This is a genomic window from Ornithinibacillus proteolyticus, assembly GCF_039581225.1.
Classification (GTDB): domain Bacteria; phylum Bacillota; class Bacilli; order Bacillales; family Amphibacillaceae; genus Ornithinibacillus; species Ornithinibacillus massiliensis.
In genome coordinates this window covers 1-100,151 of the sequence record NZ_JBCPXV010000008.1, presented here as the reverse complement: position 1 = coordinate 100,151, position 100,151 = coordinate 1, and the positions used below count along the sequence as shown (strand labels likewise).

Genomic DNA, 100,151 nt, shown 5'->3' with positions numbered 1-100,151 from the left:
GAATTTAAAAAAGTAAAAAAGCGGAAACAGATGGAAAGATATAAATCTGAAACCGTTGTCAAATTTGGAATTAAAACAATACAAAATAAGGGACTTTAAAAATCTCCCACAAATACTTGACTCAATCTACGTAAAATTGATTGTTTTCAAATCGTATAGATCATGTTATAATATTAGTAAGTTAATATCACGGTAGAGAATAAGAGACCACAGAACGTGTCGAAAATAAGTTCGACAGTGTTGTTGTGGTCTCTTTTTGTATATAGATGTTAATAAATACCTTGATATTACAAAAGCTAATCGGAAAAGGAGAATAAGATATGAATTTCTCAAATAAAAATCGTAATCAAATCATTGATACCATGAAAAAAGAAACCTTTGATGTCCTTATTATTGGTGGTGGAATAACAGGTGCCGGGATTGCGTTAGATGGTACTACTCGCGGAATGAAAATGGCATTAGTGGAAATGCAGGATTTTGCCGCTGGTACATCAAGCCGTTCTACGAAGCTAGTCCATGGTGGTCTTCGCTATTTAAAACAATTTCATGTAAAGCAAGTGGCAGAAGTCGGGAAAGAACGTGCCATTGTTTATGAAAATGGACCACATGTCACAACTCCAGAATGGATGCTACTACCGTTTCATAAAGGTGGTACGTTCGGTAAATTTATGACTTCTATTGGTCTAAGAATGTATGATTTTTTAGCTGGGGTAAAGAAAAATGAAAGACGATACATGTTAACGGCAGAACAAACAATCGAAAAGGCGCCTCTTGTGAAAAAGCAAGATTTACTTGGTGGTGGAATATATGTAGAATATAGAACGGACGATGCAAGATTGACAATGGAAGTAATGAAGGCTGCCGTGGAAAAAGGTGCAACAGCATTGAATTATTCTAAAGTAGTCAACTTGATTTATGAACATGGTAAAGTAGTTGGAGCAATTGTAGAGGATCAATTAACGAAAGAACAATATGAAATTCGAGCTTCGAAGGTTGTGAATGCTACAGGTCCGTGGGTAGACACAATCCGAGAAAAAGATAACTCTAAAAAAGGGAAAGTACTAAGATTAACTAAAGGTGTTCATATAGTTATTGATCAATCTAGATTCCCATTAAAGCAGGCGGTATACTTTGATACGCCAGATGGTCGAATGGTATTTGCGATACCTCGTGACGGAAAAGCTTATGTCGGCACAACGGATACTTTTTATGAAAATGATCCAGTTAGTCCGAAGATGACCACGGAAGATCGTGATTATCTTTTAGAAGCGATTCACTATATGTTCCCAGATGTATCGATATCAAAAGACGATGTGGAATCAAACTGGGCTGGTGTGCGTCCGTTAATTTGGGAGGAAGGAAAAGATCCTTCAGAGATTTCTCGAAAAGATGAAATTTGGGAATCTGAGTCTGGATTATTAACAATTGCTGGAGGGAAATTAACTGGTTATCGTAAAATGGCAGAAAGCATAGTAGACTTACTAGCTTCTAAATTTAAAGCAGAGCAGCAAAAACTGTTCTCAGCTTGTGAAACACGGAAGATTCCTATTTCAGGTGGAAATGTAGGGGGCTCTGCTAATTTCAATCAATTCGTAGAAAGTCAAATTTCAGTAGGTATGGATGCTGGCTTAACAGAGGAAGATGCAAGACATTTAGCTAAAATGTATGGCTCAAATGTACCAATTCTATTCGACATTTTGAAGGAAAAGGCAGATGTCGCAGCTAAATATCATCTTCCATTATTATTATTTGCTAAGCTTCAATATGCATTAGATCATGAAATGGCAGTGACACCTGTAGACTTTTTCAATCGTAGAACAGGAGCGATTTTGTTCGACATTGAAACGGTAAAAGAATATAAAGAGAATGTGCTAAGCTGGATGGGAGATTATTTCCATTGGGATAGTAATACTAGCGAATTGTATAAAAAAGAATTAGAGCTTGCATTAGAGGATGCAGCATTCAAAAATTAATTTGTTATTATAAAGAGTGTAATTGATCAAAAACAGAAGAAAGTAGCTTCTGTTTTTGATCATTATTATATTATTTATATACTGGCGATAGAGATGAAGAAAGAGGTGATTTGTTGAATTTTAAAGGGCAAGCAATTATACCGGTAATTGGAGAAATAAAGGACATTGATAAATTCCCAGATTATAATTATACGTATTTTGCAGTATTAAATGCTCATATATCTCGATTGAAACCGATTTTTCAATTCGCTAAGCAGCATAAGAAACAATTATTACTTGATATCGATTTAGTTCAGGGATTAAAGTCTGATGAATATGCTACAGAATATATTTGTCAGGAGTACAAACCCTTAGGTATTATCTCGACAAAGCCAAATGTTATTATGAAAGCGAAACAAAAAGGGGTTCAGACTTTTCAACGAATATTTTTGTTGGACTCAAAGTCTATTGAAAGAAGTAGTAAATTAATAGAACGAACTGATCCAGACTATATTGAATTACTTCCTGGTGTTGTCCCTAAGATAATACGTCAATTTAGTCAACAGACCAATAAAGAAATAATCGCTAGTGGATTTATTGAAACCGTTGAAGAGGTACAACAGGCAATAGATGCAGGTGCAACAACTATTACGACTTCAAGTAAAGAACTTTGGGATTATTATAATCCTACTTCCAGCTAGTGTTTCATGTTGCAATTAAAGAGAGAGGAATAAAGAGAGGATTTCGAAATGGATACATATATATTAGCAATTGATCAAGGTACGACAAGTTCACGTGCCATTATTTTTAATAAACAAGGCGAAATTGTACATATAGCCCAAAAGGAGTTCAATCAATATTTTCCAAAGCAGGGCTGGGTAGAGCATGATGCGAATGAAATATGGGCATCGGTGCTATCTGTCATCGCTACATCCCTAGTAGAATCGAATATCAAACCAGAACAAATAGCTGGAATTGGCATTACGAACCAACGCGAAACAACAGTAGTCTGGGATAAAAATACTGGAATTCCGGTATATCATGCTATCGTTTGGCAATCACGTCAAACAGAAGCGATCTGTCAGGAATTAAAAGACAATGGCTATGAGAATCTAATTAGAGAAAAAACGGGCCTATTAGTGGATCCATACTTCTCTGGAACAAAGGTAAAGTGGATCCTAGATCATGTTGAAGGAACGAGGGAAAGAGCAGAAAAGGGTGAGCTTTTATTTGGAACAATCGACACATGGCTAATCTGGAAATTCACAGGTGGAAAAGTTCATGTAACAGATTATTCTAATGCCTCTCGTACGATGATGTTTAATATTCATGAATTAAAATGGGATGAAGAGTTATTAAATATGTTAACTATTCCACAATCCATGCTACCAGAAGTTCGTTCCTCATCCGAGGTTTATGGAACGACAGACAATTATCATTTATTTGGGCAAAATGTCCCGATTGCAGGTGTGGCAGGTGACCAGCAGGCAGCTTTATTTGGTCAGGCATGCTTTCAAGAAGGAATGGTTAAAAATACATATGGTACCGGTTGCTTCATGTTAATGAATACCGGTGATCGTGCGGTTCAATCTAAGCATGGATTATTAACGACGATAGCTTGGGGGATTGACGGGAAGGTAGAATACGCTTTAGAGGGAAGTATCTTTGTTGCAGGTTCAGCTATTCAATGGTTACGGGATGGAATGCGTATGTTTCAAAATGCTGCTGACAGTGAAACATATGCTAAACGGGTTTCCTCAACAGAAGGAGTTTATGTAGTGCCTGCATTTGTAGGATTAGGTACGCCTTATTGGGATAGTGATGCACGTGGTGCGGTATTTGGCTTGACTCGTGGAACAACAAAAGAGCATTTTATTCGGGCTACACTAGAGTCACTAGCATATCAAACGAAAGATGTATTGACCTCTATGCTTAAAGATTCTGGAATATCCTTACAATCATTACGAGTAGATGGTGGTAGTGTTAAGAATGATTTCCTAATGCAATTCCAAAGTGATATTTTAAATGTTCCTGTTGAACGACCTTTTATAAAGGAGACAACAGCATTAGGGGCAGCATATTTAGCTGGTTTAGCGGTAGGATTCTGGGAAAGTAAAGAAGAAATTGCATCCCAGTGGAATTATGATGTCGTATTTGAACCGCAAATGGAAGAATCGAAAAGAGAGAACCTTTACAAAGGATGGAAAAAGGCAGTACAAGCAACGATGAATTATAAATAACGTTCATTATGGAAATAAGATTTATTTGTTCGAAAAAAATATACATCTGAACTCACATTGGCAATTCGTCTCGTATGAATTACCGTGTGAGTTTTTTTATGTGAAAACGAGAAAAAAGATTTGCGAAAATTCATAAACATGATATCATAGTGATATAAGAAAGATATTTAATAAAAAGGTGGGATTGGTTATGAGTGGGATTAAAGAGAAAAATGCATGGGTAATGAATGGTTATCTTGGGATTCTTGTCATTGCAGGGTTAATTGCCGGAACGGTATTTAGCTTTATAGAGGAGCAATTTATCCTTGGTGGGATTTTGATTGTGTTAGCTATTGTGCTAGGATCTGGTATAACTATGATTCAACCTAATCAATCTGTTGTTGTTATTTTTCTTGGTAGATATATGGGGACAATTCGACGGGAAGGGATTGTACTGACGATTCCATTTACTGTACGAAAAACTATCTCGCTTCGTGTACGAAATTTTAATAGCAAAAGATTAAAGGTAAATGATGTTAATGGGAATCCAATCGAAATCGCGGCAGTAATTGTATTTAAAGTTATTGATGCAGCAAAAGCTGTTTTCGATGTAGACCGTTATGAACAATTTGTTGAAATCCAAAGTGAAACAGCTATCCGTGCTGTAGCAACAAAGTATCCATATGACAATTTTGAGGTTGATGAATTAACATTAAGGGGAAATGCAGAAGAAGTTTCCACAGAGTTAACGGAAGAATTACAAGAAAGATTACGTGTGGCAGGTGTTGAGGTTATTGAGGCAAGGTTAACCCATTTAGCATATTCTACCGAAATAGCCCAAGCGATGCTACAACGACAGCAGGCAAGTGCCATCATTTCTGCTCGAAAACAGATTGTCGATGGTGCAGTGGGTATGGTACAGGATGCGATTGAACGACTTGAAAAAGAAGGTATTGTAGATTTAGATGATGAGCGTAGAGTTGCTATGATCAATAATCTTCTTGTTTCTATTGTATCAGACCACGGCACACAGCCAGTCATTAATACAGGTTCACTATACCAATAGAGAAGTGATAAAATGAAGAAAAAGAATTTCCCATTACGCATTGATCCGAAACTGTACGATGCCCTTGAAAATTGGGCTAACGACGAATTTCGCAGTGTCAATAGTCATATTGAGTTTTTGCTTAGAGAGGCTATGAAAAAGGCAGGAAGACTACCGAAGAAACAGGAAAATAGTGAAGGGGAATAAGATTGAGAAGGAGCTTTTAAATTAAGGCTCCTTTTCTTATATAGAAAGCCATAGTGTATTGAACTCTGGTGTTTATATTAGGTGGGGCGTGTGAAATTCTGTAAAAAGGTAATATTATCGCGCGAGAATAGAAATCTTCGCGCGACATACAATCAAATTCGCGCGAGAATCATAAAAAACGCGCGACATTTAGCAAAAATCGCGCGACAGAAAAAGACTCGCGCGATTTTTGGGGGAGCCCGCGCGAAATTCATGGGAGCCCGCGCGAAATTCATGGGAGCTCGCGCGAAAATAGGAATCCTCGCGCGATTTTTGAGGTAGTTCTCGCGAAAATTAAGGACCCTCGCGCGAAACCGGGAATTCCGCGTGAAACTAGAAATTTTCGCGCGATATACAATCAAATTCGCGCGAAAATCATAAAAAAACGCGCGACATTTAGCAAAAATCGCGCGACAGAAAAAGACTCGCGCGATTTTTGGGGGAGGCCGCGCGAAATTCATGGGAGCTCGCGCGAAAATAGGAATCCCCGCGCGATTTTTGAGTTATCTCGCGCGAAAATTAAGGCTCCCCGCGCGAATCCCAGGATCTGCGCACAAAACCAGGCCCCCCGAGCAAACCCCAAGCCCCCCACGAAACCAAGCTCCTCACGAACCCCAATCCCCCCCAAGATCCAGTCACCCCCGCGTCCCCCAAAAACCAACATAAAAATAAACTCTCAAATACACGCAACCCACACGATAGCAACTATACTTTACTTAGATAATCGAAATAGATTAATATGGTAATATGTTGTGTAAGCAAGGAGTAGACAAAAAGATGCAAACTATTAAAGTGCGTGATATTACCATTGGTGAAGGATTACCGAAAATTATCGTACCGATCGTAGGTAGTTCTGAGCAGGAACTAATGTCTGAGATAGAAAAAGTTATGGCCATGGAGCCGGATATAATCGAGTGGAGAGCGGATACTTTTGAATTTGTAGAAGACCTGCATTTGGTTATGAAAGTTCTTGGGAAAATAAGCAAACTAGTAAAGAATGTGCCTTTGCTTTTCACATTTCGAACTGTTCATGAGGGCGGTCATAAGGAAATACCGTTAGAATATTATGAGCAGCTAATGGAAAAAGTGATTCAATCAAGAGTGGCTGATATGGTAGATGTCGAACTGTTCTTGGATGATATGATGGTAAAAAGACTAGTTTCCACTGCAAAAGAAAATCAGGTGTATGTTGTATTGTCTAATCACGATTTTCAAAAAACTCCTAAGAAGGAAGAAATTATCTCTCGTCTGATAGATATGCAAAATCTTGGGGCAGATATTCCGAAAATAGCGGTAATGCCGAAAAACAAGGAAGATGTTATTACCCTATTAGAGGTTACAAATATAATGAAGGAAAAATATGCCGATCGCCCATTCATTACCATCTCCATGGGAGGAGATGGATTAATTAGTAGGTTATCTTGTCACGTATTTGGTTCTGTGGCGACATTTGCTTCCGGTGTATCTGAGTCAGCACCAGGTCAAATACCAGTATCAGAATTAAAAAAAGTATTAGCTATTATTCATAAATATAGTTAGCATAATTTTTCAACTAAACGAAGGCTAACCAAAACTGCACTTATAAAATAAATTCATATTGATTGAGCAAATTATTAAATGTAAAGTAGTAGCACTTTTCCTTATGGAAGAGTGTTTTTTTATCGTGATAAGAAAGTATAAGCAGAAATGTCCAGCTCCGGAAGCCGGACTTCTCTCACCCCTATACGATAAGTCAACTTCGCCTCCCCTACGGTTGTGTATTCCCTTTATCCGCTACAACTTAAGTCTGTACGTCTCAAAGATGCACTAAGCTTTTCTATTGCTATAAACAGGAGCATGCTATAATTTTTTCAGATATGTTGCAACTTTATTTCAGCTAGTAGCATCTAAGTATCAGAAAGGGGGAGCCAGCTTGCATCTTGTTGACCGGTTAAAAGATAAACAGGAAAGTGCACTTATAGAATTAATGAATCAGTATGGCAATTATTTAGTACGAACAGCCTATCTGCTTTTAAAGGACCATCAAACAGCAGAGGAAGCCGTACAGGATACTTTTGTCATTGCCTATGAGAAGATTAGGCAACTAGAAGACCCTGCGAAATTAAAAAGCTGGCTCACCGCTATTGTGATGAATTGTTGTCGATCTCGAATGCGTCGATGGAGTTGGAAAAATATATTACTAGCCTTCGAGAGTGACGAAATGCATGAAGATGAGACCACGCTTTCCCCAGAGGAAGAATTAATGGAGTGGATATGGAATGCTAATTTAAGCGAAGCAATACATGATCTTGATTATAAATACCGAGAAGTGATTACATTGTTTTACTTTAACGAAATGAAAATTAGCGAAATTGCTGAGTATACAAAGGAAAAGGAAAATACAATCAAATCGAGGCTTAAGCGAGCACGGTTAAAATTGAAGGATATTTTGGTGAAGGGAGAGGAATTTCTTGAAGAAAACGAAAGCGCAATTAAAAGGCCAACTCGATAAGGAAATGGAACATATTCAGTTTACTAACCATCAACAAGTACTGAATCATGTTTATCCGACTACTTGGAAACAGAAGCTCCTTAAGCTTTGGAATAAAGAGATTTCTATACCTCTCGTACCGATAAGTGTAGTGCTTGTCCTGTTTATGGTAGTGATGGGATATCCAGCAATAAAATCAATAGAGCAGCGACCAGACGAAGGAGCTTCCGATTCGATTAAACACGTCGACGGTTCGGGGTATTTTTATTGGGAATCTAATCAGAGGGGCGGGAAAATAGGTGAAGATTAGGGTCAAGGTGAAGCACTTAGTTATAGCTGTCGTAGGTATACTAACTTTCATTCCATTATTGATGACTTTCATTATCCCGAATCTGGAGTTATATCTGGCTGAAAAGAAAATAATTTCAGGTAAGGTTGAGGATAAACAAGAAATTCTTGAGCTTTTATCTACTACATCGATTAATAAAAAATGGGAGATTATTCAACAATATATGATAGAAGATGGTTATACCGGTAAGTTTGATATCTATATTAGTCCATCTATGACATCATGGGAAGATCTTGAAGCGAAAGTCATGGATTTTAGTTGGGAGGAAAAGCTTCCGTTCATAATAGATTTTGTGGAGAATGGGCCGTTAAATGAGAATTTAGTGACCGCTGCGAAGACGTTAGCTTTTTATTATGAACGTATTGGAGAAGTAGAAAAGGCTAAAAGTACGTTATATCAAGCATCTACTAGGTTAGCATCGAATAACTATTCCTATGAACGGGAAGAGCTTCTTATAGAACGTATACGAATAGCTAAGAATCATGGCCAATGGGAAGAAGCAAATCAATATAGCCAAGAGATGGAGGAAAACTCCAAAACACTTCAAATAGATAGCATCGCACAGCTAGCTCAATTGAAAGCGGAAATGCTTCTTCAACAAGGGGACAGTGAAGAAGCGTATCAAGAGGTTACAAAAGCGATAAAGCAATATGAAGAAGATTATAAAATTGAACGAGAAAAATGGTCAGACAGTGATGATGAGACAACTATCGAATACAATCACAATCATTATTATCAACGATTGAAATCATTGGAGCAAACTTTGAGTGTTCTAAAAGCACGAGGCGGTGTTGGGAAAGTAGTTAAGATTTCCGGGAGGGTAGTAAAAAGTGATGGTACCCCGTTAAAAAATATTGGCGTTTTCTTAAAAGAAGAAAGTGATAAAAATCATACTATTAGACCAGATGAAAAATATCAAACCCTTACAGATAACGATGGATATTATGAGTTTAAAGGAGTCATACCGAATAATTATCAATTAGCCATTGGTATTCATTATGATCAAATTAGTGGATGGACTTGGGTGACAGATATGTATGATACGGTGGCAATCGATGGGAGCAAGGATGATGTTACCTATGATATAACCTTACAGAAACTTATTGCTATTAAAACGCCGGTTAACGAGGAAGAATTAGTGGATAATACAGTACACTTTGAATGGGAAGAAGTAGAAGGTGCTTCCTACTATGAGTTAGGATTTGGTTATGAAATAGATGGTGGCTGGATTGGGACGGGTTCCATTTCGAATATTAAAGAATCTCAAGCAGATATTCCAGTAGAGGATATTTATAATTTACAGGGCGGGGTAGCTTTTGGAGATACTGATATAGTAAGCCCTAAATCATTATTAGCATACACACACCCAGAAAATCGTTATTATTGGAAGGTGGCTGCCTATGATGAAAACGGCAAAATAATTACTAAAAGTGATGGCGCTCTGTTAGATGATCAATCATATGGTAATCTACCTTTCTTTTATTTAAAACAACGAGAACTAACGACAACAGATCAATTATTAATAGATGGAAAAATACAAGAAGCTCTAAACGAATACAAGGAAAACTATAAACAAAATCCGGATGATTTGCATAGTTTACGAATGATTATTCGGTTAATCGGGATAGAAGAAGACCATATACATGATAGAGATGAATTGGCAATTTCCTATATGGAAGATTTAGCGATGAAAGCACCAAGTCCCTTTAACATTCATGAAGTATTTCTGTATTATTTCAATCAGCGAGATTGGGAATTATTTCATAAATGGTTTGAATTATATAGGAAGCAAGTTGATATCCTTGATGAATACGATCAATCCCTATATGCTACTGTTTTAATGATGCAAGGACAACATCGTGAGGCAAGTAGCCAGTTTGCAGAAGCAATGTCTAAACAAGGGGATAATCGATATGTAGGGTATTGGTTAGCTAATGAATTATACTTAAATGGTGATTTCAATCATGCATTAGAAATTGCTATAGCGTATCCCCAATACGGATACGGGGAAATAGTCCCCAACTGGGTACAGCTTGTTAGCAAAATGGCAGAAGAAAGTAAACAGAGTAAGGCATATCATCAAGAAATGAGAGAAATCTTAACATTATATTTTGCTAATCAGGAAGAAGAAATGGCGAAATGGCGGAGAGAGACGGAATTTACTAATCTGAAAAAGTTTATTAACGCGCTAGATGATGTAAATTAAACAGGTGGAGACTGGGACATAACGAAAAGAATTAAATGACAAACCGAATGATACACGGTACTAGCTCCGGAAATATACGTAGACGAAAGCGGGGAGGCTAAGGCAGCCGCCCGGCGGTAAAGAAGACACTGCGAGGTCTTTTCGAGCAGATGTCGCCCCTGTACTGGAAGCAACCGCAAGTATATTTCCGGAGCGTGGTCTTTGCTCATCATTCGGTTTTTCCTTTAAGATAAATTCTTTTGTCCCAGCCTCTACTTTTTTATAAAACAGATAAAAACAGAAATAACATGAATAATAATGAAAAAGTATTGACGAAACAGAACAACAAAGCATAGTATGAAAGTAACGTATTCGAGAAAGAATGGTGAGGAGTAATCTAGATGTTAGCAGAGGAGCGTAGGCAAATAATACTTGAAATTCTACAAAAAGATGGTAGAGTAATTGCTAAAGAACTTGCGGATTTGTTCCAGATTTCCGTGGATTCAGTAAGAAGAGACCTTTCCATGATGGAAAATCAAGGATTATTACAAAAAACCTATGGTGGAGCTATAGCATTAAAACCACTTCAAAAGGTAAGAACATTACCATCCTCTGAAACGAAAAGATACGGTATACCAGAACCTCATCAAGATGCTATTTCCAAGCTTGCATCCTCCTACATTCAGGAGCATGATACTGTATTTATTGGTGGAGCGGGAATCCAATATGGGATGTTGAAGCACCTTCCTGTAGACATTCCGTTTACATTAGTGACGAACTCCATGAAAATTGCTGAATCAGTACGTAAACAAAAAAATATTACCGCTTACTTAATTGGAGGCAAATTACGAGCAGAATCAGCAGGCAGTATGATTGATATACTTGCTATCGAAATGATGAGTAAATTCTCGTTAGATATAGGATTTATGACAGGTGGCGGTATAACTGCGAGTGGAATTAGCACTGCCACACCTGAAGGAGCGGCATTTGCTCGTAAAGTTGCAGAGGTATCAAGAAAAAATATATGTTTAGCCCCAAATGAAAAAGTCGGACAAAATATGTTTATTACTTCTGTCCCCATAGATAAAATTGATTTAATTATTACAGACGAAGCAGCATCAGAAAAAGTAATTCAAGAGATTGAGAAAACAAATGCCGAAATTATTATTGTCAATACGACTTCCACTAAGGAGTGATACTAGTTGCAAGCAATTCGTGTAGACTATTCACCTACTATAAACGGCGTTGTTCAAATTCCAGGATCTAAAAACAGTTCATTGGCTTTGTTAGCGGCAGCTTGTCTTTCGGATGAAACGATTATACTCGAAGGAATACCTAATATAGCTGATTTTCGAGTGATTCGAGAAATGGGAGAAGAAGTTGGCCTTAAAATAAAACGAGAAATTACAGGGGATATATCGATTGATCCTAGGTTTATATCGGCAACGGATTTCAATCCGAAGAAGTCATCCTCTTTCAGAACAGCTTATTATTTCGTAGGAGCATTATTGGCTAAGTATGGAAAAGTGTCCGTTGGTTATCCTGGCGGCGATGATTTTGTTAGTCGCCCGATTGATCAGCATATAAAGGCATTAGAAATGCTAGGAGCAACCTTTACTTATTACCAAGATTATTATGTAGTGGAAGCAAAAGAATTACGTGGTGCAACTATTTATTTCGATACGATTACTTCTGGAGCTACAATAAATGCTATGCTAGCGGCAGTAAGAGCGAAGGGGGAGACCGTACTACTGAATGCTGCAAGGGACCCAGAAGTCATTGACACTGCTATTTTTCTTAATAAACTTGGAGCTAATATTAGTGGTGCCGGAACAGCCACGATTCGCATAACTGGGGTGAATCATTTAACGGGTGGTACCCATCGGGTGATTCCAGATCGATTGATTGCTGGCTCGTTTTTAATCGGTGCAGGAGTAGCAGGAGGAAGTGTGACGGTTACGGATGTTATCCCAGAACATTTAGGATCATGTCTAACGAAGCTACAAGAGATTGGAATAGAGATAGAGGTAGAGGAAAATGCCATAACAGCTCATTCAACGGGTACATTACGTGCCTCTCGAATTCGGACTGGAATGTACCCAAGTTTTCCGACAGATTTACAACAACCAATGACGACTTTACTAACCCAAGCAACTGGCAAGAGTATTATTGCGGAAAAAATCTACCCGAATCGTTTTAAACATGTTGGGCAATTACGAAAAATGGGAGCAGACATCAGAGTGCGCTCAGGGGTTGCTTTTGTAAAAGGAAAAAGTAATTTGAAAGGTGCGATAGTCACGACATCGGACATTCGAGCTGGAATCTCGTTAATTCTTGCTGGAATGGTAGCGGAAGGGACTACTTTTATCACTGGAGTGGATCATATTGAACGTGGGTATGAAGATGTTGTCAAAGCGTTCCAATCTTTAGGGGTTCACATTACAAAAGAAACAATTCCATATGGGGCTAACCACCAGTTGTTTGGTGAAGTGCAGTAGGACAGAAGGGAGTGCAGCATTAGTGTGCTTCCTTTTTTCGCTTTGAGGATGGATAGGATTAACCTTGAAACTATTTACTAGCTTAATCGTATGTATAGTTAGCGAAAGCAAAGGGGGATTTCGATGATTTTAAATTTAAATGATCAAATCATTCAAGTAAAAGGTAAGATTCGGCAGAAATATAAACTTGAGTCACAGCTTCAAGATTACTACTCGGAACTCTCCGAAATTGAAAACACAATAAATCGCTTAAACACCCAGTTGATGGAAGAAAAGGCCGATGTAAGAAGATTAGAAGGGTTTCATATTGCTAATTTCTTCTCTACCATAACAGGGACAAAATATGAAAAATTAGATAAAGAAAACAGAGAGGTATTAGCTGTTCAATTACAATTAGAAGAAGCAGAAAAGACGAGAGATGAGGTTATGGATTAGATTCTGAATGTTCAGAACAGACTTGCTGAAGTAGGGAATAGTGAAGAGTTGTATCAGGATTTGCTTAGTAAAAAGGAACATCTCATAAAGAAAGGTCACTCTCGATATGCTGACGAATTATATCGCTTGAGTGAAAAAGAAGGGGATATACAAGCTTACTTAAAGGAATTTAATGAAGCAATTCAAGCTGGCCAATATGCTGAGCAAGCACTTCATAATGCGCAAGAATCACTGAGTTCTGCCTCTAAGTGGGGGACACTTGATATGTTTGGTGGTGGGATGATTTCTACAGCGATAAAACATAGTAGAATGGATGATGCTTCCGAGTATATTCATATTGCCCAGTCACGAATGAGAGATTTTCAGAAGGAATTATTGGATATAGATGAAATGATACCTGTTGACACAGATATGCCAGGTTTATTAAAGTTTGCAGATTTCTTCTTCGATGGATTAATTGTAGATTGGATGGTTCAGGGTAGGATTAATGATTCAATTGACCAAGTTGGGGACCAGCTATTACAAGTACGACGCATATTAGCTAAGTTAAAAACGGAGAATACCTATTTACAGAACCAATTAGCTAATCTATATGAAGAAAAAATTCAATTAATTGAAAGCTATCGATAAAATTATTCCTTGAATTACTAGGAATTTGCCTGTTCATTCATCACATGTCGCGTTACAATATAAATTAGTATATGAATTTGAGAGGAGTAGAAGTGGTGACGATATATCCAAATGTTCAAGAAACAAAAGAATTAATTAAGCAACTAGTGTCAATTCCAAGTCCTACGGGATTTACCGCAAATGTTATTCAGTATACAGAGGAATACTTACAAAAGTTAGACGTTAAAACAAAACGGATTCGGAAGGGTGGGTTACTTGCAACGATTCCTGGCGCCAATGATGAGGAGCACCGCTTTCTGACTGCACACGTCGATACACTTGGTGCAATGGTAAAAGAAGTGAAGAGCAATGGACGTCTTAAATTAGATTTAATTGGTGGTTTTCCATATAACTATGTCGAGGGAGAATACTGCAAAATCCACACTTCTAGTGGCAGCGTGTTAACAGGTACCATTTTAATGCACCAAACCTCGGTTCATGTATATAGAAATACAGGGAAGACAGAACGAAACCAGGATAATATGGAAGTACGAATTGATGCTGAAGTTGATAATGCCGAAGCGGTTCGTAATCTTGGCATTGAGGTTGGAGATTTTGTTTCTTTTGATCCACGTGTCGAGCTTACTGATAATGGCTTTATAAAATCGCGTCATTTAGATGACAAAGCTAGTGTGGCCATTTTATTACAGGTTATAAAGAGGCTTAAAGAAGAAAATATCACTTTACCATATACAACACATTTCTTAATATCTAATAACGAAGAAATAGGGTATGGTGGTAATTCAAACATTACTCCAGAAACAGTAGAATATTTGGCTGTGGATATGGGAGCGATGGGTGATGGTCAGTCAACTGACGAGTATACGGTATCGATTTGTGTAAAGGATGCATCAGGCCCTTATCATTATGGCTTCCGTCAACGATTAGTACAATTAGCGGAGAAACATGGTATTGGTTACAAGCTAGATATTTATCCTTATTATGGATCAGATGCATCAGCTGCTATTAAATCAGGTCACGACATTGTCCACGGATTAATTGGTCCAGGAATTGATTCTTCCCATGCATTTGAGCGGACACATGAAAAGTCACTTATCAATACGGAAAAATTAGTATATCAATATGTGTTATCAGAAATGATATCGTATTAATTGGAAAAAGGCATGCTACTTATAGGATGCCTTTTTTAATGGATGAAAATTATTCTAAAATAGAAGTGTGACTTTTTTGAAAAGACCACGCATTTGAGTGGAAGTTAATGGTAAAATGAATTCATACAGTAATAAATGGTTACTTTAGAAACATAATGTTATAGCAATAAGAGGTTAGGACTAGAATTCAAAGTGAATCTACCTATATCAATGTGAGAAGAGAAATTTAAAAAATGTCTATAGATCAAAGAAGGAGGAGATTTTATGTTGGGTTATTACAGTAAGCTTTCTTCAGAGGTATATGATATTGATAAATATATTGGACTTTCATTCGGGGATGTAGAATTTTATAGTGAAAGAATAGAAGATTGTACAGGAAATATTTTGGAGCCTGGAGTTGGCACGGGTCGAATTCTAATTCCATTATTAGAAAGAGGCTTCAAGGTAGACGGATTTGATGTTTCAGAAGAAATGTTAACCATTTGTAGGCACAATTGTGACATAAGAGGACTAAATCCAAACGTATTCAAAGCGAATATGGAGTCTTTCTCATTAGAAGCAAACTATGAAGCTATTATTGTACCAACTGGAACATTCTTACTTTTACATAATAGAGAAGATTCGCTAAGAGCATTAAAAAATTTCTATTACCATCTTCAAGATGGGGGAAGACTAATTATAGACATCTTTTTACCGAATGACTTAACGACTACCAACGTAACGACAAGAACTTGGGAAACAAACGATGGGGGTATAATCACACTAGAGAGTAAATTAGTTGAAGTGGACGCTGTTAACCAATATACAATTACACATAATCGTTACGAGAAATGGCAGAATGGTAAGCTGATTCAAACTGAACTAGAGCGATTTCCAATTCGATGGTACGGGGTAGAGGAGTTTAAACTGATTTTAGAGCAGATTGGATTTAAAGATATTATCATTTCAGCAGATTATACGCACGGACAATACCCTACGAAATCAAGTGAAATAATTACGTTTGAAGCTGTCGCGAGTAAGGATTAACCAATTTATTTCGCATATATTTGTAGGTATGGAAAGATATAACTACAAAATAAAATGAGTAGCCAACCTGTGGCTACTCATTATTTTATAATAGGTAATAATAGATACACAAAAAGTGAAATAGGCTACCTATTAATATGAAAATATGAAATATTTCATGAAAGCCCATATGTTTAAATTCAAGAAACTTTGGTTTTAACCAATAAATGACGGCACCTACCGTATAGGATACCCCACCAAGGATTAAGTAAGTCATTCCAATAGGGGAGATGACATCCACTAGTGAAGGGCTAAAGAAAACAATGAGCCAGCCCATTAATACATATATTGCGGTTGATAACCAGCGAGGTGCTTTAAACCAAATTAATTTATATAAAACACCTAATAAAGCCAGTCCGTTTACAATTGAAAAAATTACCCAGCCAAAAGTCCCACCGAGACCAATCAAACATATAGGAGTATAAGTTCCAGCAATTAATACAAAAATCATAGAGTGATCAATCTTTCTTAAGAAAGCAATAATATGATCTTTTGCTACTACCATATGATAGGTCGCTGATGCGGAATAGAGTAGAATTAAGCTTATACCAAAAATAATAACCGCTGCAATGGCAAGTGGAGAACCACTATCAATAGAAGCTTTAACTACCATTGCTAATAGTCCAACAAAAGAAAGTACAGCTCCAAAAAGATGAGTAAATCCATTAATCGGTTCGCGAATATAGGTTTTCATGTTAACAACACCCTTTAACGTAGTTTTAATAACTACATATTACAATACACTCATTTCACCATCTAGTCAAGGTTTACTTTTTAACTAATTGTAAAGTATAATGAAGAAAAATGATGATATAGAGGGTTTTGCTATTGGAAAATATAGATAAGTTACTAGAAGAATTACATTTAGATAATCAATTATTGCTAGAAGAAATGCCTGATTTAGGATTGTATATGGATCAGGTTATACAGATATTTGAAAGTAAGCTGGAAAAGTCGAAACGTCATGAGCAAGAAAAAGTATTAACGAAAACGATGATTAATAATTACGCGAAGGGGAAGCTACTCTTTCCGATTCAAAATAAGAAATACTCGAAGAACCATCTTATCCTAATAAGCCTGATATATCAGTTGAAAGGCGCACTTTCCATTCATGATATAAAGGTAACGTTAAATAAATTGAATGGAAAAATAATGGAAGAGGATTTTGATGTAGAAAAGATCTATCGAAGCTACTTAACGCTTTCACAAAATAATGTTGAACGATTTCTTGGGGATATTAAAGAATGTCAAGACGAGGTATCTCAGGAAGTATCAGAATTAGAAGATGTGGATTCTGATTACTTAGAGCAAGTGCTTTTAATCTCTTCGTTAGTCAATATGAGTAATTATTACCGTAAACTAGCAGAGAAATTAGTGGATGGTCTTCCACGAGTAAAGGAAGAAAAAGAAAAGGTAAAAGATAATAAGAAATAAGGATTAGAAGGTGAAAAGTATGAAGCTAAGTATACTAGATCAAGCACCAATTGCTCAGGATACAACCCCGAAGGATGCGCTTTTTCAATCAGTACATCTGGCCCAACTTGGTGAACGGTTAGGATATCACCGCTACTGGATTGCTGAGCATCATGATCTAAATGGACTAGCATGTCCTGCACCAGAAGTTATGCTAGGAGCTATCGGCATGAACACCGATAGAATTAGAATTGGAGCAGGGGCTGTGTTACTACCGCACTATAAGCCGTTTAAAGTTGCTGAATCATTTAATCTGCTTGCTACCCTATATCCGGGTCGTATTGATTTAGGTATTGGACGCTCTCCTGGTGGACCTGCAGAAGCCTCCATTGCATTGTCTGGTAACTTTTTGGAAAATGTACGTAAAATGCCAGAGGAAATAGATGAGTTGTTACACTTTTTATATCAAGATTTTCCTAAGGACCATATGTTTTCAAAAGTAAAACCAACTCCAGTACCAGACTTAGCGCCAGTACCATGGCTTCTAGGTACTAGTGATAAGAGTGCTGTCTTAGCAGCTAAAAAAGGAATGCACTATGCATTTGGTCATTTCATGAGTGATCAGGATGCTGCCCCGATCCTTACTACATATCGAAACATATTCAAAGAGGAGTATCCTGATAAGGAAGCAAGAATTATAATGGCGGTTTCTATATATTGTGCTAAAACCACAGAGGAAGCAGAGCAGCTTGCGCTAGAGAGCTTCATGTGGGGGAAATTGAAGAAGGTTATGACTGCTTTATCGCAGGAAGAACAAGAAGAATTTCATGAAGCTCGCCAAAAAATGATTATTGGAAATCAGGCAGAAGTTAAAGAGGCATTAATGGAGCTTCAGGAAGTCCATATGGTTGATGAATTCATGATTCTAACCAATACTCCAAGTTATGAAACAAGAAATAAGTCATATGAGCTTATAGCAGAAGCGATACTAGACTAGTATATTGATTTTCGTGAAAAATTTTTCGAGTGACGTTATTTCACGATAATACATAAGGGATAGGATTTTCATAATATAAATAAAATCATTAGAAGATAAACCAAATGATAATGATGACGAGTTCATACGAATCCGTACCTTGACTAAAGAGGGGACAGTATGGTGAGGCCTCTCTCCATAAACAAGCCCCACCTCACTACGCGAAGGCTAGGAAGACACTGCGAAGGTCCTTTCTGAGCAGATGTCGCCCTGGTGCTGTGGGGAAGTGCTAGGAAGACACTGCGAAGGTCCTTTCTGAGCAGATGTCGCCCTGGTGCTGTGGGGAAGTGCTAGGAAGACACTGCGAAGGTCCCTTTCTGAGCAGATGTCGCCCTGGTGCTGTGGGAAAGTACTAGGAAGACACTACAACGATAGTCCTTGAGTAGTTAATCTCGGATATCTACTTCCCGAGTAAAGTCATTTCAGTCATTTTGGTTTTTCTTCTATTTTATTCTCGTTTTCTCCAATTTCTTCTGTATGTATCTTTTCATTATCCACTGTTTTATTACCTTGAATGGTAGCGAATACTATTACAGCAAATTTCAGTATATCAATTAATACACCAGTGATAATGGCTATAAAGATAATGGTGAAGTTATGGGTTAATCCAAAAATTAATAGCCCAACTAATCCAAAAAAGATTGTAAAAAGATAATAAGTTACATAATCCTCATATTCGGGACTAGTTTTGTAGTTAGCTTGTTTCAATTAGACCATCTCCTCTATTTTTATATTACCATAATATTCAAACAAATAAGCGGTCTTTTAGTAAGTAACTTGTAGTTCTGGGTAGAACGTATAGATTTCATAAGTGTGCATATTTTGCGAAGATGTATATTTATAGTATTAGATGCCATAACTATTGGTAAGCAATAATAGGCTTATGGATATTTACGCAATTATTACATAGTTAATTATCGCAGCAGTGTTATTACTATTTGGTTGGTCATTTATTGGAAAAAGGTTCAGTAAGTAAATTGTCATAATATATCAAAGACTAGTATTTCTGTTCGTAAATATTTTGTAGTTATATGTCAAAAATAAAAATTTCTCGGGAAATATATAACGAACACGTTACTCTCATTTTAGTAATGTGTTCGTATTTTTTAGAGAAGATTTGATATATATACTTAAAGTGAAATATGGCGATAAATTTGACTACAGCAAGTCTTTTACCACATTTTAAACTTCATCAAATAAGTACTTCACTCTCATTTCTCGTTTCTATCATTAGCACTATTTCACACCCGTCTTAGTACCTAGTACTATTATTTGAAATCTATTTGTAACATAACAATAATACTTATGAAATTAAGTGATGCTATAATTCTATTTAACTAATACTAGAAATAATAGAGTAGAAAGATACATAAATAGACTTAGTAGACTAGTCGGATGTCTAGAAAGTGAGGAACGAAATGAGAAAGTCTTTCATTACCCTAGCAACAGTAACAGTAGTTGGTTTAACAAGTAGTTTCGCCATCAATACTGTTTATGCAGAAACGGACTTACAGAACAAGAAAGCAGAGGTTCAAAACGAGCGCTCAGAAGTTGAAAGTAAATTGTCGAAAGCTGAAGCGGAAGTTGCGGAAGTACTAGTAGAATTAGATGAGCTTAATGAAGAAATTAAGCAAGTTGAAAAGGCCTTGGAATCGAACCAAAAAATGATTGATGATACCAATGATCAGGTTAAAACTACTGAAGATGAAATCGCTGAACTAGAAAAAGAAATTGAAAAACGTTCTGAAATTCTAAGTAACCGAATGGTTAACTACCAGAAGAATGGTGGTAATATTGGATTCTTAGATGTGATTTTCGGATCTCAAAGCTTTACAGATTTTATTAGCCGCGTAACAGCAGTGAATAAAATTACGTCATCAGATCAAGAACTTATTAACCAATTAGAATCGGATAAAGTAAAAGTAGCTGAAAAGCTAGACGAGTTATCTGAGTTACAAACAGAATTAGCTGGTATGCAAGAAACGATTTTAGCTCAAAAAGAACAAAACGATGCTAAAAAGAAAGAACTAAGTAAAAAAGAAAAAAGTATTCAGAAAAAGATTGAAGACTTAGAACTAGAAGCAAGTCAACTAGCATCAATTGAAGCACAAGTAAATCGTGAGATAGCTGCCCAAAGAGCCGCATCCAATCCAGTTGTTGCTTCAAGTGGAAACAACAACTCTACTAAGTCTGACGGTTCATTGACCCAATTAAGTAAGAAAACGGAATCTAAGCAAAGTGCACCTGCTACAGCTAGTAATGCAGCACAAGTAGCGATTAATGCTGGCTATCCTCATTTAGGAACTCCTTATGTATGGGGTGGAAAAGGTCCTGGTGGATTTGATTGTTCAGGATTTGTATCATGGGCTTATGCACAAGCAGGAGTTTCACTACCTTCTAGCACTGCCGCAATGCAGTCAGTGGGTACTAAAGTTTCTTACAGTGATGCCCGACCTGGTGACATAGTTTTCTTTGATACATATAAGACTAATGGACACGTAGGAATTTATTTAGGAAATGGTAAATTTATTGGAGCGCAAAATTCAACAGGTTTAGCTGTTGCGGATATGTCTTCAGGGTATTGGAAAGATCATTTTAAAGGACATGTACGCCGAGTAGCAAATTAATTAGTATGATAACAAGGTCAAACTTTTTATGTGTAATGAAAAGTTTGACCTTTTTTTGTTCGTAATCGTTTTTGTTTCAAGAATAATATAGATGGAATGTAGAAGAATAATCCTTATCTAATGAAATCTTCAAGTAGGAAAGGATAAATTATGAGAAAACATTCCTATCACAATTCAGTATTTTATGTGTCAGGATCGATAATATTATTACTGGTGTTATTAGGGGCGTTTTTCCCAACACGTTTTGGCGAAGTTGCACAAGTGTTATTTCGTTTTACGACGATTAATTTTGGGTGGCTATATTTATTAGCCGTTTTTGCTTTCATCCTATTTTTAATCACATTATCTATTAGTAAATATGGAAAGATTCGATTAGGCCCACAAAATTCGCGCCCTGACTATCCATTTTTCACTTGGATTGGTATGTTATTCTCAGCTGGATTTGGATCAGGTTTAGTATTCTGGGGTGTCGCTGAACCGATGTCGCATTTTTTTATAACACCATTTCCTGAATTAGGGAGTAAGTCGGAAGAAGCAGCTAGAGTGGCTATGGGGTATTCTTTTTTTCATTGGGGGATTAGCCAATGGTCTGTGTTTGCTGTTGTTGGCTTAATTATTGCTTATAACCAATTTAAAAAAGAAAAGAATGGGCTTATCTCAACAGCTATACGACCAGTTGTTGGGAAGAATAAGATAGTTGGCAATGCAATTGATTCCTTTGCTGTAATTGCAACGGTTATGGGGGTCGCAACATCATTAGGACTCGGTATTCTTCAGATGACAGGTGGAATTTCCAGTACGTTTGGCTTTGCAAATTCTACGTTTCTTCAATTAATTATTGCCCTTGTTATGTTAGTATTATATTTATTATCCTCCAGCACCGGGTTAAATAAGGGAATAAAATGGTTAAGCAATATTAACTTAGGTATTGCCTTGTTACTATTATTGTTTGTTTTCTTTGCAGGTCCAACAGTATTTATATTAAATTCTTTTGTACTTGGTTTAGGAGATTATCTTACCAATTTTATTCAATACAGTCTTCGCTTAACACCTTATCAAGGTGGAAGCTGGGTTCGAGATTGGACTATATTTTATTGGGCTTGGGCTATTGCATGGTCCCCTTTTGTAGGAGCGTTTGTTGCGAGAGTCTCTAGAGGAAGAACCATACGCGAATTTGTAATTGGGGTGCTTTTTGTACCTCCTGCAATAGCCTGTTTATGGGTTGCCACATTTGGTGGTACAGCACTGTATAGTGATTTAAATAATGGTACCAAAATTGCTGAAGCGGTCAATGAAGATGTTGCGGTAGCGCTATTTGAAACTTTTGGGGTGATACCACTTTCCATTGTCCTAACAATCCTATCTATTTTGTTAATCTTTACCTTTCTCGTTACTTCTGCTGATTCTGCTACTTACATTTTAAGTAGTATGACTTCCAAGGGTAGCTTGAACCCTGCATTATTCGTAAAGATAGTCTGGGGAGTATTAATTACTGCAATTGCCGTTGTGTTGCTAATATCAGGGGGATTAGATGCGCTACAAACAGCATCCTTGATTTCAGCCTTACCGTTCACGATTGTATTAATTTTGATCGTGATTGCCTTTATAAAGCTTCTAAAAGCAAATCAAACAAATAAGAGAGACGGAAAAGAATCTTAGCAGCTACTTATCTATAGTAGCTGTTTTCTTTGGCTTAAAATAGCTCGTTACGATAAATGTAGTACAACCGCCAACGATCACTACTATTGCAGAGTAAAATATCTTTGTTTCTGGAATCACAATAGAGCCAAAAAGGATTACCAAACTATCAATCAGAAGAATAATTAGCCCAACATTAATGGTGGTTATGTTGGCTACAATTAATGCTAATAAATCAGACCCTCCGGTGCTAATATTATTAATCAACATAATGCTTATCCCAATTCCAATCATTATCCCAGCACAAATACTACTTACCCAAACAGGAGTGGACGAATCCGGTGGGAAAGAGCGGAAGAAGTCAATTAGAAAGGAAGAAACTAATAGTCCGTGTACGCCATTATAAAAGTAATCCCGATTATAATAAAATGCAATGATATAAAGAGGGAAACTTAATATAATAATTGTTAAGCCCGGTGGAAAGTCAAAGGCATATTTCCCAATTAAGCCAAGTCCAATCATTCCTCCATCCAGTAGGTGATGTGGAATAGCAAAAAAGTTAATGCCAATCGCTATAAATAGACTACCAACTATAACTGCTAATGCTTTCTGAATCAAGTTAAAAACCACCTCATCTTAGCCTTCGTCTTATTGTATGAATGACTTGTCCATATGATGAAAAGTCTAAATATAATTTTGTAGACTGATTGTTTTATATAGAATATAATTATCTTAGGGAGGTAGGTGATTCTGATGGGAAGGTAAACGTATTGCTTTTTAATTGGACTTTTGTAGATGAATGGATGTCCCAGAGGATGGATCATCTGCGAAATAGAACGGTATAATTTAAAGACAAATCAGGAGGTGAAATCCTCCGTATCTAAAGATACGAGGATACTAATTGGATATAGTTAACTTACTTTTGGTTGCTGCATTGATTCTTTTAACTGCATTCTTTGTAGCAACCGAATTTGCCATTGTGAAGGTCCGTTCTAGTCGAATAGACCAATTGATTGAAGAAGGCAGCTCGAGGGCGGCTAGCTTAAAAAAAATCGGTGACAATTTGGATGCTTATATTAATGTATGCCAAATTGGGATTACGGTGACGGCATTAGGACTTGGTTGGATTGGGAAAAGTTCTATAGAAGGAGCCTTTCATCATTTTTTTGAGAATATTGATTCGGCTAGTTTAGCTGGTTTCTTATCATTTATTATTGCCTTTTTCATCGTGCTATTTTTCCGTGTTGTAATCGGCGAATTAGTTCCGAAGGCGATTGCAACGAATAAAGCGGAGCCAATTGCTTTATTTGTAGCAAAGCCTTTATTATTAGTTCGATTTATTTTATATCCTATTACGTTCATTTTAAATATCACTGCAAAATTAATAGTTCGTTTATTTGGATTAAAATCTATACAAGAAAACGATGCCCATTCAGAGGAAGAGCTACGGTTAATCCTTTCTGAGAGCTACAAAAATGGTGAGATTAATAAAGCTGAAATGATGTACGTGAACAATATTTTTGAATTTGATGAACGTGTTGCTAGAGAGATTATGGTTCCACGTACAGAAATGGTGTGCTTTTTTAAAGAAGATAGCTATGAAACCAATATAAATGTTATCCGTGATGGTCAATATACTCGTTATCCGGTAGCGGATGGGGATAAGGACCATATTATAGGATTAATTAATATAAAAGAATTATTTACTGGTCATATTACAAGCGAAAAAGAATCCATTGAACCACATATTCGTCCAATTCTTCACGTGTCGGAATCTACACCGATTAAGCAAGCCTTGTTAAGAATGCAAAAGGAACGAATTCATATGGCAATAGTTGTGGATGAGTATGGTGGTACTGCTGGTTTAATCACGGTTGAGGATATTCTAGAAGAAATTGTTGGTGAAATTCGTGATGAATTTGATGCAAACGAAACACCAATGATTGAAGAATTAGAAGACGGATCTATCTTAGTAGATGGTAAAGTGTTGTTATATGAAATTAATGAGTACTTTGACTTTGACTTAGATGAAGAGGAAGTAGATACCATTGCTGGTTGGATTATCAATCATACAGTTGAAGCAAGTGTAGGATCGACGGTGGAGCATGAAGGTTACCGATTTATCGTGGAAGAAATTGACGGGTATCAAGTGAAGAAAATACGCATCATTCGACCTGAAGAATCTACATCTGATACGGAAGATGATGTTGAGGAATAGAAGATTTCGGAATGCACTGTGAGGTTAATCACAGTGTGTTTTTTTATTTGAATTTAATTCTGCCGCGGGGTTTTACTTCCGAGGTCGCGGAGATTGCTGCTTTTTCGCGCGAGTTACTCTCCATTTCGCGCGGGGACTCTCATTTTTCGCGCGACTTCACTTCTATTTCGCGCGGGTATTCTAACTTTTCGCGCGAGGTTGGATCTGTCGCGCGAAATTTATCCATTGCCGCGCGATATTCTCCTTCTGTCGCGCGAAATTTTTCTAAGTCGCGCGATTTTCCCCCTATCTCGCGCGAAACTTATCTACTGTTATAGGATAAATCTTTCGTAGTACCAAGTTAAACTGGGTAATATTATCTGTAAAAGGATAGGAATGTTCCCAACTATTATGTAAAAAATTAGTAAAACATGTTATAATAACATTAATTATCTAATAATTGTAATTTTTAGGGGGATTTAGAGAATGGAGAATATAAGTTTAGCAAAAGAAGCATTAAATCGTGTAATCTATGGAAAAGAAGATGTGATTGATTTGCTATTCACTGCTTTATTTGCTGGGGGGCATGTTTTATTAGAAAGTGTTCCTGGAACAGGTAAAACGAAGCTTGCGAAAAGCTTTGCAAAGGTAATGGATGGTCAGTTTAGTCGTGTACAGTTTACTCCAGATGTATTACCAAGTGATGTTACGGGTATTCGCTTCTTCAACCCAAAAACACAGGAATTTGAATTACGGGTAGGACCAGTTGTATCGAACGTATTGCTCGCTGATGAGATTAACCGCGCTACTCCGAAAACGCAATCTAGTTTATTAGAGGTAATGGAAGAGTACCAATCTACTATTGATGGTGAAACAATAAAAATTGAATCTCCATTTATCGTAATCGCTACGCAGAACCCGGTAGAAAGTAATTATGGAACATTTCCGTTACCAGAAGCACAGTTGGACCGCTTTTTATTTAAAGTAGACATAGGATACCCAACAAAAGAGGAAGAAAAGGAAATTCTATCCAACTACCGTACAAACGATCCATATGACGCCATTCATGCTGTATTATCACTAGAAGAAATTCGTACGATCCAACAAGAAATTAAACAAATCATGATTTCAGAAGTAGTAAATGATTATTTACTAGATTTAGTGCATGCTTCTAGAAATCATCATGAAGTGGAGTTGGGAATTTCTCCACGTGGAATGCTTGCGTTGATGCGTGCAAGTCAAGCTCGTGCTTATTTGCAAGGAAGAGAATATGTAACACCTAATGATATTAAGACGCTTATCCCATATGTTTTCGAACATCGTCTAATATTAACAATGGAAGGCTCCATAAAAAAGACTGCAGAACAAGTAGTAAACGAAATATTAGAAGCAGTTCCAGTACCAGTTGAAGAAGGGGCAGTTTCACAATGAGGTGGAGGAAGGAGGCGGGAACAGGGGATTCCCGAAGCTTTGAGTATATTCTTCTAGCCGTATTGGTGTTCTTTATTATCGGTGTTATCTTCCGTTCTGCTGTAGTCTTTATTGCTGTTGGTATTTTTGCAGCATATTTAATAGGGTATAAGATTTATGATAAAAGCATTGTAAGAAGCTTAAACTTAAAGAATAATACAAGAACGATTAAGCTATTCCCTGGAGAAGAAGAAAGCTTTACTTTTGAAATCGAGAATAGATCTATGTTTCCACTTATCAATGGGGAATTTTCTTTTCAAATTGGATCAGCTGTTAAAGCATATACACTAGCGAAAAAAGATAAGGATTATTGGAAAGAGTTACAGCTACCACTTTCTATCATTCAGAAGAAGAAAACCGTATTAGAATTTCCGATTCGAGCAGAGCAACGAGGTGTAGCTAGAGTAAAAAATATTACATATGATTTTCCGCACCTGCTTAATTTTAGTAGAATGCGATTGCGTTATTATGATTTTTATCAGACCGAATTTATTGTGTATCCGAAATTATTGCCAGTCAATGGGGTTAATGCGGTATTTCATATGATGCCTGGGGATAGCAGATTGAATTACTCTCCATTTGAGGATGTACAAAGTCCATTAGGGACACGTGACTATAGTTACAGTGACCCATTTCACAAAATTAACTGGAAAGCTACTGTAAAAACACAAAAAATGCAGACCAATATTTATGAAAAGGTAGTAGATCGGACATTTGTGTTTATTGTTAACCTAAGTACAGAAAACGATAAAAATATGGTGAGTTTTAATAAAAACTTAGAAAATCTACTATCCTATACAGCATATTTAAGTGAATATGCGACAAAAATGCGTATACCTTTTGAAATCTATATTAATGCTAGAAAGCCTGGTAAGATTCCATATGTTCACTTACATGAAGGAGAAGGAAAAACACATTACATGCATGCTTTAGAAATGCTAGCGCGGATACATAAGCAGGCTCCTATCCTACCATTTAATAACATGATGTTTCATATTGGAAAGCAATTTATAAAACCGAAGACAATTATTTTTATCGGTGACCTTACAAGTGGTTCCATGGAAATGATGAGTTCATGGAAACAAGTGCAAAATAGTATCTATCAGGTAGTGGCGGGAGAAGGAGGAGCTACTATTCGGCCTGTGGCAAGGGAGGCAATGAAAAATGCAACATAATCATCCACTTATTGCCTATGCTTACCACTTTATGTGTGAAGCAATTCTAATCTTTATGGTTTTCTTGCCAGTCCTTTATCATCGGTATTTTTTCGTTCCATATTGGAGTTATTTGGGGATTATTACGTTAATCTGCCTACTTTTTACTTTTCTAACATGGAAGAATGCAAATAGGCTTATTTATTTTCTGATGGCACCTATTGTTTTTGTCGCATTTTACTTATTAGACTATCCATTCTTAATTAGTATTCTCTTTACTGTTTCACTTATATGGAGTTATGTATTTATTAGAAAGCAACAAGTTGTAAAGAGAGAGTCGCTGTATATATTATTAACTGTGATTGCGACTATTTATGTAAGTATATTCGTTCATGACAGTGAAATGATGATCTATCCATTCCTACAATTTGTTTTGTTGTTTTTGGGGTATATTGCTAGTCATTTGGTGCATGTTGGAAAAAATGATAGAAAGGATATCGATCGAAAAATACCGTTCTACTTTCTTTGTCTATTAGTTGGTGGTGCAGTGTTATTTTTCGTAGCTTATCCTGCTCTTCGCTATATGACAGTTGCAATCTGGACTGGAATAATTAACTTAGTTGGAGGTACGATTCTTGGTTTCTCTAATCTACTAAGCTTTTGGGAAGTGGAAAAGCGAGGATGGCCAGAGCAGACACCAGATGAGGCCAAACATGGTGATGGATATTATAATGAACTACCAGAATATAATGTAATAGAAGAAATTTCCGGGATCGTTGTATTAGCGGTCGGGCTACTGTTAATTCTTGTTCTCGTGTTAGTTATATTTTCTATATTAAAAAATCAAGTGAAGAATCGTTTAGACAAAACACCAGTAGACGTTGGAAAACCACAAAGTCCGATTCATATACATCGAGAGGATTCAGAAGAAGAGAACTTGCGAAAACCACTATTGAATCGTAAAAAGCAGTTGCCTGATAATCCTATTAGAAAGATGGTCTTTCAATTTGAAAAAAAAGCTGTTAAATACAACAAGGGTAGAAAACCGTACGAGACCGTTGAGGATTGGTTTCATCGTGTCGGGATAGATGCTAATTTTAATATATATCAACAGGTTCGCTATGGAAACCAGCTAGTAAATGTAGAGGACCAACAGATATTAAAGAAGCAATTAAAGATGGTGGAAGATGTTCTTTTTGATAAAAAATCGTTACGGAGATGACAACATTGCACGTAAAACAGTTTTATGTAACCTATGCATACCATTTTATGAGTGAGGCAATCATCATATATTTAGTGTTATTACCATTTTCTTACTCTTATTATGAGAATGTTTCGATGTGGAGCTATCTAGGAATTACTATAGGGGTTGCCTTGGTGTATTCTTTCGTCTCTAAATATATAAAAAATTATGCACCATATTTGACTTCATTACCATTTCTACTCCTACTATTTTATTTCGTCGGCTATCCCCTACTAGTAAGTATTATATTCTCAGGATTATTCGTATGGCGGTATATTGCCATTCGAAGTAATGCATTTATTGGAAATGAAGCAACTTACGTCGGAGCGACCATTTTGCTTAGCTTGCTTGGATTATTTATTACACGTAATTTTGAAGTAATTAATTTTCTTATTGTCCAGATTGCTATTGTTCTATTAGGCTATATTCTAAGTCATTTATTCGTTATTGAAATGGAAAAACGAAGAACAATAAATCGTTCAGAATGGTTTAAATGGGGGAGTTTTTTTGCCATCGTAATTGGAGCAGTTTATATGTTATCAGACTTGCTGACAACGATGGCAGCAAGTCTATGGAGTGGGTTAGGTAATGTATTAACTATATTGGTCGGAGGTATAGCTCGCTTTTTTGAATTCCTTGGATTAAGTGCTTTCTTTAATAAAGGAATTAATGAAATGGAACCTATTGAAATAGGTGGTTTTGAAGAAGAAGAAGCGGGGGAAATGCCTGTTTTCGAACAGCATGAAGGTATTAGTATGGATATTATCATGTTTGTCTTGCTGGGAATTATTATCATTGCCTTTGTCATAATCTTATATAAAGCAATTAAGGAAAGAGCAAAAGATGTGGAGCATGATGAAGCTTTGGGATTTGAAATTAGAGAGGAAGCATTAGCTAGTTATAAGAGTAGTAGTAATAAAGGAAATAGGAAAAAAGGAAAAAAACCAGGTAATCCAATTAGGAGATTAGTTTATGATTTTGAGAAGAAAGCAGCTAAATTAGACCTTGCAAGGCTACATCATGAGTCCATTGAGAATTGGTTTCAACGTATAGGTTTAGAAGCGGATCTACAAGTTTATCAAAAGGTTCGATACGGGGACTTAAACACTTCAGCAGAAGAAGAACAAGAATTAAAAGAAACATTAAAGCGATTTGCACAGTACTTAGAAACGCACAAGGAAAATGAACTAGAAAAAGAATGATAAATATGGCATAATATAAATAGAAAGTTTTCTAGGGTTCCGCCAAATTAGGGTCTGGTCCGAGAGAAAACGCACGAAAGTGTACACGGAGGGACAAAAGCCCGGGAGGATATCGATGATATCTTCACCGGGCTTTTTCATATGGAGCAGTCACCTATAAGCAATGGATGTCTTACAAGCATTCTGGTGCTTTTCTTAAGGAGAGGATAATAGTGAATAAGTATTGGAATTTAGTATGGCTAGGTGTGTTATTTGAGATTGGTTGGGTTGTCGGCTTAAAGCATGCCAATACAGCGTTAACATGGGGATTAACCATCATAGCTATTTACATCAGTATGCATGCACTAGTAGTTGCATCGAGTAAATTACCGACCGGTACTACTTATGCTGTATTTACTGGAATGGGAACGGCAGGAACCGTATGTGTTGAAATGGTTGTATTTGGGGAACCTTTTCAGTTCATAAAGGTAGGATTAATTGCTTTACTATTAGTTGGTGTTATTGGCTTAAAAGTAGTCACAAAGCCAGTTGATAAGGAAGGGGAGCCATCATAATGGAATGGATATATCTTGTTATTGCAGGTGTTGGAGAAGTAGTTGGTGTTACCGGGATTAGCCAAGTCAATAAGAAGAAAAGTGTTGCGAGTTTTTCGATATTGATTGGTGGTTTTTCCTTAAGCTTTATCTTTTTAGCTATCGCGATGCAATCGATCTCTATGGGGACAGCATATGCCATTTGGACCGGTATCGGTACTGTTGGTAGTGTTTTAGTTGGGATGATTTTTTATCATGAATCAAAGGATTACTTACGGATTCTATTTATTTGTATGGTACTTACTGCAGCAATTGGATTAAAGCTGATATCCTAGCATAAATAGTGTGATGAAAACAGCTAAAATAGTAATCAGTAAGGATGTCAAACTATACGCTACGGCTGTTTTGTAGTTCCTTGAAAGTAGTAATTGAATGACTTCATTTCCAAATGTGGAGAAGGTCGTATAAGCACCACAAAAACCTATGCCGAGTAAGGACCAAAGAGCTTCCGTTAATACATGAATAGAATAAAAATAAATCGTGATCGCTAGTAAAATGGAACCGGTAATATTAGCGATCCAGGTGCCAATCAATCGTTTATTCAGTTTTTGAGAAATATAAAAGCGGAGGATGCTACCTATAAATCCTCCTAAACAAATAAACACGATATTCATATAGATTCCTACCTTTTAACTTGAGCAACTCGATATCCGATATAACAACATAGTAACCCACCGCCTACGCTGCATAGTACATAGGTGATAGCGAGTAAATAGCTTTGATAAACTAGTTGGATTGTTTCTACTGCAAAAGTAGAAAAGGTGGTAAAAGCACCAATTAATCCAGTGCTAAGTCCTGTGAATACAATAGTTGACAGTCTACTCTTGATGAATGCATTGTGAAGTAGATAGCTTAGAAAGAAGCAGCCAATTAAATTGGCCAGTAAGGTGCCAAAAGGGAATAGATAGGCACTAGTAAATAGCACTGAAACCATATACCTACCTAAAGCTCCGAGCATGCCACCAATGCCTACAGCAAGATAAAGCTTTATACGGTTTGGCATTCTGGGCATAACCCGTAAATCTCAAATTTATGGTCTTCAATTTCATAGTTAGATAGGGATCTTCTAACATCATCCATTGGACATACTTCAATCTCTTTTGTCTTCCCACAATCCTTGCAAATAAAGTGGTGATGATGGTGACTAGCACATTTCATACGAAAATGCTTCTCACCATTTAATTCTGTTACTTCTAGTATACCAACTTCATTATACAAGTGTAGGTTACGATAAATGGTATCAAAGCTAATACCCTCATAGGTTTCTTCTAAATGCCGTATCAGCTCTTTCGCTGTACGATAGCCATCAGCATTTTCAAAGTAGCTTAAGATATCTTTTCTTTTTCCAGTAGTTTTATAGCCTTTTTCCTTTAATAATTCAATTGCTTCCGAGGTATTCATTGTTTAGCCCCCATTTTTGATTCTTGTAGTCGTTTATAGGCGATGCTTAATAGTAATATTATAATCGCTACCATAACAATGGTACCACCAGGTGGGATATTTAAATAATAACCTGAGATTAATCCTATCATAACAGCTAATTCACCAAATGCAATAGCTAAAAACATCATCTGTTTAAAACCTTTAGCAATGCGCATGCTAGCAGCAACTGGTAAAGTCATTAAAGCAGATACTAATAATACACCTACAATTTGAATGGAAGCAGCAATTACTAGAGCAGTTAAGATTATAAATAATAGATGTATTTGTTTCGAGTGAATTCCGGATACCTTTGAATGTTCTTCGTCAAAGGATAGCGTAAATAGTTCTTTGTAAAAGATTGTAATAATAAATAATACAAAGACAGTAATAATTAAAATTGTAAAAAAGTCTGATTTACTAACAGCTGATGCAGAACCAAAGAGGTAATTCATCAGTTCCGTGTTAAAGCCGTCCGCTAAAGCGATAAATATTACACTTAATCCTACTCCCCCAGAGAGGATAATTGGTATTGCAATTTCTTGATATGCTTTATAGACACTGCGTAATTTTTCTATAAAGATAGAACCAAGTACGGAAAAAAGTAATCCACCATATAATGGTGGTAGCATGTAAAATGCAAATTTCTTTTCAATAAATAAAGAAAAAGCAATTCCTGATAGTGTAACATGGGATAAAGCATCTGCAATCAATGATAGCCTTCTAACAACAATGAAGGTTCCAAGAAGTGGTGCAATAATTCCAATCAAAATCCCAGTTAAAAAAGTTTGTCTTAAAAAATCATATGTCATTAAATCTGCTATCATTAGTTCTCCTCCAACATTAATGGTCGTGTGAGACGATACTCACCGGGTGACCATACAGTTTTGACATCTCTTTTTCTGTTAAGTTTGCATATTCTTCTGGCTTACCATGGAAATGAAGGGTCTTATTTAAGCAAACAATATCAGTCGCATACTTAGTCATTGTTCCAGTATCATGTGTTACGAGGAACAATGTAATTCCCTTTGTTTGATTCAACTCATGTAATAATTCGTAGAAGCGTTGTACATTCTCTGAGTCGATTCCCACCGTAGGCTCATCTAATATTAAGAGTTCAGGCTCGCTCACTAATGCACGGGCTATGAAAATTCGTTGCTGCTGACCACCTGATAAATTCCCGATATTTTGATAAGTGTATTCACTCATCCCAACTGCCTCAATAGCAGCCAAAATCTTTTCTTTATCTTTCTGTTTAAAAAATTTAAAGTAACCAACCTTACCTGTTAGGCCTGTCGAAACGACTTCATACACCGTTGCAGGGAAGCCTTTATTAAAGGAATTAGATTTTTGCGAAACGAAACCAATTTTACTCCATTCTTTAAATTCCTCCATTGGCTTGTTAAATAGGGTTACAGTTCCACGGTCAGGCTTTGTAATCCCTAGTATAATTTTAATAAGTGTTGTCTTTCCTCCACCATTTGGGCCAAGCAGGCCAACAAAAGCTCCCTTACGTAGCTCGAAATTGACATCTTGAAGTATGGCGGTTCTTTTTTCATAGGAATGACTAATATTCTTTAATGAAATAATGGAATGATTACTCATATATTAAGCGTCCTTTCATTGGCTTGCTTTATGATCATACTGTATTATAGGAAATAATCCTTGTTACTAGGAGTATTTTTTTCGATTCGATAGTATTATTACTCAACACCAAGATAGTTTTGGATAATCTTACATACTAACTCGACTAGGTGTACTCAAATATGATATATTGTACACCACTTGCTAGTGCTTGTGTAATAATAAATTTCTTTGAAGCAATACTCATGCTGACGATACATTATAGGGTTTACATTATAATGCGAGTTGCTCAGTAAACTATTCCGCGTCCATTCCATCATTGTAGGAATGGACTATGATTATGGCAACTATCACGATCAAATCTTCCAATACGTATGCTCATATAAATAAACCCTCTAGCACGAGCTAAATCGGGCTTTTGTTATGGTCATTGGTTGCTTGCGTAATGTTTGAAATAAGTTAGAAGATAAAGTTGCTCGTGTTCATTAAGATAGTAGATGCTTTGATTAAAACCTTATCCTGTAGTAAATATATCATATCGTAACAGGTGTCAATTTGTAAATAGGAATGATTACGATTAATGAAATTGTAGCTTTTTTGTAATGTACCACAACTCTGCTAACCTATTCAGATTATTACAAGGATGTTGGGAAGTCTTAGAAAAAATGATGGAATTCTCGAATTGGTTATTGCGAAATATCAGAATTTATTTTATAGTTAGTATAGATGGATAGGAGACTGTCCTTAAATTTTTACCATAAAATGAATGAGTATTCATTCAAATGTGATTGGGGGACAAAATATGAAGCGAACAATCAAGCGTGCTGCTGTCTTAGGCTCGGGAGTAATGGGATCCGGAATTGCTGCTCACTTAGCCAATATTGGCATTCCAACTTTAATGCTTGATATAGTACCAAGAGCATTAACGAAGGAAGAAGAGCAAAAAGGACTTACCCTGGAGAACAAGTCTGTACGGAACCGAATAGCAGCTGAAAGTAAACAGGCGTTATTAAAGCAAAAGCCATCACCTATCACATCCAAAGCAAGCTTAGACCTAATTGAAATCGGTAACATGGATGATGATATGGAAAAATTAAGAGATGTGGATTGGGTAATTGAAGTAGTAGTGGAAAGGCTTGATATTAAGAAGCTTGTATTTGAAAAGGTGGATCAGTATCGAAAGAAAGGTTCTATTGTAAGTTCTAATACGTCCGGAATATCTGTAGAAGCAATGGTAGAAGGACGTTCAGAAGATTTTCAAAAGCATTTTCTTGGTACACACTTCTTTAATCCACCAAGATATTTAAAGTTGTTAGAGGTGATTCCTACCCAGTATACCGATCCTGAAGTACTTCACTTTATGAAGCAATTTGGTGAAGATGTATTAGGAAAAGGTGTTGTAGAAGCTAAGGACACGCCAAACTTTATTGCTAACCGAATTGGTACGTATGGATTGTTAGTAACAGTGAGAGAAATGCTTAAAGGTTCTTATAGTGTAGGGGAAATAGACTCGGTAACAGGACCGTTAATTGGACGACCTAAAAGTGCTACATTCCGAACACTAGATGTAGTAGGATTAGATACTTTCGTACATGTTGCTCGTAATGTCTATGAGCAAGTAGAAGGTGCTGAGAAAGATGTATTTGATATTCCAGAATTTATGTTAAAGATGCAAGAAAACGGTTGGTTAGGAGCTAAGCGTGGCCAAGGATTTTTCTTAAAGAAAAAAGGAAAAGATGGAAGTGTTATTTATGAGTTAAATCCTGAAACCCTGGAATATGTAGAACGTAAGAAATTGAAAACTCCTGCTGTAGAGCTGGCAAAGCAGGCAAAAGGATCTCGCAACAAATTGAAAGCGCTTGTATCCGCGAAAGGTGACCGTGCCGGTGACTTGATTTGGAATATTTTAAAGCCGTCATTAATTTATTCCGCTGAGCTCGTAGGAGAAATTGCCGATGATATTGTCGCAATTGATCAAGCGATGAAGTGGGGATTCGGATGGGAATTAGGACCATTTGAAGTTTGGGATGCGATCGGTTTACGAGCTTCTGTCGAACGTATGAAGGAAGAAGGAGAAACCGTACCGAATTGGGTGTTAGAGCTACTGGAAGCAGGAAATGATTCCTTCTATAAATATGATAATGGAAATGTTTATTACTTTGAAAAAGGTGAATATAAGCTACAACAATTTAATCCAAAAGAAATTAACATTAAACGCTTAAAAGATGTTAATGGTGTCATAAAGAAAAACTCAGGAGCAAGCTTAATTGATATCGGAGATGGTGTTGCTTTACTCGAATTCCATTCGAAAAGTAATGCAATTGGCTTTGATACAATTCAAATGGTGAATTATGCAATTGAAGAAGTAAATAAAAATTATAAAGGTCTTGTCATTGGTAACCAAGGAAAGAACTTTAGTGTCGGTGCTAACTTAGCTTTAATGCTAATGGAAGCACAAGATGATAACTTCTTTGAGTTGGATATGGTTGTGAAAATGTTCCAGGACATGGGAACAACGATCAAGTATTCTGACAAGCCGGTAGTCGCAGCACCATTTAATATGACGCTTGGCGGTGGGGCTGAGATTTCCCTACCAGCAGCAGCGCTTCAAGCATCAGCAGAAACCTATATTGGACTGGTGGAGTTTGGTGTCGGACTAATCCCTGGTGGAGGAGGAACGAAGGAACTTTATTTAAAGCAGCTTCGTAATCTTCCAAAAGGTATTGATTTTGACTTAACTAAGGTTGCCAATGATGTGTTTGAAAAAGTAGCGATGGCAAAAGTATCAACTTCGGCTGATGAAGCAAGGGAAATCGGCTTCTTAAACAGAAATGATCGAATTAGTGTTAATCCAGATCATTTAATCTATGATGCCAAGCAGCGTGTACTTGAATTAGCGAATGCCGGATACCAGGCACCTAAACGTGAAAAAATTCCAGTTGTAGGGGATGCGGGATATGCTGCTATGGTACTAGGGGCTAAAACATTACAATTCGGTGGCTATGCATCTGAACATGATGTCAAGATAGCTGAAAGATTAGCATATGTTTTATCCGGTGGAAGGATTAAAGAAGGGACATTAATTGATGAACAAGTAATGCTTGATTTAGAGCGTGAAGCATTCTTAAGCTTAATTGCCGAACCGAAAACACAAGCACGTATGCAACACATGCTATTAAAAGGAAAACCATTAAGGAATTAGATAGGGGGAAGTTTGGATGAGAGAGGCAGTTATTGTAGCAGGTGCTAGAACCCCTGTAGGAAAAGCGAAAAAAGGGTCATTGAAGGATACACGGCCAGACGATTTAGCTGCATTAACGATTAAAGAGACATTGAAGCGTGCTGGCGGATATGACGGAAATATTGACGATGTAATAATTGGCTGTGCCATTCCAGAGGCGGAGCAAGGAATGAACATGGCCCGAAATATTGCAGGGATTGCTGGTTTAAAGCACGATGTACCAGGTATCACCATAAACCGTTATTGTTCTTCTGGACTACAAAGTATTGCTTATGCTTCAGAACGTATCATGCTTGGCGCTAGTGATACGATTATCGCAGGTGGAGCGGAATCTATGAGTCTAGTGCCAATGCCAGGGCATGTCATTAAACCAAACCCTAGTTTAGTAGAAAGTGCACCAGGTTATTACATGGGAATGGGGCATACCGCAGAAGAAGTGGCTAATCGTTTTGGCATATCTCGTGAGGAACAGGATGCATTTGCGGTAGAAAGTCATAAGCGTGCAGCACAAGCCCTAGCAGAAGGTAAGTTTAAGGATGAAATCGTTCCAGTTGAAGTGACTGAACGCTTTATTGGAAAAAATAACAAGGTAGAAGAGAAAACTTTCTTATTTGATACAGATGAAGGTGTAAGACCTGATACAACCCTTGAAGTATTGGCTAAGCTACGTCCTGCATTCCATGTGAAGGGAACCGTTACAGCGGGGAACTCCTCACAAATGAGTGATGGCGCAGCATCCGTACTTGTCATGGATAGGGAAAAGGCAGAAGCGGAAGGCTTAAAACCTTTAGTTAAATTCCGATCCTTCGCTGTTGCTGGTGTCGAACCGGAAATAATGGGGGTAGGACCAGTTAAAGCAATACCAAAGGCATTAGAAATTGCTGGGTTAAGCTTATCAGATGTTGGACTATTCGAACTAAATGAGGCATTTGCGTCCCAATCTGTTCGGGTGATTCAAGCACTAAATTTAGATTCATCTATAGTAAATGTTAATGGTGGTGCAATTGCCCTAGGTCATCCATTAGGCATGACTGGAACCAAATTGACGCTAAGTCTAGCTTACGAAATGAAACGTCGCAATATCCAGTTTGGAGTAGTCACCATGTGTATTGGTGGCGGAATGGGAGCAGCGGGAGTATTTGAATTATTGTAGATTGGTAGATTTTTGGCAATGCAGTAGTAATATTATTTTTTAACTCACATAGAGTACTGCAGGGAAAGACATTAGTCCTCCCTGCGGTATGTAAGTACTCGATGGAACAAGTATATTTAATAATTTTTGTTCAGAGCAAAGTATATTTATTCCATTAAGAAACTATATCCAAGAGAGGATGTTAAAAATGAGTGAAACAAAAGAAAAATTATTTAAAGGTGGATCCTTCTTAATTGAAGACTTAACTGGCGAGGACATTATCACACCAGAAGATTTCACAGATGAACATAAGATGATTGCCAAAACAACAGAAGACTTCGTAGCGGGTGAAGTATTACCACTAGTAGAAAAGTTAGAGAACCACGAATTCGAACACTCAGTAGAGCTATTGAAAAAAGCAGGGGAATTAGGACTACTAGGTGCTGATGTGCCAGAGGAATATGGCGGCCTAGCCCTTGATAAAATCAGTTCGTCTTTAATCACAGAAAAATTTTCACGAGCAGGTGGATTCTCCATCACGCACGGAGCACATGTAGGAATTGGTTCTCTCCCTATCGTGTTCTTTGGAAACGAACAACAAAAAGCTAAATATTTACCAAAGCTTGCGACAGGAGAACTGATTGCAGCTTACGCGTTAACTGAACCAGGCTCAGGTTCTGACGCATTAGGTGCCAAAACAACGGCTACATTAAACGAAGCAGGAACCCACTATATTTTAAATGGAGAAAAACAGTGGATTACGAACTCCGCTTTCGCTGATGTATTTGTTGTGTATGCGAAAATCGATGGCGAGCATTTTACTGCATTTATTGTTGAACGGGAATTCCCAGGTGTCTCTACTGGACCAGAAGAGAAGAAAATGGGCATTAAATCATCTTCCACACGTACTTTAATTTTAGAGGATGCGGAAGTACCGGTAGAGAACCTCCTTGGTGAAAAAGGTCGCGGTCATATTATCGCATTTAATATTTTAAATGTTGGACGTTATAAACTAGCAATTGGTGGTGTTGGGGGAGCGAAACGTGCTTTAGAGGTGGCTACCCAATACGTAAATCAACGTAAGCAATTTAATACACGGATTTCACAATTCACACTTACACAAGAAAAACTAGCTACGATTGCTTCGGAAATTTATGCTAATGAAAGTGCAGTGTATCGTACAGTTGGCTTGTTTGAGCAACGCATGGGGGCATTAACAGAAGAACAATTAAAAGATGGTCGTGAAATTGCTCGTGCAATTGCAGAATACCAAATCGAGTGCTCAATGAATAAATATACGGCTACCGAATTATTAGACCATGCTGCAGATGAAGCAGTCCAAATGCATGGTGGATATGGCTTTATGCAGGAATACGAAGTAGAGCGTATCTATCGTGATTCTCGTATCAACCGAATTTTCGAAGGTACGAATGAAATCAATCGCCTACTTGTTCCAGGTACACTACTCAAGAAAGCAATGAAAGGTGAGTTACCTCTATTCCAAAAAGCGATGAGCTTACAAGAGGAATTAATGATGCTAATGCCAGAGGAGCCAGGTACAGAACCATTAGAACAGGAAAAGTATTTATTAAGGAATGCAAAGAAAATCGTCTTACTTGGTGCTGGTTTAGCTGCACAAAAATACATGCAAAAAATCGAAAAAGAACAAGAAATCCTTGTGAACTTAGCTGATATGGTCGCTGAAGTGTACAATATGGAGAGCGCAATTCTCCGCACTGAAAAAGCGATTAATGCTACTGGAGTCGAAAAGAATAAACAAAAACTACTTTATACTCAAGTATATGTTCAAGAGGCATTCAACCGTATCGAGGCAGATGCAAAGGAAACATTAATTGCGGTAGAGGAAGGCGATACATTACGTATGATGCTTTCATCCTTACGTAAGCTAACCCGCCACACACCGACAAATGTCATTGCCAAGAAACGTGAAATTGCAGCAAGCATTATTGAAGCTGAAAAATACACATTGTAAATTTCGCTAGGATTAACCGTTAGTTAAATAATATCTAATGAAAAGCAACCCCGATATCGGGGTTGCTTTTCATTAGGTATGGGGTTTACTGGTGATAGGGAGTATGTATGTGGAGGTTGTTCGCATCTATTTGTGGATGGGGAGCATGTGATCGAAGAAAGGGCTCATCTATCTTTGAAAGGGGAGCATGTGAGCACAGAAAGGTCGCATCCACAAATGAATTAGATAGATCCCCCCGCAGCTATGTAACGAAGAATATACCTATTTTGATGAAGGGCTCTATGAGTTTTTTTAGATGGGGTAGTTTGAAATGGAATGGACAAACTAATTAGATCCGAACTATTCATAAGATAGGATATTACGTTCCTGGCAATTCATACAGGGTATATGTAGGGAACTAATTGAAATCTTGGAGAGGTTGATACTGAGTGTTTTAATAACTAGAAGGTTTCCCTATTCTTGCTATGCATCCAATCAGAACTATGTAGCTATCTTGTTACAAAACATATAATCACAGTAATCTATTAATTTTTTTCTCTACTTATAATTCCTTCTCATACATGGTAAAATATCCGTAGAAAAGGAGGAGCTATAATGGCATTAACATTTTATTGGTATCCGAATTGTGGAACTTGTAAAAAAGCGAAGAAATGGTTTGATGAGCATAACGTAGTGTATAACAGCATACATATTGTGGAAGAAACACCTTCTAAGGAAGAGATTCTAGAGTTAATTGAAAATAGCGAACTTCCTGCTAAGAAGTTCTTTAACACAAGCGGGAAAAAGTATCGTGAATTAAATATAAAAGATAAAATTCAAGATGCATCTACTGAAGAAATGGCAGAGATTCTTGCTTCTGATGGTATGCTAATTAAACGACCTATTGTAACAGATGGTAATACTGTAACAGTTGGCTTTAAGGAAGAAGAGTTTCAAGCGAAATGGGCTAATCAATAATACTAGCATAAATCTATAATAGATTGTATAGTTAATGTACAACCAATTATTCGGAGGGATTTTACGTGAGCTTACCAAACGACTTATTATATTCAAAAGAACATGAATGGGTAAAAAAAGAAGGTAACACTGTTCGTGTAGGGATTACAGACTTCGCTCAGGACGAATTAGGTGATATCGTATTTGTTGAGCTTCCAGAGGTTGGAGATGAAATACAAGTTGATGAGCCTTTTGGTAGCGTTGAGTCTGTAAAAACAGTGTCTGAATTATATGCGCCAATTAGTGGGAAAATTGTCGAAGTAAATACAGATTTAGAGGATAGCCCTGAGCTTGTAAACGAAGCTCCATATGAAGGTGCATGGATGATTGTCATCGAGCCTAGTGATGAATCTGAGCTTGATAATCTACTTTCGCCTGAGGCATATAAAGAAATAATCGAACAAGAATAATATGTTAAACATCTAAGACTGACTTTTTTCCAAGCTTTACGGAAAAGAGTCAGTTTTCATTTCAAAAATATCCAGCTCTAGGCGTCAATCCCGATGGAGATTATGTTCACCTATTTGTGTTTGGACGCCTTACGCTCTAATCATATGAGGGGGATCTACCATGATTTCACATCAAACTGAACGTGTTATAATTGTTGAGGGTTTAACGGATAAAAGGCAACTTGAGAAAGTTATTAATGACCAGATTACAATTATTTGTACGAATGGAACGTTTGATATAGAACGTTTTGATGAAATGCTAGAAACCTACCAGTTGGATGAAAAGGATGTTTATATCTTTGTTGATGAAGACAAATCTGGGATGAAGCTTCGGAAACAACTTTCCCTTGAGTTACCTCATGCAGAGCATATTTATGTTAGTAGTGAGTATCGAGAAGTAGCTGCTACCCCAGAACGAATTTTAGCAATGCTTCTACTTGGTAAGCAAATCGCTGTTAATCCCCATTATTTAGTCTAGCTTTCAAGTAGGTGATAAATTGAACGAGATTTCCAAAGAAGTTCTTGAACAACAAGAATATTTACTGTATATATATACCCCTTTTTGTGGTACTTGCCACATAGCCAGGACAATGCTAGATAAGATAGAAGCAGTGCATCAAGAGAACATATTTTATGAAATGAATGCTTCTTTGTATCCGGATTTCATGCAAGACAATAAAATCGAAAGTGTTCCTTGTCTTGTCATAAAGAAGGATCATGATATTAAAGAAAAAATCTATGCATTTCAATCGATTGGGAATATATATCGTTACCTTTTAGAATATCAACCAGAATTATTTCGAGATAAATAATAAATTATATTGCATTTTTTTATTGACACGTCTATATACTGATGATATAGTAAATTCTGTTGAAAAATTGAATAATGTAAATCTCTTATCCAGAGCGGTGGAGGGAAAGGCCCTATGATACCGCGGCAACCTTCAAACTTTCGTGTTTGAAAAAGGTGCCAAGTCCTACAAAGCAATTGGCTTTGAAAGATGAGGGAACGTTAGGATTTAATAATTACTATTACGTCTTTCTGTTCTCTTACAGAAAGACGTTTTTTATTTGGAAAGGGAAAAATCAATTCTTATCATGACGTGATATAGATACGAATATATTTATGCATTTCCGAAATTAGTACATCATAGAAAGAGGAGGGATATGGAATGATATCTATTAAAGATCTGACAAAAGTATTTCGCTTTGATCAGAAAGAAATCAAAGCAGTGGATAATTTAAGTTTAACCATTGAAGATGGTGATATATTTGGTGTGATTGGCTATAGTGGTGCGGGAAAAAGTACATTTATTCGTTTGCTAAATCGTCTCGAAGACCCTACTTCTGGTCAGGTATCCATTCAAGGCAAAAATATAACGGCAATGAATAAGAATGAACTAAGAATTGCTAGACAGGATATTGGGATGATTTTTCAGCATTTTAATCTTCTATGGTCACGTACAGTTCGTGAGAATATTGCATTTCCATTAGAGATTGCTGGAGTTCCTGTAAAAGAAAGAGAAGATCGAGTAAAGGAACTAATTGAGCTTGTAGGACTTGCTGGAAGAGAGAATGCATATCCTTCTCAATTAAGTGGCGGGCAGAAGCAGCGAGTTGGTATTGCAAGAGCAATTGCGAATAATCCTAAAGTGTTATTATGTGATGAAGCAACCTCTGCATTAGATCCAGAAACAACGGATTCCATATTAGACCTTTTGGTGGATATTAATGAAAGATTAGGACTTACCATTATATTAATTACCCATGAAATGCATGTTATCAAGAAAATTTGTAACCGAGTTGCTGTGATGGAAAAAGGAAAGATTGTGGAGCAGGGGGATGTGCTAGATGTGTTCCTCAAACCGAAGCAGCCCGTTACTAAGAAATTCGTCGAACAAGTGATGGGTGACTCAGATGGTGATTTGAGTCAATTATTAGATGTTTATACAAGCGGAAGGGTTGTTCGTTTACATTTCGTCGGGGATTCTGCAAATCAAGCTTTAATTAGTCAGTTATCTAAGGAATTTGAAATTGAAGTCAATATTCTTCAAGGAAAAATTACGCAAACTAAACTTGGTGCTTATGGGACCCTAGTAGTACAAATTAACGGAAGTGACCATGAAATAAACAATACAATCCAATATATTACGGAAAAAACCACTGTAGAAGTGGAGGTTTTAAACCATGCTTAATGAATTATTTCCTAATGTAGTAATAGAGAAATTACTAGTGGCAACGGGTGAAACGTTCTATATGACCCTTTTAGCCTTAGTTGGGACGGTTATTTTTGGAATAATATTAGGACTTTTACTTTATTTAACTTCAAATGGTGGACTTTGGGAAAATAAAGTATTGAATTTTATTGTAGCCACAATCGTAAACGTATTTCGAGCTATTCCGTTTATTATTCTTATATTGTTATTGATTCCATTCACTAAATTCTTAATCGGAACCATTAGGGGGCCTAATGCTGCGACTCCAGCGTTGATTGTAGGTGCAGCCCCGTTTTATGCAAGGTTAGTAGAGATTGGATTGCGTGAGGTTAATAGAGGCGTTGTCGAGGCAGCACAGTCAATGGGCGCTAAAACAAAAACAATCATTTTTAAAGTGTTGTTACCGGAATCCATGCCAGCTCTTGTCTCTGGTATAACAGTAACTGCTATTGCATTAATAGGATATACGGCGGTAGCTGGTGTTATCGGTGCAGGTGGCCTTGGTGACTTTGCCTATTATCATGGATTTGTACGACGTGACTTTGATGTCGTGTTTGTATGTACCGTTTTAATTGTTATTATTGTTTTCATATTCCAATTCATTGGTGACTTTATTACTAATAAATTGGATAAAAGATAAAATACATTGAATAAAAGGAGATTACCAAATGAAGAAATTATTAGTTCTACTATCTATTTTACTTATTAGTTTGTTAGCTGCTTGTGGAAGTGATGGCCATGTCATCAAAATCGGTGCTACAAGTACTCCTCATGCAGAAGTATTAGAAAAAGCTAAACCGTTACTAGAGGAAGAAGGAGTTACTATTGAAATTGAAGAGTATTCCGATTACAACTTGTTAAACCTTGATCTAGATGAAGGAACTATTGATGCGAACTACTTCCAGCATATTCCATTCTTTGAAAAGGACATCAACGATCCGAAAAAAGGCTATGACCTTGTTAATTTAGGTGGTATTCATATTGAACCTATGGGTGTATATTCTAAGAATATTACAAGTGTAGATGATATTCCAGAAGGTACAGAGGTTATTATTAGTCGTAATGACCCCGACCATTATCGCATTCTGCAATTATTCGAAGCACAAGGATTAATTAAAATTGCAGATGATGCAGACACAGGCCACCCTAGCCAAGAAGATATTGTAGAAAACCCATTAAACCTTCAGTTCTTGTTTGGCGAAGTGAATCCTGAATTCTTAATTGAGGCTTATAATAATGAAGCAGACGCTCTTGTAGCAATTAATACAAACTATGCGATTGAGGCAGGACTTACGCCTTTAGAGGATGCTTTATTTATTGAAGGAGAAGAATCAGACTACGTTAATATTATTGCTGCACGTGCAGAAGACAAAGATAATGAAGACTTGAAGAAAGTTGTAGAAGTCTTACAGTCAGAAGAAATTCAAAACTTCATTATGGATAAATATAATGGTGCTGTAGTACCTGTAGGTGGCAATAACTAATATGGAGAAAAGAGGCTGACCAAGGTTAGTCTCTTTTATTTTGCATTTAGAATAGGTGAAATTTATTCTATGGAATCATCGGGGCGGTATGCAGGGATATAAGTACAGAAGAAGAATGTATCAGTGCCTTAAATGATTAGAGGAAGATGAAGCATTCTAAAGAAATTGGTTAAATGTTTGTAGAAAATAATACTATATCGTTTTAATGAGGATAAATAGTATTATTCATCGATTTTCGAAATTCAACACGACTTGGTGTCATATATTTGGCGTGTTAAACTTAACATGTCAAATACAAAACAAAAGGGATGATTCACTATTTCTAGTGAGATAAAAATGAACTATACCTCAGAAATGGAAAAAGCACTGCAAGCATCACATCAAATGGGGTACGCTGAATACTGCCGAAACTTAGACAATCGCATGCAAGTTGAAAAGAAAAGGCAAGAAGAATACAACCAATGCAAGCAACTATTGGCGGAAATTGATAGTAATCTTTTTAAATAATGTGAATGATGCTGAGGATGTTCAAATGAATATCCTCAGTTTTTTGTCGAAGTTGCTGTTACTTAAACTATATAAGTTCAACCATTCTACCTACTATGTGGAGATGAAGGATGGATAGGTCAATGGGACTGTTTTCAGGAGGCATCTCTTTTGCATCGTGACATCTTCTCTACGCATCTTCTGTAGGAGGGAGGATAGATTTAGCTTAGGTCACTCCTTATATAGGAAAGTATTAGACGATTCGGACTGTTAAGGGGACTAGCAACACCTTATAAATCCATACAAAACATAGGGAAAAACAATTAAAATATCATTCGATTTATACAACCTAAAAAAGTTGATAATCAATTCGAAATGCTATAAGATTGTAATGAGAATAAATTGAGAATGGATATCATTATTTATCATATCCAAATAAGATAACAATATATGGAGGTATCGATATGGCAGGATCTACATTAGAAATTAAAAATCTTCATGTTTCAATTGAAGGTAAAGAGATATTAAAAGGCGTTGATTTAACAATTAAAGGCGGAGAATTCCATGCAATTATGGGACCGAACGGAACAGGTAAATCAACTCTTGCATCTGCAATTATGGGACATCCGAAGTATGAAATTACGGAAGGGTCAGTTCTATTAAATGGCGAAGACGTATTAGAAATGGAAGTAGATGAGCGTGCACGTGCAGGTCTATTTTTAGCAATGCAATATCCTAGTGAAATTAGTGGTGTAACGACTTCTGATTTCTTGCGTTCTGCAATTAATGCTCGTCGAGAAGAAGGCGATGAAATTCCTTTAATGAAATTCATTAAGGATCTAGATAAAGATCTTGATTTCCTAGAAATCGATCAAAGCATGGCAACAAGATACTTAAACGAAGGATTCTCTGGTGGAGAGAAGAAACGTAATGAAATCCTTCAATTAATGCAAATCAAGCCTGACATTGCAATTCTTGATGAAATTGACTCTGGTCTGGATATTGACGCATTGAAAGTTGTTTCGAAGGGTATTAACAAAATGCGCGGCGAAAACTTTGGTTGCTTAATCATTACACACTACCAACGTCTATTAAATTATATTACTCCAGACTTCGTACACGTGATGATGCAAGGTCGCGTTGTGAAATCTGGTGGTCCTGAATTAGCTCAACGTTTAGAAGCAGAAGGATATGACTGGATTAAAGAAGAATTAGGTATCGAAGACGAAACAGTTGGACAAAACGCTTAATAGTTAGGAGGGGTAATATGACTGTAGACACAAAGCTACCTTATGATAAAAGTTATATTGAACAGTTTTCTAGCGAACGTAATGAACCTATATGGATGAAAGAATTACGTGTCAATGCACTAGAACAAGCTGAATCGTTAGAATTACCAAAACCAGATAAAACAAAAATTGGCAATTGGAATTTCACTCGGTTCAAGCATGTTGCTACAGGTGAAACCATTTCTTCATTAACAGAATTACCTGCTGAAATTCAAGATTTCTTTGATGTGGATAACTTACCAGAGAATCTTGTTATTCAACGTAATCATACTGTAGCTTTCGCTAAACTTAATGAAGACTTAATGAATAAAGGTGTTATTTTCACTGATATTTTCACAGCTTTAAAAGAGCATGAGGATTTAGTGAAGCGCTACTACATGAAAGATGCCGTATCCATTGATGAACATAAATTAACTGCTTTACATGCAGCATTAATGAATGGTGGAATCTTTGTATATGTTCCGAAGAACGTACAAATTGAAGAACCACTTCAAGCGGTATTCTGGCAAGAGGATCCAGAAGTAGCACTTGTAAACCATGTACTCGTAGTTGCAGATGAAAATAGTGAAGTAACGTATGTGGAAAACTATATTTCAAATAACAAAGAAGAAGCAACTGTAGCTAATATTGTAACGGAAGTAATTGCGCAAGATAATGCGAAGATTTCTTTCGGTGCGGTGGATAACTTTGCTGCAGGAACCACTACTTATATTAATCGTCGTGGTGTCGCTTACCGTCACGCAACCATCGACTGGGCTCTTGGCCAAATGAACGATGGTAATACTGTATCAGAGAATGTGACACACCTAATTGGTGATGGCTCCGTTTCCAATGCAAATGCTGTAACAGTTGGACGTGGAAAACAGATTCAAAACTTTACTGCAAAAATTGCCCAATGGGGTAAAAATTCGGACGCACAAATCCTGCAACGTGGTGTGATGAAAGAAAGTGCAACTTCCATATTTAATGCAATTGGGAAAATTGAGCACGGTGCATCTGGTGCGAATAATGAGCAAACCTCTCGTGTCCTTATGTTAAGTGAAAAAGCCCGTGGAGATGCTAACCCAATTCTACTTATTGACGAAGATGATGTAACAGCAGGACACGCTGCATCTGTTGGACGTGTTGATCCAATGCAATTGTATTACTTGATGAGCCGTGGTATTACACAAGAAGAAGCAGAGCGTTTAATTATTCATGGATTCTTAGATCCAGTAGTATCTCAATTACCTATTGCTGCCGTTAAGAAGCAATTGAAACAAGTAATTGAAAGGAAAGTTAACTAATGGATGTAAAAGCCATCAGGCAAATGTTTCCGATTCTTGATCAGGAAGTCAATGGCCATCCATTAGTATATCTCGATTCTTCTGCTACTTCTCAAAAGCCCATCTCGGTTATTGAAGCTGTTGAGAAGTATTATCGTTTTGATAATGCTAATGTCCACCGAGGTGTTCATACGCTTGGTTCTCGTGCTACGGATCAATATGAAGGTGCACGTGAGAAGATTCGGCGATTCATTAATGCAAGAAGTACTGGAGAAATTATTTTTAATCGTGGTACTACTACTGGGATTAATTCAGTTGCCTTAAGCTATGGGCGAGCTAACTTAAAACCAGGTGATGAGATTTTAATTACGCCTATGGAGCATCATAGTAATATTATTCCTTGGCAACAAGCAGCAAAAGCTACTGGAGCGACATTATCCTATGTTCCATTACAGGATGATGGTACAGTAGCCTTAGAAGATTATCGTCAATTAATTACGGATAACACGAAGATTGTAGCAATTGCACATGTTTCCAATGTATTGGGTACAATAAACCCAATTAAAGAAATTGCTAAAATTGCGCATGATAAGGGTGCTATTCTAGTAGTAGATGGAGCACAAGGTATTCCACATATGAAAGTGGATGTTCAAGATTTGGACTGTGACTTCTATGCTTTTTCTGGTCATAAAATGCTTGCACCAACTGGTATAGGTGTTCTTTATGGAAAAAGAGAGTTATTAGAAGAAATGGAACCAGTAGAATTTGGTGGCGAAATGATTGATTTTGTTTCCCTCCAAGATTCCACTTGGAAAGAGCTTCCTTGGAAATTCGAAGGTGGTACACCAATCATTGGCGGTGCTATTGGTCTAGCTGCTGCGATTGACTTTTTAGAAGAAGTTGGTATGGATAATATATTAGCACATGAGCAAAAGCTAGCAGATTATGTCATGGACCGATTACGTACTGTTGAAGGAATTAAAGTATATGGACCAGAACATCGAGCTGCTCTTGTAACATTTAATCTTGGAGATGTTCATCCACATGATGTAGCAACTGCATTAGATTCCTTTGGTATTGCTGTTCGAGCGGGACATCATTGTGCCCAACCATTAATGAAGTGGTTAAATGTTACAGCAACTGCAAGAGCAAGCTTTTATCTATATAATACCGAAGATGATGTAGAAAAATTAGTAGACGGACTCTTGAAGACGAAGGAGTTTTTCGGTCATGTCTTTTAACAATTTGGAAACACTGTACAGACAAGTCATCATGGATCATTATAAAAACCCAAGAAACCGAGGAGAACTCGAGGGTGATGCACTAACGGTGGATATGAACAATCCTACTTGTGGAGATCGAATTCAACTTCAGCTTCAAGTAGAAGATGGAATCGTAATGGACGCGAAGTTTCAAGGAGAAGGGTGTTCCATCAGTATGTCCTCTGCATCGATGATGACACAAGCAATTAAAGGAAAGAAAGTATCTGAAGCACTGGCAATGTCTAAGCTCTTTTCTGACATGATGCTTGGGGAAGAAATTGAATCGGATTTGGACTTAGGAGATGCAGAAGCACTTAGCGGAGTCTCACAGTTCCCAGCCCGAATTAAATGCGCAACCTTAGCATGGAAAGCAATGGAAAAAGGAGTTCATGAAAAAGACTAGCTTTACGTACGATACTATAAGGAGGGTTTATAATGGCAAAGAAAGCGCCTGAAATAGAAGAGTATAAATATGGCTTTCGTGATAAAGACGTTTCCATTTTCCGTACAGAACGTGGTTTAACACGAAGAGTCGTGGAAGAAATTTCTAAAATGAAAGAAGAACCTGAATGGATGCTAGATTATCGCCTAAAAGCATTAGAGCATTTCTATGAGCGTCCAATGCCACAATGGGGTGGAGATCTATCAGGACTTGATTTCGATGAGATTGTTTATTATGTAAAGCCATCTGAAAAACAAGGTAGAACTTGGGATGAGGTACCTGCTGAAATCAAGCAAACATTCGACCGTTTAGGTATTCCAGAAGCAGAGCAAAAATACTTGGCAGGGGTTTCTGCTCAATATGAATCAGAGGTTGTATACCATAGCTTAAAAGAAGACTTAGAAGAGTTAGGAATTGTATTTAAAGATACAGATACGGCTCTTAAAGAAAACGAAGAGTTATTTAAGGAGTACTTTGGTACTGTAATTCCTTATTCTGACAATAAATTTGCAGCGTTAAATTCTGCAGTTTGGTCTGGTGGTTCATTTATTTATGTTCCAAAAGGTGTAAAAACAAATACACCACTTCAAGCATATTTCCGTATTAACTCTGAAAATATGGGACAGTTTGAAAGAACATTAATTATCGTGGATGAAGGTGCATCTGTTCATTATGTAGAAGGATGTACAGCTCCAGTGTATACAACAAATTCACTTCATAGTGCGGTTGTTGAAATTATTGTTAAGAAAGATGCGTATTGCCGTTATACAACCATCCAAAACTGGGCAAATAATGTGTATAACCTAGTTACGAAGCGTGCTGTTTGTGACGCTAATGCAACGATGGAATGGATTGATGGTAATATCGGTTCCAAATTAACGATGAAATATCCTGCAGTTCTTCTTAAAGGCGAAGGAGCTCGTGGTAACACGATTTCTATTGCTATTGCAGGTAAAGGGCAAGTACAAGATGCCGGTGCAAAAATGCATCATTTAGCACCAAACACATCTTCTACAATTGTGTCGAAGTCATTCTCTAAGCAAGGTGGTAAAGTATCTTACCGTGGTATCGTTCACTTTGGACGTAAAGCAGATGGTGCGCGTGCGAATATCGAATGTGATACACTTATCCTTGATAATGAATCAACTTCAGATACGATTCCTTACAATGAAATCTTAAATGATAATATCTCACTAGAACACGAAGCAAAAGTTTCTAAAGTATCGGAAGAACAACTATTCTACTTAATGAGTAGAGGTTTAACCGAGGAAGAAGCTACTGAAATGATCGTAATGGGCTTCATTGAACCATTTACAAAAGAACTTCCAATGGAATATGCGGTAGAAATGAACCGTTTAATTAAGTTCGAGATGGAAGGTTCAATCGGTTAATAACAAAGAACCCTTGTCACATCAATGTTTGTGGCAAGGGTTTGTATTGTGTTTTTACATTCCTTTGGGACATATCTTCAATTGGATAGTATTATTACCATTTAAAATAATTAAGGTAGATTAAAATTGACTTTTTTGTTATTCATATTGGTACACCCCTTATATTTATAGAATTGTATATAATAGCATAATATACAAGGTATCAAAAGCATGATATTATTTTTGCGTATAGAAGATGAACGATATAAGTTCGTCTTCTATTTTTCTACATGAAGCTACATGTTCGTAATCATAAGATAATCTGCTGCATCCAAATGCACCTGACCGTCATTCAATCGTTAAGATTTCATTAAATAGTTCGGTAGGAATCTTTACAAAACAATGCTAAAATGAACAGTATAGATAATAAAGGACAGAGGGTTTTAACTTGGTATTTTTAATTTGTATAATAGTTGGCATTTTAACAGCATTTGTTGGTAGTCTAGTTGGGCTTGGTGGTGGTGTAATATTAATCCCAATTCTCATCCTGCTTTACCAGTTTGTACCAGGGTTTGAATGGGCAACACCACAGGCAATAGTTGGTATTTCTTTAATCACAATGATATTTACTTCTTTAGCGTCGACACTTGCTTATTTGAAAGATGGTAGAGTAGATTATAAAACCGGATTACTTTTCTTATTCGGAAGTATTCCAGGTAGTATAGTAGGCTCTTGGCTGAATCAATTTATGGAGACTGAGGCATTTTTATTGTATTTTGGCGTAATAGTGATAGGGATTTCCATGTTGTTTTTTATAAAGCAACAGCCACACAAGAAAACGGTATCAAATGGCAAGAATCAACGGACATTTCATGTTGATGGAAAGGTTTATCACTATACTGTTTCTACTTGGTTTGCTTTTTTCCTTTCTTTAATTGTTGGTACATTGTCTGGATTGTTTGGAATAGGTGGGGGATCGATTATGGTCCCAGCGATGATATTACTATTCGGATTTCCAGTACACATCGCAACAGCTACATCAATGTTTATGATCTTTTTTGTAAGTATTATTGGTGCTACGACACATATTGCTCTCGGGCATATTGTCTGGGAATATGTACTATTCTTCATCCCTGGAGCATGGATTGGTGGCAAGCTGGGGGCTAAGGTAAGCCAAATATTAAAAGGTAAGACATTAGAGTGGATTTTAAGAATAACATTAGTGCTAATTGGTATACGCATGATTATAAATGGGTTAACAGGTTAAGGAGATTTTTTATGCAAGAGAATTTATATTTCTATTACACAAATGACTTACATAGTAATTTTGAACAGTGGCCTAGAGTTGCAACATTTATGAAGGAAGCAAAAGCAAAAAGGGAAAGAAATAACGAATCATATTGGCTAGTGGATATTGGAGATCATGTGGATAGGGTCCATCCGATTTCGGAAGCGTTAATGGGGAAAGGAAATGTATCATTATTAAATGATCTTGGTTATGACTTGGTTACGATCGGTAACAATGAGGGGATAACATTTGGGCATGAGGAGTTGTTTCATCTGTATGATGACGCAACTTTTCCTGTTGTTTGTGCTAATTTAGAGAGTTTACAAAACCAATTACCAGATTGGCTTCAATCCACTGCTATTATAAAAAGCTTACACGGCGTGAGGATAGGTGTAATTGGGCTTACAGCTCCTTTTAATGATTATTATGAGTTATTAGGATGGCATGTTTCTGACCCATATGACGTGTTAGAGAATGTGGTTCATGAGCTGAAAGAAAAGACAGATATAATGGTATTATTGTCACATTTAGGTATTAGTGAGGATCAAGAAATCGCTAGAAGATTTCCGGATATTGATGTCATCATTGGCGGCCATACGCATCATCTGCTCCGTACGGGTGAGGCGGTTAATCAAGCAATAATTACAGCAGCTGGGAAACATTGTCATTTTATCGGTGAGGTAATGTTGACCTGGGATCATGAACAGCAAAAGCTTATTAACAAGCAAGCCCATACAACCGATATTTCGGAATTCTCTATTGATAAAGCTACAAAAAAGTCATTAGATAATCTACAAGCACGAGCAGATGAGATTCTAGATGAAAAAGTGGTTGAACTTACAGAGTCTATAGAAGTTAATTGGTATCAGCAGTCAAAAATTATGCAGCTTCTAACGAATAAAATTAGGAACATAACGGAAGCCGATTGTGCGATGTTTAATACTGGATTATTATTAGAAGGTTTTCCAAAGGGCGAAATAACACTTGGAGATATTCATCGAGTATGCCCGCATCCCATTAATCCTTGTATAGTAGAACTTACTGGTGCTGAACTGCTTGAAGTTGTCCGAGCATCCCTTACAAGAGAGTTTATGGAGTTTCCCTTAAAAGGATTTGGCTTCCGGGGGAAAGTATTAGGAAGAATGGTTTTCTCTGGGGTAGAGGTTGAGACGGACTTTCATCAAAATGGACAGGAATATGTAGTCCAAGTGCTCATGGGAGAGGAACCAGTAGATATTGAACGAAAATTTAGTGTGGTAGTAGCTGACACCTTTACATTTGGTCGATTATTACCTGAAGTTGCGAAATCAGATAAGAAATCCTATATGCTACCAAAGTTTATGAGAGATTATTTAAGAGACACACTTATGGAGCATTTTGGATAGTTAAACCGGGCTAGGGTATGGTGCATCTTGTTCGCGTTTGGGCGCATGAGAACCGAAATCGGGCGCATCTTCTCCGAGCAAGGGAGCAAGTGAATCGGAAAAGGGCACATCTTCCCCACGCAAGGGCGCATGTGTGCAGGGATAGGGCTCATCTACCTTGCGCAAGGTCACATGAGAACCGAAATCGGGCACATCTCCCCCGAACAAGGGCGCATGTACACCGGAAAAGGGCTCAACTACCTCACGCAAGGGCGCATGAGAACCGAAATCGGGTGCATCTCCCCCACGTAAGGTCGCAAGTAAACCGAAAATGGGCACATCTATCCCACGCAAGGGTGCATGAGAACCGAAATCGGGTGCATCTCCCCCGAGCAAGGTCGCAAGTAAACCGAAAATGGGCACATCTATCCCACGCAAGGTCACATGAGAACCGTAATCAGACACATCTCTCCCCATGTCCGCCGAGGATAAAGTCGTGACACATGACCTCCTATTTGCATAGTAATATAGGGAGCATGCAAAGGAGGCGTCATGGATTATGATTACGATTAATCCTCTTGAAGTAAACGGGATTATGTTCACTGCAATTAAGGTGGAACTTCCTAAAACAAATCTGTTAATGATAACCAATGAAATTGGGTATATCATGTGTGGAGCACTGGATGTGGATTTATTAAGTGAAAAATTAAAAGATCGTCAAGTGATTGCTGCGAGAGCGGTAGGAGTACGTACCATTGAAGATTTATTAGAGGCACCTCTTGAAAAAGTTACTGAAGCTTCAAAAGAGCAATTTGGCTGGGAAGTAGGAATGAGTGGAAAAGAGGCCTTGAAACGAATAGCGTAAAATGTCTCCGTTGTGAGGCATTTTTTGTTGGTAAAATATCGAGGAAACCGTAGACAGATGTTCTTTCTTAAGATAGCTTTTTCATAGCAGATTTGATACTATATGGTTATAATAATGTCGAAAAATGCCGCTTTTATCAAAGGCTGGTTAGGAGTACATGAATGAGATTAGTCGCTACAGCATCAGCTCAACCAGGAGATATTCTGGGACAAACGATATATCGTGATAATGGCACCATTTTACTCCATAATGGAGTCCCACTTACAAAGAGGCTTATTGAGCGGTTAGGGCAACAAGGGATTACATATGTTTATATTGAAGATGAGAAAACAAAAGATATTGTAATTGAACCAGTAATATCGGAACGACTTCGGCAGGATGCTACATCTTCCATGAAAAGGCTCTTTGATAGTATTCAAGCACATAAACTAAACAAAAATTCCTCTGTGTTAGATGAAGAGGGAAAGAATCTAACGGATATAATTGGTAGAATTATGGCTGAAATAGATAGTCATGATGAATCGATCACACTGTTAACGGATATATATCTAACGGATGACTATGTTTTCCAACATTCTTTAAATGTTACTATTTATTCCTTAGCAATTGGTGCTGAGTTAAAGTTAAATGCAAAAGAGTTAAGTGAACTTGGTAAAGGGGCAATGCTTCACGATATTGGAAAGGTGTTCATTGATCCTGATATTGTCCAAAAGCCAGAACGACTTACAGATGAAGAGTTTGCTATCATGAAAACCCATACTACGCTCGGGTATGAGCTATTAAGGAAGAATTATAATTATTCCGCTGTTGTAGCACATTGTGCATACCAGCACCATGAAAGAATAGATGGTAGTGGATATCCACGTGGATTAAAAGGCAATGAAATTCATTTGTTTGCCCAAATTATTGGTGCAGCAGATGTCTTTGACGCAGTTACAAGTAATCGGGTATATCGTAAAGCCATGCTTCCTCATGAGGGGCTTGAGCTTCTATATAGTAGTGCTATTAATCAATTTGATATTCGAATTATTGAGGCTTTCAAAAACAGTGTGGCTGTTTATCCTAATGGAATTTCAGTTGAATTAAATGATAAACGACAAGGTGTTGTCGTTCATCAGAACAAACATATTTGTGATCGACCTATCATTAGAATTTTGAAAGAAGAGGAACGAGAGGTTGAACCATATATGATTGATTTATCAAAACAATTGAATATCATGATTACGAAATGTAATCTAATCTAAAAATTTAGTCCTACCCTCCTTAGAACAAGCATAGAATTTGTACTGAGGAGGTATTTTTATGAGAAGGCATCGAATCGGTTTTAAAGGTGGAAGAACAACACCTCCATCGCGATATATATTAATGATTTCATTTATATTAGTTATTGTGATAACGTATTTTAGCTTAGAATTTATAGATAAGAAAATAACCCCGACCATCATGGAAGTTGCCGAGACAAAAACAAGGGAATTTGCCACTAGAGGTATTAATTCTGCAGTTAAGTTTGCGGAAGAATATACGTTTGAAGATGTAGCGATAACAGAAACAAATGAGGCTGGTTATATATCGATAGTTGGTTGGGATTCCTCTGTTGTTAATAAAATCAATCGAGCAGCAACTGACCGTGTGGAAGAGTTTTTTCATAGTATGAATCGAGGAACTCCTCCCCAATATAGCGACCCTCTTGGAGAACCAGACGTGTATGGGGATACGGTGGAAGAACTTGTTGACCGTGATCCGACCGTAATCGAAATACCAATAGGCCAAGCAACTGGGAATTCTATATTAGCTAATTTAGGTCCAAGATTACCGGTAAATTTAGAGCTAGTAGGTAGTGTTGAGACAGAATTAATAGAGGAAAAAGAACAATTAGGGATTAATAATGTCTTTGTTTCACTCTATGTTCAGGTAGAGGCAGATGTCCAAATTGTTATACCATTTACAACGGAAGTGACAAAAGTAAGTACTAGAATATTGATTGACAAAAACTTAGTAATGGGTGAAGTACCAGAATTTTTTGGAGGTACAAGTGGGAATCCATCTATCGCAGTTCCGAAAGAAGACTTGCAAGATGATTAAAATCATAGTATAGTATATTCATAATTTCATAATAAACCTTATCAGATCGGTGAGGTAGAGGTGCGAACAAGATGAGTAATCAATAGGAGAATGACAACGATGATTATTGATGAAAGGCTCGTTTGCCGAAGCGTAATAAGGGTCGAACTTATTATTGCTGGGGTGTCTTTGAATAAGAGGCACACTGTCATGCTGGAAATGGGCATGGAGAACTACAGATCGAAATGGAGGATAACGTATATGCATAAGCAATGATAGGTTATTTTCTATCATTGCTTTTTTGTGTAGAAAAAGAAATTTTGACAAGCGTATCTCCATGGTCACACAGCACATACTAATTACATCAATGGAGGTAGTAATATGGAAGGAACAATTTATTCTCTTATTCCCGCAATTATTATGCTTGTTTTAGTTTTATTAACAAGAAAGGTACTCTTGTCATTAGGAGTAGGAATTGCAGTAGGTGCATTATTGATTCACGATTTTTATGTGTGGGGTAGTATAAAGGAAATCTGGGGTGCATTTTATGGGATATTCATCTCAGATGGAGCACTTAATACTGGCGGCCTTCAGTTAATCGGATTCTTACTTTTATTAGGAATGATGACTGCTTTACTGCAAGCGTCAGGAGGCAGCAGAGCCTTCGGTAATTGGATGGTGGCTAGAATTAAGACACGAAGAGGGGCACAGCTTATGGCTCCGATTTTAGGTATTATTATATTTATCGATGATTATTTTAATGCCTTAGCTGTAGGACAGATTGCAAGACCTTTAACAGATAGACATAATATTTCACGTGCAAAGCTAGCATACTATATCGATTCAACTTCAGCACCAATCACGGTTATATCACCGATTTCTAGCTGGGGAGCTTATCTCATTGGAGTTGTTGGTGGATTAGTAGTAATGACAGGATTACAGCCATTAGAGGCATTTATAAGAATGATTCCATATAATCTCTATGCAATTGGCGCATTATTACTTGTTTTTATAACGGCCTTCTTTAACTTAAATATTGGACCAATGAAAAAGCATGAAAATCATGCCATAACAACTGGTGAAGTTATTCCTAAAGGAAAAACTGTTCCAGGAGATTTAACGAATGCATTCAAGCCAAGTGCAAAGGGAAGCGTTTATCATTTAATAATTCCGATCATTGTTTTATTAATTACGACGATAAGCTCCATGATAATCACTGGAGCAAGAGCAAGTGGTGACACGGTCACAATACTTTCTATTTTTGAGAATACGAATGTTAACTTCTCCTTATTTATTGGTGGTATTGCTGCAGTACTCGTTGCCTGTCTATTATATTTAGGGCAGGGAAAACAAGAGACGAAGACGGGGATTGTATTAGTAGAAGGTATTAAAGCAATGCTTCCAGCTATCTATATTCTATTATTAGCGTGGATGATTGGTTCGATTATTTCTACTTTAGAAACAGGTGAATATCTAGCAGCAGTAGCTGAAAATGCTAATATTAGTCCTAGTATTTTACCAGTCATTTTCTTTGTTATTTCAGGTCTGATGGCGTTGTCCACTGGTACTTCTTGGGGAACATTCGGAATTATGCTGCCAATCGCCGCTAATGTCATGGCAATTGCAGATCCGGAGTTAATTATCCCATCATTAGCTGCAGTGCTGGCTGGGGCAGTATTTGGAGATCATGTTTCACCAATATCGGATACAACGGTTCTTTCTTCAACTGGAGCAGGCGCTAATCATATTGATCACGTGATTACGCAACTACCATACGCATGTATTGTAGCGGTCGCTTCCATTATCGGTTATATCTTAATTGGGGTAACAGGTAGTCTTTTAGTAGGACTATTAGCTACGATTGGTATCATTATTCTAATAGGATTAATCGTCTATACACTTAATAAGAAGCAGTAAGTATAATGTAATCGAGAAATAATCTAGAGTTTAACACTATCTTTAATAATGTCACATGGTAGATTTACTCTACCTTGTGGTGTTATTTACGGTAGAGTTAAACTCTTTTTTTATCCATAAATTCCCAAATTTTCAATAAACAAAAAATTTAAAAAATACTTTGACATAAGTAAAAAGTACCGTTATAATACAGACAAGTTCAGTAATTTCAGAAAACTAACACAACTGAAATGGCTAGAATAGCTATTCACCTGACTTATTAACACTTTACATAGTGTAATGAGAAAAAAATAACATGAGGAGGTCTTTGAATGGAAACACGTTCTCAATGGGGGACAAGAGCTGGGTTTATTTTGGCTGCAGTTGGATCTGCTATTGGTCTAGGAAACATTTGGCGTTTTCCTGCTGTAGCCTATGAAAATGGTGGAGGAGCTTTCTTAATCCCTTACTTGTTTGCGTTATTAACTGCGGGGATTCCAATCCTTATTATGGAATTTACAATTGGTCATAAACACCGTGGATCTGCTCCATTATCGTTTAGAAGAATGAATAAGAAAACAGAATTTATTGGTTGGTGGGCAGTCTTAGTTGCCTTTGTAATCTCCACATACTACTCAGTTATTATTGCCTGGGCAATGTCTTATTCGGTATTCTCTTTCAATTTAAATTGGGGGGAGGATACAGGTGGATTCTTAATGGAAGAATACCTACAGCGTACGGTTGCACCTGGTGAAATAGGTAGTATGGTTCCTGGTGTATTAATTCCATTACTACTTGTTTGGGTAATCACATTAGGAATTCTTTTTAAAGGTGTTAAAAAAGGTATTGAAATTGCTAACCGTATTTTTATTCCAGCATTGATTGTTATTTTTCTAATTATCGTTATTCGGGCAATTACTCTACCTGGTGCTTTAGATGGATTAGAAGCGTTCTTTACACCAGATTTTAGTAAGATTATGAGTGCAGATGTATGGGTAGCGGCCTATGGGCAAATCTTTTTTAGTTTATCGATAGCCTTTGCGATTATGATTACCTATTCCAGTTATTTACCAAAGAAATCAGATATAACGAATAATGCATTTATTACAGGATTTGGTAACTCTAGTTTTGAAATTCTTGCTGGTATTGGTGTATTTGGAGTACTTGGATTTATGGCAGCACAACAAGGAGTTGGAGTGGATGAGGTAGTATCGGCTGGAATTGGGTTAGCGTTTGTTGTATTTCCTGAAATTATCAACCAATTCCCTGGACTGAATTCGCTTTTTGGATTCTTATTCTTTGCATCACTTGTATTAGCAGGCTTATCATCATTAATCTCCATTACCGAAACTTATGTAGCTGGATTAGTTGATAAATTTAAAATATCAAGAACGAAAGCAGTGGCATTTGGTGGTGGATTAGCAGCACTGATTTCCCTTCTATTTGCTACACAAGGTGGGCTATATTTCCTAGACGCTGCAGATTACTTTATTAATCAATTTGGTGTTGCTTTAATAGGATTAGTAGAAGTAGTGTTAATTGCATGGATTCTAAGACAACTGAAAGGCTTAAAAGAACATGCGAACGAAATTTCTGACATAAAGCTGGGCTCTTGGTGGACGATAAGTCTAACTATTATTACGCCATTAGTATTAGGTTTTATGATGGTTAGGTTATTAAAGCAGAATTTATTAAAGGAATTTAATACTCCTACTGGTAACTATGAGGGGTTCTCCGATGCATTCATCCTTTGGGGTGGTTGGGCCGTAGCAATTGGAGCATTAGTAATTGGTATTATACTGGCCGTAACAAAGTGGAAAAAGCCCTCAGTAGAAGATGAATCTCTCAAAAAGGAGGCACAATAAGATGAGTTGGATTATTTTTATGATACTATCTATTGTCATTGTTTGGGGAGGTTTAGCAACAAGTATTTGGTGGGCAGTAAAAACAGCGAAGCAAGGAAAATAATGTAAAATAAATGTTTGAGGAAAAGGCTAAGGACATAACTTAAGAAAATTAAATGTAAAACCGAATGATATACAATACTAGCTCCGGAGCGTGGTCATTGCTCTCATTCGGTTTTTCCTTTAAGATAAATTCTTTTGTCCCAGCCTCTTCCTTTTTCATACTGCCAGTTAGTTGTTTAGAAATGGTTACTTTGGACTTTTTACTTTTTAACTATTTTCTATTCTTTGCCATTCTTTCCCATTTTCGTAAATATGGATAAGGATCAAAGGACCATTCGCTGTATCCATTATCTTTGTACATTCCATAATGCAAATGTGGTGGGAACTTTCCAGATGTACCAGGAGGTCCATATCCTGTTGATCCGACTCTTCCAATCACATCACCAGGTTTTACAATTTGTCCAACTTTAAGCCCTTCTTCATATCCGCTTAAATGGGCATAATAATGATAGATATTAAAAATGTCTCGGATACCAATTCTCCATCCACCATATAAATTCCATCCCTTCAACTCTACAACCCCATACGTAGTGGAATGGACAGGTGTTCCGTAATCAGCAAATATATCTGTACCTTCGTGTATTCGATTTCCACCAAACCCTCTACGATCCCCCCATGTATTTCGGTAACTATAATTATAATTAGTGGCAACGGGAAAATCACGGTCAGTAAGATGGATACCATTAAACTGTTTGAAAACTTTAGCTGTATTCTTAATCGTTTGTACCGTTAAATCTCTATTATAATAATTCCATAAGGCAATTTTAAAATCCTCTTCTGTATAACCATATTGTTTAATATAGGAAGCCATAGTATATAGCACGTCTTCACCATTAGTAGGGTCAGCCTTATGGTCTCCATTTCCATCCTTACCAATCCCCTGAAATAATTGAATGGTATTGAGGTCCGTGGAATTATTCCCCGCTCCATACCATAGCTCATCAGGTATTCTTATGGAGATTACTTGGTCTTCCTCAATATCCTTGTGTATTTGTCTTTCGTATTGGTCTACCGCAGCAATGAAATACCAAGGTATTTCTGTAAGGGCTTCTGTTTTTTTATATAAAGCCAATCGCTGGTCATAGATAGTTTCTTCTTTTTTTTCATCAGCTAATACAGATACTGGAAGGATGCAAAGAATAGTAAAAAGTAGTAAGACAGGACAGTATGTTTTAATTTTCATTTCTTCACCTCTTTTTGGAACAGGAATTGGACTAACGATTAGTTAGTCCGTTGTCTCCTCACTATCATGTCTTCCTTGTGGTGACTTTTCCATTTGAGAAATAATTTGATCAATGGTGTTATCATAGTTTTTATTCTGCGTAGAAGAATTATGCAGGCTTTGGATATCTTGGATTAGTGCCTGATTATCAGACACATACACATCATAGAAACCAGGAAGAATAGATTTAGCTGTTTTACTCGCGATATCAGCTGCGATTGCTCGGTCCATTTCTTCGTCATGATCATATGCAATTAATACTTCTTCATCTGTTACTAATGTAGCCACCCGGTTAAATGCTTCATTTCTTAGAATAAATCTGGCTATCATATCAGCCATTTGTGTACGATTAATGGTTGCAATATGGTCTTCTTCCGTATCCATATTCAATTGATCCCTAGTATAATGAACAAAGCCTAATTTATCATTTACGTTTGACGTGTTTTGGGTTTTATTTTCTCTGTTGGGATCTAATTCATCTAACATTTGCTCTCGTTCACCAGAGGAGTTATCCGTATGTGCACAAGCCGTTAGGATAATTCCTAGTGCTAAAATGCTTAATAAACGTAACATGTCTAATACCTCCTATTCGTTACAAGTAGAACTAATCATAGTTTGTTGTAAATATAAGAATTCATGCAAAAAAAAAACAGAATAGATGTAACTAGTAAAAGTGTGGTAAACTATATACAATGCATGAGGGGTGAGTTTACTTGATCGAACTATTTGGAAAAAATTACGAGTTAATTGAAAATGTAAAAGATGGATTTCAACAAAAAGCACTAGAAGATCGGTATTCTGACATCTTGAAAAAGTATGATTTTATTGTTGGAGATTGGGGCTATGATCAACTCCGTTTAAAAGGTTTTTATCATAACCATAATTCAAAGGCTTCCGAGGACTCTAAAATCAATGCGTTAGACGATTACCTATATGAATACTGTAACTTCGGCTGTGCATACTTTGTCCTTCAGAAAAAGGATTAATACATAGGACAGGCCATTTTACTCTACATAGAAATGGCCTGTCCATTAGGCAAAGGATCACTCCTCTTGTTCAGGATTGACATCGTCAGGGTGATCATGAATGGGGTGTGATCCTTCTATTTGCCTAGGAAGATCTTCGTGTAGCTGTTTATATGGATATACAAATGCACTTAATCTTCGCTGTCCATCCTCCCATGGTGTTGATTTACTTTGGATTACTTCATCCTTGTTGACGGTCGAACCAAATGCTCCTTCTGGAAATTCCTCTGGTATTAGATAATTTTTTTGGTCCCGTACATTAGAAAAATCAGAGAATTGTTTTTTGTCTTTTTTTCCCATTATCCTCTCAACCCTTTCTTTTTTATATCATTTCCGTGGACTTAAAAATTACTTTTCCATTTGTTGGTTTCTTCACTATTTTGCGGTAGTATTAAAGACATAAGCGTTTATAATTTATGCTATGATAGATAGGTAAACTAAGCTGGAGGGTCGTATAATGTACTTTGTAGATAGAAAAAAGGTAGAGAATACTTTGCAATTTATTGAGCATCTTTTGAAAGAATATAAAGAACTGAAAGTCGATTCTTATCAGGAAAAACTCGCACTAGAAAGGTTAGTTCAATTATTAATCGAGTCTATTATTGATGTTGGAAATATGATGATAGATGGTTTTATTATGCGAGATCCAGGTAGTTATGAGGATATTATTGATATTTTAGAGGATGAAAAGGTAATTCCTCAATCAGAAAGCAGTGCTTATAAAGCGGTAATTGAACTAAGGAAAACCTTGGTTAAAGATTATTTACATGTGAATCATGAAGAATTAAATGAGGTCATCTCAACAAACCATGCAGTTCTTAACCAATTCACTGCCAGAATTCGCGACTATTTAAAAAATGAACTTGACGTGGCAAATGCATTTACGAAAGAGTAAGGAGAATTGTAGTGAAGGATTATCAAGGCTATTTAATTGATCTAGACGGAACAATGTACCGTGGAAATGAAGTAATTGATGAGGCACCAGCATTTATACAAGAGTTAAACAAACGGAACATCGATTATTTATTTTTAACAAATAACTCATCCAAAACCCAGGCTCAAGTATCGGAAAAACTAAATCAGCTAGGGATTGAATCAAATCCAGAGAATGTATTTACCACTAGTATGGCTACTGCTAAATACATTAAACAACATTATCCTAATGGACGTTGTTATTGTATTGGCGAGATAGGGTTGTTTGATTCGATAGAACGAGAGGGGCTAACTGTAACAGATGATAGTGATTGCGATGTAGTCGTGATGGGGATTGATCGCAATATAAGCTATGAAAAGTTAGCGAAAGCGTCACTTGCAGTTCGTAATGGTGCGGCCTTTATATCTACCAATAGTGATAATGCCTTACCAACAGAACAGGGTCTGATGCCAGGAAATGGCGCAATAACTTCGGTCGTGTCAGTTAGTACAGGTGTAGAACCGCAATTTATTGGTAAACCAGAGACAATTATTGTGGAACAGGCATTAGAGGTTCTTGGAACAACGCAGAAAAATACTATTTTAGTTGGCGATAATTACAATACAGACATCAAAGCTGGCATTAATTCTGGAATTGATACATTGATGGTATTTACTGGAGTTACACCATTTGAAGCGTATGAATCCTTACCCGTTAAGCCTACCTACTTTATCCGAGATTTAAGTGAATGGTTTAAAGGATAGGGGAAAAGGGTGTAGCGTGCATCGTTTTCTTTCTAGAATGATACGAGGCTCGGACATAACTAAATGAATTAAAGGAAAAACCGAATGATACACGATACTAGCTCGTCATTCGGTTTTTCCTTTAAGATAAATTCTTTTGTTCCAGAAATACGATTCATGTACGGAGTTTATAATTTGAAGGCCCCGCAAATGTTTTTTCGCTAGCGGTTGGGTGTATTTCCGAATTAAATACGTGCTATTCTGTATGACCTATGAAATGAACGATTACTTAGCATCCTCTGCAGCGTGGGCTAGTCTACTGGAAGCCGCAGCTGCAATCGCTCCAACTATATCATCAAGAAAGGTATGACATTCACCAGTAGATTTGTCATTCAGTTTTTGTAAGATTCCAGGCTTTTGTTTATCGATAAAACCGTAATTCGTAAAGCCGATTGAACCATAAACATTAACAATGGAAAATGCTATTATTTCATCTACTCCATATAAACCTTCATCAATTTCGATTGTTGTCTGCAGAGGTTCTTCTAACATCTTCTGCTCAGCAAGCTTATCGAGTTGAATACCCGTAAGGATGGCATTTTGTACCTCTCGTTTTTCTAATACACGATCTACATTATATAGACAATCCTCCATACTTAAGTCTTCATGATATTTTGACTGTAAGTAATACACTAGCTCAGCAATGTCCTTTAATGTGACACCTCTTTCTTTTAATAACTCTCTAGCTTTTTGTTCAAGCGCACTTTGGTTAATTTTTTTACCCATGATAGTACTGATTCTCCTTTTAATGGTTAAGATTAGCTAAGTTTCTCATACATTTATAGTAATGGTGTGTGGGAGGGAATCTTGATGAAAGAAATATTGTTAGTTAATTATAATGTTCATGCAACAGAACAAGTAATAATTAATGGTAGAGAAGGATTTAGGGATCATGATTATTTTTATTTTATCATTTCCGCAAGAAACAAGGAAATGATTCATTTAGAGCAAGCAGCACTTGCCTATTATCTTTCCGAAATTGGTTATAATCATACAGCAGTTCCAATACCAACGATGGGAAAAAGCTGGTTTGTTGAAAAAGATCATCATCCATATTTGGTGCTACGAGTACCGGCAGTCCAAGATAAAATTGTGAAATCACCTGGAACGTTATTAGCGGAGTTTCATAACCAAACGGCTACATACAGTTATGAACCACAAGAAATTTCTAGTTATGGCCAATGGAAGGAGTTATGGATCAAAAAATTAACAGCCTATGAACAGAAAATTAAGCAAGATGCCGATTCTATGCATAATAAATATTATCGCTTATTAGTGGATGTCTTTCCTTATATAATTGGAATAAGCGAGAATGCTATTCAATATTTACAGGAGAGTGAAAGTGATAAACGATTTCATCAAGGTGATCAAGGAGTATTTGCATTTCGCAGATACAAGGATCATTTGGCTCAACCAGTAATTTGGACGGACGAATTAGTATATGATCATCCAACACGAGATTTAGCTGAATATATTCGTTATAAATTGATGGAGAATGACTTTAATGAGGAAGAAATTTTTACCTTTATCACGGATTATCAAGAGAATCGAGCATTATCTATTTTTAGTTGGAGATTATTATATGCAAGACTGGTTTACCCTATTCATTTATATGATTTTGTCGAAGCGAGCTTTAAGGGAGAGGATTACGAGCAGTATTATAAAGAATTAAAGAGATGGATTAAGAAACAAGCACAGTATGAAAAACGATTAGCGAGGCTTTTTGAGTATTTGAATTTTGATTATAGAAAGTATGAGTTGCCTGTTATAAAATGGTTAAATCCATAGAAATCTTGAGAAGAGATATCTAATCGGGTCCGGTACGTTTGTTAATATCAAAGATTAGAGAGAAATCATTGGTAAATAACCTCTAGCAATAAAAAAAGCAGGCAACCTATGTTGTCTGCTTTAAAGATATATTTAAAATACTTGTTCGATTTCCTTTACACCTGGTACTTCAGCCATTAATGCACGCTCGATACCTGCTTTTAATGTAATCGTTGAGCTTGGGCAGTTGCCACATGCACCCATGAGACGAAGAAGTACAATGCCATCATCATCAACATCAATTAATTCCACATCTCCACCGTCACGTAGTAAGAATGGGCGCAATTTGTTTAATACTTCTTGAACTTGTTCACGCATTATCCATCTTCTCCTTTCCTATCCTTCATTATATAGTTGTTTAGACAAAAAATCTATTTTTTTATAGAGCGAATGTATCGGCGAATCTAATGATTTCCTCACAGTAGACACGCTGTGGAATGCAATTATCTGCTGACTTCCAACATACAAAGCTTCCTGTATTTTTGTATCCAAATACAAGAAGGTTCTTTTTCTAAACGTAACAAATTACATATATTAGTTATTATTATTTTATCTTTATAGTAAGGTTTTGTAAAATAAAAGAAACTATGTAACTTGGGGAAGGGGAGGAACTATTGGAAAAGAACAATGTAGTAATTACCGTATATGGAGCTGAACAGATATGTGCTAGTTGTGTTGGTGCTCCGGGCTCTAAAGACACATATGAATGGTTACAAGCAGCAATTGCAAGAAAATATGAAGTGGATCAAATTCGCTATGAATATGTCGATATAAATTCTCCACAGGAGGATGAGAAACATCAGCAATTTGTGGAACGGATTTTGGAGGAAGATTTATTTTATCCGATTGTTTTCGTGAATAATCAGATGGTAGCAGAAGGTATTCCAAGACTGAAAACAATTTATGAAGCATTGGATCAATGTCACGTGAAAATGCTAGACGAAATGAAATGAGGGCTTACCGATGGAAATACCATTTATTAAAATGCATGGATTAGGCAATAATTACATTTATCTTGATTTATTTAAATTTGAAATAGCAGAAGAGCATTTATCTGATATCGCCCAAAAAGTTTCGAATGTTAATACCGGCATTGGTTCTGATGGTTTGATCTTGATCCATCCCAGTGATGTTGCGCCAATAGGGATGCGCATTTTTAATAAGGATGGCTCTGAAGGGATGAGCTGTGGAAATGGATTACGATGTACAGCAAAATATGCTTTTGAAGCTGGGATTGTTCAGGATACTAGATTTCAAATTGAAACAAGAGCTGGAAATGTGGAAGCAGAAGTTAAGCTGATAGGGGATGAAGTAAAAGAGGTTACGATTAATATGGGTAAGCCTATTTTGAAACGTTCTCTAATTCCTATGGTAGGCAAGGAGCAGGAAAAGGTAGTAAATGAACCCTTTATTGTCGCCGGAGAGGAATTAAAGGTTACTGCAGTTTCGATGGGGAATCCCCATGCGGTGTTTTTTGTTGAGGATATTAACAAGGCTCCCTTATATGAGCTAGGGGAAACAATCGAAAAAGATCCGCGTTTTCCAGAAGGGGTAAATGTAGAATTTGTTGAAGTAATAAATGAATCAGAATTGAACTTTCGAGTATGGGAAAGAGGATCAGGGGTCACACAGGCTTGTGGTACGGGAGCGTGTGCGGCTGTAGTGGCTGCAACTCTAAATCAGCTGATTCCTAAACATAAGACCATAACCGTACACCTGGATGGTGGAGATTTATTTATTACTTGGGATGAGAATGATAATGTTTGGATGAATGGAGGAGCAGATATTATTGCTACGGGTATTTACCATTATCGTTAATGGTAAATCTTATTATTTGAAAACTAGCTAAACAAGTAGGTATACTGGATACAAGGATTTGGATAGGAGGAATCAAGATGGTTTTAACGCTAACAGATAGTGCAAGTCTCCAAATTAAAGAAATGATGAAAAGTGAAACAGGCAATGTACGTCTTCGCTTTGGTGTAAAGGGTGGCGGCTGCAGCGGATTATCTTATTCACTCGGTTTTGATCAGGAACTTAATGATGAATTAGATCTTGTGGAAGAAATAAATGGTATTCCAGTTGTGATAACGAAACAAGATATCCCTATTATAGAAGGGACAACCATCGATTATAAGCAGAATATGATGGGGGGAGGATTTAGCATTGATAATCCAAATGCGATTCTTTCTTGTGGCTGTGGATCCTCTTTCCGTACGAAGGAAACAGTAGGCGCTCCTGAGAAATGTTAAGGAAATCCATTAAGCTTAAGTGGAAAATAACATATAACAATGTTTAACCTATTTTATTCGATAAAAGTTTTAGACAGCCTAATTGGTATAGAGTTTTACCAATCAGGCTTTTTATCTTTGATTGTAATATTCTATAACCATAGAACGATAACAAGTTAATACATAATGTTTAGGGAGCACGTATGGTGCTGAACATATTTTATCTAATTGGTTATTATTCGATGGAGGAGACAGAAGGTTTTATGATGAGTTACTCGAATTATAAAAGCCCTTACCATTCGGTAAGGGCTGGTTTACATCCATAATATAGAGTTGAACGTAGCTCTAGGCTGGCTTACCCTAAATAAACCGCCATTTGTTGGAGCTGGAAATTTAATAGATGGAGGGGTTGTTATTAGTGACGACGATTAGGGTTTACATCACATAAATTACTAATAGAATCTTGAATAACCGTTCTAGTTAGAGTAATGGTTGTTCTAAGTTATATAATCTTCCACTTGTTATATCTAGAAGGTTGGGTAATAAAAAGCTAAAAATGGTACAGTAAAAAGCAAGCATGAAAAGGTCAAAAGTCCTCTCCATGCTTTTCTATGCTTCATATAACAATCAACCAAACTTTTAGGAATTACAGAAAGATTAGTACGTTATTCAAACATACTTGTTGAATGCTTTGGCTGTACCCTTGCTTTTGGATCAATATATTGTTTTGCATTGTTAATTGCAGTAGGACCTTCTCCGAATCCAGTTGCAATTAATTTGATTTTTCCAGGGTATGTACAAATGTCGCCTGCCGCATAAATTCCTGGGATATTGGTTTCCATTTTAGTGTTAACAACGATACTATTTTTTTCAATTTCCAGACCCCAATCCTTAATCGGGCCTAATGTTGAAATGAAACCATAATTACAAATGACATCATCCACTTCAAGTTCGATTTGCCGATCACCTTTTACTTCTTCCAAAAGGATTGTTTCGATCTTATCGGAAGTAGTAATATTAGTTGGAGCAAATGGTGTTAGTATGTCTACGTTTGCGTTTTTCAATTGCTCTACACTATGCTCATGTGCTCTAAACTCGTTGCGGCGATGGACTAACGATACTTTTTCCGCTATTGGTTCAAGCATTAATGCCCAGTCTACAGCAGAGTCCCCACCGCCAAGAATAGCGACTTTCTTATCTTTAAAGCGATTCATGTCTTTTACATAATAATGTAAATTGATTCCTTCATAATCCTCGGAATTATTTATATTCAAACGACGTGGTTGGAACGCACCATTTCCAGCTGTTATGATGATTGTTTTCGTATAGTGAATTTCACCCGTGTTGGAAGTTAGCTTGAACGATTCATCCTCAAGACGCTCCACTGTTTCAATCGATTGACCAAGTACGATGGTAGGGTCAAACATCTGTGCTTGCTTCTCTAAATTATCTACTAGCTCTTGAGCACGAACCTTAGGGAAACCAGCGATATCATATATATATTTCTCTGGATATAGTGCAGTTAACTGCCCACCAGTATGGGGTAAATTTTCAATAATCTTTACACTTGCTTGACGCATCCCACCATAAAAAGCTGTAAATAAACCTGCTGGACCTGCGCCAATAATGGTAACGTCAAATACTTTGTCAGACATCCCATGACCTCCTTTTTGGAAAATACCAATAACATAGTAACACAAATTCACTGTACTTGTAATGGAACTGACTTCAATTAGTAAAGATAAGCAAATAAATTTAAGGCTTGAAAATTATTAGGAAAAGGTCTATTATATAGGGTGGACAATATATTACGTTTATGTGACAACCCACTATAATTACTGTTCTCATCTGTTATTATTCTATTAAGTGAAATTTGTCACATACAAAAGTAATAGATAAATAATAAAATTGGATGTGATGATGTATGAAAAAGCCTAACATTGTCGTTTTAGGTGCAGGTTATGGCGGAATGATGACTACTGTAAAATTACAGAAGTCATTGAATGCTAGTGATGCTAACATTACTCTAGTAAACAAAAATGACTACCATTATCAAACTACATGGTTGCATGAAGTATCAGCTGGGACAGTTCATCAAGATCAAGCTAGAATAACAATCAAAGACGTTATTAATGAACATAAAGTTAACTTTGTTCAAGATACGGTGGTTGAAATTAAGCCGAATGAAAACAAAGTAAAACTTGAAAATGGCGAATTAGATTACGATTATCTTGTAATTGGTTTAGGATTTGAATCAGCTACTTTCGGTATTCCTGGACTAGAAGAGAATGCGTTAATGATTAACGATATTAACTCTTCTCGCTTAATTAGAGAACATCTTGAGTTTAACTTTGCTGAATATCACAAAGATCAAAACCCTGCACGCTTGAACATTGTTGTTGGTGGTGGCGGTTTTACTGGGATTGAATTTGTAGGAGAATTAGCGAACAAAGTTCCTGAGTTATGTAAAGAGTATGATATTGATAAATCACAAGTTCGTATTATCAATGTAGAGGGTGCTCCTACCGTATTACCAGGATTTGATCCAGAGCTAGTAGAATACGCGATGAATTCACTTGAAGCACGTGGAGTTGAATTCATTACTGGTGCACTACTTAAAGAAAGTAAGCCAGATGCTGTCGTTTATGAAAAAGACGGCAAGCTTCATGAAATTCCAACACTTACAACGGTTTGGGCAGCTGGGGTTAAAGCAAATACAATCGTTGAGAAATCAGGCTTTGAAACAAATCGTGGAAAGATTCAAGTACGTCCAGATATGCGTGCACCTGAATTTGACAATGTATTTGTTATTGGTGATTGTGCATTAATTATGAACGAAGAAAGTGGTAGACCATTCCCACCAACTGCACAGATTGCGATTCAACAATCTGCTACAGTCGCTCATAATTTAGTATCACTTGTTAAAGGACACGGAGAACTTGAAGGCTTTGAGTACAAGTCACTTGGTACATTAGCATCTCTAGGTCATAATGATGGCATGGGTGTAGTATTTGGTGATAAGAAGCTATTCGGTTGGAAAGCAACCTTCATGAAGAAAATGAGTGATAATCGTTACCTATTGAAATTAGGTGGAATTGGATTATTACTGAAAAAAGGTAAGTTTAATTTCTTCTATTAATTCCATATCGTAATTCTAAAGGAGCAAAGGCGTTTGTATTTCGTCTTTGCTTTTTTTATGAAATGCTTATAGAATTAATGTGTATGTGACTAAGGAAGAGGGGTTTACATAAATTGATTCAATTAATTGTATCGGTTATCTTATTTTTTGTTATATTTTTCGGAATAGCATTTATTTTAAATATGCTACTTAGAAGAACATGGCTTATGGCATTTATTTATCCGTTTATCGTCTTACTTATTGTCGATAATATACCTATTGGAGATTATTTTTCTTCTCCAGGACAAGCATTTTCTAAGGCATTTAGTGAATTATTCTCCATCAACACCTGGGATGTAATCATATTATCTGCTGGTTTTTTAGGTACCATTGTGTCAGGGTTTGTTATTAAATTCTTACGTAAGAATGGATATCAGATGTTTTAATAGTGTTTTCCAAAATGTTAGCGTTCTATTCCAATGAATAAAATCTTACTAGATTGGACATGATGACATCCAGAGAGGTGTTATTATTGAAAATCAGTAAAATGATTAGAAGAATTGGCATGACAGCCTTATTTCTGCTGGCATTTTGGACAACATTATCGAGTATTTCCAATGTGACTTATGCAGATATAGCAATCATGCTACATCAAGACCAGGTAGCTTCTGCAAGTAATGATGAAGCAAAACCTGTCGAACATAGAAAGATAGCTTTACAGGAAAAAACTTTAAAGATGCTGTCAAAACAACAGCATTATATTTCAAGTGAGCAAATTGAAGGACCAAAAACAGTAGAAGAAGCAATCAACATAAATAATTACCCAAAAGCAACCGTCATTGCCACAGGATATACAGCAGGAGTAGAATCAACAGGAAAGCATCCTGACCATCCACAATATGGAATTACGTATTCAGGTGTTAAAGTGAAGCGGGACTTATATTCTACAATTGCAGCAGATTTATCGATATATCCAATTGGTACGATTATGTGGATTCCAGATTATGGATTTGGTGTTGTAGCGGATAAGGGTGCTGCCATCAAAGGTAATAAAATCGACTTGTATTTTCACACTGTAGAGGATGTTTACTCCGAATGGGGTAAACGAGAAGTTGAGGTCTATATTATTGAAAAGGGCTCTGGAGAATTATCGGAAGAGGTATTACAGAATCTTAATGAAAATAAAGCGCTTCAAGTATTCAGGGAACAAATTAATAAAAGCTAAATATGAGAAAAGGAGGCAACAGGAATGCCTCCTTTGCTCATGTATTAATAAAAATTATTAAGAATAAGTGCGACGAATATACCGGTAATAGCCCCAAAGAATACTTCTATTGGTTTATGGCCAAGTAATTCTTTCAAATCCTCTCGTTTTTCATATGTCCCTTTATTTTCCCAGTTCTTAGCACCTTCAACTAGTACTTGAAAATCCTTTACAAGTTGATTAAGTAATGTTGCATGTTTCCCCGCGTGTCGACGTACACCTGAGGCATCGTACATCGTGATAACACTAAATACAGCAGCTACAGCAAATAATGTTGAATCAAATCCTTCTATGATCCCGATTGCGGTAGAAAGGGACGTAACTGCAGCAGAATGACTACTTGGCATACCCCCAGTGCTAAAAGCGAGACCAGGAACAAATTCTCTTGTTGCAATAAAATGAATAGGAATTTTAATAACTTGGGCAAATACAATCGCAGATAATGCTGCTATGATTGGGAAGCTAGAAAAAAGATCCATGATGAGTTCCTTTCAGACATATTTTTATGATTGTTATTTTATCATAGTCTGCGCTAAAGTAGATATTATTTATGCGGAAAAATAAAAAGAAGAGGCTACAAGTAGTGACCTCCTCTTTTAGACGGGTTATGATATTCTTGCTGTTTTCCATTTCATCGGAATGCGATTAGCTATACGAACTGTAAATACGGCGGCTAAACAAGATAAAGCAACATCCTTAATCAAAAATGGAACCATACCAATCCAGGCGATTTTATAGCTAATTGCTAAGTTTAACCACAAATTCATAGAAAAGTACATAAATGTAACACCTATCAAATAATTAATGGTTAATCCTAGTAAGGAAGCTATTACATATTTTGGAACAGATGGTTGGTTAGAACGTTCTGTTATCCAACCTGCAACAAAAGCGACAATAATGAACGATAGTAAGAAACCGCCAGTAGGAGTTATTAGTTGCATCGGACCTGCTTCCATCCCAGCAAAAACAGGTACACCTGCAGTCCCAACTAACACATATGTAACCATCGCTAAGCTTCCTAATTTTTTTCCTAGCATTAATCCTGCTAAGATAGAGAAAAACGTTTGTAGTGATAATGGTACTGAAGTTCCACCAATTGGTATTGCTAGAAATGGAAACCATACAGCAATATTAGCCCCGATGGCCATCAAGCAGACAAATAATGCTCCAACAGTTATTTCTATTGGTTTAATATTCCTCATCGTTAACACCTCTCCTATAACTAGAATAATGAGATGAGGACATATTGTCAACTTATATTTTATAAGGTTAACAATTAGTGGTGTGAAAAAATAATCCTTATCACTCTATAAGTGAAAAAGGATTATTCTAATTCTCCCTATTATGTGACTACCGCTTATGATAATGAATGGTACCTTATTTAATTGCTGCTTCTAAGGCGATTTCCATCATTTCATTAAAGGTTGTTTGTCGTTCTTCTGCAGTTGTTTCTTCACCAGTAATAATGTGGTCTGAAACAGTTAAGACAGACAGTGCTTGACGATCGTATTTAGCAGCTAGGGTGTATAATGCTGTTGTTTCCATCTCAATAGCAAGCACCTTGTATTTTGCAAGTAGCTCGTTCACTTCCTTAGCATTATCACGATAGAACGTATCACTTGTAAATACGTTACCGACACGAAGATTCATCCCTTTTGCCGTTCCAACCTCATATGCTGTACGTAATAGATCAAAATCTGCTAGTGGTGCATAATCAATTCCATTAAAAATTAGCTGATTCATTCGGGAATCTGTCGTAGAGCCTTGTGCTAAAATGACATCTCTCACTTTAACATCCTTTTGGATAGCACCACATGTACCAACACGGATTAATTTCTGAACATCATAGCTTTGAATTAATTCATTCACGTATATAGAAATAGATGGGACTCCCATTCCAGTACCTTGGACAGATACCTTTTCTCCCTTATATGAACCGGTATATCCATACATACCACGGACTTGATTATATTGCGTAACGTCTTCTAAAAAGGTTTCTGCAATATATTTTGCTCTTAACGGGTCACCAGGAAGTAATATTTTATCAGCGATTTCCCCTTTTTTTGCTCCTATATGTACACTCATGTCATTTCCTCCTATATTGACTAGTCAAAAATAAAGTTATCATAACCGTTCCTTAAAAACAATCTATTTATGATAGACTTTTTAGTTTCCATACGAATTAAAATTGTATATAATAAATATAAGTTCAATTATTCACGAAGTAATTTCGTATAATTGATAAAAAAGTACATAAAATTTGTACAAGCTAATATATAAGTTGGAAGGATGAATAGCATGAAAGAACAATCTTTTAAAATTACTGCAGATACAGGTGTACACGCTCGCCCTGCTACTTTATTAGTAAATAAAGCTGGTCAATATCAATCAGATATCGAGCTTTCGTACAATGATAAGACTGTTAACTTAAAGTCTATTATGGGAGTTATGTCATTAGGAATTCCTAAAGATGCTGAAATCAAAATCACTGCTAATGGTAGTGATGAAGAAGAAGCAATTCAAGGAATTGCAGAAGTAATTAAAGAAAACTTAGGTGAGTAATCAAGAAAAGGCTGTCTTCATAAAGGCAGCCTTTTTGATTTCATAAATTGTATGGTTACTGGTTATAAAGAATGGGACATATTCCTTAAAATCATAGCCTTATTTGTTATGATAGGTTCCGTTTTCGTAATATTTTCCAAGATAATAACTCTCCTCAACAGACGCTAATGCTCGTAATGCTTCTTGATTATAGGTTGTATCATTCCGCTTAAGCTTTTCGCGATATTGTGCCACCGCATTTTTTAGAGACTCACCATAATCTAAATCTGGACCTGCATAACGGGTAACAACATCCTTGAGGACGTTCACCTTTTCAAATTGGCTAAGAGCTTTACGTTCGTGAAACAGCACATTTTCGACTTGCTTCGGATGATGCAGATCTCCTTGCATTGGATGCTTTACAACTGCTAAAGTTTTGACTAAAAATTTTTCGTTCCGATCTTCGATTATTTCTCCTAAGTAAATTCCTGATTTATATGGAATTTGGACCATATCACCTAAAGAAAAATCACTCAACTAAATACAACCCCTTTCTAAGACTCATTGTGCCAAATTTTTAACAAATTGGCGAACATTTTAATTTACTTTATAAGTCTTCTACAAATTTGATATACTGATAAGAAGAAGGACGTGATACATATGATGCCGTTTTTATATTTTCCTGAGGACAAATCAGAATATATCCCTGCGGTCATTACCTTAATTATTTTTATGATTGCAGCAGCTGTGGCATTTTATTTTTTCTATAAACATTCTAAAAAGCAAGAACAAAAGTTTAACTCAGAGTACGAAAGTCAATTAGATGAGAATAAGAAACCAAACTAACAGAGCAGCGAAGTAACTTGCTCTGTTTTTTTATAAACCATATTAAAAAGACGGTGCTGATTATGTTTACACACTCTTTTTTTGCGAATACTATTTTTATCATGCGAAAAAGGGAGTAGTGGATATGCAGTATGTACGTTTATTCCTTTTCATGCTTTTATTATTAGCTGGTTGTCAGAGTACAGTGGATACAACGAAAAGTGTGGAGATGTATAATGCATCAGGAGATATGGTTGGAACGGCGCAACTAACAGAGTCTCCTGATGGTGTAGAAGTTAAATTAAAGCTGGAAGGGTTAACGCCTGGCTTTCATGGAGTTAGTGTTCATGAGTTTGCAAAATGTGAGGGGCCAGATTTTAAGTCAGCAGGAAACCATTTAAATCCTGAAGGGAAAGAACATGGGCTCATGCATCCTGAAGGACCACATTTAGGTGATTTACCGAATGTGGAAGCGGATAGTGATGGCATTGTAGATGCCGAATTAATGCTTTCTGGGGGAACCTTAAAGGAAGGGAAAGATTCGTTATTACGAGGAGAAGGGACCTCCTTAGTTGTGATGGAATTACAAGATGATGGGGTATCGCAGCCAGGTGGAAATGCAGGGGCTAGATTAATTTGTGGAGAAATAAAGTCAGGAAAAGGAGAAGAACCAACAGAATCACCAACAGACCCGACTGAATTGAATGATACCCAAGACGATTAGTGGGTGAGATATATGGATAAGAAAAAGATAAAACCGAATGATGCTCGATTGCCAGAGTGGGTCGATGCTACTCATTCGGTTTTTCCGTTTCTTTTATATACACAAGCCTAAGACTTGGCCAATTTTACTTATTTATTGCTGCGATGATTCGACGAACGCCTTCCTCTAGTGTTGCGCGAGGGCAGGCGATATTCATTCTCATAAACTTCTCGCCTTCCGTTCCGTATTCAAACCCAGCATTTAATCCGACCTTAGCTTCCTCGTTAAAGAATTTGCGTAACCCTTTAGCATCTAAATGTAGTGAACTACAATTAATCCAAACTAGATAAGTCCCTTCTGCTTTGGTCACGGTTAAATCCGTTTCTGCTTCTAGTGTTTCTTTTACGTATTGATAATGGCTCTGTAAAAGTTCACGAAGTTGATCAAGCCATTCTTCTCCATGATTGTAAGCTGCTTCTAGTGCAGTATTGCCCATCGTATTTAGACCATGAAATCCTTGAATCGCAAATTGCTTTTCTAGTTTCCTCCGCATTTCTTGATTAGGGGTGATGGCATAAGATGCTTGCAATCCAGCTAAATTAAACGTTTTAGAAGGAGCCATGCACGTAACGGTCCTACCTGCAATCGATTCAGATAGTGATGCAATAGAGATATGCTGTACATTCGGGAAGGTTAAATCAGCATGAATTTCATCAGAAAGGATTAACACATCATATTCTTCACAAAGCCTAGCAATCTCTTCTAATTCATCTCTTGTCCAAACTCTTCCAACAGGATTATGTGGGCTACATAGAATAAAGGCCTTAACCCCTTGTTTGAATTGCTCTTCTAAGTCATCAAAGTCAATATGATATTTATTTTCAGAATATAAGAGTTGATTTTTTACAATTACTCGGTTATGTGCTTCAATTACTTTATAGAAAGGTGTATATACTGGTGTCTGAATTACTATTTTATCCTCAGATTCCGTTAAGGCTTGTACTGCCATATGTAAAGTTGTGACAACGCCTGGACTAAAGGAAAGCCATTCAGATTGAATATTCCAGTGATGCCTTTTAGAAATCCAATTGACAATGGATGATTTTACCATGTCATCAACAATTGTATAGCCATATATACCATGCTCTGCACGGGCAATCAATGCTTGGTTAACTGCATCTGGTGCTTGAAAATCCATATCTGCAACCCACATGGGTAAGACATCCTCAGACTGAAATAGATTTTTAACCATATCCCATTTGACAGAGCGAGTATTTTTACGGTCATGTATCGTTTCAAAAATTTTCATCCAAATTACCTCCTAATAGTATGTATTATTGTCTATTATAACGCAAAAAAAGACAAAAAAAGAGCAAAGCGTTTAAATACGCCTTGCTTACAGGGGGAATACGAGAAAGTCTTACGGTAATAGTTATACCCGGTTTCATTAAATATAAACATGTTTTATCGATTTTTTTACGTCTTTTGAAACCTTTTTGTAACCATATCGTTTACTTATATAGAGATAAGAATTGGGGGATGCGTATGTCTGATGAACTACTATATCAATCAATAAAGGAAAATAAACAAGAAGGCTTCAAACAGTTGGTTACCCACTATAAATCCACTGTTGAACAGATTGCTTTTCAGTACGGATTGGATAAAGAGAATATTGTCCGTGTTGTTCAGGAAACGTTTATTAGGTTGCACAAAGGAATAGATCGAGTAGAGCGACATGACTTACCGGGTTCTCTTTATCGGGCTTCCATGGATAGTTTGAAAGATTATCGTAGAATACAAACTGCTATTTCCAAAAATAACTCTTATAAGATGTACGGCTACTACTTTGAAAAATTAGAATATATGGTTATTCAGCATGCTTTAACTAAGTTAGATGATAAGTATAAAATCCCAATGATTTTACATTACTATCATCAAATGACCTTTGAGCAAATATCATTCATTATTAAAGTGAATTCAGATATCGTAAAGAAGCGGATAGCACAAGGAATGGAATTACTTCATGCGAATATAGAGAAAATGGATGCGAAGGAAAACGGAGTAGATTTTCAACATGTAAAATTATCAGACATGCTTGCTGAAATGGTGTATTCCTATGAACGATTACCAGCGTTCACACAGATTCAGGAGTTACTTCATCAAGTAGAAATGGTCGGGCAAAAACAGAAATGGCGAAAAAGCATTCCTATTCTAGTTGGAATAGTTGGTTTAATCCTTTTTTCTTTTCTTTCCGTTAATTATATACAAGGCGAAAGGCAGCGCCAGGTTTTAAAAAAAGAGGAGGAGGCTTCCGCATCCGTTGATAGTGAAATGGATGATTTGGATAACGAGGAAGATAACCAAGGATTAGATCCAGAATTGAAAGCATACTTAGAAGAGGCTAAAGAGAGGCTTGCAGCGGAACTTAGGATAGAAGATATTGATACATTTCCAACAGTAACCATGGTTGAAGGTTTACTAAGTGATCTGAATAGTAATTCTTCGTATTATCATGATGATACGAAGGAATATATTGAAATGCTTCTTCAATCACCTTCATCGCTAAAGGCTAATCTGGATCCAAACGCGATAGATAGTGAGGATTATTTATTGCAGTATTTTTACTTAGTATCAAATTACGAGTATTCGTTTCAGGAATATTTAAATCGATTACTATTGGATTATGATATATCAATAGATGACTATGAATCTATTATGTCATTACAAGAAGAGGCATCGAGTTATGAAGGACCTGAAAAAATAATAGAATTTATTGATGTTCTAGGTGAACAAGGCTATATCTTAACTAGAGCATCAGAAAACGCTGCACTAACAGTAAAGTTCTCGATTGAAAATCTAATCCAATATATGGAGCAAATTGGATTTTCTGATGCTCATATTGCTTACATGAAATATATTTCGAACATGGAAGACCAAGATTGGGATAGATGGGAGAGTTTCGCTCTATATGCGTTAGAAGCAGAAGACCTTCTGAGTACGTATGGGGATTCGTTTTCGGCGTTATTCCGGGATAGTATTATAAGTAATATAGAAACTCATCTATATAACTATTTAAGAGTTGGGGAGATGACTACCGTAACAGATGTGGAAAAAGAAGAATATCATCAATTTCTTGCCAACCACCCGGACTCTATTCTCGCGCAGATAGTACAGACTACGATGAAGAATTGGGAAGAGAATGATTGGAAAAGGGCGCAAGATGATATTCGTATATATGACATGAGATTACTTTTTGATAAAAGATATCAACATATTAATTATGAGGATACCTTAAGTCTAGAGAGCTGGCCATTTACTTTAACAACGTCTACCATATATGAACGTTATTCAGAAGAATTAAGTCAAGACATGCTATTGGAAGAAAATCCTATGGAAATCGTATCATTATATGCTTACGCTAGTGCGAGAAGAGATACAGATACAATGTCTTCCTTAATCACTTCAGAAGAATTATTAGATAGTGAAGAAGAATCGTTAGAATGGTTTGAATTACGTAATTCAGGTGCTTATGCATTAACCGAATATCAAACGGAAGATTCTGCAGTCGTATTTATTGTAAACTGGGAAGGAGATCCATATTTTACAATAAATCTCGATAAAGATAACGGGGTTTGGAAAATAACGCAAATACATAATTAAAGAAGCAAGAATAAAATGAAGTAAAAAACCGAATGATTAGGGTCATGTCCTATTCATTCGGTCTTTCTTTAAATGTTATTTTATTGTTCCTGCTTCTTTTCGTTTATTTTAAACGTTTTTCAAGTTCTGCTTTTTCAGCTTCAAAACCAGGTTTTCCAAGTAATGCAAACATATTCTTTTTATATGCCTCTACACCAGGTTGATTAAATGGATTTACTCCTAATAAGTACCCACTCAAAGCACATGCTTTTTCAAAGAAATACACAAGATATCCAAATGTGTATGCGTCTAGTGCTGGTAAATCAATAACAAGATTAGGTACTCCTCCATCAGTATGAGCTAATAATGTACCTTGGTATGCTTTGTCATTAATTTCATGAATCGTTTTACCAGCTAGATAATTAAGCCCATCAGAATTGTTTTCGTCCTCTTCAAGTGTCATCTCTAATTTTGCATGATTCACATGAAGGACTGTTTCAAACAGATCACGACGACCTTCTTGGATGTATTGTCCTAATGAATGGAGGTCTGTTGAGAAGTTTGCAGATGTTGGGAAGATACCCTTTTGATCTTTACCTTCACTTTCACCATAAAGCTGCTTCCACCATTCAGAGAAATATTGTAGTCCTGGCTCATAATTTACTAGCATTTCAATCGTTTTACCTTTATTGTATAAAACATTTCTGACTGCTGCGTATTGATAAGCAATGTTTTTCTCAAGAGAAGACTCGTTGAAATCATTCATTGCATCAAGTGCACCTTGCATGATGTCATCTACCTGAATCCCGCTAACCGCAATTGGTAATAAACCGACTGCCGTTAATACGGAGAAACGTCCGCCAACATCATCTGGAATTACGAATGTTTCATATCCAGCGTCATCGGCTACCCCTTTAAGTGCGCCTTTCGCTTTATCTGTTGTAGCAAAAATACGTGATTTCGCTTCTTCTTTTCCATATTTCTCTTCTAAATATTGCTTGAAAATACGGAAAGCAATAGCAGGCTCTGTCGTCGTTCCACTCTTAGAAATTACATTAATGGAGAAGTCTTTACCTTCAAGAACATCGAATAATTCCTTCATATATGTGGAGCTCATATGATGCCCTACGAAAATGATTTGTGGAACATTACGCTGCTCTTTAGATAATAGGTTTTGGAATGAATGGTTTAGCATTTCAAGAGCAGCTTTTGCCCCTAAATAGGAACCACCAATCCCGATAACAAGTAAAATATCAGAGTCATTTTGAATTTTTTTAGCAGCGGCCTGTATTCTGGTGTATTCTTCTTTGTCGTAATTCTGTGGTAAGTCAACCCATCCTAAAAAGTCATTTCCAGGGCCAGTCTTGTTATGTATTGCTTCGTGTGCAACGGTAACAAATTCAGCTAAATTGTCTAGCTCTTCCTTATTAATGAAATCTAGTGCATGTTGATATGAAAATTGTATATGTGACATGGTATCCTCCTTTTAGATATTATTATAAAGTAGTTTCCTCATATAGAAAATCAAAATACATAGGAAGAGGCTCCTACCATCAATATTAACGAAAAGTAGGTAATGTTGATGGGAGAAGCCTCTAGCTATCAAGTATTAGTTTTTAAATTCGGATTGTTCAATCCATTCTTCAAGTTTTTCTTTTAGTGTATTGAACCCAGAAGTGTTTTCTTCAAGTTTTACTGATTGTTTAGCTGGAGCTTGAGGCTTAGCTTGTTTCTTTGGTGGTTCTTCCGTTGCACGGATAGATAAGGATACTTTATTTTTCTCCTCATCGATATTTAGAACTTTCACGTTCACTTCATCACCAACAGAAAGATGATCGTTAATATCTTTCACGAAACCATGTGTTACTTCTGAGATATGAACTAATCCTTGTACTTCATCGTTAAGTGCAACAAATGCACCATATGGTTGAATACCTGTTACTTTACCAGTAAAAATCTGACCTACTTCAATCTTATCTGTCATGCTGAACATCTCCTATACCTTCGTTTCTTTTCACACAATAAAATATTATACCATACATATTGGATTAGGGCAAAACATTATCGTTCCCATGGTATGGAAGTAATTAATATGTCTCCTTTAACTAGTAACAATTCCTGTTGAGGATTAAATATCCATTCACCATCTCGCTGAATGCCAAGTAGAAGACGGCCATTCTTTTGTAATGGATTTATGATTTCGTGGAAGGGGTAGCCAACCCATTCTTCCGGCACTTCATTATGATGAAACTGTTGTGCATCTAAAAAGTGAATAATCGTCTCGAACGGTTTAGAGTGGCCTTTGAATACTTCTTGATACAATAGTGCACTCATGAAATCATTTGGGCGAAGAATGGTGCTTGCTCCAGCTCTTTTTGCATTATCAATTTGATTATCTGTCATAATCTCTACGATTATAGGGACTTTGTCATGATTCCCTCTCACTGCAACGACGGTTAAGATAGACTGATTATCGGCTTGTTTTTCGCTTTTATGATCATCAGCCGTAATGACGACTTTTTCTGCTTCCTTAATATTCGCTTTTTGCAAGAAGTAATCATCTGTCGGGTCACCGTGGATGAAATGGATTGGAAAATCCCGATAGGACATTTGCGAAACCGTTTGATCAATGAGGACGATTTCTTTCTTCGGATCATGCTTTAAAATTCTGTTCATCATTATTCGCGATCGCTCGTTCCATCCTATGATAATAATGTGATGGTTTCCTTTATAGGCAATTTTGCCACGGGATAAGTCTGATTCATGTTGAACGGTGGTAGCTGCAAACTGGGTGATATAAAAGGTGAGAAGTCCACCACCAGTTAAGATAAGGACAATGCCAATGATTCGGCCCAATAGTGTTAATGGTACATAATCGCCATATCCGACGGTTGCTCCCGTTACAACAGCCCACCAGATCCCGTCAAAAATAGTTGGGAATTGCTTCGGTTCGATGAAGTGAATAACTGTGCCGAAAAAGAGCATGACCAATAAAATGGTTAGAAAAAGTCTAACTAGTATTGGAAGACGAAAGTAAATATGCTTAAACAGTTCAATGTTCATATGCTCACCTAATTAATTCTGTGTCTCATTAGTATGTGCTATTTTTGGAGAACTATAGAGAAAAAGAGATGGGAGAATAATGTTTGAAGTAAAGAAAAAGCGAATGATGGTACATCCAGGCACATTCTGAAAATATACGATTGGTTCTGTTCCGTATAGGTGAATTTGTGCTATGCAAACTAGTCGAATAGTGAAGCTCATGCGTGGAGATAACACACTTTGGAGTTTACATTTATATCAGAAAAACGTAGCACATCATTCGGCTTTTTCAAAAACAAGTTTCGTTTTATTCTTACGATAAATTAGCTAACGTATTTTTCAAGCTTTTATACACTTCGTTCCATTTTTTTTCGTCTGATACGAATCGTTGGGTCATCGTTTGAATCATTTCATTAAACTTTTCTTTAAAGTCAGCTGCTTCTTTATTTGGAAGCTCTGCACGAATGGTATCCACAAATTGTTGGACAGATTCTGCACGTGGGCCCCATTTAGCCACTTCGTTTCCAGACTCATCGATAAAGATGAAAATAGGAATAGAACGAGATTTTCCATTTGTTAAATATTGATCCATTAATTCGAGATTTTGGTCTCTTAGAATCATACGTACCTCCATATTAGTCTTCTCTGCTAAATGGAGTAGTATTGGGGTATTTAACATAGCATCCCCGCACCAATCCTCAGTAATTACGATTACACGAAGGTGTTGATTCGTTAATGTTGAAAAGAATTCTTCGTCCTCAGGTAGTGTGAAACTATTGTAAATATGTAGAAGATTTTCCTTATGTGATTCCATTGCATCAATATATTCTTGACTAGGGATAGCTTTATTAAACCAATGATTTAAGCTCATATAACGACCTCCAATTTCTTTTTGATAATTCAATTTTAATAATAATGGATCGTTTCCGTAAATAAAAGTGCTCGATATCGGACAATTTTGTTATGATGGTAATATCGATACATAGAAGAGGAGTTGAGATAGGTTTGGAAAAAATGAACCAAGAATTTTTACTTGAACTATTAAAAACACCATCACCATCTAGTGATGAAGTGGTAATTCAACGGAAGATGCGTGATTATTATCAGTCATTTGCAGACGAAGTGTTGACAGATAATGCTGGCAATGTAATTGGAGTTTTGAATCCGGATGCGCCTTTTAAAGTGTTGTTAGCTGGTCATTGTGATGAAATAGCTTTAGTTATTAATCGCATTGATGAACATGGTTTTTTACATTTTGATAAAATGGGTGGGATTAATCCTAATGCAGCAGTTGGAATGAAGACGACAGTATTAGGCTACGGTAAAACGGTGACCGGAGTTATAGGAGTGAATGCTCAACACCATGGTGGATTGAAAAGTGATTTTGGCTTAGAGGATTTATTCATCGATTGTGGCTTTCGCACAAAAGAGGAAGCGGAGCAAGTTGTTCAAATAGGGGATTTAGTTGTTTATAAAACCGAACCTGAAATTCTAATGGATCGCTATGTTTCTGGAAGAGGCTTAGATAATCGAACTGGTGCCTTTATTGTGGCTGAAGTGTTAAGACTGCTTAAGAAAAAAGGATGTCAGGTTGGAGTTTATGCTGCAAGCACTGTAAATGAGGAAACTAATATGGGTGGTGCCTATTTCGCTGCAGCAGGAATAGAACCTACGATGGCTATTGCATGTGATGTAACATTTGCTACAGACTATCCTGGTGTCAATACGAATAAATATGGGGATATTCGCCTAGAAAAAGGACCAGTATTAGCAAAAGGAGCTCCGATAAACCGTAAAATGAACGATTTATTAGAAAGGGCAGCTAAAAAGCTAAAGATGGATGTTCAATATGAATTAACCCCTCGTCATACTGGAACAGATGCAGACAAGATGCGTTATACAGGGAAGGGTGTACCAGTATCATTAGTATCCTTACCACTAAGGTACATGCATTCACCAGTAGAAACAGTAAGTCTACAAGATATGGATCAAGAAATTGCATTATTAGTCGAGATGATTGCGGATTTAACCGGGGAAGAAAGTTTAAACCCACTGGACTAAGTTAATCTAGACCGCTTGCTTTGCAGGATGCTTACCTAGGAATATATATACGCTTATAGCAGTCTGATGGTTTTACTTAGCCATTTAGACTGCTTTTTAATTACCGTAAAATAGAACGAGTGAATTGAAGCAGAAGTGTTGCCAATTTGATACGGTTGCGTTAATATGGTTATATAAATTTCATATCGATTCCACTTCGGGGCAGGGTGCAATTCCCGACCGACGGTAATGAACAAATGTTCTAAGTCCGTGAGCCGTTTGTGTTTTTGCAAATGGTTGACCTGGTGAAAATCCAGGACCGACAGTTAAAGTCTGGATGGGAGAAGAGGTCGAGCCAAATCATGGTACATTTTATGTGCCTTTATTTCCTATTGATTACGATAAACCCTAAAGCCCCGATTAGGTCTGGCTTTAGGGTTTTTATATTTATGATTAGGCTATCCTTCATCACGATTGGAATCGATAACTAGATGAAGGAGGAATTGATGATGCAAAAAACAACAATGCAATCATCCAACTTAGCAAGACTTATTATTTTATCCTTACTTGGAGCGGTGTCCTTATTATTATTCTTTCTTAACTTCCCACTTCCGCTATTACCAAGTTATTTAAAGATTGATTTTAGTGATGTGCCAGCCATTATGGCATCCCTTATTTTCTCGCCGCTTGCAGGAGTAATCGTTGTTGCGATAAAAAATGTATTATACCTGGCAATAGGTGGGGGAGAAATTGTAGGAGTCACAGCTAACTTTTTAGCAGGTGTGTTACTCGTATTCCCAATTGGTATTCTTTATCATAAGTTTAAAAATGTAAAGAGCGTTGTCTCTGGCTTAATTACAGGAACTATTATTATGGCGATTGGTTTAAGTGTGTTTAATTACTTCATACTTTTACCGGTGTATGGATTAATGATGGGGTGGGGAGAGATGACCCATTCTGTGAAGTTAGGTATGGTGTTAGTTGGTATCCTACCGTTCAATGTAATAAAAGGAATTATTATCGGTGCATTATTTGTACCAGTATTTATTAAAATGCGACGTTGGATAGAACAACAACAAGCTAAATTTGCATAATCTAAAAAGGCTGATCCTCTTGGATCAGCCTTTCTTTGGTACTACGCCTATCGTACATCTGGATACACAGATTAAATTATCTTCTTCATCAACAATATTAATCTCCCATACCATATTGGATCTACCTACATGTAAGGGCTTTGCTTTAGCTGTTACGATTCCGTCACGCTTACTTTTAACATGGTTGGCATTAATTTCAATACCAAATACATGATATTTCTCCAAGTCTACATGTAAACACGCCCCTAAGCTTGCTGCAGATTCCGCTAGTGCTACACTAGCCCCTCCATGAAGAAATCCTAATGGCTGATGTGTTCGTTTATCAACTGGCATCGTCATGACGACTAATTCCTTCTCCATCGAGACTGTTTCAATGCCAAGTGACTCCATTAATGTATTGGTTAATTCCATCTGAACTCTCCTCCTATCATTAATTTAAGTAGTTCTTAGATGAAATAATGTATTAATAAAGATAAACCTAGTAAGAACCCGTATATCGTATTTGTCTTAGCAGTCAACTGCATAGCAGGCATCATTTCTAGGGGTTCTGTTTTTCCTTTAAATCCGATCAATACTTTAATCGCAGGTATAACAGCAATAAAGGTTAGGAGTGACCATAGCGGTAAAAATCCTACGATAATTAAATATGCGGTAAAGTAAAAAGCAACAAAAAATAGTAATCCTAAAAAGCGCACCGCATTCTTTCGACCTAGTAGAATGGCAAGTGTTTTACGTCCGCCTTTTTCATCCCCATCTAAATCACGAATATTATTAGCTAGCATAATACAGCCAATAAAGATAGCGACTGGAAAAGAGATAAAAATAACAAGACTATTTATTTCTCCAGTTTGAATGAAGTAACTGATACCAATAATTACGGTACCCATTAATAGTCCAGAAAATAACTCTCCAAACGGTGTAGTCGAAATTGGTAGCGGCCCACCTGTATATAGATAGCCGAATAGCATACAAACAAGACCAACAACAGCAATCCACCAGCTCGATACCATACAAATATAAATTCCTAATAAAAGTGCAATACCATAAAATACTAAAGCTAAGCGTAGTACAGTTTTTGGTTGAATGCCGTCACGGACGATAGTGCCACCAATACCAACTGATTCTTCGGAGTCTAATCCCCGAACATAATCATAGTACTCATTAAACATATTCGTAGCAGCCTGAATTAAGATAGAGGCTAATAACATTGCTAGAAATACTAGAATATGAATACCATCTGTATTTAATGCAATCATTGTACCGATAAACACAGGTACGAAAGAAGCTGTTAATGTGTGAGGTCTAAGTAGTCTCCACCATACCTGAAAGCCATCACGCTCATTTAAGGCTTTCTTGATATGATCTTTGTTGGTTGCCATAATTGTAATCCCCTTATCTTTCAATATCACTATAAGTTTAGGCAAAAAGCGAGGTAGTGTCAACGAAGTTAAGCGTCTTATAAAAGAAATAAATAGTGAATGTGGTCTAATCGGATAATAATAAAGGAATAGTCTTATTGAATAAAGTGTTACATTATAATATGGAAGTAATCCATATTTACTACCTTTCAGAACCAATATAGTCGTTTGGCACTTGATTTCTTGAGAAACGAGAAAAAAAGGAATAGAATAAAATGGGACTATTACGTACTAACGGAGGGCAACCAAATGATAGAGGTTAAAGAGGAAACAATTGAATCTACTTTAAGAAAAGTAATACAAGACTTGCTTCCCTCTGAATCAAGACTAGTAAGTTTCACAAAGAGAATAAACTATATTGATCCCCTTCATTTTTTTGAAGCGAGTACAAATTTACATATGAATCGTTCTTTCTGGAAAAGTACATTAGATAAGTTTACACTAGTCGGAATTGGGACTGCTTATGCAATTCAAGCAAATCATTCCCATCAATTGAAGGAGAAATGGGATGCTTTGGTACAAAAGGCCATTATGAACAACCCTTATCACGTACCAGGAACAGGAATTACCGCAATCGGCGGAATGGATTTTGATCCGTTAAAGCCGAGAACCGTTTTATGGGATAACTTTGCGACCAATGAATTGCGTATTCCAACCTTCCTATTAATGGAAAAAGAAGAGAGTGTTTATTTAACTATAACGGTATGTGTCAATGGAGCAGATAATCCTGAAGCAATTGCAAAGCAGCTAGCTGAACAAGAAAGGTTCCTCACGTCCTATCGAGAGGATGGGTTGTGTAAACCAAGTCTTGTCTCGAAAGAAGAAGTAAATCGCACCAAGTGGAAGGAGACTGTTCGTAAAGGTACGGAATTTATATCCTCTGGTCATGCTAATAAAGTAGTATTAGCTCGAGAGTTAAAGCTAGAATTTAAAGAGCCTGTTCAGGTTACTAAGGTCATCCAGGACCTCATTGTATCGCAACCGACAAGTTACATCTTTGCCTTTGAAAAAGCGGGGGACTGTTTTGTAGGTGCCACACCAGAGCGATTAGTGAAGGTGGAGAAGGATGCGTTATTGTCAACTTGTTTGGCTGGAACAGCACCTCGAGGTAAGACAGATGAAGAGGACCAAGCGATTGGGGAACAGCTGCTTTTTGATCCGAAAAATCGTGAAGAGCATGATTTTGTCGTTCAAATGATTAAAAAGTCATTACAGGAATTTTGTAAGGAAATGCAGGTCCCAGATAAACCAGTATTATATAAACTAAAAAATTTACAGCATTTATATACACCGGTTAAAGGGATTTTTAAAGAAGGAAATAGTGTCTTTGATGTGATTGAAAAATTACACCCTACACCTGCCTTAGGAGGAGAGCCTCGAGAAGCAGCCCTACAGTTCATTCGAGAGCACGAGGTACTTGATCGAGGCTGGTATGGAGCGCCTATTGGCTGGGTGGATAGCAATCAAAATGGAGAATTTGCGGTTGCTATACGTTCCGGTCTTCTTAAAGGAGACAAGGCTTCATTATTTGCGGGTTGTGGTGTAGTAAAAGAGTCAGATCCGGAAGCGGAATTGGAAGAAACAAGTATTAAATTTTTACCGATGCTGAATGTCCTAGGAGGATAACATAGATGAATCATATTGAAAACTTAACTAGATATATAGCTAACTTTGTCGATGAGCTGTCTAAAAGTGGTTTGACCGACGTCGTTATTTCTCCTGGATCACGATCAACACCGCTTGCGATGACCTTTGCAGAACACCCAGACATTAAAGAATGGATTGTACTGGATGAACGTTCTGCGGCTTTTTTTGGACTAGGATTAGCAAAGCAAACAAAACGGCCCGTGGCACTTGTTTGTTCATCAGGAACAGCTGCAGCTAATTATTTTCCAGCCATAGTGGAAGCACATCAAAGCAGGGTTCCATTACTAGCATTAACTGCTGACAGACCACATGAACTGCGGGATGTTGGTGCTCCACAAGCAATTGATCAAATCAAACTGTTTGGCGATTATGTAAAGAGTTTCCATGAAATGGCACTACCGGAAGCAATTCCTTCTATGCTACAGTATGCTAGGACAAGAGCAGCTCGAGCGGTAAACGAAGCATTAATAGGAAATGCAGGTCCAGTTCATTTGAATTTCCCATTCCGGGAGCCATTAATTCCTGACTTTTCATTAGAAAATCTCTGGGGTGAACCGCTACAGGAGCCGTATACGATATGGCACGAGGGACAAAAGCGGCTGTCTGACAGCTTTATGAAACCATTTGCAGCTAAATTATCCTCCTTTAAAAAAGGGGTGATCGTCTGTGGCCCCCAAGTAAACGAAGAATTAGCAGAAGCGGTCTCTCTTCTTGCTGAATCGTTTGGATTACCAATTATAGCGGACCCGCTTTCACAAGTGAGGACAGGTGAACATGCTACTAGGAATATAATCGAAGGATATGATGCATTTTTACGTAATGAGAAAATAAGGAGTGCATTAAAGCCAGATTATATTCTCCGTTTTGGAGCAATGCCTGTTTCCAAAGCATATCTTTTTTATGTAAAAGACCATATCGATGTTAATCAATACGTGGTAGAACACCATGAAGGTTACAGAGAACCAGTAGGGAATCCAACTGAATTTATTCTTGCGGATCCCGTTTCGTTCTGCTCAGATCTTCTAGAAGAAGCGCCCACGATTATTGCGGAAGATAATGAGTGGTTAGCACAATGGAAGCAGATGAATGAGATTGTGAAAAAGCATATCGCAATGGTAGCGGATGGATCACTAACCGAGGGGGAAGCAGTCAAGACGCTAGTGGAGATAATCCCGGATAATAGTAGTTTATACGTAGGGAATAGTATGGCGATTCGTGATGTAGATACATTCTTAATGACAAGTAAGAAGAAACTTACGCTTTTAGCGAATCGAGGGGCAAATGGTATCGATGGAATGGTGTCTAGTGGAGTGGGAGCAGCAGCCTCAGGACAACCCGTCACCTTATTATTAGGCGATCTATCCTTCTATCATGATATGAACGGCTTATTAGCAGCTAAACATTATCATCTCAATATAACCATTTTAGTCGTAAATAATAATGGTGGAGGTATTTTCTCCTTTTTACCACAGTCGTCTAATGAAAAGCATTTTGAAGCATTGTTTGGGACGCCATTACATATTGAATTTCAAAAGGCTATAGATATGTATGGTGGTTCTTATTATAATCCTACAACTGCTATGGAACTAGAAGAAGCATTACAGTCTAGCTATCAAGAAAAAGGATTATCGGTTGTAGAAGTGAAAACGGATAGAACAGATAATTTCCATTGGCATAAAAAACTGTGGAGTGGAATTGAGGAAGAAATTCTGAAGACGGTGATGGAGTGAGAGCACGAATAAGAGATGCAAGTTATTGGTATGAAGTATACGGGGAAGGGGAGGCTATTGTACTATTGCATGGATTTACTGGTAGTACAAATACCTGGAACCAATTTATCGAAACGTATCAGCACCAGTTTAAAATTATTGTGATTGATTTACCCGGCCATGGACAAACTTTTACACCATCCATCACCTCAATGGAGCAGTGCTGTCATGACATTCATGTATTATTAAATGAAATCGGTATACAGCAATTCCACTTATTGGGGTATTCGATGGGAGGGCGAACAGCATTATCGTATTCGATGTTTTATCCAGAGCAGCTAATATCACTCATTCTAGAGAGTGCCTCACCTGGCCTTTCGTCCGAAGAAGAACGCAACAACCGGAAGGCGAACGATGAGCAACTGGCACAGAAAATAGAGCGAGACGATGTAAGAGCTTTTGTTGATTTTTGGGAAAACATACCTTTATTTCAATCACAAAAAGCGCTACCTCCTAAGGTCAAAGAGGCGATTCGACAGGAAAGACTTGGACAATCGAAGGAAGGGTTAGCGTTATCACTAAGAGGAATGGGAACAGGAAGTCAACCGAGCTGGTGGACGAATTTAGCTACCTTCCCAAAACCTGTACTATTGATAGTTGGGGAGCTAGATGATAAGTTTATACGGATCAACCAGAAGATGTATGAATACTTACCTAATAGCGAAATGCGGATTGTGAAAAATGTTGGACATGCAATTCATGTGGAAGAACCCTTTATTTTTGGTACAATAGTAAAGGAGTTTATTTTAGCAGATTAGAGAGAATAGCTAACTTATACATCTGCATAAGAAAAATTCAATCGTTACATGATGGTTTTTAACTTTATTACATAGTATTTGAAGGAGGAGTATCATGGCTGTACAATGGGAAAAAGCTCGTGATTACGAAGAAATAATTTATGAAAAATATAATGGTGTTGCCAAAATCACCATTAACCGACCAGAAAAGCGTAATGCCTTTACGCCACTAACGGTAAATGAAATGATTGATGCCTTTGCCGATGCACGTGATGATTCATCTGTAGGTGTCATTATTCTTACTGGAGCAGGCGACTTAGCATTTTGTTCTGGGGGAGACCAGTCTGTTCGTGGTCATGGTGGATATGTAGGAGAAGATCAAATCCCTCGCTTAAACGTTCTTGACTTACAGCGTTTAATCCGCACAATTCCAAAGCCTGTTATCGCAATGGTTGCTGGTTACGCTATTGGTGGTGGACATGTTCTTCACATTGTATGTGATTTAACAATTGCGGCAGATAATGCTAAATTTGGACAAACTGGACCAAAAGTAGGAAGCTTTGATGCTGGTTATGGTGCCGGTTTATTGGCTGAAATGGTCGGCCAAAAGCGAGCTCGTGAAATTTGGTACCTATGTCGCCAATACAATGCAGAAGAAGCATATGAAATGGGATTAGTAAATAAAGTAGTACCTTTAGAGAAATTAGAAGAAGAGACGTTACAGTGGTGTGAAGAAATTCTTGAAAAATCACCAACAGCATTACGCTTCTTAAAAGCATCATTCAATGCTGCTACAGATGGCTTAGCTGGTTTACAACAATTTGCTGGAGATGCAACCCTACTTTACTATACAACAGATGAAGCAAAAGAAGGTCGAGATGCATTCAAAGAAAAAAGAAAACCAGACTTCGATCAATTCCCACGTTTCCCTTAATAAAGCGGAGGCTGTTGCGTAGTTGAAAGTAAACGATGGATAATAAGCAATGAATAAGTAGAAGAACCTTTGCGATATGGCAAAGGTTCTTCTTTCAAGAGGTGATTTTATGGCGGAAATTATGCCACACTGGCTTACCAAACAGGCAACCCTTTCACCCAATCGACCCGCCATCGAAATGGTCGACGGTTCAGTGATTACATTCTATGAATTAATGCAGCAAAGTCAGGAATTAGCAAAAAAAATAGCCAATCTTGGAATTGAAAAAGGAAGCCATGTAGGCATTTTATCCAATAATGACCCAACCATGATACGGCTAGTACATGCCCTAAGCTACTTAGGAGCCGTTGCCGTATTATTAAATACACGATTAACTAAGGAAGAGCTAAATTACCAAGTAAACGATGCCAAGATTAACACAGTCATTAGTCAAGATGACTTATTGGAAAAGGCTAACCAATTAAACGCAAATCAAATAATAGGATTTACTGCATTAGAAAGAGAAAAACCATTAAATATTACACTTGTTACTGAAATTAACCTTGATGATCCATTCACCATCATCTATACGTCGGGAACGACAGGATTTCCCAAAGGTGTTATTCATACGTATGGTAATCACTGGTGGAGTGCTATCGGTTCTGCATTAAATCTGGGATTATCAGAAAAAGATAAATGGCTAGCTGTTCTTCCATTTTTTCATGTTGGTGGATTATCTATTTTCTTTAAGAGTGTCATTTATGGAATGCCAGTATATTTGGTTGAGAAGTTTCATGAACAGGTAGTTCTTGACGCGATTTATCATCGTGGTGTAACGATAGCTTCAGTGGTCACAGTAATGGTACAACGAATTATCGAGGTACAAGGCGATCAACCATTTCCTAGTCATTTTCGCTGTATGCTATTAGGGGGTGGACCAGCTCCTGTTCCGTTATTAGAAAAAGCAACCAACAGAAACATCCCAGTCTTTCAGTCATTTGGTATGACAGAAACCTCATCTCAAATCGTAACATTGAGTCCAAAGGATGCGTTTCGTAAAATTGGCTCAGCTGGAAAGGCCTTATTTCCTGCACAAATCAGGATTGATACAGAAATTCCTATGGAAATAGGGGAGATCTATGTAAAGGGGCCAATGGTAACCAAAGGCTACTATAATAACCTAGAGGCAAATGAGAAGAGTTTCCGAGATGGATGGCTTTCAACAGGTGACCTAGGTTACCTAGATGAGGAAGGCTTCTTATATGTAGTAGATCGGAGAAAAGATTTAATTATTTCCGGAGGGGAAAATATCTATCCATCTGAAATTGAAAGTGTTTTGTCTGCATATCATGGCGTGCGAGAAGTGGGAGTGACCGGTAAACCAGATGACTACTGGGGCCAGGTACCAATCGCCTTTGTTGTATCAGACAAGAATGAAGTAAGTGAAGAAGCTATATTGGACTATGCAAAAAAACATTTAGCCAAATATAAACTACCGAAAGAAATTCATTTTGTCGAACGACTACCACGAAATGCTTCCAATAAATTAGTTCGAAATCAATTATTAGATTTACTATAAAATATCTCTATTCTCGATACATGCTTTTCCTCTTTTAAGACAGATTAAAAAACAGGAGGTGGGTGTGAATGGAGAAAAAGAAATATTATGTGGAAATAGGTAGTGGTGAAATATCACAAATAAAGTACCATAATAACGATAGTTTCACGATTTATGCTACGGATGAAGAGGTTGCTTTACTGCGTGCTAAGTTAGCCAATATGCATGATGCTTCCTATAATAGTTTCTGGAGAGCACATGTACCGATAATGCCTTATCATAATGATAAATCAAATGATAGCTATGATTCGGAAATGGTGGAGGCATATCAATTGTTACATGACCTTGGTGATAATACGACAAAACAACATATTGAAAGTATCGGAATATTGGATGAAAAACATATGTAAACAAAGTTGGGTAACAGAGACTGATTCTCTGTTACCATTTTTCGCTCTCCTTCCACTTTTGGGTAACAGAGGCCGACTCTCAGTTACCATTTTTCTGCTTTCCTTGCTCATTTAGGGCACAGAGACCAACTCTCTGTTACCTTTTTCTGTTTTCCTTGCTCATTTAGGGCATAGAGACCAACTCTCAGTTACCTTTTTCTGTTTTCCTTGCTCATTTAGGGCATAGAGACCGACTCTCAGTTACCTTTTTCTGCTTTCCTTCCTCATTTGGGTAACAGAGACCGACTCTCTGTTTCCTCTTTCTTTGTTTAGTAACAGTAGATTATCGGGAATAGTAATACTATAGAATCTAGTCGGAGGATATAGTGATGAGAATACATTTCATTCTTATTGGAATTAGTATTGGTATTGCCCTCGTTCTATCAACCGTGTCTACTACTAATAATCAAGCCGTACCAGTTAGTCAACAGAATCCGATTCAGCATGATGACATTGTTCAATTGACCGATTTGTTTATGCATACACTTGTTCAAGAAACGGATGAGAATTATCGGGTATTAGAATATCCTGATAAAGAATCTATTGTAGATGCTTTTAAGCATATTACGACGGAGGATGTTGTGAAAGCATATGTCGATTACTATTTTTATGAAGAAAATGGGGCATTATATCTTGTTCCAACAGAAACTCCACCATGTTAGAGTAAAATGTTTATGGGAGGATACACCCCTTACAACTGTAAAAGTTGCAAAACTTTTACAGTTATAAGGGGTCCAGCAAGCGGAGCGCGGTAGTATAAAAAGCATTTTCCATGAAAAAAGGATCCTACTTTTGTATAGTTAAGTTTCGACACAAAAACTACAGAAAGAGGATCCTATATAAAAGATATCATATCTACAGTACAATGAAAGAATTAGAAACTATTACATACCGTGCTTTACAGAAGAGCTTCTCTCAAGTCATGGCTGAAACACTCATAGAATTAGACGAAGCTATTGCTTTAGGCAGGGATAAGAAGAGATATTATTTAAAAGATAAACGCACATTAAAATTCGAATCCGTTTTTGGACAAGTGGAACTGGAAAGAAATTATTACCAAGATAGAGAATCCGGAAAGTATGTGTATTTATTGGATCAATACTTAGCATTTGATGGTGCGAAAGGGATGAGTCCTGTCGTACAGGATTTAGCGATGGAACTGGCTGTGACAGGCGTGTCCTATCGACAGGCTGGGAAAGCAATGGAAAAGCTCCTGGGCATCCATGCTTCTTTAGATGGAAAGACTCCACATGAGGTTTATCAAGCACAATTAGATAATATGACCTTCTTAGAAAATACAGCGATTTTAGATACAATCTTTCTGAAGAGAGAACATCGAAAGGTCAAGGCTGATAGTACGATAACTTTAAACAGACAACTTTATGAAGTGCCTCCACGTTTTATTGGACAATCTATCGATGTCCGTTTTGATGAGAAGGGTATTTTTGTGTTTGAGGATGATCAAAAAATCGCTGAGGCAGTACCTGTATCTATGAAAGACAATGCCCACGTGAAACGAGTTCGTTCTCCCTTTACCATAACAGAAGAAATGGAGGGAAATGATGATGTATAAGACTTTTTATTCCTTGGCACAAACCCCCTTTTCGAAAGATTTACGTGCAGATGATGCTTTTTCATCAACAGATTATCAAGGTGCTCTTGGAGCACTGGATTACCTAAAAAGATCAAAAGGGATGGGCCTTCTTATCGGAGATCCAGGTGCAGGTAAAACATTTACTTTGCGTTCTTTCAAAGAATCCCTTAATCCTTCTTTGTATCATGTTGTTTATTTCCCTCTTTCAACAGGAGGAGTTATGGACTTTTATCGTGGTTTAGTTTATGGCCTTGGAGAAGAACCTACATTTCGCAAAGTAGATTTATTTCGTCAAATTCAACAAGGGATTGAACGAATGGCGAATGAACGAAAAGTTACCCCTGTATTTATACTTGATGAGATGCATATGGCCAAAGATGCTTTTTTACAGGATTTAGCCATTCTTTTTAACTTTCAAATGGATTCAACGAATCCGTTTATCTTGGTTTTAGCTGGACTTCCACACCTAAAGACACGTTTGTCTATTAATCATCATCGCCCTTTAGCCCAGCGATTGATAATGAAATATGAGATGCAGCCTCTTGCGAAAGAAGAAATATCTAAGTATATCGCACACCATCTGAAGTTAGCAGGAGCAAAAATGCCTATCTTTACCGAAACCGCGTTAGAGGCAATTGCCCTGAGATCTCAGGGGTGGCCACGTGTCATTAATACGTTAACGATAAATAGCTTACTATTCGGAGCTCAATTAAAGAAAGAACAAATCAATGAAGAAGTAGTACGCTTAGCAATTGAAGATAGTGGTATATGATGACAGATGGAATCATTGTTTTTAATCATGAAGAGCATGAATGGAGGTTATGGATTGGACACCAGGATTACTGGTTACAACAAGGATATTCCTTTGAACTGTTGATCAAAGGCAGTATTTTAACGCAATGCTTGAAAAGGACTTTGATTGGTTTGTCACCTTAGGAGGAGAGATAAAAGTAGTACTCCATATGAAGGAAGTTTATAAAGTAAGAGTTGAGTTAGAACATTTCATGAAAGTTGAGGACCCTTTTTAGGGTTCTCTTTTTGAGTTTGAAACTGGATTATTATGACTAGAGTTTTTCATATTCCGAAATAACTTGGAAAAATTAGCACATTATTTCAGATTTCTCGCTGAACAAATTCGGAAATGGGGTGCTGAAATAATGTGCCCGTTTACAACATTAGATACATCAAGATTTCTTTTTAGTTGTTTTCCAATATCACTGTTAGATAAAAAAATATTTCTATACTAAAATACGTTTCTAACGCACAGTACCGTTCTCAATCCAGATCGATATCATAATAAAGTTATATACTCTTTTTACAGTTACTGGAACTCCATTAAATAGACATTAAAAAAATGTTCTATACTAAGTTACCTTTATTAACCAAACTTGTAATTTAAAACCGTATTATTTATATTATCTTGTTAAACTAAAGCACCTATTAGACAATGATAACCATTGCCTACTTATTTTCTTTTGCTTTTGTATCTTATTTTAGGGCATCGCACCCTTGATAAAATCTGTTTAGTAAAAAACAGCTTTGAACTATATTTTGGGAGCATTATGAACATAATAAGGACTTAATAATTAAACACCCTTACTTTTGGAACCCATTACTACGATTAAATGTCAGTCTTCAATTATCTCAAAAGTTTGCCATTCTTCGTTACCATCTAGACGTATAAAAGTTCCTATTTTTTCGTTATTTTTACTTTTAAACCCTAAAACTACTTCTTTCAAGTTTTTATTAATTAAAATGACTGTAGTAGATGCTCTTTCATATTCATTATCATTATTATAAAGTGCATCTAAGATAAGTTGATAAATTTGACTACTGTCTTCATATAATTCATCCAATTTATCTTCCATGTCTTCAATATCTGTTAGAATATATGATTTTCTTTCGATACCAAAAGCTCTCGATATCTCATTAGATAGTTCAATATTATCAATAGTTATCTCACTATTTTCCTTTCCTTGCTTATTTGTTTTTTCAGAAGGACTAGTAATTGTGGAAGAATCTTTATCTTGTGAGACGCAAGCCGAAAGACCAAATAATAAAATTAGTATCAGAAAAATGAGGGAAGACCTAATCACTGCATCACTCCTAGCTCGGAAAAATAATATACGCCTTTAAAAAAATATTTATGAAAAAAATAAAAAAGGTCCTTATTACCAGCCAACATTACAACAGTAATAAGGACCTATATGATTATCAAAGATGTCTAACGTTATATTTCCATAATGATCACAATATACCCTTATTTCCGCGGTATTATTATGTCTATTATCCTTAGATAAACCAAAAATACCTACTTGAGCCACATATTGATTCGAAATTGTATCAGTATAATCCCAGTCGTCTACTTTCCAACCAGATTTTTTACTTAGAGTCCAGGTATTACTTCCTTTCACACCAACAGCATTAAGACTAGTATCATAAAAAAATGTTACATCCATACCGTATTCAGCAACAGTTTCACCGGAGTCAACTAAATAAAAATGACCGGAGGCTGTTTTACTTTTATATCTCATCCTCCCTTTATGGATAATAAAAATGTATAACAGAATAATTCTTTTCTTTCTTAATTCCTTTTCTTAAACAATAACCCCTTTATCTAAATAATTTATTGTGTTTCGCCCTAGTTGTTACACCAAAACTACCATAATTTGGGATAAATAGTAAATGAGCCAAAAGACCCAAATGTATAAAAATTACAAATATAACGAATCTATAATAACATCCAGTATATTTAATAAACGGATGAGGCTGGGACAAAACCCCAGTAAATTAATATAAGCATGGTCCTTACCAACGTTTTAACGGTAAGGACCATGCTTATTATTTTTTGCACGCAATTTTCTGATATTAAAGTAAACAAAAAGGACACCA

General features: G+C 36.9%; 102 protein-coding genes, 2 pseudogenes and 4 riboswitches. Of the genes and pseudogenes, 76 read left to right on the top strand and 28 right to left on the bottom strand.

Features of this window, described 5'->3' with window-relative positions; translation table 11 throughout:
- Window positions 1-320: 320 nt before the first annotated feature.
- The 15 genes from AAIB49_RS06110 to AAIB49_RS06040 all read left to right on the top strand — a co-directional run bounded on the left by AAIB49_RS06110 (window position 321) and on the right by AAIB49_RS06040 (window position 16,206).
- A complete protein-coding gene (locus tag AAIB49_RS06110; protein ID WP_339214062.1) occupies window positions 321-1,973 on the top strand; it encodes a glycerol-3-phosphate dehydrogenase/oxidase in 1,653 nt (550 codons plus the stop codon).
- A gap of 113 nt (window positions 1,974-2,086) precedes the next feature.
- A complete protein-coding gene (locus AAIB49_RS06105; RefSeq protein WP_339214063.1) occupies window positions 2,087-2,653 on the top strand; it encodes a glycerol-3-phosphate responsive antiterminator in 567 nt (188 codons plus the stop codon).
- Window positions 2,654-2,701: 48 nt separating this feature from the next.
- Window positions 2,702-4,192, top strand: a complete 1,491-nt coding sequence (gene glpK, locus AAIB49_RS06100) for a glycerol kinase GlpK (protein WP_339214065.1) — start codon at window positions 2,702-2,704, stop codon at window positions 4,190-4,192.
- A 199-nt stretch (window positions 4,193-4,391) separates the two neighbouring features.
- Window positions 4,392-5,237, top strand: a complete 846-nt coding sequence (locus tag AAIB49_RS06095; RefSeq protein WP_343457501.1) for an SPFH domain-containing protein — start codon at window positions 4,392-4,394, stop codon at window positions 5,235-5,237.
- Between the two features lie 12 nt (window positions 5,238-5,249).
- Entirely contained in the window at window positions 5,250-5,423 is a 174-nt protein-coding gene (locus AAIB49_RS06090) for a type II toxin-antitoxin system antitoxin (RefSeq protein ID WP_339214067.1), read from the top strand.
- An 816-nt stretch (window positions 5,424-6,239) separates the two neighbouring features.
- Window positions 6,240-7,001 carry a type I 3-dehydroquinate dehydratase gene (aroD, locus tag AAIB49_RS06085; protein WP_343457499.1) on the top strand — a complete coding sequence of 254 codons (762 nt, stop codon included), beginning with the start codon at window positions 6,240-6,242 and terminating at the stop codon, window positions 6,999-7,001.
- 373 nt (window positions 7,002-7,374) lie between these two features.
- Entirely contained in the window at window positions 7,375-7,953 is a 579-nt protein-coding gene (locus AAIB49_RS06080; protein ID WP_339214071.1) for an RNA polymerase sigma factor, read from the top strand.
- Entirely contained in the window at window positions 7,913-8,242 is a 330-nt protein-coding gene (locus AAIB49_RS06075; protein ID WP_339214072.1) for a hypothetical protein, read from the top strand. The genes AAIB49_RS06080 and AAIB49_RS06075 overlap by 41 nt, the downstream gene beginning before the upstream one ends.
- Entirely contained in the window at window positions 8,232-10,487 is a 2,256-nt protein-coding gene (locus AAIB49_RS06070) for a hypothetical protein (RefSeq protein ID WP_343457498.1), read from the top strand. Before AAIB49_RS06075 ends, AAIB49_RS06070 begins: the two co-directional genes overlap by 11 nt.
- Window positions 10,488-10,867: 380 nt before the next feature.
- Window positions 10,868-11,662 carry a DeoR/GlpR family DNA-binding transcription regulator gene (locus AAIB49_RS06065; RefSeq protein WP_186870505.1) on the top strand — a complete coding sequence of 265 codons (795 nt, stop codon included), beginning with the start codon at window positions 10,868-10,870 and terminating at the stop codon, window positions 11,660-11,662.
- 6 nt (window positions 11,663-11,668) lie between these two features.
- A complete protein-coding gene (gene murA, locus AAIB49_RS06060) occupies window positions 11,669-12,964 on the top strand; it encodes a UDP-N-acetylglucosamine 1-carboxyvinyltransferase (protein WP_339214075.1) in 1,296 nt (431 codons plus the stop codon).
- Window positions 12,965-13,087: 123 nt separating this feature from the next.
- Entirely contained in the window at window positions 13,088-13,399 is a 312-nt protein-coding gene (locus tag AAIB49_RS06055; protein ID WP_343457497.1) for a hypothetical protein, read from the top strand.
- Between the two features lie 60 nt (window positions 13,400-13,459).
- Window positions 13,460-14,029, top strand: coding sequence for a hypothetical protein (locus AAIB49_RS06050; protein ID WP_343457496.1), 570 nt, complete (start codon window positions 13,460-13,462; stop codon window positions 14,027-14,029).
- A 95-nt stretch (window positions 14,030-14,124) separates the two neighbouring features.
- Window positions 14,125-15,180, top strand: coding sequence for a M42 family metallopeptidase (locus AAIB49_RS06045; RefSeq protein ID WP_339214078.1), 1,056 nt, complete (start codon window positions 14,125-14,127; stop codon window positions 15,178-15,180).
- Between the two features lie 264 nt (window positions 15,181-15,444).
- Window positions 15,445-16,206, top strand: coding sequence for a class I SAM-dependent methyltransferase (locus AAIB49_RS06040; RefSeq protein WP_343457495.1), 762 nt, complete (start codon window positions 15,445-15,447; stop codon window positions 16,204-16,206).
- A gap of 85 nt (window positions 16,207-16,291) precedes the next feature.
- Here AAIB49_RS06040 and trhA read toward each other — a convergent pair whose 3' ends face one another.
- Window positions 16,292-16,939 carry a PAQR family membrane homeostasis protein TrhA gene (trhA, locus tag AAIB49_RS06035; protein ID WP_339214080.1) on the bottom strand — a complete coding sequence of 216 codons (648 nt, stop codon included), beginning with the start codon at window positions 16,937-16,939 and terminating at the stop codon, window positions 16,292-16,294.
- A gap of 134 nt (window positions 16,940-17,073) precedes the next feature.
- Here trhA and AAIB49_RS06030 point away from each other — a divergent pair, with 134 nt between their 5' ends.
- Together AAIB49_RS06030 and AAIB49_RS06025 are read left to right on the top strand one after the other, a co-directional pair.
- Window positions 17,074-17,679 (top strand): DUF1836 domain-containing protein, encoded by a 606-nt coding sequence (locus AAIB49_RS06030; protein WP_339214081.1) that lies wholly within the window; start codon window positions 17,074-17,076, stop codon window positions 17,677-17,679.
- A gap of 19 nt (window positions 17,680-17,698) precedes the next feature.
- Entirely contained in the window at window positions 17,699-18,655 is a 957-nt protein-coding gene (locus AAIB49_RS06025; protein ID WP_343457494.1) for an LLM class flavin-dependent oxidoreductase, read from the top strand.
- A 465-nt stretch (window positions 18,656-19,120) separates the two neighbouring features.
- On the opposite strand, the gene AAIB49_RS06020 is transcribed toward AAIB49_RS06025, so the two are convergent.
- Complete coding sequence (locus AAIB49_RS06020) at window positions 19,121-19,402, bottom strand: hypothetical protein (RefSeq protein WP_343457493.1); 282 nt, start codon at window positions 19,400-19,402, stop codon at window positions 19,121-19,123.
- 710 nt (window positions 19,403-20,112) lie between these two features.
- Here AAIB49_RS06020 and AAIB49_RS06015 point away from each other — a divergent pair.
- The gene (locus AAIB49_RS06015; RefSeq protein WP_339214085.1) at window positions 20,113-21,321 is read left to right on the top strand and encodes a C40 family peptidase; all 1,209 of its coding nucleotides are present in this window, start codon (window positions 20,113-20,115) and stop codon (window positions 21,319-21,321) included.
- Between the two features lie 150 nt (window positions 21,322-21,471).
- Window positions 21,472-22,980 carry a BCCT family transporter gene (locus tag AAIB49_RS06010; RefSeq protein WP_339214087.1) on the top strand — a complete coding sequence of 503 codons (1,509 nt, stop codon included), beginning with the start codon at window positions 21,472-21,474 and terminating at the stop codon, window positions 22,978-22,980.
- 3 nt (window positions 22,981-22,983) lie between these two features.
- Here the strand turns inward: AAIB49_RS06010 and AAIB49_RS06005 are convergent, their stop codons facing one another.
- On the bottom strand, window positions 22,984-23,577 hold the full coding sequence (locus AAIB49_RS06005) for a YitT family protein (RefSeq protein WP_339214089.1): 594 nt from the start codon (window positions 23,575-23,577) through the stop codon (window positions 22,984-22,986).
- A gap of 283 nt (window positions 23,578-23,860) precedes the next feature.
- On the opposite strand from AAIB49_RS06005, the gene AAIB49_RS06000 reads away from it, so the two are divergent.
- The 7 genes from AAIB49_RS06000 to AAIB49_RS05970 all read left to right on the top strand — a co-directional run bounded on the left by AAIB49_RS06000 (window position 23,861) and on the right by AAIB49_RS05970 (window position 31,093).
- On the top strand, window positions 23,861-25,177 hold the full coding sequence (locus AAIB49_RS06000) for a hemolysin family protein (RefSeq protein WP_343457492.1): 1,317 nt from the start codon (window positions 23,861-23,863) through the stop codon (window positions 25,175-25,177).
- 465 nt (window positions 25,178-25,642) lie between these two features.
- The gene (locus AAIB49_RS05995) at window positions 25,643-26,587 is read left to right on the top strand and encodes an AAA family ATPase (protein ID WP_343457491.1); all 945 of its coding nucleotides are present in this window, start codon (window positions 25,643-25,645) and stop codon (window positions 26,585-26,587) included.
- Window positions 26,584-27,801: a DUF58 domain-containing protein gene (locus tag AAIB49_RS05990; protein ID WP_339214092.1), complete on the top strand. Its 1,218-nt coding sequence runs from the start codon at window positions 26,584-26,586 to the stop codon at window positions 27,799-27,801. The genes AAIB49_RS05995 and AAIB49_RS05990 overlap by 4 nt, the downstream gene beginning before the upstream one ends.
- A complete protein-coding gene (locus tag AAIB49_RS05985; protein ID WP_343457490.1) occupies window positions 27,791-29,002 on the top strand; it encodes a hypothetical protein in 1,212 nt (403 codons plus the stop codon). Before AAIB49_RS05990 ends, AAIB49_RS05985 begins: the two co-directional genes overlap by 11 nt.
- Before the next feature lie 5 nt (window positions 29,003-29,007).
- Window positions 29,008-30,225, top strand: coding sequence for a hypothetical protein (locus tag AAIB49_RS05980; protein WP_343457489.1), 1,218 nt, complete (start codon window positions 29,008-29,010; stop codon window positions 30,223-30,225).
- A gap of 20 nt (window positions 30,226-30,245) precedes the next feature.
- Window positions 30,246-30,335, top strand: a riboswitch (guanidine-I (ykkC/yxkD leader).
- Between the two features lie 102 nt (window positions 30,336-30,437).
- Window positions 30,438-30,779 carry a DMT family transporter gene (locus AAIB49_RS05975; protein WP_343457488.1) on the top strand — a complete coding sequence of 114 codons (342 nt, stop codon included), beginning with the start codon at window positions 30,438-30,440 and terminating at the stop codon, window positions 30,777-30,779.
- Window positions 30,779-31,093, top strand: a complete 315-nt coding sequence (locus tag AAIB49_RS05970; protein WP_339214097.1) for a DMT family transporter — start codon at window positions 30,779-30,781, stop codon at window positions 31,091-31,093. Before AAIB49_RS05975 ends, AAIB49_RS05970 begins: the two co-directional genes overlap by 1 nt.
- Here the strand turns inward: AAIB49_RS05970 and crcB are convergent.
- The 5 genes from crcB to AAIB49_RS05945 are packed head-to-tail and all read right to left on the bottom strand — an operon-like array spanning window position 31,076 to window position 33,842.
- Window positions 31,076-31,432, bottom strand: coding sequence for a fluoride efflux transporter CrcB (gene crcB, locus AAIB49_RS05965; RefSeq protein WP_339214098.1), 357 nt, complete (start codon window positions 31,430-31,432; stop codon window positions 31,076-31,078). The two genes, AAIB49_RS05970 and crcB, sit on opposite strands and share 18 nt — an antisense overlap.
- Window positions 31,433-31,440: 8 nt before the next feature.
- Complete coding sequence (locus AAIB49_RS05960; protein WP_343457487.1) at window positions 31,441-31,821, bottom strand: fluoride efflux transporter FluC; 381 nt, start codon at window positions 31,819-31,821, stop codon at window positions 31,441-31,443.
- Complete coding sequence (locus AAIB49_RS05955; RefSeq protein ID WP_343457486.1) at window positions 31,806-32,219, bottom strand: Fur family transcriptional regulator; 414 nt, start codon at window positions 32,217-32,219, stop codon at window positions 31,806-31,808. The genes AAIB49_RS05960 and AAIB49_RS05955 overlap by 16 nt, the downstream gene beginning before the upstream one ends.
- Entirely contained in the window at window positions 32,216-33,064 is an 849-nt protein-coding gene (locus tag AAIB49_RS05950) for a metal ABC transporter permease (RefSeq protein ID WP_186870959.1), read from the bottom strand. The genes AAIB49_RS05955 and AAIB49_RS05950 overlap by 4 nt, the downstream gene beginning before the upstream one ends.
- A 16-nt stretch (window positions 33,065-33,080) precedes the next feature.
- Entirely contained in the window at window positions 33,081-33,842 is a 762-nt protein-coding gene (locus AAIB49_RS05945) for a metal ABC transporter ATP-binding protein (protein WP_343457485.1), read from the bottom strand.
- A 781-nt stretch (window positions 33,843-34,623) separates the two neighbouring features.
- Between AAIB49_RS05945 and AAIB49_RS05940 the strand changes: the two genes are divergently transcribed.
- The 18 genes from AAIB49_RS05940 to AAIB49_RS05855 all read left to right on the top strand — a co-directional run bounded on the left by AAIB49_RS05940 (window position 34,624) and on the right by AAIB49_RS05855 (window position 54,119).
- A complete protein-coding gene (locus AAIB49_RS05940) occupies window positions 34,624-37,023 on the top strand; it encodes a 3-hydroxyacyl-CoA dehydrogenase/enoyl-CoA hydratase family protein (protein ID WP_339214105.1) in 2,400 nt (799 codons plus the stop codon).
- 16 nt (window positions 37,024-37,039) lie between these two features.
- A complete protein-coding gene (locus AAIB49_RS05935) occupies window positions 37,040-38,215 on the top strand; it encodes an acetyl-CoA C-acetyltransferase (RefSeq protein ID WP_343457484.1) in 1,176 nt (391 codons plus the stop codon).
- Between the two features lie 187 nt (window positions 38,216-38,402).
- On the top strand, window positions 38,403-40,187 hold the full coding sequence (locus tag AAIB49_RS05930; RefSeq protein WP_343457483.1) for an acyl-CoA dehydrogenase family protein: 1,785 nt from the start codon (window positions 38,403-38,405) through the stop codon (window positions 40,185-40,187).
- A 594-nt stretch (window positions 40,188-40,781) separates the two neighbouring features.
- A complete protein-coding gene (locus AAIB49_RS05925; protein ID WP_339214110.1) occupies window positions 40,782-41,144 on the top strand; it encodes an arsenate reductase family protein in 363 nt (120 codons plus the stop codon).
- A gap of 65 nt (window positions 41,145-41,209) precedes the next feature.
- Complete coding sequence (gcvH, locus tag AAIB49_RS05920) at window positions 41,210-41,593, top strand: glycine cleavage system protein GcvH (RefSeq protein ID WP_343457482.1); 384 nt, start codon at window positions 41,210-41,212, stop codon at window positions 41,591-41,593.
- Between the two features lie 160 nt (window positions 41,594-41,753).
- Complete coding sequence (locus tag AAIB49_RS05915) at window positions 41,754-42,110, top strand: toprim domain-containing protein (protein ID WP_186870950.1); 357 nt, start codon at window positions 41,754-41,756, stop codon at window positions 42,108-42,110.
- A 19-nt stretch (window positions 42,111-42,129) separates the two neighbouring features.
- Window positions 42,130-42,444 (top strand): thioredoxin family protein, encoded by a 315-nt coding sequence (locus AAIB49_RS05910; protein WP_343457481.1) that lies wholly within the window; start codon window positions 42,130-42,132, stop codon window positions 42,442-42,444.
- A gap of 82 nt (window positions 42,445-42,526) precedes the next feature.
- A riboswitch (SAM riboswitch) is annotated at window positions 42,527-42,640 on the top strand.
- Between the two features lie 164 nt (window positions 42,641-42,804).
- Complete coding sequence (locus AAIB49_RS05905) at window positions 42,805-43,827, top strand: methionine ABC transporter ATP-binding protein (protein ID WP_343457480.1); 1,023 nt, start codon at window positions 42,805-42,807, stop codon at window positions 43,825-43,827.
- Window positions 43,820-44,488 carry a methionine ABC transporter permease gene (locus AAIB49_RS05900; RefSeq protein ID WP_343457479.1) on the top strand — a complete coding sequence of 223 codons (669 nt, stop codon included), beginning with the start codon at window positions 43,820-43,822 and terminating at the stop codon, window positions 44,486-44,488. Before AAIB49_RS05905 ends, AAIB49_RS05900 begins: the two co-directional genes overlap by 8 nt.
- A 28-nt stretch (window positions 44,489-44,516) precedes the next feature.
- Complete coding sequence (locus tag AAIB49_RS05895; protein ID WP_343457478.1) at window positions 44,517-45,332, top strand: MetQ/NlpA family ABC transporter substrate-binding protein; 816 nt, start codon at window positions 44,517-44,519, stop codon at window positions 45,330-45,332.
- Between the two features lie 336 nt (window positions 45,333-45,668).
- Window positions 45,669-45,839, top strand: coding sequence for a YuzK family famiily protein (locus tag AAIB49_RS05890; protein WP_186870942.1), 171 nt, complete (start codon window positions 45,669-45,671; stop codon window positions 45,837-45,839).
- 443 nt (window positions 45,840-46,282) lie between these two features.
- A complete protein-coding gene (sufC, locus tag AAIB49_RS05885; RefSeq protein ID WP_186870941.1) occupies window positions 46,283-47,068 on the top strand; it encodes a Fe-S cluster assembly ATPase SufC in 786 nt (261 codons plus the stop codon).
- 17 nt (window positions 47,069-47,085) lie between these two features.
- The gene (gene sufD, locus AAIB49_RS05880; RefSeq protein ID WP_343457477.1) at window positions 47,086-48,393 is read left to right on the top strand and encodes a Fe-S cluster assembly protein SufD; all 1,308 of its coding nucleotides are present in this window, start codon (window positions 47,086-47,088) and stop codon (window positions 48,391-48,393) included.
- Window positions 48,393-49,613: a cysteine desulfurase gene (locus tag AAIB49_RS05875; RefSeq protein WP_339214119.1), complete on the top strand. Its 1,221-nt coding sequence runs from the start codon at window positions 48,393-48,395 to the stop codon at window positions 49,611-49,613. Before sufD ends, AAIB49_RS05875 begins: the two co-directional genes overlap by 1 nt.
- Window positions 49,603-50,037: a Fe-S cluster assembly sulfur transfer protein SufU gene (gene sufU, locus AAIB49_RS05870; RefSeq protein WP_339214120.1), complete on the top strand. Its 435-nt coding sequence runs from the start codon at window positions 49,603-49,605 to the stop codon at window positions 50,035-50,037. Before AAIB49_RS05875 ends, sufU begins: the two co-directional genes overlap by 11 nt.
- A 32-nt stretch (window positions 50,038-50,069) precedes the next feature.
- Window positions 50,070-51,467, top strand: coding sequence for a Fe-S cluster assembly protein SufB (sufB, locus tag AAIB49_RS05865; protein WP_186870937.1), 1,398 nt, complete (start codon window positions 50,070-50,072; stop codon window positions 51,465-51,467).
- 427 nt (window positions 51,468-51,894) lie between these two features.
- Window positions 51,895-52,713 (top strand): sulfite exporter TauE/SafE family protein, encoded by an 819-nt coding sequence (locus AAIB49_RS05860; RefSeq protein WP_339214121.1) that lies wholly within the window; start codon window positions 51,895-51,897, stop codon window positions 52,711-52,713.
- Between the two features lie 11 nt (window positions 52,714-52,724).
- Entirely contained in the window at window positions 52,725-54,119 is a 1,395-nt protein-coding gene (locus AAIB49_RS05855) for a bifunctional metallophosphatase/5'-nucleotidase (RefSeq protein WP_339214122.1), read from the top strand.
- Here AAIB49_RS05855 and AAIB49_RS05850 read toward each other — a convergent pair whose 3' ends face one another.
- Complete coding sequence (locus AAIB49_RS05850; protein WP_339214123.1) at window positions 54,120-54,563, bottom strand: hypothetical protein; 444 nt, start codon at window positions 54,561-54,563, stop codon at window positions 54,120-54,122. It lies immediately after the preceding gene.
- A gap of 94 nt (window positions 54,564-54,657) precedes the next feature.
- Between AAIB49_RS05850 and AAIB49_RS05845 the strand changes: the two genes are divergently transcribed.
- From AAIB49_RS05845 to AAIB49_RS05820, 6 genes are all read left to right on the top strand, one after another.
- Complete coding sequence (locus AAIB49_RS05845) at window positions 54,658-54,963, top strand: YunC family protein (RefSeq protein ID WP_339214124.1); 306 nt, start codon at window positions 54,658-54,660, stop codon at window positions 54,961-54,963.
- 161 nt (window positions 54,964-55,124) lie between these two features.
- Window positions 55,125-56,207, top strand: coding sequence for an HD-GYP domain-containing protein (locus AAIB49_RS05840; protein ID WP_339214125.1), 1,083 nt, complete (start codon window positions 55,125-55,127; stop codon window positions 56,205-56,207).
- A 58-nt stretch (window positions 56,208-56,265) separates the two neighbouring features.
- The gene (gene yunB / locus AAIB49_RS05835; protein ID WP_339214127.1) at window positions 56,266-57,045 is read left to right on the top strand and encodes a sporulation protein YunB; all 780 of its coding nucleotides are present in this window, start codon (window positions 56,266-56,268) and stop codon (window positions 57,043-57,045) included.
- Between the two features lie 47 nt (window positions 57,046-57,092).
- Window positions 57,093-57,268, top strand: a riboswitch (Lysine riboswitch).
- Between the two features lie 137 nt (window positions 57,269-57,405).
- On the top strand, window positions 57,406-58,941 hold the full coding sequence (locus AAIB49_RS05830) for a Na+/H+ antiporter NhaC family protein (RefSeq protein ID WP_343457476.1): 1,536 nt from the start codon (window positions 57,406-57,408) through the stop codon (window positions 58,939-58,941).
- Window positions 58,942-59,252: 311 nt separating this feature from the next.
- Window positions 59,253-60,785, top strand: a complete 1,533-nt coding sequence (locus AAIB49_RS05825) for a sodium-dependent transporter (RefSeq protein ID WP_343457475.1) — start codon at window positions 59,253-59,255, stop codon at window positions 60,783-60,785.
- 1 nt (window position 60,786) lies between these two features.
- Window positions 60,787-60,888: a MetS family NSS transporter small subunit gene (locus tag AAIB49_RS05820; RefSeq protein WP_343457474.1), complete on the top strand. Its 102-nt coding sequence runs from the start codon at window positions 60,787-60,789 to the stop codon at window positions 60,886-60,888.
- 210 nt (window positions 60,889-61,098) lie between these two features.
- On the opposite strand, the gene AAIB49_RS05815 is transcribed toward AAIB49_RS05820, so the two are convergent.
- Together AAIB49_RS05815 and AAIB49_RS05810 are read right to left on the bottom strand one after the other, a co-directional pair.
- The gene (locus AAIB49_RS05815; RefSeq protein WP_343457473.1) at window positions 61,099-62,070 is read right to left on the bottom strand and encodes a M23 family metallopeptidase; all 972 of its coding nucleotides are present in this window, start codon (window positions 62,068-62,070) and stop codon (window positions 61,099-61,101) included.
- Between the two features lie 42 nt (window positions 62,071-62,112).
- Window positions 62,113-62,682 carry a YhcN/YlaJ family sporulation lipoprotein gene (locus tag AAIB49_RS05810; RefSeq protein ID WP_343457472.1) on the bottom strand — a complete coding sequence of 190 codons (570 nt, stop codon included), beginning with the start codon at window positions 62,680-62,682 and terminating at the stop codon, window positions 62,113-62,115.
- A gap of 140 nt (window positions 62,683-62,822) precedes the next feature.
- Here AAIB49_RS05810 and AAIB49_RS05805 point away from each other — a divergent pair, with 140 nt between their 5' ends.
- Entirely contained in the window at window positions 62,823-63,095 is a 273-nt protein-coding gene (locus tag AAIB49_RS05805; protein ID WP_339214139.1) for a YutD family protein, read from the top strand.
- 57 nt (window positions 63,096-63,152) lie between these two features.
- Here the strand turns inward: AAIB49_RS05805 and AAIB49_RS05800 are convergent, their stop codons facing one another.
- Window positions 63,153-63,434 carry a hypothetical protein gene (locus tag AAIB49_RS05800; protein WP_339214140.1) on the bottom strand — a complete coding sequence of 94 codons (282 nt, stop codon included), beginning with the start codon at window positions 63,432-63,434 and terminating at the stop codon, window positions 63,153-63,155.
- Window positions 63,435-63,591: 157 nt separating this feature from the next.
- Between AAIB49_RS05800 and hepT the strand changes: the two genes are divergently transcribed.
- The gene (hepT, locus tag AAIB49_RS05795; RefSeq protein WP_339214142.1) at window positions 63,592-64,029 is read left to right on the top strand and encodes a type VII toxin-antitoxin system HepT family RNase toxin; all 438 of its coding nucleotides are present in this window, start codon (window positions 63,592-63,594) and stop codon (window positions 64,027-64,029) included.
- Window positions 64,030-64,040: 11 nt separating this feature from the next.
- Window positions 64,041-64,811 carry a TIGR01457 family HAD-type hydrolase gene (locus tag AAIB49_RS05790; protein WP_343457471.1) on the top strand — a complete coding sequence of 257 codons (771 nt, stop codon included), beginning with the start codon at window positions 64,041-64,043 and terminating at the stop codon, window positions 64,809-64,811.
- Window positions 64,812-65,075: 264 nt separating this feature from the next.
- On the opposite strand, the gene AAIB49_RS05785 is transcribed toward AAIB49_RS05790, so the two are convergent.
- Window positions 65,076-65,576: a phosphatidylglycerophosphatase A family protein gene (locus AAIB49_RS05785; protein WP_339214145.1), complete on the bottom strand. Its 501-nt coding sequence runs from the start codon at window positions 65,574-65,576 to the stop codon at window positions 65,076-65,078.
- Between the two features lie 84 nt (window positions 65,577-65,660).
- Between AAIB49_RS05785 and AAIB49_RS05780 the strand changes: the two genes are divergently transcribed.
- On the top strand, window positions 65,661-66,638 hold the full coding sequence (locus AAIB49_RS05780; RefSeq protein ID WP_339214147.1) for a protein kinase family protein: 978 nt from the start codon (window positions 65,661-65,663) through the stop codon (window positions 66,636-66,638).
- 132 nt (window positions 66,639-66,770) lie between these two features.
- Here the strand turns inward: AAIB49_RS05780 and AAIB49_RS05775 are convergent, their stop codons facing one another.
- Window positions 66,771-66,995, bottom strand: coding sequence for a NifU family protein (locus tag AAIB49_RS05775; RefSeq protein WP_010095023.1), 225 nt, complete (start codon window positions 66,993-66,995; stop codon window positions 66,771-66,773).
- 296 nt (window positions 66,996-67,291) lie between these two features.
- Between AAIB49_RS05775 and AAIB49_RS05770 the strand changes: the two genes are divergently transcribed.
- The 3 genes from AAIB49_RS05770 (at window position 67,292) to AAIB49_RS05760 (ending at window position 68,929) form a co-directional block, all read left to right on the top strand.
- A complete protein-coding gene (locus AAIB49_RS05770; RefSeq protein ID WP_343457470.1) occupies window positions 67,292-67,630 on the top strand; it encodes a YuzD family protein in 339 nt (112 codons plus the stop codon).
- Window positions 67,631-67,640: 10 nt separating this feature from the next.
- Window positions 67,641-68,495: a diaminopimelate epimerase gene (dapF, locus tag AAIB49_RS05765; RefSeq protein ID WP_343457469.1), complete on the top strand. Its 855-nt coding sequence runs from the start codon at window positions 67,641-67,643 to the stop codon at window positions 68,493-68,495.
- Window positions 68,496-68,572: 77 nt separating this feature from the next.
- The gene (locus tag AAIB49_RS05760) at window positions 68,573-68,929 is read left to right on the top strand and encodes a HesB/IscA family protein (RefSeq protein ID WP_343457468.1); all 357 of its coding nucleotides are present in this window, start codon (window positions 68,573-68,575) and stop codon (window positions 68,927-68,929) included.
- A 644-nt stretch (window positions 68,930-69,573) separates the two neighbouring features.
- On the opposite strand, the gene AAIB49_RS05755 is transcribed toward AAIB49_RS05760, so the two are convergent.
- On the bottom strand, window positions 69,574-70,563 hold the full coding sequence (locus AAIB49_RS05755; RefSeq protein WP_343457467.1) for an NAD(P)/FAD-dependent oxidoreductase: 990 nt from the start codon (window positions 70,561-70,563) through the stop codon (window positions 69,574-69,576).
- A gap of 269 nt (window positions 70,564-70,832) precedes the next feature.
- Here AAIB49_RS05755 and AAIB49_RS05750 point away from each other — a divergent pair, with 269 nt between their 5' ends.
- From AAIB49_RS05750 to AAIB49_RS05740, 3 genes are all read left to right on the top strand, one after another.
- Window positions 70,833-72,047, top strand: coding sequence for an NAD(P)/FAD-dependent oxidoreductase (locus AAIB49_RS05750; RefSeq protein WP_343457466.1), 1,215 nt, complete (start codon window positions 70,833-70,835; stop codon window positions 72,045-72,047).
- Window positions 72,048-72,160: 113 nt separating this feature from the next.
- On the top strand, window positions 72,161-72,472 hold the full coding sequence (locus AAIB49_RS05745) for a YuiB family protein (RefSeq protein WP_186870914.1): 312 nt from the start codon (window positions 72,161-72,163) through the stop codon (window positions 72,470-72,472).
- Window positions 72,473-72,558: 86 nt separating this feature from the next.
- Window positions 72,559-73,251, top strand: a complete 693-nt coding sequence (locus AAIB49_RS05740; RefSeq protein WP_343457465.1) for a 3D domain-containing protein — start codon at window positions 72,559-72,561, stop codon at window positions 73,249-73,251.
- Between the two features lie 44 nt (window positions 73,252-73,295).
- Here AAIB49_RS05740 and AAIB49_RS05735 read toward each other — a convergent pair whose 3' ends face one another.
- The 3 genes from AAIB49_RS05735 to deoD all read right to left on the bottom strand — a co-directional run bounded on the left by AAIB49_RS05735 (window position 73,296) and on the right by deoD (window position 75,375).
- Window positions 73,296-73,769 (bottom strand): divergent PAP2 family protein, encoded by a 474-nt coding sequence (locus AAIB49_RS05735; RefSeq protein WP_339214161.1) that lies wholly within the window; start codon window positions 73,767-73,769, stop codon window positions 73,296-73,298.
- Between the two features lie 126 nt (window positions 73,770-73,895).
- On the bottom strand, window positions 73,896-74,492 hold the full coding sequence (locus AAIB49_RS05730; RefSeq protein WP_343457464.1) for a biotin transporter BioY: 597 nt from the start codon (window positions 74,490-74,492) through the stop codon (window positions 73,896-73,898).
- Window positions 74,493-74,667: 175 nt separating this feature from the next.
- Window positions 74,668-75,375, bottom strand: a complete 708-nt coding sequence (gene deoD / locus AAIB49_RS05725) for a purine-nucleoside phosphorylase (protein WP_343457463.1) — start codon at window positions 75,373-75,375, stop codon at window positions 74,668-74,670.
- Window positions 75,376-75,588: 213 nt separating this feature from the next.
- Here deoD and AAIB49_RS05720 point away from each other — a divergent pair, with 213 nt between their 5' ends.
- Window positions 75,589-75,852, top strand: a complete 264-nt coding sequence (locus tag AAIB49_RS05720) for a phosphocarrier protein HPr (protein ID WP_186870910.1) — start codon at window positions 75,589-75,591, stop codon at window positions 75,850-75,852.
- Between the two features lie 99 nt (window positions 75,853-75,951).
- Here AAIB49_RS05720 and kapB read toward each other — a convergent pair whose 3' ends face one another.
- Window positions 75,952-76,368, bottom strand: a complete 417-nt coding sequence (kapB, locus tag AAIB49_RS05715; RefSeq protein ID WP_343457462.1) for a kinase-associated lipoprotein KapB — start codon at window positions 76,366-76,368, stop codon at window positions 75,952-75,954.
- A 123-nt stretch (window positions 76,369-76,491) separates the two neighbouring features.
- Here kapB and AAIB49_RS05710 point away from each other — a divergent pair, with 123 nt between their 5' ends.
- The gene (locus AAIB49_RS05710; RefSeq protein WP_186870908.1) at window positions 76,492-76,677 is read left to right on the top strand and encodes a hypothetical protein; all 186 of its coding nucleotides are present in this window, start codon (window positions 76,492-76,494) and stop codon (window positions 76,675-76,677) included.
- A 124-nt stretch (window positions 76,678-76,801) separates the two neighbouring features.
- Window positions 76,802-77,380 carry a superoxide dismutase family protein gene (locus tag AAIB49_RS05705; protein ID WP_343457461.1) on the top strand — a complete coding sequence of 193 codons (579 nt, stop codon included), beginning with the start codon at window positions 76,802-76,804 and terminating at the stop codon, window positions 77,378-77,380.
- A gap of 124 nt (window positions 77,381-77,504) precedes the next feature.
- On the opposite strand, the gene AAIB49_RS05700 is transcribed toward AAIB49_RS05705, so the two are convergent.
- Entirely contained in the window at window positions 77,505-78,668 is a 1,164-nt protein-coding gene (locus tag AAIB49_RS05700) for a MalY/PatB family protein (protein ID WP_343457460.1), read from the bottom strand.
- 236 nt (window positions 78,669-78,904) lie between these two features.
- Between AAIB49_RS05700 and AAIB49_RS05695 the strand changes: the two genes are divergently transcribed.
- Window positions 78,905-81,019 carry a hypothetical protein gene (locus tag AAIB49_RS05695; protein ID WP_343457459.1) on the top strand — a complete coding sequence of 705 codons (2,115 nt, stop codon included), beginning with the start codon at window positions 78,905-78,907 and terminating at the stop codon, window positions 81,017-81,019.
- Between the two features lie 103 nt (window positions 81,020-81,122).
- On the opposite strand, the gene AAIB49_RS05690 is transcribed toward AAIB49_RS05695, so the two are convergent.
- From AAIB49_RS05690 to AAIB49_RS05675, 4 genes are all read right to left on the bottom strand, one after another.
- Complete coding sequence (locus tag AAIB49_RS05690) at window positions 81,123-82,472, bottom strand: glucose-6-phosphate isomerase (protein WP_339214174.1); 1,350 nt, start codon at window positions 82,470-82,472, stop codon at window positions 81,123-81,125.
- Between the two features lie 135 nt (window positions 82,473-82,607).
- Entirely contained in the window at window positions 82,608-82,982 is a 375-nt protein-coding gene (gene yugI, locus AAIB49_RS05685) for a S1 domain-containing post-transcriptional regulator GSP13 (protein WP_339214176.1), read from the bottom strand.
- 77 nt (window positions 82,983-83,059) lie between these two features.
- On the bottom strand, window positions 83,060-84,061 hold the full coding sequence (locus tag AAIB49_RS05680) for a potassium channel family protein (protein ID WP_343457458.1): 1,002 nt from the start codon (window positions 84,059-84,061) through the stop codon (window positions 83,060-83,062).
- Window positions 84,062-84,353: 292 nt separating this feature from the next.
- Window positions 84,354-84,911 carry a thioredoxin family protein gene (locus AAIB49_RS05675; RefSeq protein ID WP_339214179.1) on the bottom strand — a complete coding sequence of 186 codons (558 nt, stop codon included), beginning with the start codon at window positions 84,909-84,911 and terminating at the stop codon, window positions 84,354-84,356.
- Between the two features lie 134 nt (window positions 84,912-85,045).
- Between AAIB49_RS05675 and AAIB49_RS05670 the strand changes: the two genes are divergently transcribed.
- Window positions 85,046-86,101 carry a M20/M25/M40 family metallo-hydrolase gene (locus AAIB49_RS05670; protein ID WP_339214181.1) on the top strand — a complete coding sequence of 352 codons (1,056 nt, stop codon included), beginning with the start codon at window positions 85,046-85,048 and terminating at the stop codon, window positions 86,099-86,101.
- Window positions 86,102-86,289: 188 nt separating this feature from the next.
- Window positions 86,290-86,433: riboswitch (FMN riboswitch) on the top strand.
- 156 nt (window positions 86,434-86,589) lie between these two features.
- Entirely contained in the window at window positions 86,590-87,174 is a 585-nt protein-coding gene (locus tag AAIB49_RS05665; protein ID WP_343457457.1) for an ECF transporter S component, read from the top strand.
- A gap of 24 nt (window positions 87,175-87,198) precedes the next feature.
- Here AAIB49_RS05665 and AAIB49_RS05660 read toward each other — a convergent pair whose 3' ends face one another.
- Together AAIB49_RS05660 and AAIB49_RS05655 are read right to left on the bottom strand one after the other, a co-directional pair.
- Window positions 87,199-87,585: a hotdog fold thioesterase gene (locus tag AAIB49_RS05660; protein WP_343457456.1), complete on the bottom strand. Its 387-nt coding sequence runs from the start codon at window positions 87,583-87,585 to the stop codon at window positions 87,199-87,201.
- A gap of 35 nt (window positions 87,586-87,620) precedes the next feature.
- Window positions 87,621-88,553: a 1,4-dihydroxy-2-naphthoate polyprenyltransferase gene (locus AAIB49_RS05655; protein WP_343457455.1), complete on the bottom strand. Its 933-nt coding sequence runs from the start codon at window positions 88,551-88,553 to the stop codon at window positions 87,621-87,623.
- A 288-nt stretch (window positions 88,554-88,841) separates the two neighbouring features.
- On the opposite strand from AAIB49_RS05655, the gene AAIB49_RS05650 reads away from it, so the two are divergent.
- The 10 genes and pseudogenes from AAIB49_RS05650 (at window position 88,842) to AAIB49_RS05605 (ending at window position 98,031) form a co-directional block, all read left to right on the top strand.
- On the top strand, window positions 88,842-90,218 hold the full coding sequence (locus tag AAIB49_RS05650) for an isochorismate synthase (protein WP_339214187.1): 1,377 nt from the start codon (window positions 88,842-88,844) through the stop codon (window positions 90,216-90,218).
- A 5-nt stretch (window positions 90,219-90,223) separates the two neighbouring features.
- On the top strand, window positions 90,224-91,969 hold the full coding sequence (gene menD / locus AAIB49_RS05645) for a 2-succinyl-5-enolpyruvyl-6-hydroxy-3-cyclohexene-1-carboxylic-acid synthase (RefSeq protein WP_343457454.1): 1,746 nt from the start codon (window positions 90,224-90,226) through the stop codon (window positions 91,967-91,969).
- Window positions 91,966-92,766, top strand: coding sequence for a 2-succinyl-6-hydroxy-2,4-cyclohexadiene-1-carboxylate synthase (menH, locus tag AAIB49_RS05640; protein WP_339214191.1), 801 nt, complete (start codon window positions 91,966-91,968; stop codon window positions 92,764-92,766). Before menD ends, menH begins: the two co-directional genes overlap by 4 nt.
- Before the next feature lie 94 nt (window positions 92,767-92,860).
- Entirely contained in the window at window positions 92,861-93,679 is an 819-nt protein-coding gene (gene menB / locus AAIB49_RS05635) for a 1,4-dihydroxy-2-naphthoyl-CoA synthase (protein ID WP_186870894.1), read from the top strand.
- A 109-nt stretch (window positions 93,680-93,788) separates the two neighbouring features.
- Window positions 93,789-95,237 carry an o-succinylbenzoate--CoA ligase gene (locus AAIB49_RS05630; RefSeq protein ID WP_343457453.1) on the top strand — a complete coding sequence of 483 codons (1,449 nt, stop codon included), beginning with the start codon at window positions 93,789-93,791 and terminating at the stop codon, window positions 95,235-95,237.
- Between the two features lie 68 nt (window positions 95,238-95,305).
- Window positions 95,306-95,626, top strand: a complete 321-nt coding sequence (locus tag AAIB49_RS05625) for a hydrolase (protein ID WP_339214195.1) — start codon at window positions 95,306-95,308, stop codon at window positions 95,624-95,626.
- Window positions 95,627-95,994: 368 nt separating this feature from the next.
- Window positions 95,995-96,327 carry a hypothetical protein gene (locus AAIB49_RS05620; protein WP_339214197.1) on the top strand — a complete coding sequence of 111 codons (333 nt, stop codon included), beginning with the start codon at window positions 95,995-95,997 and terminating at the stop codon, window positions 96,325-96,327.
- Window positions 96,328-96,437: 110 nt separating this feature from the next.
- Window positions 96,438-96,869: pseudogene (locus AAIB49_RS05615) on the top strand (UPF0236 family transposase-like protein); the annotation flags it as partial.
- An 18-nt stretch (window positions 96,870-96,887) separates the two neighbouring features.
- A pseudogene (locus tag AAIB49_RS05610) lies at window positions 96,888-97,238 on the top strand (Mu transposase domain-containing protein); the annotation flags it as partial.
- Complete coding sequence (locus AAIB49_RS05605) at window positions 97,231-98,031, top strand: ExeA family protein (RefSeq protein WP_343457500.1); 801 nt, start codon at window positions 97,231-97,233, stop codon at window positions 98,029-98,031. The pseudogene AAIB49_RS05610 and the gene AAIB49_RS05605, both read left to right, overlap by 8 nt.
- 856 nt (window positions 98,032-98,887) lie before the next feature.
- Here AAIB49_RS05605 and AAIB49_RS05600 read toward each other — a convergent pair.
- Both AAIB49_RS05600 and AAIB49_RS05595 read right to left on the bottom strand, forming a co-directional pair.
- Window positions 98,888-99,355, bottom strand: a complete 468-nt coding sequence (locus tag AAIB49_RS05600; protein WP_339214201.1) for a hypothetical protein — start codon at window positions 99,353-99,355, stop codon at window positions 98,888-98,890.
- Between the two features lie 75 nt (window positions 99,356-99,430).
- Entirely contained in the window at window positions 99,431-99,793 is a 363-nt protein-coding gene (locus AAIB49_RS05595) for a hypothetical protein (RefSeq protein WP_339214203.1), read from the bottom strand.
- Window positions 99,794-100,151 lie beyond the last annotated feature (358 nt).

Excerpts from the sequence above, each read along its gene's own strand:
- menD (WP_343457454.1), top strand. The coding sequence starts at position 90,224 with ATGAATCATATTGAAAACTTAACTAGATATATAGCTAACTTTGTCGAT.
- AAIB49_RS05595 (WP_339214203.1), bottom strand. The coding sequence starts at position 99,793 with ATGAGATATAAAAGTAAAACAGCCTCCGGTCATTTTTATTTAGTTGAC.
- AAIB49_RS05655 (WP_343457455.1), bottom strand. The coding sequence starts at position 88,553 with ATGGCAACCAACAAAGATCATATCAAGAAAGCCTTAAATGAGCGTGAT.
- AAIB49_RS05945 (WP_343457485.1), bottom strand. The coding sequence starts at position 33,842 with ATGAGTAATCATTCCATTATTTCATTAAAGAATATTAGTCATTCCTAT.
- AAIB49_RS05895 (WP_343457478.1), top strand. The coding sequence starts at position 44,517 with ATGAAGAAATTATTAGTTCTACTATCTATTTTACTTATTAGTTTGTTA.
- AAIB49_RS06015 (WP_339214085.1), top strand. The coding sequence starts at position 20,113 with ATGAGAAAGTCTTTCATTACCCTAGCAACAGTAACAGTAGTTGGTTTA.
- AAIB49_RS05825 (WP_343457475.1), top strand. The coding sequence starts at position 59,253 with ATGGAAACACGTTCTCAATGGGGGACAAGAGCTGGGTTTATTTTGGCT.
- AAIB49_RS05915 (WP_186870950.1), top strand. The coding sequence starts at position 41,754 with ATGATTTCACATCAAACTGAACGTGTTATAATTGTTGAGGGTTTAACG.
- AAIB49_RS05775 (WP_010095023.1), bottom strand. The coding sequence starts at position 66,995 with ATGCGTGAACAAGTTCAAGAAGTATTAAACAAATTGCGCCCATTCTTA.
- AAIB49_RS05690 (WP_339214174.1), bottom strand. The coding sequence starts at position 82,472 with ATGTCACATATACAATTTTCATATCAACATGCACTAGATTTCATTAAT.
- AAIB49_RS05820 (WP_343457474.1), top strand. The coding sequence starts at position 60,787 with ATGAGTTGGATTATTTTTATGATACTATCTATTGTCATTGTTTGGGGA.
- AAIB49_RS05710 (WP_186870908.1), top strand. The coding sequence starts at position 76,492 with ATGATGCCGTTTTTATATTTTCCTGAGGACAAATCAGAATATATCCCT.
- AAIB49_RS05720 (WP_186870910.1), top strand. The coding sequence starts at position 75,589 with ATGAAAGAACAATCTTTTAAAATTACTGCAGATACAGGTGTACACGCT.
- AAIB49_RS05840 (WP_339214125.1), top strand. The coding sequence starts at position 55,125 with ATGAGATTAGTCGCTACAGCATCAGCTCAACCAGGAGATATTCTGGGA.
- menB (WP_186870894.1), top strand. The coding sequence starts at position 92,861 with ATGGCTGTACAATGGGAAAAAGCTCGTGATTACGAAGAAATAATTTAT.
- AAIB49_RS05990 (WP_339214092.1), top strand. The coding sequence starts at position 26,584 with ATGAGGTGGAGGAAGGAGGCGGGAACAGGGGATTCCCGAAGCTTTGAG.
- AAIB49_RS05680 (WP_343457458.1), bottom strand. The coding sequence starts at position 84,061 with ATGAACATTGAACTGTTTAAGCATATTTACTTTCGTCTTCCAATACTA.
- AAIB49_RS05755 (WP_343457467.1), bottom strand. The coding sequence starts at position 70,563 with ATGTCTGACAAAGTATTTGACGTTACCATTATTGGCGCAGGTCCAGCA.
- dapF (WP_343457469.1), top strand. The coding sequence starts at position 67,641 with ATGGAAATACCATTTATTAAAATGCATGGATTAGGCAATAATTACATT.
- aroD (WP_343457499.1), top strand. The coding sequence starts at position 6,240 with ATGCAAACTATTAAAGTGCGTGATATTACCATTGGTGAAGGATTACCG.
- sufU (WP_339214120.1), top strand. The coding sequence starts at position 49,603 with ATGTCTTTTAACAATTTGGAAACACTGTACAGACAAGTCATCATGGAT.
- AAIB49_RS06040 (WP_343457495.1), top strand. The coding sequence starts at position 15,445 with ATGTTGGGTTATTACAGTAAGCTTTCTTCAGAGGTATATGATATTGAT.
- sufB (WP_186870937.1), top strand. The coding sequence starts at position 50,070 with ATGGCAAAGAAAGCGCCTGAAATAGAAGAGTATAAATATGGCTTTCGT.
- glpK (WP_339214065.1), top strand. The coding sequence starts at position 2,702 with ATGGATACATATATATTAGCAATTGATCAAGGTACGACAAGTTCACGT.
- trhA (WP_339214080.1), bottom strand. The coding sequence starts at position 16,939 with ATGAAAACCTATATTCGCGAACCGATTAATGGATTTACTCATCTTTTT.
- AAIB49_RS06090 (WP_339214067.1), top strand. The coding sequence starts at position 5,250 with ATGAAGAAAAAGAATTTCCCATTACGCATTGATCCGAAACTGTACGAT.
- AAIB49_RS05810 (WP_343457472.1), bottom strand. The coding sequence starts at position 62,682 with ATGTTACGTTTATTAAGCATTTTAGCACTAGGAATTATCCTAACGGCT.
- sufC (WP_186870941.1), top strand. The coding sequence starts at position 46,283 with ATGGCAGGATCTACATTAGAAATTAAAAATCTTCATGTTTCAATTGAA.
- AAIB49_RS05930 (WP_343457483.1), top strand. The coding sequence starts at position 38,403 with ATGAGTGAAACAAAAGAAAAATTATTTAAAGGTGGATCCTTCTTAATT.
- AAIB49_RS05960 (WP_343457487.1), bottom strand. The coding sequence starts at position 31,821 with ATGCCAAACCGTATAAAGCTTTATCTTGCTGTAGGCATTGGTGGCATG.
- hepT (WP_339214142.1), top strand. The coding sequence starts at position 63,592 with ATGTACTTTGTAGATAGAAAAAAGGTAGAGAATACTTTGCAATTTATT.
- AAIB49_RS05800 (WP_339214140.1), bottom strand. The coding sequence starts at position 63,434 with ATGGGAAAAAAAGACAAAAAACAATTCTCTGATTTTTCTAATGTACGG.
- AAIB49_RS06065 (WP_186870505.1), top strand. The coding sequence starts at position 10,868 with ATGTTAGCAGAGGAGCGTAGGCAAATAATACTTGAAATTCTACAAAAA.
- AAIB49_RS05705 (WP_343457461.1), top strand. The coding sequence starts at position 76,802 with ATGCAGTATGTACGTTTATTCCTTTTCATGCTTTTATTATTAGCTGGT.
- AAIB49_RS05780 (WP_339214147.1), top strand. The coding sequence starts at position 65,661 with ATGAAAGAAATATTGTTAGTTAATTATAATGTTCATGCAACAGAACAA.
- deoD (WP_343457463.1), bottom strand. The coding sequence starts at position 75,375 with ATGAGTGTACATATAGGAGCAAAAAAAGGGGAAATCGCTGATAAAATA.
- AAIB49_RS05855 (WP_339214122.1), top strand. The coding sequence starts at position 52,725 with ATGCAAGAGAATTTATATTTCTATTACACAAATGACTTACATAGTAAT.
- sufD (WP_343457477.1), top strand. The coding sequence starts at position 47,086 with ATGACTGTAGACACAAAGCTACCTTATGATAAAAGTTATATTGAACAG.
- AAIB49_RS05760 (WP_343457468.1), top strand. The coding sequence starts at position 68,573 with ATGGTTTTAACGCTAACAGATAGTGCAAGTCTCCAAATTAAAGAAATG.
- crcB (WP_339214098.1), bottom strand. The coding sequence starts at position 31,432 with ATGAATATCGTGTTTATTTGTTTAGGAGGATTTATAGGTAGCATCCTC.
- AAIB49_RS06025 (WP_343457494.1), top strand. The coding sequence starts at position 17,699 with ATGAAGCTAAGTATACTAGATCAAGCACCAATTGCTCAGGATACAACC.
- AAIB49_RS05735 (WP_339214161.1), bottom strand. The coding sequence starts at position 73,769 with ATGGATCTTTTTTCTAGCTTCCCAATCATAGCAGCATTATCTGCGATT.
- AAIB49_RS05830 (WP_343457476.1), top strand. The coding sequence starts at position 57,406 with ATGGAAGGAACAATTTATTCTCTTATTCCCGCAATTATTATGCTTGTT.
- AAIB49_RS05620 (WP_339214197.1), top strand. The coding sequence starts at position 95,995 with ATGAGAATACATTTCATTCTTATTGGAATTAGTATTGGTATTGCCCTC.
- AAIB49_RS05950 (WP_186870959.1), bottom strand. The coding sequence starts at position 33,064 with ATGATAGCAGATTTAATGACATATGATTTTTTAAGACAAACTTTTTTA.
- AAIB49_RS05730 (WP_343457464.1), bottom strand. The coding sequence starts at position 74,492 with ATGAGGAATATTAAACCAATAGAAATAACTGTTGGAGCATTATTTGTC.
- AAIB49_RS05925 (WP_339214110.1), top strand. The coding sequence starts at position 40,782 with ATGGCATTAACATTTTATTGGTATCCGAATTGTGGAACTTGTAAAAAA.
- AAIB49_RS05970 (WP_339214097.1), top strand. The coding sequence starts at position 30,779 with ATGGAATGGATATATCTTGTTATTGCAGGTGTTGGAGAAGTAGTTGGT.
- AAIB49_RS06055 (WP_343457497.1), top strand. The coding sequence starts at position 13,088 with ATGATTTTAAATTTAAATGATCAAATCATTCAAGTAAAAGGTAAGATT.
- AAIB49_RS06010 (WP_339214087.1), top strand. The coding sequence starts at position 21,472 with ATGAGAAAACATTCCTATCACAATTCAGTATTTTATGTGTCAGGATCG.
- yunB (WP_339214127.1), top strand. The coding sequence starts at position 56,266 with ATGAGAAGGCATCGAATCGGTTTTAAAGGTGGAAGAACAACACCTCCA.
- AAIB49_RS05940 (WP_339214105.1), top strand. The coding sequence starts at position 34,624 with ATGAAGCGAACAATCAAGCGTGCTGCTGTCTTAGGCTCGGGAGTAATG.
- AAIB49_RS05845 (WP_339214124.1), top strand. The coding sequence starts at position 54,658 with ATGATTACGATTAATCCTCTTGAAGTAAACGGGATTATGTTCACTGCA.
- AAIB49_RS05995 (WP_343457491.1), top strand. The coding sequence starts at position 25,643 with ATGGAGAATATAAGTTTAGCAAAAGAAGCATTAAATCGTGTAATCTAT.
- AAIB49_RS05660 (WP_343457456.1), bottom strand. The coding sequence starts at position 87,585 with ATGGAATTAACCAATACATTAATGGAGTCACTTGGCATTGAAACAGTC.
- AAIB49_RS05890 (WP_186870942.1), top strand. The coding sequence starts at position 45,669 with ATGAACTATACCTCAGAAATGGAAAAAGCACTGCAAGCATCACATCAA.
- AAIB49_RS05700 (WP_343457460.1), bottom strand. The coding sequence starts at position 78,668 with ATGAAAATTTTTGAAACGATACATGACCGTAAAAATACTCGCTCTGTC.
- AAIB49_RS05665 (WP_343457457.1), top strand. The coding sequence starts at position 86,590 with ATGCAAAAAACAACAATGCAATCATCCAACTTAGCAAGACTTATTATT.
- AAIB49_RS06110 (WP_339214062.1), top strand. The coding sequence starts at position 321 with ATGAATTTCTCAAATAAAAATCGTAATCAAATCATTGATACCATGAAA.
- AAIB49_RS05900 (WP_343457479.1), top strand. The coding sequence starts at position 43,820 with ATGCTTAATGAATTATTTCCTAATGTAGTAATAGAGAAATTACTAGTG.
- AAIB49_RS05935 (WP_343457484.1), top strand. The coding sequence starts at position 37,040 with ATGAGAGAGGCAGTTATTGTAGCAGGTGCTAGAACCCCTGTAGGAAAA.
- AAIB49_RS05785 (WP_339214145.1), bottom strand. The coding sequence starts at position 65,576 with ATGGGTAAAAAAATTAACCAAAGTGCGCTTGAACAAAAAGCTAGAGAG.
- AAIB49_RS05650 (WP_339214187.1), top strand. The coding sequence starts at position 88,842 with ATGATAGAGGTTAAAGAGGAAACAATTGAATCTACTTTAAGAAAAGTA.
- AAIB49_RS05630 (WP_343457453.1), top strand. The coding sequence starts at position 93,789 with ATGGCGGAAATTATGCCACACTGGCTTACCAAACAGGCAACCCTTTCA.
- AAIB49_RS05605 (WP_343457500.1), top strand. The coding sequence starts at position 97,231 with ATGTATAAGACTTTTTATTCCTTGGCACAAACCCCCTTTTCGAAAGAT.
- AAIB49_RS05695 (WP_343457459.1), top strand. The coding sequence starts at position 78,905 with ATGTCTGATGAACTACTATATCAATCAATAAAGGAAAATAAACAAGAA.
- AAIB49_RS05875 (WP_339214119.1), top strand. The coding sequence starts at position 48,393 with ATGGATGTAAAAGCCATCAGGCAAATGTTTCCGATTCTTGATCAGGAA.
- AAIB49_RS05625 (WP_339214195.1), top strand. The coding sequence starts at position 95,306 with ATGGAGAAAAAGAAATATTATGTGGAAATAGGTAGTGGTGAAATATCA.
- AAIB49_RS05815 (WP_343457473.1), bottom strand. The coding sequence starts at position 62,070 with ATGAAAATTAAAACATACTGTCCTGTCTTACTACTTTTTACTATTCTT.
- AAIB49_RS05985 (WP_343457490.1), top strand. The coding sequence starts at position 27,791 with ATGCAACATAATCATCCACTTATTGCCTATGCTTACCACTTTATGTGT.
- yugI (WP_339214176.1), bottom strand. The coding sequence starts at position 82,982 with ATGACAGATAAGATTGAAGTAGGTCAGATTTTTACTGGTAAAGTAACA.
- AAIB49_RS05955 (WP_343457486.1), bottom strand. The coding sequence starts at position 32,219 with ATGAATACCTCGGAAGCAATTGAATTATTAAAGGAAAAAGGCTATAAA.
- AAIB49_RS05905 (WP_343457480.1), top strand. The coding sequence starts at position 42,805 with ATGATATCTATTAAAGATCTGACAAAAGTATTTCGCTTTGATCAGAAA.
- AAIB49_RS05675 (WP_339214179.1), bottom strand. The coding sequence starts at position 84,911 with ATGAGCTTAAATCATTGGTTTAATAAAGCTATCCCTAGTCAAGAATAT.
- AAIB49_RS05750 (WP_343457466.1), top strand. The coding sequence starts at position 70,833 with ATGAAAAAGCCTAACATTGTCGTTTTAGGTGCAGGTTATGGCGGAATG.